Source organism: Azospirillum agricola (assembly GCF_017876095.1).
Lineage (GTDB): Bacteria > Pseudomonadota > Alphaproteobacteria > Azospirillales > Azospirillaceae > Azospirillum > Azospirillum agricola.
In genome coordinates, this window is the sequence record NZ_JAGINM010000016.1 from 1 (window position 1) to 115,343 (window position 115,343).

98 protein-coding genes (1 of these 98 running past the window's edge) are annotated in these 115,343 nt (G+C 69.6%); 29 read left to right on the forward strand and 69 right to left on the reverse strand.

Translation table 11 applies throughout. The features are described 5' to 3' along the window. Positions 1-3,516: beta strand repeat-containing protein (locus tag J2847_RS22075; RefSeq protein ID WP_411800643.1), on the reverse strand; the 3,516-nt coding region annotated here is incomplete at its 3' end. A 351-nt stretch (positions 3,517-3,867) separates the two neighbouring features. Here J2847_RS22075 and J2847_RS22080 point away from each other — a divergent pair. Continuing rightward, positions 3,868-7,953, forward strand: coding sequence for a peptidase domain-containing ABC transporter (locus J2847_RS22080; RefSeq protein WP_233474705.1), 4,086 nt, complete (start codon positions 3,868-3,870; stop codon positions 7,951-7,953). A 54-nt stretch (positions 7,954-8,007) separates the two neighbouring features. Next, a complete protein-coding gene (locus J2847_RS22085) occupies positions 8,008-9,318 on the forward strand; it encodes an HlyD family type I secretion periplasmic adaptor subunit (RefSeq protein WP_209780996.1) in 1,311 nt (436 codons plus the stop codon). 154 nt (positions 9,319-9,472) lie between these two features. Here J2847_RS22085 and J2847_RS22090 read toward each other — a convergent pair whose 3' ends face one another. After that, positions 9,473-9,676: a hypothetical protein gene (locus J2847_RS22090; RefSeq protein ID WP_209780997.1), complete on the reverse strand. Its 204-nt coding sequence runs from the start codon at positions 9,674-9,676 to the stop codon at positions 9,473-9,475. Between the two features lie 378 nt (positions 9,677-10,054). Between J2847_RS22090 and J2847_RS22095 the strand changes: the two genes are divergently transcribed. Continuing rightward, on the forward strand, positions 10,055-11,560 hold the full coding sequence (locus J2847_RS22095; protein WP_233474706.1) for a hypothetical protein: 1,506 nt from the start codon (positions 10,055-10,057) through the stop codon (positions 11,558-11,560). Positions 11,561-11,581: 21 nt separating this feature from the next. On the opposite strand, the gene J2847_RS22100 is transcribed toward J2847_RS22095, so the two are convergent. The 7 genes from J2847_RS22100 to flgF all read right to left on the reverse strand — a co-directional run bounded on the left by J2847_RS22100 (position 11,582) and on the right by flgF (position 17,049). Next, on the reverse strand, positions 11,582-12,868 hold the full coding sequence (locus J2847_RS22100; RefSeq protein WP_209780999.1) for a TRAP transporter large permease: 1,287 nt from the start codon (positions 12,866-12,868) through the stop codon (positions 11,582-11,584). After that, on the reverse strand, positions 12,865-13,371 hold the full coding sequence (locus J2847_RS22105; protein WP_209781000.1) for a TRAP transporter small permease: 507 nt from the start codon (positions 13,369-13,371) through the stop codon (positions 12,865-12,867). Before J2847_RS22105 ends, J2847_RS22100 begins: the two co-directional genes overlap by 4 nt. Positions 13,372-13,496: 125 nt before the next feature. After that, positions 13,497-13,976: a hypothetical protein gene (locus J2847_RS22110; RefSeq protein ID WP_209781001.1), complete on the reverse strand. Its 480-nt coding sequence runs from the start codon at positions 13,974-13,976 to the stop codon at positions 13,497-13,499. 21 nt (positions 13,977-13,997) lie between these two features. Further along, positions 13,998-14,732, reverse strand: a complete 735-nt coding sequence (gene flgH, locus J2847_RS22115) for a flagellar basal body L-ring protein FlgH (protein WP_143269056.1) — start codon at positions 14,730-14,732, stop codon at positions 13,998-14,000. Positions 14,733-14,752: 20 nt separating this feature from the next. Further along, positions 14,753-15,514 carry a flagellar basal body P-ring formation chaperone FlgA gene (gene flgA / locus J2847_RS22120; protein WP_209781002.1) on the reverse strand — a complete coding sequence of 254 codons (762 nt, stop codon included), beginning with the start codon at positions 15,512-15,514 and terminating at the stop codon, positions 14,753-14,755. Between the two features lie 5 nt (positions 15,515-15,519). After that, entirely contained in the window at positions 15,520-16,305 is a 786-nt protein-coding gene (gene flgG / locus J2847_RS22125) for a flagellar basal-body rod protein FlgG (protein WP_085558400.1), read from the reverse strand. Between the two features lie 12 nt (positions 16,306-16,317). Next, positions 16,318-17,049 carry a flagellar basal-body rod protein FlgF gene (gene flgF, locus J2847_RS22130; protein ID WP_209781003.1) on the reverse strand — a complete coding sequence of 244 codons (732 nt, stop codon included), beginning with the start codon at positions 17,047-17,049 and terminating at the stop codon, positions 16,318-16,320. A 169-nt stretch (positions 17,050-17,218) separates the two neighbouring features. On the opposite strand from flgF, the gene J2847_RS22135 reads away from it, so the two are divergent. From J2847_RS22135 to J2847_RS22175, 9 genes are all read left to right on the forward strand, one after another. Then, entirely contained in the window at positions 17,219-19,696 is a 2,478-nt protein-coding gene (locus J2847_RS22135; RefSeq protein ID WP_233474707.1) for a hypothetical protein, read from the forward strand. Positions 19,697-19,844: 148 nt separating this feature from the next. Then, positions 19,845-20,732 carry a flagellar motor stator protein MotA gene (motA, locus tag J2847_RS22140; RefSeq protein ID WP_085558403.1) on the forward strand — a complete coding sequence of 296 codons (888 nt, stop codon included), beginning with the start codon at positions 19,845-19,847 and terminating at the stop codon, positions 20,730-20,732. A 6-nt stretch (positions 20,733-20,738) separates the two neighbouring features. Next, a complete protein-coding gene (locus tag J2847_RS22145; protein ID WP_209781005.1) occupies positions 20,739-21,776 on the forward strand; it encodes a flagellar motor protein MotB in 1,038 nt (345 codons plus the stop codon). 212 nt (positions 21,777-21,988) lie between these two features. After that, entirely contained in the window at positions 21,989-23,209 is a 1,221-nt protein-coding gene (locus tag J2847_RS22150; protein ID WP_267912556.1) for a flagellar hook protein FlgE, read from the forward strand. Positions 23,210-23,234: 25 nt separating this feature from the next. Next, a complete protein-coding gene (gene flgK / locus J2847_RS22155) occupies positions 23,235-24,683 on the forward strand; it encodes a flagellar hook-associated protein FlgK (protein ID WP_209781007.1) in 1,449 nt (482 codons plus the stop codon). 4 nt (positions 24,684-24,687) lie between these two features. Continuing rightward, positions 24,688-25,791 carry a flagellin gene (locus J2847_RS22160; RefSeq protein ID WP_209781008.1) on the forward strand — a complete coding sequence of 368 codons (1,104 nt, stop codon included), beginning with the start codon at positions 24,688-24,690 and terminating at the stop codon, positions 25,789-25,791. A gap of 9 nt (positions 25,792-25,800) precedes the next feature. Further along, entirely contained in the window at positions 25,801-26,937 is a 1,137-nt protein-coding gene (locus J2847_RS22165; RefSeq protein WP_085558408.1) for a flagellar basal body P-ring protein FlgI, read from the forward strand. 30 nt (positions 26,938-26,967) lie between these two features. Next, positions 26,968-27,303, forward strand: a complete 336-nt coding sequence (locus J2847_RS22170; RefSeq protein ID WP_209781009.1) for a rod-binding protein — start codon at positions 26,968-26,970, stop codon at positions 27,301-27,303. Further along, positions 27,300-27,818: a flagellar protein FlgN gene (locus tag J2847_RS22175; RefSeq protein WP_209781010.1), complete on the forward strand. Its 519-nt coding sequence runs from the start codon at positions 27,300-27,302 to the stop codon at positions 27,816-27,818. The genes J2847_RS22170 and J2847_RS22175 overlap by 4 nt, the downstream gene beginning before the upstream one ends. 24 nt (positions 27,819-27,842) lie before the next feature. On the opposite strand, the gene J2847_RS22180 is transcribed toward J2847_RS22175, so the two are convergent. The 9 genes from J2847_RS22180 to urtA (J2847_RS22225) form a co-directional block, all read right to left on the reverse strand. Continuing rightward, positions 27,843-28,388: a hypothetical protein gene (locus tag J2847_RS22180; protein WP_085558411.1), complete on the reverse strand. Its 546-nt coding sequence runs from the start codon at positions 28,386-28,388 to the stop codon at positions 27,843-27,845. 170 nt (positions 28,389-28,558) lie between these two features. Beyond that, complete coding sequence (locus J2847_RS22185; RefSeq protein WP_209781011.1) at positions 28,559-28,900, reverse strand: FmdB family zinc ribbon protein; 342 nt, start codon at positions 28,898-28,900, stop codon at positions 28,559-28,561. A gap of 27 nt (positions 28,901-28,927) precedes the next feature. Continuing rightward, positions 28,928-30,157 carry a formamidase gene (gene fmdA / locus J2847_RS22190; protein ID WP_209781012.1) on the reverse strand — a complete coding sequence of 410 codons (1,230 nt, stop codon included), beginning with the start codon at positions 30,155-30,157 and terminating at the stop codon, positions 28,928-28,930. Between the two features lie 163 nt (positions 30,158-30,320). Next, complete coding sequence (gene urtA, locus J2847_RS34970) at positions 30,321-32,738, reverse strand: urea ABC transporter substrate-binding protein (protein ID WP_411800644.1); 2,418 nt, start codon at positions 32,736-32,738, stop codon at positions 30,321-30,323. 49 nt (positions 32,739-32,787) lie between these two features. After that, entirely contained in the window at positions 32,788-33,477 is a 690-nt protein-coding gene (gene urtE, locus J2847_RS22205; protein ID WP_209781013.1) for an urea ABC transporter ATP-binding subunit UrtE, read from the reverse strand. Between the two features lie 30 nt (positions 33,478-33,507). Next, positions 33,508-34,254, reverse strand: coding sequence for an urea ABC transporter ATP-binding protein UrtD (gene urtD / locus J2847_RS22210; protein WP_209781014.1), 747 nt, complete (start codon positions 34,252-34,254; stop codon positions 33,508-33,510). Between the two features lie 13 nt (positions 34,255-34,267). Then, complete coding sequence (urtC, locus tag J2847_RS22215) at positions 34,268-35,377, reverse strand: urea ABC transporter permease subunit UrtC (RefSeq protein WP_233474709.1); 1,110 nt, start codon at positions 35,375-35,377, stop codon at positions 34,268-34,270. Between the two features lie 61 nt (positions 35,378-35,438). Then, entirely contained in the window at positions 35,439-36,365 is a 927-nt protein-coding gene (gene urtB, locus J2847_RS22220; RefSeq protein WP_209781016.1) for an urea ABC transporter permease subunit UrtB, read from the reverse strand. Between the two features lie 219 nt (positions 36,366-36,584). Beyond that, on the reverse strand, positions 36,585-37,844 hold the full coding sequence (gene urtA, locus J2847_RS22225; RefSeq protein ID WP_209781017.1) for an urea ABC transporter substrate-binding protein: 1,260 nt from the start codon (positions 37,842-37,844) through the stop codon (positions 36,585-36,587). A gap of 361 nt (positions 37,845-38,205) precedes the next feature. Between urtA (J2847_RS22225) and J2847_RS22230 the strand changes: the two genes are divergently transcribed. Both J2847_RS22230 and J2847_RS22235 read left to right on the forward strand, forming a co-directional pair. Continuing rightward, the gene (locus J2847_RS22230; protein WP_209781018.1) at positions 38,206-41,646 is read left to right on the forward strand and encodes a hybrid sensor histidine kinase/response regulator; all 3,441 of its coding nucleotides are present in this window, start codon (positions 38,206-38,208) and stop codon (positions 41,644-41,646) included. Then, entirely contained in the window at positions 41,633-42,553 is a 921-nt protein-coding gene (locus tag J2847_RS22235; protein WP_209781019.1) for a response regulator transcription factor, read from the forward strand. The genes J2847_RS22230 and J2847_RS22235 overlap by 14 nt, the downstream gene beginning before the upstream one ends. Before the next feature lie 4 nt (positions 42,554-42,557). Here the strand turns inward: J2847_RS22235 and J2847_RS22240 are convergent, their stop codons facing one another. From J2847_RS22240 to J2847_RS22300, 13 genes are all read right to left on the reverse strand, one after another. Then, positions 42,558-43,730, reverse strand: a complete 1,173-nt coding sequence (locus J2847_RS22240) for an MFS transporter (RefSeq protein WP_325169460.1) — start codon at positions 43,728-43,730, stop codon at positions 42,558-42,560. Then, on the reverse strand, positions 43,727-45,091 hold the full coding sequence (locus J2847_RS22245; protein WP_211114815.1) for a protease: 1,365 nt from the start codon (positions 45,089-45,091) through the stop codon (positions 43,727-43,729). Before J2847_RS22245 ends, J2847_RS22240 begins: the two co-directional genes overlap by 4 nt. A 103-nt stretch (positions 45,092-45,194) precedes the next feature. Beyond that, positions 45,195-46,664 (reverse strand): mechanosensitive ion channel domain-containing protein, encoded by a 1,470-nt coding sequence (locus tag J2847_RS22250; protein WP_209781020.1) that lies wholly within the window; start codon positions 46,662-46,664, stop codon positions 45,195-45,197. Between the two features lie 15 nt (positions 46,665-46,679). Next, positions 46,680-48,617 carry a HAMP domain-containing methyl-accepting chemotaxis protein gene (locus J2847_RS22255; protein ID WP_209781021.1) on the reverse strand — a complete coding sequence of 646 codons (1,938 nt, stop codon included), beginning with the start codon at positions 48,615-48,617 and terminating at the stop codon, positions 46,680-46,682. A 63-nt stretch (positions 48,618-48,680) separates the two neighbouring features. Continuing rightward, positions 48,681-49,943: a chemotaxis protein CheW gene (locus J2847_RS22260; RefSeq protein ID WP_209781022.1), complete on the reverse strand. Its 1,263-nt coding sequence runs from the start codon at positions 49,941-49,943 to the stop codon at positions 48,681-48,683. Between the two features lie 144 nt (positions 49,944-50,087). Then, positions 50,088-50,954, reverse strand: coding sequence for a sugar phosphate isomerase/epimerase family protein (locus J2847_RS22265; RefSeq protein ID WP_209781023.1), 867 nt, complete (start codon positions 50,952-50,954; stop codon positions 50,088-50,090). A gap of 2 nt (positions 50,955-50,956) precedes the next feature. Beyond that, entirely contained in the window at positions 50,957-52,135 is a 1,179-nt protein-coding gene (locus J2847_RS22270) for a dihydrodipicolinate synthase family protein (RefSeq protein ID WP_209781024.1), read from the reverse strand. Between the two features lie 73 nt (positions 52,136-52,208). Continuing rightward, entirely contained in the window at positions 52,209-53,360 is a 1,152-nt protein-coding gene (locus tag J2847_RS22275) for a Gfo/Idh/MocA family protein (RefSeq protein WP_209781025.1), read from the reverse strand. A gap of 25 nt (positions 53,361-53,385) precedes the next feature. After that, positions 53,386-54,735 (reverse strand): enolase-like domain-containing protein, encoded by a 1,350-nt coding sequence (locus J2847_RS22280; RefSeq protein ID WP_209781026.1) that lies wholly within the window; start codon positions 54,733-54,735, stop codon positions 53,386-53,388. 156 nt (positions 54,736-54,891) lie between these two features. Further along, positions 54,892-55,794 carry an ABC transporter ATP-binding protein gene (locus J2847_RS22285; protein ID WP_233474710.1) on the reverse strand — a complete coding sequence of 301 codons (903 nt, stop codon included), beginning with the start codon at positions 55,792-55,794 and terminating at the stop codon, positions 54,892-54,894. Positions 55,795-55,798: 4 nt separating this feature from the next. Continuing rightward, positions 55,799-56,800 (reverse strand): ABC transporter substrate-binding protein, encoded by a 1,002-nt coding sequence (locus J2847_RS22290; RefSeq protein ID WP_209781027.1) that lies wholly within the window; start codon positions 56,798-56,800, stop codon positions 55,799-55,801. A gap of 100 nt (positions 56,801-56,900) precedes the next feature. After that, the gene (locus J2847_RS22295; protein WP_209781028.1) at positions 56,901-57,704 is read right to left on the reverse strand and encodes an ABC transporter permease; all 804 of its coding nucleotides are present in this window, start codon (positions 57,702-57,704) and stop codon (positions 56,901-56,903) included. A 141-nt stretch (positions 57,705-57,845) separates the two neighbouring features. Then, the gene (locus tag J2847_RS22300; protein ID WP_209781029.1) at positions 57,846-58,553 is read right to left on the reverse strand and encodes a TetR family transcriptional regulator; all 708 of its coding nucleotides are present in this window, start codon (positions 58,551-58,553) and stop codon (positions 57,846-57,848) included. Positions 58,554-58,681: 128 nt separating this feature from the next. Here J2847_RS22300 and gcvA point away from each other — a divergent pair, with 128 nt between their 5' ends. Beyond that, a complete protein-coding gene (gene gcvA / locus J2847_RS22305; RefSeq protein ID WP_209781030.1) occupies positions 58,682-59,593 on the forward strand; it encodes a transcriptional regulator GcvA in 912 nt (303 codons plus the stop codon). Positions 59,594-59,693: 100 nt separating this feature from the next. Then, entirely contained in the window at positions 59,694-60,485 is a 792-nt protein-coding gene (locus tag J2847_RS22310; protein ID WP_209781031.1) for a crotonase/enoyl-CoA hydratase family protein, read from the forward strand. Positions 60,486-60,510: 25 nt separating this feature from the next. On the opposite strand, the gene J2847_RS22315 is transcribed toward J2847_RS22310, so the two are convergent. Beyond that, entirely contained in the window at positions 60,511-61,200 is a 690-nt protein-coding gene (locus J2847_RS22315) for an alpha/beta fold hydrolase (protein ID WP_209781032.1), read from the reverse strand. Positions 61,201-61,322: 122 nt separating this feature from the next. Further along, complete coding sequence (gene bdcA, locus J2847_RS22320; RefSeq protein WP_209781033.1) at positions 61,323-62,051, reverse strand: SDR family oxidoreductase; 729 nt, start codon at positions 62,049-62,051, stop codon at positions 61,323-61,325. Between the two features lie 99 nt (positions 62,052-62,150). Here bdcA and J2847_RS22325 point away from each other — a divergent pair, with 99 nt between their 5' ends. After that, positions 62,151-62,750, forward strand: coding sequence for a TetR/AcrR family transcriptional regulator (locus tag J2847_RS22325; RefSeq protein ID WP_209781034.1), 600 nt, complete (start codon positions 62,151-62,153; stop codon positions 62,748-62,750). Between the two features lie 54 nt (positions 62,751-62,804). After that, positions 62,805-63,590 (forward strand): SDR family oxidoreductase, encoded by a 786-nt coding sequence (locus J2847_RS22330; RefSeq protein ID WP_209781035.1) that lies wholly within the window; start codon positions 62,805-62,807, stop codon positions 63,588-63,590. Between the two features lie 18 nt (positions 63,591-63,608). On the opposite strand, the gene J2847_RS22335 is transcribed toward J2847_RS22330, so the two are convergent. The 6 genes from J2847_RS22335 to J2847_RS22360 all read right to left on the reverse strand — a co-directional run bounded on the left by J2847_RS22335 (position 63,609) and on the right by J2847_RS22360 (position 68,156). Further along, complete coding sequence (locus J2847_RS22335) at positions 63,609-63,788, reverse strand: hypothetical protein (protein WP_209781036.1); 180 nt, start codon at positions 63,786-63,788, stop codon at positions 63,609-63,611. A gap of 63 nt (positions 63,789-63,851) precedes the next feature. Then, entirely contained in the window at positions 63,852-65,006 is a 1,155-nt protein-coding gene (locus tag J2847_RS22340; protein WP_209781037.1) for an iron-containing alcohol dehydrogenase, read from the reverse strand. A gap of 27 nt (positions 65,007-65,033) precedes the next feature. Next, positions 65,034-65,480: an acyl-CoA thioesterase gene (locus tag J2847_RS22345; protein ID WP_085558053.1), complete on the reverse strand. Its 447-nt coding sequence runs from the start codon at positions 65,478-65,480 to the stop codon at positions 65,034-65,036. Between the two features lie 37 nt (positions 65,481-65,517). Then, positions 65,518-66,720, reverse strand: a complete 1,203-nt coding sequence (locus tag J2847_RS22350) for an acetyl-CoA C-acyltransferase (protein ID WP_209781038.1) — start codon at positions 66,718-66,720, stop codon at positions 65,518-65,520. 21 nt (positions 66,721-66,741) lie between these two features. After that, positions 66,742-67,677, reverse strand: a complete 936-nt coding sequence (locus J2847_RS22355; protein ID WP_209781039.1) for an SDR family NAD(P)-dependent oxidoreductase — start codon at positions 67,675-67,677, stop codon at positions 66,742-66,744. Then, on the reverse strand, positions 67,674-68,156 hold the full coding sequence (locus J2847_RS22360) for a MaoC family dehydratase (RefSeq protein WP_209781040.1): 483 nt from the start codon (positions 68,154-68,156) through the stop codon (positions 67,674-67,676). Before J2847_RS22360 ends, J2847_RS22355 begins: the two co-directional genes overlap by 4 nt. Positions 68,157-68,388: 232 nt before the next feature. Between J2847_RS22360 and J2847_RS22365 the strand changes: the two genes are divergently transcribed. After that, complete coding sequence (locus J2847_RS22365) at positions 68,389-69,030, forward strand: TetR/AcrR family transcriptional regulator (protein ID WP_209781041.1); 642 nt, start codon at positions 68,389-68,391, stop codon at positions 69,028-69,030. 51 nt (positions 69,031-69,081) lie between these two features. Here J2847_RS22365 and J2847_RS22370 read toward each other — a convergent pair whose 3' ends face one another. Further along, positions 69,082-70,716: an AMP-binding protein gene (locus J2847_RS22370; protein ID WP_209781042.1), complete on the reverse strand. Its 1,635-nt coding sequence runs from the start codon at positions 70,714-70,716 to the stop codon at positions 69,082-69,084. 173 nt (positions 70,717-70,889) lie between these two features. Between J2847_RS22370 and J2847_RS22375 the strand changes: the two genes are divergently transcribed. After that, positions 70,890-71,627, forward strand: a complete 738-nt coding sequence (locus J2847_RS22375) for an enoyl-CoA hydratase/isomerase family protein (RefSeq protein ID WP_209781043.1) — start codon at positions 70,890-70,892, stop codon at positions 71,625-71,627. A gap of 44 nt (positions 71,628-71,671) precedes the next feature. Beyond that, the gene (locus J2847_RS22380) at positions 71,672-72,886 is read left to right on the forward strand and encodes an ABC transporter substrate-binding protein (protein WP_209781044.1); all 1,215 of its coding nucleotides are present in this window, start codon (positions 71,672-71,674) and stop codon (positions 72,884-72,886) included. A gap of 18 nt (positions 72,887-72,904) precedes the next feature. Here the strand turns inward: J2847_RS22380 and J2847_RS22385 are convergent, their stop codons facing one another. The 14 genes from J2847_RS22385 to J2847_RS22450 all read right to left on the reverse strand — a co-directional run bounded on the left by J2847_RS22385 (position 72,905) and on the right by J2847_RS22450 (position 87,232). After that, positions 72,905-73,783, reverse strand: a complete 879-nt coding sequence (locus tag J2847_RS22385) for a DMT family transporter (protein ID WP_209781045.1) — start codon at positions 73,781-73,783, stop codon at positions 72,905-72,907. After that, positions 73,780-74,223: a PaaI family thioesterase gene (locus tag J2847_RS22390; RefSeq protein WP_209781046.1), complete on the reverse strand. Its 444-nt coding sequence runs from the start codon at positions 74,221-74,223 to the stop codon at positions 73,780-73,782. Before J2847_RS22390 ends, J2847_RS22385 begins: the two co-directional genes overlap by 4 nt. A 284-nt stretch (positions 74,224-74,507) precedes the next feature. After that, entirely contained in the window at positions 74,508-75,362 is an 855-nt protein-coding gene (locus J2847_RS22395; RefSeq protein ID WP_209781047.1) for an alpha/beta hydrolase, read from the reverse strand. 32 nt (positions 75,363-75,394) lie between these two features. Next, positions 75,395-75,892 carry a MarR family winged helix-turn-helix transcriptional regulator gene (locus J2847_RS22400; RefSeq protein ID WP_325169461.1) on the reverse strand — a complete coding sequence of 166 codons (498 nt, stop codon included), beginning with the start codon at positions 75,890-75,892 and terminating at the stop codon, positions 75,395-75,397. Positions 75,893-75,977: 85 nt separating this feature from the next. Then, on the reverse strand, positions 75,978-76,829 hold the full coding sequence (kynA, locus tag J2847_RS22405; RefSeq protein WP_209781048.1) for a tryptophan 2,3-dioxygenase: 852 nt from the start codon (positions 76,827-76,829) through the stop codon (positions 75,978-75,980). Next, the gene (kynU, locus tag J2847_RS22410; protein WP_209781049.1) at positions 76,826-78,034 is read right to left on the reverse strand and encodes a kynureninase; all 1,209 of its coding nucleotides are present in this window, start codon (positions 78,032-78,034) and stop codon (positions 76,826-76,828) included. The genes kynA and kynU overlap by 4 nt, the downstream gene beginning before the upstream one ends. Beyond that, on the reverse strand, positions 78,031-79,656 hold the full coding sequence (locus J2847_RS22415; protein ID WP_209781050.1) for a benzoate-CoA ligase family protein: 1,626 nt from the start codon (positions 79,654-79,656) through the stop codon (positions 78,031-78,033). Before J2847_RS22415 ends, kynU begins: the two co-directional genes overlap by 4 nt. Before the next feature lie 144 nt (positions 79,657-79,800). After that, the gene (locus tag J2847_RS22420) at positions 79,801-80,196 is read right to left on the reverse strand and encodes a RidA family protein (RefSeq protein ID WP_209781051.1); all 396 of its coding nucleotides are present in this window, start codon (positions 80,194-80,196) and stop codon (positions 79,801-79,803) included. Then, entirely contained in the window at positions 80,187-80,639 is a 453-nt protein-coding gene (locus J2847_RS22425; protein ID WP_209781052.1) for an acyl-CoA thioesterase, read from the reverse strand. Before J2847_RS22425 ends, J2847_RS22420 begins: the two co-directional genes overlap by 10 nt. A 2-nt stretch (positions 80,640-80,641) precedes the next feature. After that, the gene (locus J2847_RS22430; RefSeq protein WP_209781053.1) at positions 80,642-81,847 is read right to left on the reverse strand and encodes an acyl-CoA dehydrogenase family protein; all 1,206 of its coding nucleotides are present in this window, start codon (positions 81,845-81,847) and stop codon (positions 80,642-80,644) included. A gap of 4 nt (positions 81,848-81,851) precedes the next feature. Then, positions 81,852-82,676, reverse strand: coding sequence for an enoyl-CoA hydratase family protein (locus J2847_RS22435; protein WP_233474711.1), 825 nt, complete (start codon positions 82,674-82,676; stop codon positions 81,852-81,854). Positions 82,677-82,681: 5 nt separating this feature from the next. Then, positions 82,682-83,485, reverse strand: a complete 804-nt coding sequence (locus tag J2847_RS22440) for an SDR family NAD(P)-dependent oxidoreductase (RefSeq protein ID WP_233474712.1) — start codon at positions 83,483-83,485, stop codon at positions 82,682-82,684. After that, the gene (locus tag J2847_RS22445; RefSeq protein WP_209781055.1) at positions 83,482-85,836 is read right to left on the reverse strand and encodes a bifunctional salicylyl-CoA 5-hydroxylase/oxidoreductase; all 2,355 of its coding nucleotides are present in this window, start codon (positions 85,834-85,836) and stop codon (positions 83,482-83,484) included. Before J2847_RS22445 ends, J2847_RS22440 begins: the two co-directional genes overlap by 4 nt. A gap of 187 nt (positions 85,837-86,023) precedes the next feature. Next, positions 86,024-87,232, reverse strand: a complete 1,209-nt coding sequence (locus J2847_RS22450) for a nitrate/nitrite transporter (RefSeq protein WP_209781056.1) — start codon at positions 87,230-87,232, stop codon at positions 86,024-86,026. A gap of 427 nt (positions 87,233-87,659) precedes the next feature. Between J2847_RS22450 and J2847_RS22455 the strand changes: the two genes are divergently transcribed. The 3 genes from J2847_RS22455 to J2847_RS22465 all read left to right on the forward strand — a co-directional run bounded on the left by J2847_RS22455 (position 87,660) and on the right by J2847_RS22465 (position 93,111). Then, complete coding sequence (locus J2847_RS22455; protein ID WP_233474713.1) at positions 87,660-89,357, forward strand: bifunctional protein-serine/threonine kinase/phosphatase; 1,698 nt, start codon at positions 87,660-87,662, stop codon at positions 89,355-89,357. A 240-nt stretch (positions 89,358-89,597) separates the two neighbouring features. Further along, positions 89,598-90,959, forward strand: a complete 1,362-nt coding sequence (locus J2847_RS22460) for a sigma-54-dependent transcriptional regulator (RefSeq protein ID WP_209781057.1) — start codon at positions 89,598-89,600, stop codon at positions 90,957-90,959. A 16-nt stretch (positions 90,960-90,975) separates the two neighbouring features. Next, on the forward strand, positions 90,976-93,111 hold the full coding sequence (locus J2847_RS22465; RefSeq protein ID WP_325169462.1) for a cache domain-containing protein: 2,136 nt from the start codon (positions 90,976-90,978) through the stop codon (positions 93,109-93,111). Positions 93,112-93,149: 38 nt separating this feature from the next. Here J2847_RS22465 and J2847_RS22470 read toward each other — a convergent pair whose 3' ends face one another. Continuing rightward, a complete protein-coding gene (locus tag J2847_RS22470; RefSeq protein WP_209781058.1) occupies positions 93,150-94,490 on the reverse strand; it encodes a caspase family protein in 1,341 nt (446 codons plus the stop codon). A 212-nt stretch (positions 94,491-94,702) separates the two neighbouring features. Then, positions 94,703-95,617 (reverse strand): formate dehydrogenase accessory protein FdhE, encoded by a 915-nt coding sequence (locus tag J2847_RS22475; protein WP_209781059.1) that lies wholly within the window; start codon positions 95,615-95,617, stop codon positions 94,703-94,705. A gap of 348 nt (positions 95,618-95,965) precedes the next feature. Here J2847_RS22475 and fdnG point away from each other — a divergent pair, with 348 nt between their 5' ends. From fdnG to fdhD, 4 genes are read left to right on the forward strand one after another with little or no spacing between them, the layout of a single operon-like run. Further along, positions 95,966-99,073, forward strand: coding sequence for a formate dehydrogenase-N subunit alpha (gene fdnG / locus J2847_RS22480; protein WP_209781060.1), 3,108 nt, complete (start codon positions 95,966-95,968; stop codon positions 99,071-99,073). 2 nt (positions 99,074-99,075) lie between these two features. Continuing rightward, entirely contained in the window at positions 99,076-100,044 is a 969-nt protein-coding gene (fdxH, locus tag J2847_RS22485; protein WP_233474714.1) for a formate dehydrogenase subunit beta, read from the forward strand. Then, entirely contained in the window at positions 100,041-100,667 is a 627-nt protein-coding gene (locus J2847_RS22490; protein WP_209781061.1) for a formate dehydrogenase subunit gamma, read from the forward strand. Before fdxH ends, J2847_RS22490 begins: the two co-directional genes overlap by 4 nt. 56 nt (positions 100,668-100,723) lie before the next feature. Further along, complete coding sequence (fdhD, locus tag J2847_RS22495; RefSeq protein WP_233474715.1) at positions 100,724-101,566, forward strand: formate dehydrogenase accessory sulfurtransferase FdhD; 843 nt, start codon at positions 100,724-100,726, stop codon at positions 101,564-101,566. A gap of 21 nt (positions 101,567-101,587) precedes the next feature. Here fdhD and J2847_RS22500 read toward each other — a convergent pair whose 3' ends face one another. From J2847_RS22500 to J2847_RS22555, 12 genes are all read right to left on the reverse strand, one after another. After that, positions 101,588-102,088: an L-2-amino-thiazoline-4-carboxylic acid hydrolase gene (locus J2847_RS22500; protein ID WP_209781062.1), complete on the reverse strand. Its 501-nt coding sequence runs from the start codon at positions 102,086-102,088 to the stop codon at positions 101,588-101,590. Between the two features lie 40 nt (positions 102,089-102,128). After that, entirely contained in the window at positions 102,129-102,839 is a 711-nt protein-coding gene (locus tag J2847_RS22505; RefSeq protein WP_209781063.1) for an ABC transporter ATP-binding protein, read from the reverse strand. Next, positions 102,836-103,606 (reverse strand): ABC transporter ATP-binding protein, encoded by a 771-nt coding sequence (locus tag J2847_RS22510; protein WP_209781064.1) that lies wholly within the window; start codon positions 103,604-103,606, stop codon positions 102,836-102,838. The genes J2847_RS22505 and J2847_RS22510 overlap by 4 nt, the downstream gene beginning before the upstream one ends. Next, positions 103,603-104,637 (reverse strand): branched-chain amino acid ABC transporter permease, encoded by a 1,035-nt coding sequence (locus J2847_RS22515; protein WP_209781065.1) that lies wholly within the window; start codon positions 104,635-104,637, stop codon positions 103,603-103,605. Before J2847_RS22515 ends, J2847_RS22510 begins: the two co-directional genes overlap by 4 nt. After that, a complete protein-coding gene (locus tag J2847_RS22520; protein WP_085558085.1) occupies positions 104,624-105,538 on the reverse strand; it encodes a branched-chain amino acid ABC transporter permease in 915 nt (304 codons plus the stop codon). Before J2847_RS22520 ends, J2847_RS22515 begins: the two co-directional genes overlap by 14 nt. 92 nt (positions 105,539-105,630) lie before the next feature. Beyond that, complete coding sequence (locus J2847_RS22525) at positions 105,631-106,752, reverse strand: ABC transporter substrate-binding protein (RefSeq protein WP_209781066.1); 1,122 nt, start codon at positions 106,750-106,752, stop codon at positions 105,631-105,633. 55 nt (positions 106,753-106,807) lie between these two features. Then, on the reverse strand, positions 106,808-107,320 hold the full coding sequence (locus tag J2847_RS22530; RefSeq protein ID WP_209781067.1) for an L-2-amino-thiazoline-4-carboxylic acid hydrolase: 513 nt from the start codon (positions 107,318-107,320) through the stop codon (positions 106,808-106,810). Next, the gene (locus J2847_RS22535) at positions 107,317-108,663 is read right to left on the reverse strand and encodes an NAD(P)/FAD-dependent oxidoreductase (RefSeq protein WP_209781068.1); all 1,347 of its coding nucleotides are present in this window, start codon (positions 108,661-108,663) and stop codon (positions 107,317-107,319) included. Before J2847_RS22535 ends, J2847_RS22530 begins: the two co-directional genes overlap by 4 nt. A gap of 169 nt (positions 108,664-108,832) precedes the next feature. After that, positions 108,833-110,032, reverse strand: coding sequence for a M20 aminoacylase family protein (locus J2847_RS22540; RefSeq protein WP_411800645.1), 1,200 nt, complete (start codon positions 110,030-110,032; stop codon positions 108,833-108,835). Positions 110,033-110,138: 106 nt separating this feature from the next. Further along, complete coding sequence (locus tag J2847_RS22545; RefSeq protein ID WP_325169463.1) at positions 110,139-111,545, reverse strand: sensor histidine kinase; 1,407 nt, start codon at positions 111,543-111,545, stop codon at positions 110,139-110,141. A gap of 2 nt (positions 111,546-111,547) precedes the next feature. Then, entirely contained in the window at positions 111,548-112,012 is a 465-nt protein-coding gene (locus J2847_RS22550) for a response regulator (RefSeq protein ID WP_209781070.1), read from the reverse strand. 4 nt (positions 112,013-112,016) lie between these two features. Next, positions 112,017-114,380, reverse strand: coding sequence for an ATP-binding protein (locus tag J2847_RS22555; protein WP_209781071.1), 2,364 nt, complete (start codon positions 114,378-114,380; stop codon positions 112,017-112,019). A 317-nt stretch (positions 114,381-114,697) separates the two neighbouring features. On the opposite strand from J2847_RS22555, the gene J2847_RS22560 reads away from it, so the two are divergent. Further along, on the forward strand, positions 114,698-115,147 hold the full coding sequence (locus tag J2847_RS22560) for a hypothetical protein (RefSeq protein WP_209781129.1): 450 nt from the start codon (positions 114,698-114,700) through the stop codon (positions 115,145-115,147). Positions 115,148-115,178: 31 nt separating this feature from the next. Here the strand turns inward: J2847_RS22560 and J2847_RS22565 are convergent, their stop codons facing one another. Then, positions 115,179-115,343, reverse strand: the 3' portion of a protein-coding gene (locus tag J2847_RS22565) for an SDR family oxidoreductase (protein ID WP_325169464.1). The gene runs 726 nt beyond the window's last position; only the last 165 of its 891 coding nucleotides appear in the window; its start codon lies beyond the right edge, outside the window — the gene reads right to left on this strand; it ends in the stop codon at positions 115,179-115,181.

The following is a 115,343-nucleotide window of genomic DNA, read 5'->3' on the forward strand; positions in this document are numbered from 1 at the left end:
CGCGTTCGTCAGCGTCGCCCCGCTCGGGATGCCGCTGATCCGCACGCTCAGCGTCTCCGACCCGTCGGTGTCGGTCAGCGCCGGATTGATCGTCAGCGCAATCGCCGTGTCCTCGTCGCCGCTCGCCCCCTGCACGCTCAGCGTCGGCGTGTCCGACACCGGGTTGACCACCACCAGCAGGCTCCGGTCCACCGATACCGCGTCGGCCACACCGTCCTTGGCCGTTGCCGTCACCGTCAGCGTGAAGTCGACGTCGCTGTTCTCCGGCGGTGTGATCTTCAGGCCGGCCAGCTGATCGGGCGTCAAGGTGATCGTGCCGTTGCCGATCGTCAGCGTATCACCCGCCGTGTTGCTCAGTCTGGCGCCGGAGGGGATCCCACTGATGGTGATCGTCAGCGTCTCCGAGCCGTCGGTGTCGGTCAGGGCGGAGGCGATGTTCAGCGCGATCGCCGTGTCCTCGTCGCCACTTGCCGGCTGCACGGTCAGCGTCGGCGTGTCGGTCACCGGATTGACCACGACCAGCAGCGGTTCGCTCACTGACACCGCGTCGGCCACACCGTCCTTGGCCGTTGCCGTCACCGTCAGCGTGAAGTCGACGTCGCTGTTCTCCGGCGGCGTGATCTTCAGGCCGGCCAACTGGCCGGGCGTCAGCGTGATCGCGCCGTTGCTGATCGTCAGCGTGTCGCCCGCCGTGTTGCTCAGGCTGGCGCCGGAGGGGATCCCACTGATGGTGATCGTCAGCGTCTCCGACCCGTCGGTGTCGGTCAGCGCCGGATTGATCGCCAGGGCAATCGCCGTGTCCTCATCGCCCGTCGCCGACGAGACGCTCAGCGTCGGCGTGTCGGTGACGGGAGTGACGGTGACCAGCAGCGGGGCGACGGTGGTCGCCACCTCGGCCACGCCGTCCTTCGACGTCGCGGTGACGGTCAGGGTGAAGTCGTCGTCGCTGTTCCAGGGCGGGGTGATCGTCAGCCCGGCGAGCTGCTCCGGCGTCAGCGTGATCGTGCCGTTGCTGATCGTCAGCGTATCGCCGGCACCGTTGTGCAGGCTGGCGCCGGCCGGAATGCCGCTGATGGTGATCGTCAGCGTCTCCGACCCGTCGGTGTCGGTCAGCGCCGGGTCGATCGTCAGCGGGATGACGGCGTTCTGGGCGCCGGTCGCGTCCTGCACGCTCAGGGTCGGCGCGTCGGACACCGGGTTGACGGTGACGAGCAGAGGCGTGCTGGTGCTGGCGGGAGCGGCGTCGCCGTCCTTCGATGTCGCGGTGACCGTCAAGGTGAAGTCGGCGTCGCTGTCGCGCGGGGGCGTGATCGCCAGACCGGCGAGCTGGCCCGGCGTCAGCGTGATGGCGCCGTTGACGATGGTCAGCGTGTCGCCGGCCCCGTTGGTCAGGACGGCGCCGGCCGGAATGCCGCTGATCGTGAAGGACAGCGCCTCGGACCCGTCGGCGTCCGGTTGCACGGCTCTGATGGCGAGCGGAATCGGGGTGTCCTCGTCACCGACGGCGGCGGGCGCGGTCAGGACCGGCGTGTCGGACACCGGGTTGACGGTGACGAGCAGCGGGGCGCTGGTGCTGACCGCCTCGGCCACGCCGTCCTTCGCCGTCGCCGTGACGGTCAGGGTGAAGTCGACGTCGCTGTTGGCCGGCGGCGTGATCGCCAACCCGGCGAGCTGGCCCGGCGTCAGCGTGATCGTGCCGTTGCTGATCGTCAGCGTCTCGCCGGCGCTGTTGCGCAGGCTGGCGCCGGCCGGAATGCCGCTGATCGTGATCGTCAGCGTCTCCGACCCGTCGGTGTCGGTCAGCGCCGGGTTGATCGTCAGCGCGATCGCCGTGTCCTCGTCGCCACCGGCGGCCTGCACCGCCAGCGTCGGCATGTCGGACACCGGATTAACGGTGACCGGCAGGGTGGAGGTCACGCTGGCCGGAGCGGCGGTGCCGTCGGTGCTGGTCGCCGTCACGGTCAGGGTGAAGTCGGCGTCGCTGTTCAGCGGCGGCGTGATCGCCAGCCCGGCGAGCTGCTCCGGCGTCAGCGTGATCGTGCCGTTGACCACCGTCAGCACACCCCCGGCGTTGCTGAGGACGGCCCCCTCCGGAATGCCCGACAGGGTGATGGTCAACGCCTCCGACCCGTCGGTGTCGGTCAGCGCCGGGTCGATGGACAGCGGAATGGCGCTGTCCTCGTTGCCGCCGGCGGCCTGCACCGCCAGGGTGGGCGTGTCCGACACCGGGTTGACGCTGACGACGAGCGGCGCGCTGGTGCTGGCGGGAGCGGCCGAGCCGTCGCGGCTGGTCGCCGTCACGGTCAAGGTGAAGTCGGCGTCGCTGTTCAACGGCGGCGTGATCGCCAACCCGGCGAGCTGTTCCGGCGTCAGCGTGATCGAACCGTTGCTGATCGTCAGCGTGTCGCCGGCCGCGTTGGTCAGGACGGCGCCGGTCGGGATCCCGCTGATCGTGATCGTCAGCGTTTCCGACCCGTCGGTGTCGGTCAGCGCCGGACTGATCGTGAGCGCGATGGCGGTGTCCTCGTTGCCGCCAGCGGCCTGCACCGCCAGGGTGGGCGTGTCCGACACCGGATTGACGGTGATCGGCAGTGTGGCGGTCACGCTGGCCGGGGCGGCGGTGCCATCGGTGCTGGTCGCCGTCACGGTCAGGGTGAAGTTCTCGCCGCTGTTGGGCGGCGGCGTGACGGTCAGACCGGCGAGCTGCGCGGCGGTCAGGACGATCGCCCCGTCGACCACCGCCAGGGGGGTGCCGGAGCCGTCGCGCAGCACCGCGCCGGCCGGAATGCCGGACAGGGTGACGGTCAGGACCTCGCCGGCGTCGGTCAGGGCGGCGAGGATGTTCAGCGCGATGGCGGTGTCCTCGTCACCGGCGACACCCCCCACCGTCAGGGTCGGCGCGTCCGAAACGGCCGGCGGTGGTGCGGCAGCGGGCTCGGTGTCGATTGCGGCGACAGCGACGGGAGCCGCCTCGCCCGGCACGGCGGCAGGGGTCGGGGTGTCCGCGAGGGAAGCCGTCCCCGCGGTCTGGGAGGCCGTCGCCTGCGCCTCGGAATCGCCGGAGAGGGCGTCCAGCTCCGTGTAGACCGTCGTCGTGCGCGCCGACCACAGGACATCGACCGGATCCGTGCCGGCTGCGGCCGCCTCGCGGCTTTCCTCCCCGAACAGGCCGGAGCCGTCGGGGCCGCCCGTGCCGGAACCGCGCGTTCCGTCCGAGCGGAACAGGTCACCGTCGAGCAACTGCGCGGTCGTCGCCTGATCGGCCGCCACGGCGGTCGAGCCACCGGCGACGCTGCCGGTCTGCGCGCCGCCGCCGATCATCAGATCCTCGGCTCCCCGGTACTCGGTCTGCACATAGCCGAGCGTGTCGTCGGGCCGTTCCAGTTCGACGGTGCTGGTTTCGTGGATCACGCCGCCGAGGCGGGAGCCGTCGACCTGCTGCAGAAGAGTCAGATCGTCCAGGATCTGGCGATCATCGACCGCCGCGTTGTTTCCCTGAACCGCTTGCTCAGCCATCGGACCGCTCCACGACAACAGAGGCGCACCGCGCCTGGGGATTCTGCACGAGCCTCCTTTCTAGCTCTTTGAGTTGCTTGTGATAAGAATCTTCCTGTGATGAAATTCAACAGGCACAAACTCACACGTATAGATACTAATTTATTTTCAACGGCTGCGATCGCCGATTGTGCGCTTAACAAAACCGCTGAAAAGCAAGCCGCCGGGACTGGCGGCGCCACCCGCCGCCACCCGCACGCATGGGCGAGCAAAATGGCCCGTTGCCATTTGTTGCTATTCGCGGATTTACCTATCACTAGCAATTATGCTGTTGATTAGCTGTCTCGATACCCTGCGCACAGGTTTGGTCTCTTGCAGCCCGCTTCCCTGCCTTCCGCCCGCAACGCCCCGTCCGCCAAGGCCGGAGCCGACCGTGACCAAGCCGCCGAGAAGGCGGCCCGCCGGCTGCTGTCCGGCATGCTGGGTCCGCGGCGCGACCGGGTCATGCTGGTGCTGGCCTCCTTCGCGCTCAACCTTTCCGGTTTGGCGCTGCCGGTCACACTGTTGCACGTCTACGACCGCATCCTGCCCAACGAGTCGTACGGCACCATGCTGCTTCTCGGCATCGGTTGCGGCGTCGCGGCGGTGATGGAGGCGATCCTGCGGGTCGCGCGCTCGGCGCTGACCACCTGGATGGGCGCGCGGATCGAGCACCAGTCGAGCGCCTCGCTGATCGACCGGCTGATGCGCATGCCGCTGAACGCCTTCTCCCACCAGGGCATCGGCACCCATTTCGAGGTCTATCGCGCCATCAAGATGGTGCGCGAGTTCTATTCGGGCCAAGCGCTGCAATCGGCCATCGATATTCCCTTCGCCATTCTCTATCTGGGGCTGATCGCGCTTCTGGCCGGCTGGCTTGTGGCGATTCCGCTGGTGGTGCTGGGACTGTTCCTGATCCTCGGCGCCGTCCTCGGCAAGCGGATGCGCCGGGCGCTGGAAAGCCGCCACACGCTGGAGGAACGGCGCCTGAACTTCATCAGCGAGGTTCTGGGCGGCGTCCACACCGTCAAGGGGCTGGGCGCCGAAGCCGGCCTGCTGCGCCGGCACGAGCGCCTGCAACAGGGGTGCAGCGAGGAGGATTTCAATGTCGCCCGGCTGAGCGGAACCGCCTCGGTCATCGCCACGACCCTGGCGCAGGCGACCATGATGCTGGTGGTCATCGTCGGCAGCGTGTCGGTGATCGACGGGGCGATGACGACCGGCGTGCTGACCGCCTGCTCGATGCTGGCTGGGCGCTGCGTGCAGCCGGTGCAGGCGCTGTTCGACCGCTGGGTGCGCTACCAGTCGGTGTCGCTGGCGCTGCGCCGGATCGGTCATGTGCTGCTGGAGGTCGGATCCGACGGCGGCGCCCTGGACGACGAACCGGCGAAGGCCGCCGGAAAGGCCGACTCCGATGCGGTCGGCCAGCCGCTGGCCGCCGGCTCCATCGAAATGGACAAGGTCCGCTTCGCCTACGAGCGCGGGCCGGAGATCCTCGGCGACCTGTCGCTCAGCGTCGGCCCCGGCGAGTTCCTCGGCGTGGTGGCGACCAACGCGTCGGGCAAGACGACGCTGCTGCGGCTGATCCTGGGCGCGCTGCGCCCGACCGACGGCAGCGTGCGGGTCGGGGTGCGCGGCGCCGGATCGGACACCGCAAGCGACGCGATGACCGGCATCGGCGGGGTCGTCTATGTCGGCGAGAACCCCGAGCTGTTCAAAGGCACCATCCTGCAGAACCTGACCCTGTTCGACCCGGGCCGGGCCGATCTGGCAATGGAGGTCTGCCGCCGCTTCGGGCTGGACCGCCGCATCGCCAGCCTGCCGCAGGGCTACGAGACCATCGTCGGCGACGCCTCGCAGGAATCGCTGCCGCGCGGCGCCCGCCAGATGATCTGTCTGGCCCGCGCCCTGGTCCGCGAGCCGGCTGTGCTTCTGCTCGACGAGCCGAACTCCTCGCTCGACGTCGAATCCGACACGGTGTTCCGCCGCGCCCTGGACGAACTGCGCGGCAGCGTCACCATCCTGCTGGTCACCAGCCGCCCCTCCCTGCTGTCGCTGGCCGACCGGGTGGTGCAGATCGTCGGCGGCCGCGTGATCAGCCGGCCCGAGCCGGGGTCCGACGGCGCCGCCTCGCAGCCGGTGCTGGTGTCCAGCACCCCCGCCGCCGACAGCGCCGCCACGGCCAAGGCCGACCCGATCAAGGCGGCGCACAACGACGAGGACGTCCTGCGGCGGCGCCTGTCGGAAGCCTCGGCGGTCGGCGCCTGCATGATCCCGCTGCTCGACGGGCTGGGCTGGCGCGGCGCGCCGCAGGCGCTGGCCGAGGCGCTGCCTCACTTCTCCGAGGTGCAGACCGTCGAGGAGCTGTGCGACGTCCTGCAACGCCTGCATTTCGAGGGACGGAGCCTCCGCGTCGATCTCTCGCGGCTCGACCCCGCCCTGCTGCCCTGCCTGTTCCAGGGGCGCGACGGCGCGGTCCACACGCTGCTGTCGCTCGACGACGGCGGCGACGGCGTCAAGGCCTTCAGCGGCAAGACGCGCGACACCGTCACGCTGACCGCCGGCCGGGGCACAGCCTACGTCTTCACCCCTCTGGAAACCACGGCGGCCGGCGCCGGGGCGCAGAACTGGGTCAGCACGGTGGCGCAGGGCTTCCTGCCGCTGCTGTGGGCGGTGCTGGGCCTCAGCGCCGTCATCAACCTGCTGTCCATCGCCGCCCCGCTCTTCACCATGGCGATCTACGACAAGGTGGTGACCACCGGATCGATCGACACGCTGGTCACCATCGCGGTTGGCGCCGTCCTGGTGATCGGCGGCGATTTCGCGCTCCGCCAGATCCGTGGCCGCGCGCTGGCCCACGCCGGATCGCGCATCGCCCGCTCGATCAGCAACGCCACCATCGAGCGCATCCTGATGCTGCCGGTCGGCATGAGCGAGCGCGCCAACATCGGCACCCAGATCGCCCGCGTGAAGGATCTGGAATCGATCCGGGACTTCATCAGCCAGGGGCAGGTCGCCGCCCTGTTCGACGTGCCCTTCGCCCTGTTTTACCTGATCGTCATGGCCGTGCTGGGCGGGCCGCTGGCGCTGGTGCCGCTGGCCGCCGTGCTGATCACCGCCGGTATCGGCGCCGCCGTCCACCCGCTGGTGCGCGCCCGCACCAGCTCCACCGCGCGGGCCGACACCGAGCGGCAGGAATTCTTCGTCGAGATGATCGCCAAGATGCCGGCGCTGCGCGCCATCGGCGGGCTGGCCCACTGGCGCGACCGCTACGACCGGCTGTCGGCGAAGACCGCGCGGTCGGGCCACAGCGCCGCCAACCTGTCGGCGACCCATGTGTCGCTGGCCGGGCTGGTGGTGCCGGTCGCCGGTCTGTCCACCGTCGGCGTCGGGGCGATTCAGGTGTTCAACGGCGCAATGACGCCGGGCGCCCTGATGGCCTCGATGATGCTGCTGTGGCGGGTGATGGTGCCGCTGCAAACCGCCGTCACCCTGCTGCCGCGCATCGAGCAGCTGCGCGGCAATGCCCGCCAGATCAACGGCCTGATGAGCATCCGGCCGGAGCGCGAGCCGCGCTGCGCCACCCTGCCGCCGCGCCGGTTGAAGGGCGAGGTGTCCTTCTCCCGCGTGTCGCTGCGCTACCGCAACGACGCCGACCCGGCGCTGGTCGGCGTGTCCTTCTCGGTCAAGCCGGGGCAGATCGTCGCCATCGTCGGGCCGGACGGCGCCGGCAAATCCTCCCTGCTGAAGGTCATGCTCGGACTGTATCCGCCGCAGGCGGGCAACGTGCGGATGGACGGCGTCGACATCCGGCAGATGGACCCGATCGACCTGCGCAAGTCGGTCGGCTACGTGCCGCAGGCCACCACCCTCTTCTACGGCACGGTGGCGCAGAATCTGCGCTTCGCCGACCAGACCGCCGACGACGCCGAGTTGCGCTGGGCGCTGTCGCTGGCCGGCGCGCTGGACGAGGTCGAGGCGCTGTCGAACGGGCTCGAGACCCGCATCGGCGACAACCAGTCGATCCGCCTGTCGCCCAGCCTGTCGCAGAAGATCTGCCTGGCCCGCGCCTACATCCGCCGGCCGAAGATCCTGCTGCTCGACGAGCCGGCCAGCCGGCTGGATTTCGAGGGTGACAAGGCGCTCCACGCCGCGCTGAGCGCTTTGCGCGGGCACAGCACCATCTTCCTGGTCACCCACCGGCCAAGCCACCTGACCCTGGCCGACACGGTGCTGACCATGGACGCCGGCATGATCGCCCCGGCCAGCCCGGCCGGCGGCCTGCCCGGCCCGCGTCCCGGCGGCCCCGGCGGAAACGCCACCGCCAACGGCATCGTCGGAGCGCTGCTCGGCGGGGCCGCGCTGAACCGCCCGGTCGGGCTGGCTTCGACGTCGACACCGCAGACCCGTCCCCACTGATCCGCCCGTCTCCGCCTTTCCGCTTTCGCCCTCCTGCTTTCCGTGTGATCGTCCATGGCCGCTTCCGACCTCGCCCGCCCCACCGGCAAATCGCTCAGCGCCGACGACGCGACCCTGTCGCTGGTCCGCGCCACCATCCTCGTGCTGGTCCTGCTGATGGTCGCCCTGCTGGTCTGGGCCACGCTGATGCCGGTCAAGGAGGCCGTCGTCACTCCCGGTCAGGTGGTGCCGTCGGGCAACGCCCAGGTGGTCCAGCATCTGGAGGGCGGCATCGTCGCCTCCATCCTGGTCAAGGACAGCGATCTGGTCGAGGCCGGGCAGCCGCTCGCCGTCTTCGATCCCAAGCAGGTCCAGGCCGAGCTGGAGCAGATGAACGTCCGCCTGCTGGCGCTCGACCTGCGGGCCGAGCGGCTGCGCGCCTTCGCCGCCGGGCGCGAGCCGGACTTCGCCCAGTTCACCAAGGCCGACCCCACCCAGGTCGCCGACCAGCGCCTGATCTTCGACACCCAGCGGCAGGCGCGCGACACCGCGACCGCCGTGCTGCAATCCCAGGTCGCCCAGCGCGAGGCCGAGCTGGCGCTCTACGAGGGCCAGCTCGCCAGCATCAAGGACCAGATCGCGCTGATCACCGGCTCGGTCGACATCCGCAACAAGCTGGAATCGATGGGCCTGTCATCCAAGCTGCAATCGCTGGAGACCCAGCGCGAGCAGTCGCGCCTGATGGGCGAGCAGCGGCGGATCGAGAGCCAGCTGATCACCACGCAGCAGGCGATCACCGAGGCCGGCAACCGCATCCTCGACCAGTCGGCCAAGCTGTCGCAGGACGCGGTGACCGAGATGGGCACCGTCACCGCCGAGATCGCGCAGCTCCGCGAGGCGCGCGCCAAGCTGGACGACCGCTCCAAGCGCCTGACGGTGCTGTCGCCGGTGCGCGGGCTGGTTCAGGACCTGCGCATCAACACCGTCGGCGCCGTGGTCCCGGAGGGCGGCGTCCTGATGCAGATCGTCCCGGTCGACCATGAGATGACGGTCGAGGCGCACGTCGCCCCGCGCGACGTCGGCCAGCTCCATGTCGGGCTGGGGGCGACGGTGAAGGTGCTGACCTACGACTTCGCGCGCTACGGTTCGATCCCCGGCACGCTGCGCCGGATCTCCGCCTCGACCTTCCTGGACGAGCAGCACCGCCCCTACTACAAGGCGGTCATCGGCCTGAGCCGCAACTATGTCGGCCATGACGAGGCGCAGCATCCGGTCCTGCCCGGCATGACGGCGCAGGTCGAGATGACCACCGGCGAGCGGTCGCTGCTGGAGTATCTGCTGAAGCCGATCTACTTCGCCCTGTCCGACAGCTTCAACGAGCGTTGATCTGAAGGTTGATTCCTTGCCCCCCGCCCGCTGGGCAGGGGGGATTGGGCAAGGGTCCTGCCAAAACGACGCCGGCCGCCCGTCCGACGAGGGACGGGCGGCCGGCAAATGGACCATGATGTCAGTCAGGGATGGAGCCGAGGCCGCGTCGGGCTCAATAGGCGCCGAGCGACCGGGCGAGGCCCGAGAACTCCTCGGCCAGCCAGCCCTCCCGCTCGATCAGATGGCCCATCAGATGCTTGAGCGCCGCCTCGTAGGCCACCGCGCGATCACCGTCGGACAGGCCGGCGCCCGACGACAGGCGGGCGACGAAGGCATCGACGGCGGCGTCGGCCTTGCGCGGATCGATGTCGGTCATGGCCGGAAGCAACCTGGGGGCAGGAAGGGGAGCGGGCCGGGGAATCATGGAGCGCCTCGCTGATTGACGCGTTGCCTGTGTGGATAATGCGGCCACCCGCCCGAACTGTGAAGATACGATTTGGCGATTAAATGAAATAAATTTATTAAGCATTTGATGAAATTCGTTGCAATGCGTTTCACGACAGGCTCGCCGGATTCTGTCATACGTGGGTGTGCGGTTGCTGCAATGCCGGGATTGCGCGGTGCCGTCCTGTCTCATACCGACAGAATGTGTCACCATATATCAGTAGCAGTATCACTTGCTTCTAATTAAAATGCCGGGCATCTACCAGCGCCAGTGGAAGCCATGGCGGGCCGCCCCAACAGCAGCGTTCTCATGCAAAATCCCGCTCCGGACGCCGCGCTGGACAGTCTGGACAAGGTGAAGGCGATTCTGGCGCCGCTCGACCGGTCGCAGAAGTCCAAGCTCTTCGAACTGGTGCGCGCCGGTCATCTGGAAAACGACCAGATGACGATCGAGGTCGGACGCCTCATCGTCGCCATGTTGAACGGCCCCCGCACGGAACACGCCCGGCGCATCTGGACCGGCTGGTTCGATCCCGTGATGCTGCGCACCGACGCGCTGATGCTGGCGGAGATGCGGCCGCCCGGCTGCCTGCACGTCGCCGACGCCGGTGCCTGGTGGTTCGCGCTGCTGCCGCATCTGCGCGAGCTGGCCGGACAGGTGCAGACCGACATCGCCCAGCGGGCCAGCGAACATCCGCTCGACGTCGTCCTCGCCTCCCCCGCCGCCGCTCATTGGGCCGAGGAACTGCGCGGCCGCTCGCTGGCCGTGCTGCGCCAGCGCGGCGGGGCGGCGATGCTGCTGACCTCCGCCAACACGGAGCGCGCGACGCTGCTGCGCAAGCGTGGGCTTTCCGGCGTGCCGCCGTTGTCGATGGCCGATCTGGCGATGCTGGATTCCATGCTGGAGCACGCCCCCCTGTGGAAGGGCGTGGCCCGGCCACGCGACACCGTCGGCGCCCTGCACGCCGCCTCCGGCATGACCGAACGGGCAGGAACCCCCGACGGCGGCCTGCTCTACGCGCTGACCCTGGTGAACAACACGCGCGACCCCGACCAGGCGCTTGCCCTCTACGGCCTGTTCCCCAACTCGCCCCTGGTCGAGGCGGCGGTCGGCCATCTGCAATTCTCCTGGCAGGCCCTGCGGCAGAAGCTGGAGGATCTCCATCTCGGGCGCGCCGCACCGCCGCAGCTCACCGCGGGGGAATCGGCGGAGCGGCTGCTGGAGCGCGCCTTCCGCTGGTACGACGCGCTCCAGGGATTCGGCATCGAGCGCGGCGGCCGGAGCTGGCCGGCGGTCTCGACGGCGCTCGGGCGCGTCACCGCGCTGGTCGAGGGCGAGGTGGTGCCTGTGCTCAGCCACCGCCTGCTGACGCTCAACGCGTCGGCCTCGCCGGCACCGCTGATCGAGCGGGTCCGCTTCATCAACCAGTTCAACCAGCGTCTGGCACGGCGCGGTATCGCCGCCTCCTCCAACCCCTGGCTGCCGGCGATCGGCGAGCATCTGGCCGGCCTGTTCCGCCAGGCCGGCGCCTACGGGCGCGACGATGCCTTGCCGACGATGGCCCGGCTCTGCGAGCTGGCGGAGGAGACCGGCTATCCCATCGAGGTCACGGCCATCGACAAGACCCTGCTGGCCATCGTCGAGCACGCGTTGCGCGACGGCCGCGAACTGGACCCCGGCGAGAGCCGGCTGATCGAACGCGTCGTCGCCGTCTCGACCGAGGAACGCCGCAAATGCCGCTGGTGGGTGTCGAGCGAGCTGGTCAGCCTGCTCGACGCCGCCCAGCAGCGGGGCGTCGGCTCCGCGCCCCACTGAGGACTCCCCGCCAGCCCGCCTTCAATACCCGAGGGTCTTCGGCAGCCAGAGCGCCAAGCCCGGAAAGGCGACCACCGCCGCCAGGGCCAGGAACATCGAGACGATCAGCCAGCCGACCCAGCGGACCGTCGCCTCCATCGTGGTGCCGGCGATCTTGCAGGTCACCATCAGATTGACCGCCATCGGCGGCGAGAACTGGCCGATGGCCAGCTTCATCGTCAGGATCACCCCGAACCAGACCAAGTCCCATTGGAAATGATTGGCGATCGGCACCAGGATCGGCAGCAGGATCAGGAAGGTCGAGACGCCGTCCAGGAACATGCCGATCACCACCAGCGCGGCGATCAACAGCGCCATTACCCCATACTGGCCGATGCCCAGCTCGACGATGCCCTTGGCGATCGGGTCGATGACGCCGAGCGTCCCGGTGGCCCAGGCGAACACGCCGGCCAGCGAGACGACGATCAGGATGATCGCCGACAGCTCCGCCGATTCCACCAGCACCTTGTAGAGATCGCGCAGGGTCAGCGTCCGGTAGATGACGAAACCGACGAACAGGCCGTAGACGGCGGCGACCACCGCCGCCTCGGTCGGGGTGAACAGCCCGGCGCGCATGCCGCCCAGGATCAGGACCGGGGCCATCAGCCCCCAGATCGCGTCCTTGAAGGCCTGCCAGATCGACGGGCGTGCCTCGCCCTCCTTCGCCACCTCGCCGAATCCGTGGTGGCGCGACATCCAGACGGCGGGAACCAGCAGAGCCAGGCCGGCGAGGATGCCGGGGATCATCCCGGCGGCGAACAGCGCCGGCACCGAGGCCTGCGGCACCATCACGCTGTAGATGATGAAGGCGATGGAGGGCGGGATCAGGATGTCGGTCGCCGCCGCGGCGCCGATGACGCTGGCGGTGAAGGCTCGCGGGTAGCCTTCCCGCAGCATCGCCGCGGTCATCACCGCGCCGACGGCGGCCGAGGTCGCCGGGCCGGAGCCGGAGATGCCGCCCATGAACATGGCGACGATGATGGCGACCGCCGGCAGCGCGCCGCGCCGCTTGCCGATCACCGCCAGCGCGAAGGTCACCAGCCGCTCCGCCACGCCGGAGCGCTCGAAGATCAGGCCGGTCAACACGAACATCGGGATGGCCAGCAGCGGATACTTCGCCATGCCGGTGTAGACCGTGGTCGGCAGCGACATGATGCCGAGTCCGGCGACGCCGATCACCACGGCCCCGGCCAGCCCGAGCGCCATCCCGATGGGGATTCCGGCAACCAACAGTGCGAAGAACCCTCCAAACAGCAGCGCCGTGATCATGATTCCCGCCCCCGCATCACACGCAGGAAGCGGCCCGCCGCGCGCGCCACGATGACGGCGGAGAGCACCGGCAGCCAGATCGTGTAGATCCATTGCGGCACGCCGAGCCCCGGCGAGGTTTCCTCGAACCGGTATTCGTCCCACACCAGGAGCGAGCCGAAGCCGGCCAGCCCGAGGAAGACCAGCATGGTCACCACGAGCGCGAACAGCTCCGCCTTGCGGCGCATGGCGGGTGACAGCCGGTCCATGAAATAGGTGATGCGGATGTGGTGGTTGCGGACCACGGCGACCGAGGTGCCCAGCAGGGTCATCACCACCATCAGGACGATGGCGTATTCCTCGGTGAAGGCCAGCGAGATGTTGGTCAGGTAGCGGGTCAGCACGTTCGCGAAGGTGATCAGGCCCATCGCCGCGATGGCCGCCGCCGCGAGCGCCTCCTCGATCCGGATCGGAACACGGGGGCTCGGCTCCTCGCCCGGCGTCGGCTGAGTGTCTTCGGTCATCAACGAATCTCTGCTTGCGAAGTAATCCTTTCGTCACTCTAGCCGGTTTCGGGGGATCCTGTCCCACCGCATGGTGCGTAGGCAGGATTGTTTCAGGCGTGGGCAGTCCGGCGGAAGGAGCGCCTTCAGGACCGGCTGTTGTCCTGACGCAGCAGCCGGTCGATCAGCACCGCCTTCACCGGCGGGCTGGAGTACGACCCGTTGGCGCTGCGCAGCAGGGCGGCGGACACCGCCAGCGGATCGACGGCCGGTCCGTCGAAGCTTCCCGATCCGGCCAGCCCGAACAGGGTTTCCAGCATGGCGCTGCGCGCGTGCGGCAGGCGGCGCTTCAGCATGTTGGCCTGGTCGCTGCTGCCGGCCTCCAGCGTGATCTGCGTCAGGATGAAGGCGACGGTCCGCCCCTTGGCAAGCATCGGCACGATCAACTGGCCGGCCTCGACGTAATAGGGGCCGGTGCCGATGGTTTCCCCGGCCACCGGTCCGGGCGGCGCGTCGGGCGACGGCGCCGGCGGCGCCGGGCGGGGCATCGCCTCGTAGCGGCCGTAGCCGTAGCCTCCGGCGAAGGCGAGGCCGGCGGCCACGGCGAACAGGAGGACGGCTTTCATGATGCGGGGCTCCGCCGGCCGTCAGAAGGGCAGGATGACATCCAGAACCTGCTGGCCGTAGCGCGGCTGCTGCACATCGGTGATCTGGCCGCGCCCGCCATAGGTGATCCGGGCCTCGGCGATCTTGTCGTAGTCGATGGTGTTGACGTTGGAGATGTCCTCGGGCCGCAGCACGCCGGCGATCCGCATCTCGCGCAGCTCGTAGTTCACCCGCACCTCCTGGCGGCCGGCGATGACGAAATTGCCGTTGGGCAGCACCTGGGTCACCACGGCGGCGACGCGCATGGCGATGCGCTCGGTGCGCTGGATGGTGCCGTTGCCGCTCGACGTGCTGGTGCTGTCCAGGTCGACGAGGCTCGACGGGTCGACCGCGTCGGGCAGCACCGCCGGCAGGCGGCTCTCCAACCCGAAGAAGTTCGGCAGCCCGGCCTTCTCGCTGTTGGCGCGGCCGCGCTGGGTGCTGTTGCGCATCTGCGCCTGATCGGAAATGTCGATGATGACGGTCAGAAGGTCGCCGACCGACTTGGCGCGCGGGTCGCCGAAGAAGTTGCGCGAGCCGGTGCGCCACAGGGAACTCGGGATCTGCTCGGTCGGCACCGGCTGCGGCATCGGCATGGAGATGACACGGGCCTCCGGCTGGAGCGCCGGGTTGGAGATCTCCGACAGGGACGGGGCGCTGCCGATGTCGGCGAGGCGCGCGCAGCCCCCCGCGGCGACGGACACCAGCAGCAACGGAACGAGGGCGGCGCGGCGCATGGCGGGTCTCCGGGGGTTCATCACGGCTGGCTTTTCAGGGCTTGGACGCTGCCGGCGCCGTGGGCGGGGACGCGCGGGCCGCTGACCGACACCGTCTCGGCGCCGGTGACGGTGCCGGTGACGACGGTGCTGCTGGCGATGTTCATGACGCGGACGACGTCGCCGACGCCGCCCTCCTGCAAGGCCCGCCCGCGCGCGGCGAGCAGCAGCGGGCCATCCTCGTAGACCAGCGTCACCGGGCGGTTGCGCTGGACGACGATCGGCGCGCCCACCGAACCGACATGGATCAGCCGCCCGGCCGGCATCTGGCGCCGTGGCGACAGGCCGATCAGCGAGTCCGCCGACGCGACGTAACCGGCTCCGGCGCGCTCCAGCGGCATGCGGACGGTGGTGAGGTCGACCGCCTCGATGACCTCGCCCGGCCGGATGCGGCGGGTGGGAACCGGCATCTCGACCTCAATCTCGGCGCGGCCGCTCAGCTCGATAATCCGACCGTTGCTGGCGACCTGGGCGCGGAAGGTGCCGGTGCGCGCGTCGTAGACGATGTCGCGCACCGTCTCGACCGGCCCGTCGAACGGCGTGGCCAGGCTCAGCGACACCCGCGCATCGGCCGGGACCGAGGGGCCGAGCGTGCCCAGCAGCTCCTCGGCCAGCATGGTTTCGACGATGCCGGCCAGCGACGGGGCCGGAAGGAAGAGCAGCGCGGACAGCGCCAGCAGCGCCGCCGCCAGCCGGCGGCCCCGGGGAGGGGTGCGGGGCCGGCAGGAAACGGAACGGCGCATGACGATCACCGCATGTTGGTCATGGTGGAGGCCATCTGGTCGCCAGCCTCGACGACCTTGGCGTTCATCTCGTAGGCGCGCTGGGCCGAGATCAGCTCGGTGATCTCCTGCACCACGTTGACGTTCGAGGATTCCAGGTACTTCTGGCGGATGGTGCCGAAGCCGGCCTGCCCGGCCAGGCCGTCCTGCGCCTCGCCCGACGCCGGGGTGGCGCGGAACAGGTTGTCGCCCAGCGCCTCCAGCCCGGATTCGTTGACGAAGACGGTCATGGCGAGCTGGCCCTGGTTGACCGGCTGGGTCTGGCCGTCGACATAGGCCAGCACCTCGCCCGAGCGGTTGATCACCACCTCGCGCGTGCCCTGCGGCACGGTGATGCCGGGGGCGACGGTGAAGCCGTCGGAGGTGACGATGGTGCCTTCCGGCGACAGCTTGAAGCTGCCGGCGCGGGTGTAGACGGTGTCGCCGCCCGGCTGGGTCACGTTGAAATAGCCACGCCCCTCGATCGCCAGATCCAGCTCGTTGCCGGTCGAGGTCAGGCTGCCGGTGGTGTTGATGCGGTTGACCGAGGTCGGCCGCACGCCGAGCCCGATCTCGATGCCGGTCGGCACGATGGTGCCGCTGTCGGTCGACTGACTGCCCTGGCGCCGTTCGGACTGGTACATCAGGTCCTGGAACTCGGCGCGCGAGCGCTTGTAGGCCGTGGTGTTGATGTTGGCGATGTTGTTGGAGATGACCTCGACGTTCAACTGCTGGGCCATCATGCCGGTGGAGGCGATGCTGAGCACGCGCATGCTCGAAACTCCTTATTGGGATTTGCCGAGGCGGTTGATGGCGGTGCGCAGCAGATCCTGCCCGTCGTCCATCATCTTCGACACCGCCTGATAGTCGCGGGTGAGGTCCATCATCCGCCCGATCTCGGCGATGCCCTGGACGTTGGATTTCTCGACCTTGCCCTGGATCAGCCGGGTGTCCGGCGCCGGGCGCGGCTCCATGCCGTCGCCGGCCTCGAACAGCAGGTCGCCGGTCTGCGCCAGCATCTGCGGGTTGTCGAAGCGCGTCACCGCAAGCCGGGCGACCACGTTGCCGTCGGCCGACAGCAACCCGTCGGGGGCGATGGTGACGGTGCTGTAGTCGGAATTGATGGTGACCGGCCGCCGCCCGTCGTCGAGCACCGGGTGGCCGTTGGCGGTGACGAGCTGCCCGTCGGCGTCGCGCCGCATGCGGCCGTCGCGGGTGTAGCGCACGCCGTCCGGCGCCTGCACCGTCAGGAAACCGTCGCCGTCCAGTGCCACATCGTACGGGTTGTCGGTCTGCGTGAAGGCGCCCGGCCGCAGGTCGGTGTAGGTGGAGCGGTCGATGGTGAAGGCGATGCGGTCGGTCGGCTTGCGGCCGCCGGCCTCCAGCGCCGTTTCGAACAGGGTGCGCTCGCCGCGGAAGCCGGCGGTGTTCATGTTGGCGATGTTGTTCGCCACCACATCCAACTGCCGCCGCAAGGCCACCTGGCGCGACAGTCCGATGTAAAGCTGGTTCTCCATCGCGGAACACCCCTGGGTTTGAACGTGGCCTTAATCTGGACGAGGCAGTTTAAAGCCGGGTTTCAACCTGGTACCGGCATGGTCGCGTTCCATCGGCACTGAATCCGGTTTGGCGATCATTTGGATAAAATTCGGGATGACTGCGATGAAACGGCGCACAGACACAGGAATGACGGTCGCCTCGACGCTGCTTCTCGTCGCGCTGGCAACGCCCGCCACGGCCGGAGCCGCCACGGTGAAGGCGCAGCTCGGCGACCATCTCGGCGATTTCTCGCGTCTGGTGCTGAGCCTGCCCGACGGCGCCGAACCCGACGCCATCGCCGACGCCTGCGCCCTGCGGGTCATCCTGCCGAAGCGGGCGCGCTGGCCGTTGGACGTCCTGAACGGCATCTGGTCGGTCCGCCTCTCCGGCTTCGAGGCGGTGGAGGATGGCCGCACCCTGACCGCCGCGATCCCCTGCGGCGCCCGCGTCACCGCGCTGCGCGAGCGCAGGCTGCTGATCGTCGACGTTGCCGGCCCGCCGACACCCGGCCGCAAGCCGCCGGTCCCCGTGGACGTCTTCGCGCCGGAGACGCCGGACGGCCCGCCGGTGGCCGGGGCGGAGCCGGCGCCCCTCCCCGCCCCCCCGGCGGACACCGCACCAGCGACCTCCCCGCCCCCCTCCGCCTTCAGCGAGATCGCCGGGGCGCTGAACCCGGTCGGCGTCGCGAACGCCCAGCCGGCGCCGGTCAGGCTCGCCCCCCTGCCGGCTCCCCCCGCCGCGATTCCCGCCCCCGCCGTCGCCCCTGTTCCGGCCCAGCCCCCGGCGGCACCCGTCCTGGTCAAGGCGGCGCCGCCGAGCTTGGAGGAGGATGTGCGGGCCAGCATCGAACAGACGCTGCGGCAGCTCGAACGGCGTCCGGGTGGCAGGCCGCCGGCGTCCACCGCGCCGCAGCCCGGCGCTCCGGCCGCCGCCGCGCCGGCTCCGGTGCCGCAGGGTCCGCCGCCCATCGGCCCGATGGATCTCCCCGCCTGGGCCGGCGACGATTTCGTGCAGACGCGCGAGCGCCTGCAACAGGCGTTGAGCGACGCGCGCGGCCGCGGCCGCGTCGACGGCTTCATCGCCCTCGCCCGCTTCGCGCTGGCCCGCGCCTTGGAGGAGGAGGGACGCGCCGCCCTCGAAGCAGCCGCCGCCCAATCCCCCGCGCCCGACCAGCGCTACAGCCTGCAAATCCTCGGCGACGCCTTCCGCGCGCTCGACCGCGCCGACAAGCCGGACGACAGCCTGTTCGTGCAGATCCCGCCGGGCGCCGCCCCCGACCATCACGTCTGGCGCAGCGCCACCCTCGCCCCCACCCGTTGGGCGGCGGCGCGCGAGGGGCTGCCGATCGCGCTGAAGCGTCTGCTCGACTACCCGCCCGAGTTGCGCAGCCGGTTGCTGACCATCCTCGCCGAGGCGGCCAACGCCGCGCGCGACGCCAACGCGCTGAACCTGATCGTGCTGGAGATGATCACGGTCGACGCCAAGGGCATGGCCGACGGACGGCTCGACTGGTTCCGCGGCCAGTTCGCCGAGCTGCGCAACACGCCGGACACGGCGCTCGACCATTACCGCAAGGCGTCGGACCTCCGCAGCGGTCCCTACGCGCGGCGCGCCGAAGTGCGCGGGATCGAGCTGCGCCGGACCATGGGCAAGCTGGACGAGGACGGCGCCATCGCCGAGCTGGAAGCGCTGCGCTACGCCTGGCGCGGCGACGACATCGAGACCGACGCGCTGGCGGCGCTCGGCGGCGCCTACGCACGGCAGGGGCGGACCGAGGCGGCGCTCGACATGTTCGGGCTGCTCGGCCGGCGCTTCGGCGCGACAGCGCGCGGACGCGAGGCGCTCGTCGCCGGCCGCGCGCTGCTGGCCGCCGTGCTCGACCAGCTGGAGCGCGCCAGACCGGGCGGGCTCTACCCGTTGGCGCTCCAGGCGCGTCACGGCCGGCTGGTGGCGCTGGCCGACGACGGCGACGCGACGCTGCGACGCCGCCTCGCCACCCTGCTGGTCCGCGACGGCTACAGCGTCGAGGCGACCCGCATCCTCCACGCGCTGGTCGAGGACTCCACCGGCGTCCGCCGCGCCGAGCTGGGCGCCGTGCTGGCCCGCGCGCTGATCGATTCCGGCCGCGAGGGCGAGGCGCTGGAGGTGCTGAACCGCACCGGCGACAGCAACCTGGAGGCCGCTCTGGCCGAGCGCCGCGCCCTGCTGCGGGCCGACGCGCTGCTCGGCGACGGCGACACCATGCGGGCACTCGACACGCTGCGCGGGCTGGCCGGCGGGGCGGCGGACCGGCTGCGGGCGCGCGGCCTGTTCGAGGCCGGAGAGTGGCCGGCGGCGCGCACCGCCTTCGCCGAGCTGGTCGCGACCGCCGGCGGGGAGCCGGCCGCCGAGGACGTCGCGCTCTATGGGCTGTCCGCCTATCTGGCCGGCGACACCGACACCGTGCGCGGGCTGGCCGAGAGCCAGCGCGGCCGGCTGGCCGGAACGCGCTGGGCCGGGCTGCTCGACACGCTGACGCCGCCGCCGGCCAGCGACCGGCCGCTCGACACCGACGAGGTGACCCGCCAGCTCGCCGCCGCCGACGCGCTCGACCGGCTGGCGCGCGGCTGGCGGAACCGGCCGTGACGCGTCCGCCCATGGACCGTCCGGCCGTGAATCGTAAAGCCACTTTAAACGCGGCGGGTTAACCAAGGGTGACGGATCCGGCACGCGTGCCCCGTCCCCCTGTACCGATCCCCCGCACCGGCGCCCTCGCCGTCCCGGAGAATGAAACATGCGCTTGATGTTCGGGTTGATCGCGGTGTTCGCCAGCGTGCTCGGCGGTTTCGCCGCCATGGGCGGGCGGATGGCCGTGCTCTGGCAGCCGGTGGAGATCGTCATCATCATCGGGGCCGGGCTCGGCGGCTTCGTCATCGCCAACTCGCCGACCGTGCTGCGCGAATCGCTGCGCACCGTCGGCGCCGTGGCGCGCGGCCGCCGCACCTCCAAGAACGACTACCTCGACATGATCGCGATGGTCTACGGCCTGCTGCGCATCGCCAAGTCCAAGGGCATGTCGCAGATCGAGGGCGACATCGACCGCCCGGCCGACAGCCCGCTGTTCACCCAGTACCCCAACGTGCTGCGGCACGAGCGCTGCATCGTCTTCCTGTGCGACTACCTGCGCCTGATGGCGCTGGGGCAGGACAACCCGCACGACATGGAAGCCCTGATGCAGGAGGAGCTGGACACGCTGGGCCGCGAGCTGGGGCAGGTTCCCAAGGCGTTGCAGAACTTCGCCGACGCGCTGCCGGCGCTGGGCATCGTCGCCGCCGTGCTGGGCGTCATCAACGCGATGGGCGCCATCAGCGAGGCGCCGGAGGTGCTGGGCCACATGATCGGCGGGGCGCTGACCGGCACCTTCCTCGGCGTGCTGCTGTCCTACGGCATGGTCGGACCGATCGCCAGCGCCGCCCGCCAGCGTCGCGAATCCGAGCTGAACATGTTCTTCTGCATCAAGGCGGCGCTGTGCGCCTATCTGCGCGGCAGCCCGCCGCAGGTCTGCGCCGAGTACGCCCGCAAGGTGCTCTACACCGACATCCAGCCCAGCCTCGCCGAAGTCGAGGTCGCCACCACCCTGTCCTCGCAGGCCAAGGGCCGCGAGGGCCGGCAGGCCGCGTGACCGCCGATGCCGCGCAAGACCGCCCTTCCCCCGATCATCGTCAAGCGCCACCTCGCCGCCCATGACGAGGAGGAGCACAACGGCACCTGGAAGCTGGCCTACGCCGACTTCGTGACGGCGATGATGACCTTCTTCCTGGTGATGTGGCTGATGAACATCACCACCACCGAACAGCGCAAGGGCATCGCCGACTATTTCAACCCGGTCGCCGTGTCGCAGAGCCAGTCCGGCGCCGACGGCATGCTGGCCGGCCGCTCGGTGGACAAGAGCGGTTCGCTGACCACCCCCAACGCCGAGGGCCACGAGGCGAGCCCGGTGGCCTCGCCGCCGGTCGTCGCCTCGGTCGGCGACAGCGACCGCCAGCCGGCCGGCCGCAAGGATCCGATGCCCCACCCGCTGGGCGGCCGGACTCCGGGCGAACCGGTCGACCTGCTGCGCGCGCCGCCGGCGCCGTCCGCCCCGCCCGCCGACACCGCCCCGGCACCCGCCGGCAGCACGGCCAGCCTGGGTGCCACCCGCGCCGAGCTGGAGGCTCTGCTCGACCAGCAGTCGGCCGAGCTGACCGAGAAGGCCGCCCTGGAGACGCTGGAGCGCGACCTGCGCGGCCGCATCGCCGCGTCGCCGGAGCTCAGCGCCCTGTCCGACAGCGTGGTGATCCAGCAGGTTCCCGAGGGTCTGCGCGTGCAGTTGACCGATCAGGCCCGCTTCTCGATGTTCAAGGTCGGCTCGGCCCAGATGAACGAGCCGGGCCGCCGTCTGATGCGGATGGTGGCGGCGGCTCTGGCACCGGTGCCCAACGGCATCGCCATCGCCGGCCACACCGACGGGCTCGGCTACGCCGCCGAATCGAAGTACGGAAACTGGGAGCTGTCGAGCGACCGCGCCAACGCCGCCCGCCGCGAGCTGGTCGGCTCCGGCATCTCGGCGAAGCGGATCGTCCGCGTCGAGGGGCGCGCCGACCTCGACCATTTCGCCGCCAACGCTCCGCTCGACCCCAGCAACCGCCGCATCAGCATCACCCTGCTGCGCAAGCCGGCGGGATGAACGGGCATCCGTTCCCCGAACGGAAAAGACCAAGGATTGAACCGAGAAAGCGGCCGGCATTTTAACAAAAGCGGGCCATTTTTCCTTTAAAGCGCCTTTAAAACCACCGCGCTATCGTCGCTCCATCAGTCCTCCGTGGAGAATCCCGGGACGCCCCTCCCCCTTCGTTCGACGGTTGACCAGAGGATTCCACGATGAGCCTGTACAGCGCCATGCGATCCGGAGTCAGCGGCATGTCCGCCCAGAGCTCTCGCCTCGCCGCCATCTCGGACAACATCAGCAACTCGCAGACGGTGGGCTACAAGCGGGCCACGGTGGACTTCTCGACCCTGTTGACCTCCCCCGGCAGCAGCGTCTACACGGCCGGCGGCGTGCAGTCGAGCAGCCGCTACCAGATCGAACAGGACGGCACGCCGATCGGCACCAATTCGGCGACCGACATGGCGATCAGCGGCAGCGGCTTCTTCGTGGTCGGCAACAACAGCTCGGGATCGCCGCAATATTCGCTGACCCGCGCCGGCAGCTTCAAGCCCGACGACAGCGGCTATCTGCGCAACACCGCCGGCCAGTATCTGGAGGCGTGGAAACTGGCGCCCGACGGCGGCCTGCCCAACGTCAGCACCACCCGCTTCGACGACCTGGAGCCGGTCAACATCGGCAACCTGCTCTACGGCGGCAGCCGCACGACGGGGATGCAGTTCTCCGGCAACCTGCCGGGCCAGGCGGTGAACGGCGACACCTTCACGACGACGCCAAGCTTCTACGACGGGCTCGGCAACGCCCAGGATCTCAAGCTGACCTGGACCAAGACCGCCAACCCCAACGAATGGACGCTGGGGGCCACCGCTCCCACCGGCTACACCGTGACCGGCGCCCCGGTGACCGTCACCTTCGCGGCGACCGGCCCCTACGCCGGCATGCCGGTGGACGGGTCGGGCAACCCGGTCACCCCGGCCTCCTTCACCATCACCTCGCCGGCCACGCCGACCGCCGACACCATCACCTTCAGCATGGGCAACGTCACCCAGCTCAACGGCGACTACATCCCGCAGGTCATCGGCGACGGCGCGAAGGTCGGGCGGGTCAGCACGGTGAACATCGACGACACCGGAAAGCTCTGGGTGGTCTACGACAACGGCGCCCGGCAGGCGCTCTACCAGGTTCCGGTCGCCAACGTGGTGAATCCGGACGGTCTGGTCGCCCAGAACGGCAACACCTTCACGCTGGGCATGGACGCCGGCCCCCTGAGCCTGAGCAAGGGCAACAGCGCCGGCGCCGGCAGCGTGATCGGCGGGGCGCTGGAGCAGTCCAACGTCGATATCGCCACCGAACTGGTCTCGCTGATCGAGACCCAGCGCGCCTACTCGTCGAACGCCACCATCGTGCGCACCGCCGACGAGATGGTCGACGAGACCAATCGCCTGAAGCGTTGAGCGCGAGAAGCGACGGAGCCCAGCCATGAGCGTTCAATTGGCCCTGTCCGCCGCCCTGTCCGGGCTGCGCACGACCCAGCAGCAGGCAGCCCTGCTCTCGCACAACATCGCCAACGCGACCACCCCCGGCTATGTCCGCCGCGACCTCGCCCTGTCGGCATCCGTCACCGGCGGACAGGGGGCCGGCGTCAAGGTCGACGCCATCGCCCGCAAGGTCGACGAGCTGCTGATCCGCGACGCCCGCTACGAGACCAGCCGCTACACCGGGCAGGAGGCGCGCGCCTCGGCGCTGGCCGACTACGCGCTGGTGCTGGGGCAGCCGCAGGACGAGCGTTCGGTCTCGACCCTGCTGTCGAAGCTCCAGCAATCCTTCGCGCGCCTGCACGACATGCCGAACGACGACGCCGCGCAGAACGCGGTGGTCGCCCAGGCGGTGGCCCTGACCCAAGGCCTGAACAACGCCGCCGAGGCGGCCCGGACGGTGGAGACCGACGCGCGCAACCGGCTCCAGAACTCGGTGGACACGGTCAACGCGTCGCTCCAGCGCATCGGCGAGCTGAACGGCGCCATCGCCAGCCTCGACGCCAAGGGCGGCGACACCGGCGATCTGCGCGACGAGCGCGACCGGCTGCTCGACACCGTGTCGGAGGAGATCGGCATCCGCACCTACAGCCGCGACGACGGGCAGGTCGTGGTGATGACCCGCAACGGCCAGACCCTGCTCGACGGCCAGCTCGACCCCGGCGAAAAGCCGCTGACCATCGTCGGCAACGACCTGATGGCGAACGGCTCCCGGCTGGTGTGGCTGGGTTCGGGCACTCCGCCGACCGGCACCAACCCCAGCCCCGACACGGAGATCCAGACCGGCCGCATCATGGGCTATGTCCAGACCGTCAAGCAGGACATGCCGCGCGCGCTGGCCCAGCTCGACGAGTTGGCCGCCGGAATCGTCCAGCGCTTCCGGAGCGCCGAGACCGACCCCGATATGACCAAGCCGGGCCTGTTCACCGACAATGGCGCTGCCTACACGACCACCGCCGGACTTGCCTCGCGCATTGCCGTAAATAATTTGGTCAGGACGGAAAGCTGGCGGGTGCAGAGCGGCGTCCTGGCCCTGGCGGCGCTGCCGGCCGGCGACCAGACGCAGATCGAGCGATTCTCCGCCGCCTTTACCGCGACCACCGGCGCCTTCGCGCCGGGCCTGGACCTGCCGACGGCGGCGACGACGCTGGGCGACTACGCGACCGCGATGGTGTCGGTCCAGCAGGGCTACCGCACCACCGCCGAATCCGAGATGAACTCGCGCAAGATCAGCGCCGACACCCTGCAATCGGCGCGCCTCAACCGCGACGGCGTCAACATCGACGACGAGATGCAGAAACTCCTGCTGATCGAGCAAAGCTACGGCGCCAGCGCCCAGGTGGTGCAGGTCGCCGGCCGCATGATCGACATCCTGCTCCAGATCAAGGGCTGAGCCGATGCTGTACAACACGCTCTCCACGCTGGGCATGTCCCGCCGCCTGCAAACCACGCTGACGCAGTTGCAGATGGACATGGTGCGGGCGAACGAGGAAATCGCCACCGGCGTCCACGCCGACGTCTCCGCGACCATCGGCGCCCGCACCGGCCGCGACATCGCGCTGCGCAACATGTTCGACCGCACCGAGGAGTATCTGAAGACCACCGCGCTGCTCGACGGCCGCATGGGCACGATGGACAGCGCGATGACCAGCATCCTGACCGCCGGAACGGATCTTCTGGCCACCGCCTCCACCGGCCTCGGCCAGCAGGCACCGACCGGCGTGTCGTTGCAGAACAAGGCGAAGGCGACGCTCGACCAGATCGTCGGCATGCTGAACGCGGCGTCGGGCAACGCCTATCTCTTCGCCGGCACGGCGGTCGAGGCACCGCCGATGCGCGCCGTCGACGGCGACAAGTCCGGCCTGCCCTCGCCGATGCAGATCGTCCGCGACGCCATCACGGCGGCGACCGGCGGTTCGGCGATGCCGACAACGGCGGCGCAGACGGCGGCGGTGATCGCCACGCTGGACGACCTGTTCGCGGTGCGCGACCCGGCCACCGCGGCGCCGGCGCCGCTGACCGACACGTACGAGGGCGGATTCTACACCGGCACGACGGCGATGCAGGCGGGCGGCGGGGCCTCCCCGCGCATCACCGGCCGGCCGGCCGACGCCACCAGCGTCCCCTACGGCGTGCAGGCCAACGACCCGATGTTCCGCGACCTGCTGCAAGGCGCCTACATGCTGGCGGCGGTCGACACATCGACAATGGAGCCGGCAGCCTACAAGGACTACATCGAGGAGGCGGTCTCCAAGATGTCGAAGGGCCTCGGCGACCTGCGGCAGGCGACGGCGCTGCTCGGCATCCAGCGCAACCAGATCGCCTCGGTGGCCGAACAGCACCAGACGCAGAAGACCATCCTCAACCTCCAGATCGACAATCTGGAAGGCGTCGATTACGGGGAGGCGAGCACGCGGATCAGCAATCTGGAGGCGCAGATCGACGCGACCGCCAGCGCCACCGCCCGCATCGCCAAGATGCATCTGACCAACTACCTCTAGGCGATCGCGATGACCCGCTTTCCTGCCGCCACCCGGATGGCTGCCGCCGCTCTGCTGGCGCTGGTCGCGCTCAGCGTTCCGCCGGCCATGGGGACGGCGGCGGCGCAGACGCGGGTCAAGGATCTCGTCACCTTCGACGGCGTCCGCCGCAACCAGCTCGTCGGCTACGGCCTGGTGGTCGGGCTGAACGGCACCGGCGACCGGCTGATCAACGCGCCCTTCACCGAACAGAGCCTGAAGGGCATGATGGAGCGGCTCGGCATCAACACCCGCGGCGAGACGCTGCGCACCCGCAACGCGGCGGCGGTGATGGTGACGGCCAGCCTCCAGCCCTTCTCGCGCCAGGGCACCACGGTGGACGTCACGGTGTCGGCGCTGGGCGACGCGACCAGCCTGCTCGGCGGCACGCTGGTGGTGACGCCGCTGCTCGGCGCCGACGGGCAGGCCTACGCGGTGGCGCAGGGGCCGCTGTCGGTCAGCGGCTTCTCGGCCGGCGGCACGGCGGCCACGGTGACCAAGGGCGTGCCGACCGCCGCCCGCATCGCCAACGGCGCCATCGTCGAGCGCGAGCTGAAATACGCGCTGAACGACATCGGCGGCGTGCGGATGGCGCTGCGCAACCCCGACTTCACCACGGCGAACCGCATCGCCGACGCGGTGAACGGCCGGCTCGGCGCCGGCAGCGCGCGGGTGCTCGACCTGACCACGGTGGACGTGCGGATCGCCGGTCCCTACGTCGGCAACGTCTCGCGCCTGATCGGCGAGATCGAGCAGCTCCACGTCCGGCCCGACGCCATCGCCCGCGTCGTGGTCGACGAGCGCAGCGGCACCATCGTCATCGGCGACGACGTGCGGGTCAGCCGGGTCGCCATCACCCAGGGCAACCTGACCGTCCGCGTCGTGGAGACCCCGCAGGTGTCACAACCGCAGCCCTTCAGCAACGGCCAGACCGTCGTCGTGCCACGCACCGACGTGCAGGTGCAGGAGGGCAATGGACGCCAGTTCGTCACGGTCGGCGGCAACGTCAGCCTGCAACAGCTCGTCAACGGACTGAACGCGCTGGGCGTCGGCCCACGCGACATGGTGGCGATCCTTCAGGCGATCAAGGCGGCCGGTGCCCTGCACGCCGACCTGGAAATCATCTGATTGCGGAACGGCGGAAAGGAGAAGGCTTCCATGGATGTCAGCGCGGCGAACCACCACCGGCCCACGGCGGCGGCCCCGGCAACCGTCCCGGCCGCGGCGGACAAGGTCGCCCAGGAATTCGAGGCGATGATCGTCGGCCAGATGATGGAGAGCATGTTTGCCGGGCTGGAGAGCAGCGCCACCTTCGGCGGCGGCGGTCCTTCGGAAAAGCCGTGGCGCAGCTTCATGCTCCAGGAATACGGCAAGGCCATCGCCGAGGCCGGCACGCTCGGCATCGGCGCTATGGTCCGCGAGGAGGTCGCCCGCCTCTACGCCGCCCAACAGGCTCCCCAATCGGCCCAGCAACCGGCGGAGACCGCGTCATGAGCGTGAGTGTCAAGGATCTCATCCACGAGTTCGCCGCCGAGAAGAAACCCGACGACGCGCCCGTCGTCGAAGCCGCCGCCGAGCGTCCCGCTTATGACGGCGCCACCGCGCTGACCGTCAGCGAGTTCCTCGACACGGTCGAGGCGCTCTGCGCCGTGCTGGAGGAGGAATCCGCCTGCATCGCCGCCGGCATGCTCGACCGGCTGGAGGTCTACGCCAACCGCAAGACCGCGATGGCCGAAAAGCTGGACAGCATCGCCTTGCAGGCACGCGCCGACGGAATCCGCCTGCCCGACGCTCTGCGCACCATGACGCTGGAGCGCGTCGAACGGCTGGACAGGGCGGTCAGCGCAAACGCCAGCGGACTTGTCGCCCTGCGCAAGGCGGTGCTGACCATCAACCGCAACCTGCTGGCGGCGCTGGAAAAGGCGGCGAGCGACGGCACCTACGCCCGCAGCGGGCAGGCCATGCGCCCGGTCGAGCTTTCGGCCTCGGGCCTGAACACCACATTGTGAGGGGACTGTGACGGCCGTGCGGCGTCAGGACGGCCGGCTCTTGACGCTCGACAGCTCACCCGCCTCCTCCAGCTTGACGATGCAGGCGACCAGCGCGCGCTGGAAGCCGCGGGAGTCCGACGGCAACGCCACCCCCTGCCCGGTCGGCCAGAACTCGACGAAGGCCTGGTTGGCGTCGGCGCTGCCGTCCGGCCATTCGAAGGCGACGCCCAGCCCGATCTCCACCGTCTTGCGGCGGTGGTCGGTGACGAGGATCTGCGCCTCCCAATGCATCCCGCCGGATCCCTTCTCGGCCCGCTGGTGGCTCCAGGTCCGCAGATAATCGCGGAAGGTTTCCGAATTGCGGTCAAGCCGCATGTAGGTCGAGCAATCGACCACCGCCGGGGCGAAACGGGCCGTGTAGCGCGCCTGCGCCAGTGCACGCGACACCTCGGCGCACAGGCCGTCCATCAGCGTCAGGCTGCGACGCACGGTTTCGGCGATGGCGGTGGCAAGGGCCGCACCCTTCAACGCCGGCTTCGACGCGCGGTCGTTGCGGTACATATCGAAAAGATCGTCCGAATCGCCCATCGCCGTCCCGGTGCCAACGCCCTGCCCCAGGGCCTGTTACCGTCCAATCCAGCAAAAACAAATTAATACCTCGTGAACCGGGCGGAAAAAGGTCGCACCCGAAGCAAATGGGGGACCGGAGCGGAAGCCCCGGCCCCCCATTTCAATTCCCGCAGCGATTCAGTCCGCCATCAGTGGCTGATCATCCAGGGGCGCGCCGTCGGGAACGCCTTGGAGCCGTCGGCGCCCCGCGCCACCGTCCGGCCGGTCTTCGAACCGCCGCCGCAGCCACAGTTGGGACCGTGCTTGTGGCCGATCTCCGACAGCATCTTCGGCCGGTCGGCGCTGCGCTCGTTGGTGCCGTGGGCCGTGCGCGTCGCCGCCGAGACGGTCGAGAAGGCCGGGGCCGTGCGCATCACCCGCGGCGACGCGGCGGCGCAGACCGGGCAGGGCTGCGGCTCCCGGCATTCCGCCATCGGCCGCAGGTCGGTGAAATCGCCGCAGCTCGGGCATTCGTAATCGTACATCGGCATGGCGACGCTCTCCTTCCCCGCTCGGCGTTACTTGTCCTGGGCGATCGGCAGATCGACGTCTCCGGTGACGAACTTCGTCGGCCCGTTGGCGTTCGGCTTGATGTCGAAATCGAAGATCTCGGTCGGCAGGAACAGGGTGGCGCAGGCGTTCGGCACGTCGACCACGCCGCTGATGTGGCCCTGCACCGGCGCCGTGCCGAGAATCGAGTAGGCCTGGGCGCCCGAATAGCCGAACTTCTTCAGGTATTCGATGGCGTTCAGGCAGGCCTGCCGGTAGGCGACATGGACGTCGAGGTAATGCTGCTCGCCAGCCTCGTCGACCGAGATGCCCTCGAAGATCAGGTAGTCGTTGTAGGTCGGGACGATCGGGCTGGGGCGGAAGATCGGGTTCTTGATCCCGTACTTCGCCATGCCGTCCTTGATCAGGTCGACCTTCAGATGCGCCCAGCCGGCCATCTCGATGGCGCCGCAGAAGGTGATCTCGCCGTCGCCCTGGCTGAAGTGAAGGTCGCCCATCGACAGGCCGGCGCCCTTCACATAGACGGGGAAGTAGATCTTGGAGCCGCGCGACAGATCCTTGATGTCGCAGTTGCCGCCATGCTCGCGCGGCGGCACGGTGCGCGCACCCTCGGCGGCGGCCTTGTCGCGGGCGTCGCCCTTCAGCCGGCCCATGTGGGCGGTCGGCGCGTAGGGCGGGTTGGCGAGGCCGGGGACGCGGGTCGGGTTGGTGTCGATCAGCGCCTGCTCGCGGCGGTTCCACTTGGCCAGCAGATCGTGCGACGGCAGGCAGCCGATCAGGCCGGGATGGATCAGGCCGGCGAAGCGCACGCCCGGAATGTGGCGCGACTTGGTGAACATGCCCTCGAAGTCCCAGATCGACTTCTGGGCCAGCGGGAAATGCTCGGTCAGGAAGCCGCCGCCGTTCTGCTTGGAGAAGAAGCCGTTGAAGCCCCACTGCTGCTGCGGGAAGGCGCCGATGTCGAGCAGATCGACCACCAGCAGGTCGCCCGGCTCGGCCCCCTCGACGCCGACCGGCCCGCTGAGGAAATGCACCTGGCTGAGGTCGACGTCGCGGACGTCGGCCGCGCTGTCGTCGTTCATGATCTGGCCGCCGGTCCAGTCGTAGCATTCCAGGATGAAATCGTCGCCCGGCTTCACCGTGACCGCCATCGGGATGTCCGGGTGCCAGCGGTTGTGGATCATGTCGTTTTCATAGGGGGACTTCGACAGATCGACCTTGACGAGGGTATCAGCCATGTTTGGTCTTCCTTGGTTTTGTGGATTGTTGGGCGGTGCTCGGGCAAACCCCACCCTGACCCTCCCTCGGCACGAGCGGGGGAGGGAGGCAGGAGCTTCGTGGAAGCGCGGCGGAGGGCTAGGGCTGGGACTGGGGCGAGGACACGGGGCGCAACGGCTTTCCCTAGGCCGCGATCTCGCGGAAGCCGTCGGGGAAGGGGTTGGGCTCGATCAGGTCCCGGGTCTCGTGGACGACGTCGAACTGGCCGTCGCGGCGCGCCCGGCCGACCCGCGTCCGGGTCCACAGGTGATGGTTCTCGTGGATGCGGGTGCGGCCGGCCGGCGCGTCCGCGAACTCGATGCCGGGGGAGGCGGCGACGACGCGGGCGACGTCGAAGCTTCCGGCCTTCTCCACCGCCAGCTTCCACAGCCAGGGGCCGACATAGGCGTTGGCGGTGACGTCGCCGATGACGCTCTCCGCCCCCCACATCGCCTTGAAAGCGGCAACGAAGGCCCGGTTGGCCGGCAGGTCGAGCCCCTGGAAATACTTGGCGCAGGTGTAGGCCCCGGCGATGTAGTCGCCGCCGATGCCGAGCATCTCGTCCTCGGTGACGCTGTTGGTCAGCAGGGTCTGGGTGCCCAGGTCGATCCCGGCCGCCTTGAGCTGCTTGTAGAAGGCGACGTTGGAGCCGCCGACGACGATCGGGTAGATGACATCGGGCCTGGTCGCCTTGATCTTGTTGACGATCGTCTCGAAGCGGGTGTGGCCGAGCTCGACATACTCCTCGCCGACGACGCGGCAGCCCTTGCGCTCGATGTGGCGCCGCGCGATGGCGTTCGACGCGCGCGGCCAGATGTAGTCGGAACCGACCAGGAAGAAGCTCTTCGCCCCCTTCTCGCGCATCACCCAGTCGAGCCCGGCGAGGATCTGCTGGGTTGCCTCCTGGCCGGTGTAGATGACGTGCTTGGACTGCTCCAGCCCCTCGTAGAAGGTCGGGTAGTAGAGCAGGCCGTTGTGCCGCTCCAGCATCGGCAGCACCGCCTTGCGCGAGGCCGACGTCCAGCAGCCGAAGATCGCCGCCACCTTGTCCTCGGTCAGCAGTTTGCGGGTCTTCTCGGCGAAGGTTGGCCAGTCGCTGGCGCCGTCCTCCTGATTGATGCGGATCTCGCGACCGAGCACGCCGCCCATCTCGTTGATCTGCTGGATCGCCAACATCTCCGCCTGGATCGAGCCGCCCTCGCTGAGCGCCATGGTGCCGGTCGCCGAATGCAGGATGCCGATGGTCACGCTGTCGTCGGTGACGGCGAGGCCGGTCGTGTTGACCGCCGCCGTCGCCGGCCCGCTGACGCTGCGCTTCCGGCCGGCAGAGGCACCCGTCCGCCCGGCGGCGGCCGAGCGGCGGCGCAAGGCCGCTTGCAGGCTGACCTCGGCCAGGAAATTGTTGACCTCCTGGCTGAGCTGGTCGGCGCGCTGCGACACCTGACCGGCGGCGTCGAGCACCTGCCCGGCGGCCGTGCCGGTGTCGGACGCCGCCTCGGTCACGCCGGTGATGCTGCGGGCGACCTCCTCGGTGCCGCGCGCGGCCTGCTGGACGTTGCGGGCGATCTCGGCGGTGGCGGCGCCCTGCTGCTCGACCGCGGCGGCAATGGTCGCGGCGATCTCGTTGATGTCGGCGATGGTGCCGGCGATGCCGCGGATGGCGCTCACCGCCTCGGCCGTCGCCGACTGGATGGCGCCGACCTGGGTGGAGATGTCCTCGGTCGCCTTGGCCGTCTGGTTGGCCAGGGTCTTGACCTCGCTGGCCACGACCGCGAAGCCTTTCCCCGCCTCCCCGGCGCGCGCCGCCTCGATGGTGGCGTTGAGCGCCAGCAGATTGGTCTGGCCGGCGATGCCGTGGATCATCGTCACCACCTGCCCGATGCGGTTGGCGCTCTCGGCCAGCCCCTGGACGACGGCGTCGGTGCGCCTCGTGTCGTCCACCGCCTTGCCGGCGATGCCGGCCGAGGCGGCGACCTGCCGGCCGATCTCCTGGATCGAGACCGACAGCTCCTCGGTCGCCGTCGCCACCGTCTGCACGTTGACCGACGCCTGCCCCGAGGCCGCCGCCATCGCCGCCGACAGCCGGTTGCTGCGGTCGGCGGTGCCGGTCATCATCGTCGCCGTCTCGGTCATCTCGCCGGCCGCCGTGGAGACGGTCTGCACCAGATGCCCGACCTTGTTCTCGAAGGCGCGGGTCAAGGTCTCCAGCCGGACCGCGCGCTCCTCCGTCGCCTTGCGCTCGGCCTCGCGCTCCGCGTCGCCGGCGGCGCGGGCCGTCGCGTCGGCGGCGAGCTGGTCGAGCGCGGCGCGCAGATCGCCGAGATCGTCGCCCGTCCTTGGCCGGCCGGCCAGCGACGCCGCGTCGGCAGCCAGCCGGTCGAGCGGCTCGCCGACCCGGCGCGCCAGCGCGCCGTAGAGCGTGGCGACCGACAGCAGCGCGGTGGCGACGATGCCGGCGAGCGCGGCGACGGTCGAGCCGGTCGTCAGGACGAGGGCGGCCGACAGCGCGGCGAGAGCGGCGACGGCGGCGCCGGAGACGGTGGCGATCTTGGCAGGGTTCATCAGGGTTCCCCGGACTGTGATGACGTTCGGCGGCGCGGCGGCGTGGTTCTCACACCGACAGCAGGCGGGCGACCTTGGCCTCGTCCACCTGGTCGCGCGTGTCCTCGTGAACGATCTCGCCGTTCTCGATGACCAGCACCCGGTCGGCGATGTCGAGCGCGAAGCTCAGAACCTGCTCCGACACGACGATGCTGAGGCCCTTCTCGTCGCGGATGCGGCGGAGCGTGCGGCCCATCTCGCGGATGATCGAGGGCTGGATGCCCTCGGTCGGCTCGTCGAGCAGCAGGACCTTCGGCTTGCTCGCCAGGGCGCGCGCGATGGCGAGCTGCTGCTGCTGGCCGCCCGACAGGTTGCCGCCGCGCCGGCCCTTCATCTCCAGCAGCACCGGAAAGAGTTCATACAAGTCGCCCGGCACGCTGCGCCCGCCATGGACGGTCAGGCCGGTCTCGATGTTCTCCTGCACGGTCATCGCCGGGAAGATCATGCGGCCCTGGGGGACGTAGGCGACGCCTTGCGCCACCCGCTCGTAGCTCTTGAGGGTGGTGATCTCGGTGTCGCCGACGCGGACGGCGCCGGAGCGCGTCGGCACGATCCCCATCAGCGACTTCATGAGCGTGGTCTTGCCCATGCCGTTGCGCCCCATGATGGCGACGATCTCGTTGGGCGCCACGGTGAAGTCCAGCCCGTGCAGGACCTCGCTCTGGCCGTAGGACACGCGCAGTTGGTTGACGGACAGCATCTTCAATCCCCCCGCTCTCGTCGGCGTTGCTCAATGGCCCAGATAGACTTCGACGACCTTCGGGTCGTTCTTCACCCGCTCCATCGAGCCTTCCGACAGGATCTTCCCCTGGTGGAGCACGGTGACGCGGTGGGCGATGTCCTCGACGAACTTCATGTCGTGCTCGATCACCAGCACCGAGCGGTTCTGGATGATCCTGTTGAGAAGCTCGGCGGTCTTCTTGCGCTCGTTGACGCTCATGCCGGCGACCGGCTCGTCGAGCATCAGCAGCTCGGGGTCCTGGATCAGCAGCATGCCGATCTCCAGCCACTGCTTCTGGCCGTGGCTGAGATACTCGGCGCGCTGGTCGAGATGGTCGGACAGGAAGATCATCTCGGCGATCTCGGCAACGCGGTCGCGCACCTCCGCGTCGCGCTTGAAGGCGAGCGCCCCGAACACCGTGCGGCCGCGCGGAAAGGAGATCTCCAGATTCTCGAACACCGTCAGGTCGTCGTAGATCGACGGGTTCTGGAACTTGCGCCCGACCCCGGCCTTGACGATCTGGTGCTCCTTCATCGCGGTCAGTTCCTTGTTGCGGAACTTGATCGAGCCGCCGGACGCCCTGGTCCGCCCGCAGATGAGGTCGAGCACCGTCGTCTTGCCGGCGCCGTTGGGGCCGATGATGACGTGGATCTCGTTGGCGTCGACGTAGAAGGACAGGTCGTTGACCGCCTTGAACCCGTCGAAGGACACCGTGAGCCCTTCGACCGCCAGCAGGTAATCCGTCGGATTGGCCATGGAGTTTCGCTCCTCAGTCGGCGGCGGTGTGGGGCGGGATGATGGTGGCCGCCGGGGCTGCGACGCCGGGCCGGCCGCGCGACAGCGCGCGCTTCAGGTGCGGGGCGAGGTGTTGCTGGTAGAGCCCGGCCAGCCCGTTCGGGAACACCATCACCACGCCGATGAAGAGCGCGCCCATGGCGAACAGCCACAGCTCCGGGAAGCTTTCCGACAGCAGCGTCTTGGCCCAGTTGACCAGCAGCGTGCCGTAGACCGCGCCGAGCAGCGACAGCCGGCCGCCGACCGCGCAATAGATGACCATCTCGATCGACGGCACGATGCCGACGAAGGACGGCGACATGAAGCCGACCTGGAGGGTGAACATGGCGCCACCCACCGCCGACAGCGCGGCGGCGAAGCAGAAGACGAAGATCTTGAAGTTCGCCACGTCGTAGCCGGAGAAGCGGACCCGGTCCTCCTTGTCGCGCAGCGCCACCAGGATGCGGCCCAGCTTGGAGTGGCGGACGTACAGGCAGAGCAGGATGCAGCCGATCAGCAGCGCCGCGTTGACGAAGTAGAGCACCAGCTTCGCCTCGTCGGTGCGGATGTCCCAGCCCTTCAGCGTGCGCAGGTCGGTGATGCCGTTGATGCCGCCGGTGTAGCCCTGCTGGCCGACGATCAGGATGGTGAGGATGGCGGCGAAGGCCTGGGTGATGATGGCGAAATAGACGCCGCCGACCCGCCGCTTGAACATCGCCAGCCCGACGACGAAGGCGAGCAGCGCCGGCACCGCCACCACCGCGACGACCGAGAAGGTCAGGCTGTGGAACGGCTCCCAGAACCAGGGCAGCGCCGTCAGCTGGTTCCAGTCCATGAAGTCGGGGATGCCGGGGGTCGACTGGATCTTGGTCGCCTCCGGGCTCGACGCCTCCAGCTTCAGGAACATTGCCATGCAGTAGCCGCCGAGCCCGAAGAAGATTCCCTGGCCCAGGCTGAGGATGCCGGCGCTGCCCCAGCACAGCACCAGCCCGAGCGCCACGAAGGCGTAGGTCAGGTACTTGCCGACCATGTTCAGCCGGAAGGTGTCGAGGCCGAGCGGCAGCACGACGACGATGAACAGGGCGAGCAGCAGGACCCCGGTCATTTCCCCGGTTACGCGGAACGGGGATCCGCTCTGGATGGCTGTCTTCTTCATGGTTTGCCCCTCACCGGCGGACTTTGAGGACGAACAGGCCCTGCGGGCGCAGCATCAGGATGGCGACGACGGTCAGCAGGGTCAGGACCTTGGCGGTCGAGCCGCTGAGGAAGAACTCCATCGTCGACTGCGCCTGCGAGATGGTGAAGGCCGAGGCGATGGTTCCGATCAGGCTCTGGGCACCGCCGAACACGACGACCAGGAAGGTGTCGACGATGTAGAGCTGGCCGGACGTCGGGCCGGTCGAGCCGACCATGGTGAAGGCGCTGCCCGCCACCCCGGCGATGCCGCAGCCGAGCCCGAAGGTGTAGCGGTCGACCTTCTCGGTGTTGATGCCGACGGCGCCGGCCATCGTGCGGTTCTGCATCACCGCGCGCACGCCCTGGCCCCAGCGCGAGCGGAACATGACGACGTAGATCACCACCGTGATGGCGATGGTCAGCGCCATGACGAACAGGCCGTTGATCGGCACCTCGATGCTGTCGGTGACGGCGACCGAACCCATCAGCCAGTCGGGCAGGACGACGCCGACCTCGCGCGCGCCGAAGACCGAGCGGAAGATCTGCTGGAGGATCAGACTGAGCCCCCAGGTCGCCAGCAGCGTGTCGAGCGGCCGCTTGTAGAGGAAGCGGATCATGCCCCACTCCACCAGCATGCCGAGCAGCCCGCTGGCGACGAAGGCGAGGGCCATCGCGACGAAGAAGTAGAAGGGGAACAGGGCCGGCGCATGCTGCGACACAAGCGTCGAGCACAGGTAGGTCACGTAGGCGCCGAGGATCATGAATTCCCCGTGCGCCATGTTGATGACGCCCATCTGCCCGAAGATGATGGCGAGGCCCAGCGCCATCAGCACGAAGACGGAGAACAGAATGAGCCCGGCGAATCCCTGCATCGCAAAGATGGAGCCGAGTTCGGCCAGGCTGTAGCCCTCGAACATGATGGGAACTCCTGTGCAGTGTTCCTGCGGCGTGCGTGGCGCACGCACCTCCGGACGCCCTGTGGCTCCACGCGGAAGCGGCCGCCTCCAGGCTCCCCCGTCATGACCGGGCTCGTCCCGGTCATCCACGGGCGTACTTGAGGTTTGCGCGTGGATGCCCGTGCCAAGCACGGGCATGACGTGTCGGAGATCGTAAGGCCGCCGTTTCCGCAGGCGCCCTTACTGGTAGCCCTTGGGGAAGGGATCCGGCTCGATCAGGTCGGCGGTCTCGTAGACCATGTCGAACTGGCCGTCCATGCGGGCGCGGCCGACACGGGTCTTGCTCCACAGATGATGGTTGGCGTGGATGCGGACGTAGCCCTCCGGCGCGCCGGTGAACTCGATGCCGTCCGAGGCCGCGGCGATCTTGTCGACGTCGAAGCTCTGCGCCTTCTCCGCCGTCAGCTTCCACAGCCACGGCCCCAGGTAGCCCGCCTGGGTCACGTCGCCGATGACGCTCTCGCCGCCCCACATCTTCTTGAAGGCGGCGACGAACTTCTCGTTGTTGGGATTCTTCAGCGACTGGAAATACTTCATGCAGGCGTAGGCGCCGGCGATGTTCTCGCCGCCGATGCCGAGCATCTCGTCCTCGGTGACCGAGATGGTCATCAGGGTCTGCTTCTCCAGGTTGATGCCCGCCGCCTTGAGCTGCTTGTAGAAGGCGACGTTCGAGCCGCCCACCACCGAGGCGTAGATGACGTCCGGCTTGGTCAGCTTGATCTTGTTGATGACCGAATTGAACTGGGTGTGGCCGAGCGGAAAATACTCCTCGCCGACGACCTTCTGGCCGTTCTTCTCGATGTGCTTGCGGGCGATCTTGTTCGAGGTGCGCGGCCAGATGTAGTCGGAGCCGATGAGGAAGAAGCTCTTGGCGCCCTTCTCCTTCGACACCCAGTCGAGCCCGGCGAGGATCTGCTGGGTCGCCTCCTGGCCTGTGTAGATGACGTTCTTCGACTGCTCCAGACCCTCGTAGAAGGTCGGGTAGTAGAGCATGCCGTTGTACTGCTCGAACACCGGCAGCACCGCCTTGCGCGAGGCGGACGTCCAGCAGCCGAACACGGCGGCGACCTTGTCCTCGACCAGCAGCTTGCGGGCCTTCTCGGCGAAGGTCGGCCAGTCGCTGGCGCCGTCCTCCTGGATGACCTCGATCTTGCGGCCGAGCACGCCGCCCATCTCGTTGATCTGCGCGATCGCCAGCTTCTCCGCCTGCACCGAGCCGGTCTCGGAGATCGCCATGGTGCCGGTGGTGGAGTGCAGGATGCCGACCTTCACCGTGCTGTCGGTGACCGCCAGCTTGGTGGTGTTGACCGCGTCGGTCGCCAGCGCCTGGGCGGCGGCGTTGCGCGTCAGAAGGCCGACGGCGGGCAGCGCCGCCATGCCGAGGAGGAGTTTGCGCCGGAACGGCGAACGCAGGCCGCCATTGGTCTTATCCGAGGACATGGAACCTCCTGATGTGGGCGATTTGTCTTTTTGAAAGGCGGGGGATCGGCGGAAGCGGCGCCGTATCAACGGGGCCGATGGTCGGGCCAGTGGTGCATCGCAGCAATACGTGGATTTGCGTATAGGGGTACGTACCCGCAAATCGTTATAGGATGGTCCAAATCACCGCTGCCACCAATCCGTGAACCACCAAGAGGCGAGCGGAGACGGCCGGTCATCGCGTGATGAGCATCGGCCTTTTTACTCGATCTTTTTTTGTGGATTTTCGCCCGTCACCGCCGCTGTACAGAAAGACGTCCGCCTGACATCCTCAAGAGAGACCCGCTTACAGTTTGTTGATCGAACAAACCGAAGAGATGCCATGGCGAACCAGCAACGGGTGGTCGCGGTCCGCAGAACCTACAACCGCTGGGTCGCCAACCAGACGCTCGAAGACTATGCCCTGCGCTTCACCGCGCGGAAGGCGCGGCGCTGGTCGCCGTTGCGGGTCGCCAACACGGCGCTGGGCTCGATCTCCTTCCTGGCGCTGGAGGCCATCGGCGGGGCGATCACGCTGAATTACGGCTTCACCAACGCCACCCTGGCCATCCTCGCCACCGCCCTCCTGATCTTCACCACCGCCCTGCCGATCAGCGTCTACGCCAGCCGCTACGGGGTGGACATGGATTTGCTGACGCGCGGCGCCGGCTTCGGCTACATCGGCTCGACCATCACCTCGCTGATCTACGCCTCCTTCACCTTCATCTTCTTCGCCATCGAGGCGGCGATCATGGCGACCGCGCTGGAGATGGTGTTCGGCCTGCCGCTCGCCGCCGGCTACGTCGTCAGCTCGCTGGTCGTCATCCCGCTGGTCGCCTTCGGCTTCACGGTCATCAGCCGCATCCAGCTGTGGACCCAGCCGGTCTGGCTGGCGCTGCACGCCCTGCCCTTCCTGTTCATCGCCGTCCAGGACCGCGCATCCCTCACCCAATGGGCCGATTTCACCGGCATCCAGAGCGGCGGTGCCGGCGGCGCCTTCGACGTGGCGCTGTTCGGCGCCGCCGCCTCGGTGGTCTTCTCGCTGACCGCGCAGATCGGCGAGCAGGTCGATTTCATCCGCTTCCTGCCGCAGACGCCGAAGGAGGGCGGCTGGCGCGGCCGGTTCGGCTGGTGGGCGGCGCTGCTGGCCGCCGGGCCAGGCTGGATCGTCATCGGCGCGTTGAAGATGCTGCTGGGATCCTTCCTGGCGGTGCTGGCGCTGAACCACGCGGTCCCGCTGGAGCAGGCGGCCGAGCCGACCCGCATGTATCTTGCCGCCTTCCAGTACGTGACGCCGTCGCCGCAGCTCGCCCTCGGGCTGACCGGGCTGTTCGTCGTACTGTCGCAGATCAAGATCAACGTCACCAACACCTACGCCGGCTCGATCGCCTGGTCGAACTTCTTCTCCCGGCTGACCCACAGCCATCCGGGCCGGGTGGTCTGGGTGGTGTTCAACGTGGTCATCGGGCTGATGCTGATGGAACTCGGCGTCTACAAGACGCTGGAGCCGGTGCTCGGCCTCTATTCCAGCTTCGCGGCGGCCTGGATCGGCGCGCTGGTCGCCGACCTCGTGGTCAACAAGCCGCTCAAGCTCAGCCCGCCGCAGGTCGAGTTCAAGCGCGCCCATCTCTACGACATCAACCCGGTCGGGGTCGGCGCCATGGGGCTGGCGGCCGTCGCCTCGGTGCCGGCCTTCCTCGGGCTGTTCGGGCCGACCCTGAAGGGCTACGCACCCTTCCTCGCCTTCGCCACGGCCTTCGCCGCCGCCCCGCTGATCGCCTGGGCCACGCGCGGCGAGTACTACATCGCGCGCCGCCCGTTCGAGGGCTGGAACCGCGAGGAGGCGATCCGCTGCCGCATCTGCGAGCACGCCTTCGAACCGGAGGACATGGCCTTCTGCCCGGTCTATGCCGGGGCGATCTGCTCGCTCTGCTGCTCGCTCGACGCCCGCTGCGGCGACGGCTGCAAGAGCGAGGCGCGGCTCGGCGTGCAGCTCCGCCGCTTCCTCGACGCGCTGCTGCCGGTCCGCGCGGCGAGCGCCCTGAAGGCACGGTTCGGCCATTATCTCGGCGTTCTGCTGCTGCTCGCCATCGCCATCGGCGCGGTGCTGGCGCTGGTCTATTTCGAGGTCGCGGCGGTCAACGAGGACTCCCGCGCCGTCATCCGCAGCACGCTGTGGAAGGTCTTCTTCATCCTGATGATCGTCGCCGGGGTCGCCACTTGGCTGTTCGTGCTGGCGCGCGAGAGCCGCCGCGTGGCGCAGGAGGAATCCCACAAGCAGACCGCCCTGCTGATGCAGGAGATCGCCGCCCACGAGCAGACCGATGCCCAGCTCCAGAAGGCCAAGGAGGCGGCGGAGACCGCCAACCTCGCCAAGAGCCGCTACCTGGTCGGCATCGGCCACGAGTTCCGCACGCCGCTGAGCGCCATCTTCGGCTACGCCCAGATGCTGGAGCGCGACCCCGCCATCCCGCCGCACCGGGCCGACGCGGTGAAGGTGATCCGCCGCAGCGCCGAGCATCTGTCGGGCCTGCTCGACGGGCTGATCGACGTGTCGAAGATCGAGGGCGGGCGCCTCCAGCTCAACCGAGGCGAGGTGCGCTTCGTCGAGCTGCTCGATCAGTTCGTCAGCATGTTCCGCCTCCAGGCCGAGGCCAAGGGCATCGAATTCCGCTTCGAACCGGTCGAGGAGCTGCCGCCGGTCGTCGTCACCGACGAGGGGCGCATCCGCCAGATCGTCATCAACCTGCTGTCGAACGCCATCAAGTTCACCGAATCCGGCGTGGTGACGCTGCGCGTGCGCCACCGCAGCCAGATCGCCGAGTTCGAGGTCGAGGACACCGGCCCCGGCATCGCGCCGGAGGATCTGGAGCGCATCTTCGAACCCTTCGAGCGCGGGGCGGCGGCGAACCAGATGGTGCCCGGCATGGGGCTCGGCCTGACCATCACCAAGCTGCTGACCGAAGTGATGGGCGGCGAGATCACCGTGACCAGCGAGGTCGGCCGGGGCAGCCGCTTCAAGGTGCGGCTGATGATGTCGGCGGCGATGCTGTCGGCGGCCCCCGCCCAGCCGGAGCATCTGATCCGCGGCTACAGCGGGCGGCGGCTGACCGTGCTGGTCACCGACGACGACATGGCCCACCGCAACCTGATCGGCGAGATCCTCGGCGAGCTGGACTTCACCGTCGTCAAGGCGGCGGACGGACCGAGCTGCCTGACGCTGGCCGAGCAGCACCGGCCGGACATCATCCTGCTCGACATCTCCATGCCCGGCCTGAACGGCTGGGAGGTCGCTCGGCTGCTGCGGCGGACCGGCCACGAAGCCGCCACCATCGTCATGGTCTCCGCCGACACCCGCGAGGACCGCGCCGCCCTGTCTCCCGCCGCCTTGCCGCCGGAAGCGCCGCACGACGGCTTCGTGGCCAAGCCGGTGTCGATCCCGAAGCTGCTGGCCTGCCTGGGCAAGCTGCGCCCGATCGCCTGGGAGTACGAGCAGCCGGCACCGCCCGGCGATGCCACGGCCGCCCGGCCCGGCTTCGCTGAGTCCGACCTGCCGCCGCAGCACCACATCGCCGAGCTTCTGCATCTCGGCCGCATCGGCTACGTGCGCGGCATGCAGGCGAAGCTGGCGGAGATCGCGGCGGCGCACCCCGACCTCGGCGCCTTCGTCGGGCGGATGCGGACGCTGGTCGCCAACTACGACCTGAACCAATACATGGCCACGCTGGAGGCGGTGCACCGTGATGACAGCCCTGACGAAGCCCCCGGACATGAAACCACGTGACGTCGTCCTCGTCGTCGACGATTCGCCCGAGGCGCTGAGCTTCCTGACCGACTCGCTGGAAGAGGCCGGGGTGACGGTGCTGGTGGCGCTCGACGGCCGCCGGGCGCTGACGCTGCTGGAACAGGTGACCCCCGACGTCATCCTGATGGACGCGATCATGCCCGGCCTGGACGGCTTCGAGACCTGCCGGCGGCTGAAACGCAACAGCGCGGTCGCCCATGTCCCGGTCATCTTCATGACCGGCCTGACCGAGACCGAGCACATCCTGAAGGGCTTCTCGGCCGGCGGCGTCGATTACGTCACCAAGCCGATCGTCGCCGAGGCGCTGATCGCCCGCATGTACGCCCATCTCGCCAACGCCCGCGTCGCCCAGAGCACGCGCGCCGCGCTCGACGTCACCGGCCGCTATCTGCTGGCCGCCAACCACCGGGGGGAGGTGCTGTGGTGCACGCCGCAGACCAGCCGTATGCTGGAAGCCGCCTTCGGTCACGATTCCCAGCCGGGCTTCACCCTGCCGGAAGAGGCGCGGGTCTGGCTGGAGGAACGGCGGCGCAACGGACCGGGCCGCAAGCCCGACACGGTGGTGATCACCGCCGAGGCGACCGGCCTGCGGCTGCGCATCAGCCCGGTCGGCCAGACCGGCCCCGACGAGCTGCTGCTGCAACTGACCGACGAGACCGGCGCCGGCGAGGACGCGCGGCTGAAGCAGAAGCTGGCCCTGACCGCCCGCGAGGCCGAGGTGCTGATGTGGGTCGCCAACGGCAAGCCCAACCGCGACATCGCCGAGATCCTCGGCCTCAGCCCGCGCACGGTCGACAAGCATCTGGAGCAGATCTACGCCAAGCTCGGCGTCGAGAACCGCGCCGCGGCGGCGGCGATGGCGGTGCGGACCCTGAACGCGCGGTGAGGCTTCACGCCGTCCGCCGCCCCGCCATCACCGAGGCGACGAAGACGAAGCACACCGCCGCGGCGAAGAAAGCCAGCCCATGCGGAACCAGATCCATGGCGAGCCCCGCCAGGACCGGCCCGAGCAGCGCGCCCACCCCCCACATCAGCCCCATGACGGCGTAGATGCCGACCAGCTCAGACCCCTGGAAACGGCTGCCGACCACAGCCAGCATGATGGTGTAGATGCCGACGAAGGCGCCGCCCCAGACGAACAGCAGGGCGTAGGTGGCGGCCTCGCTGGCCAGGGCGAAAGGCCAGAGCAGGGCCCCGAGGGTGGCGCCGGCCGCCAGCAGGACGACCAGCTTCATGCGGTCCATCTTGTCGCCCAGCCAGCCGATCGGCAGTTGCAGCAGGATGGCGCCGACCATCATGCACGTCATCAGCCGGGTGGCGCCGCTCTCCGGCCAGCCGAGCTGCGTGGCGTAGATCGCCAGGAAGGACAGGCCGGCGGTCTCGATCGCCGCGTTCAGCATGATCGCCCCCATCGCCACCGGCGCCAGCCGGATGAAGTGGAGCGGGCTTTCCCGGGACGGCCGGTCGAAGGCAGGCGCCCGCACCTTCGGCGAGGCGACGAGCAGGGCCGCCAGCAGGGCGACGCCGGCGCCGGCGAGATAGGCCGCCGCCCCGCCCGCGCCGATGACCGACAGCATCAGCGGCCCCAGCGCGAAGCCGACCGACAGGGCGGCGGTGTAGACCGCCATGGCGCGGGCGCGCGTCGCCTCCGTGCTCAGGCTGTTGGTCCAGGTCTCCGACAGCACGAACAGCGCCTCCGATGCCGCCCCCAGCAGGATGCGCAGCGGGAACCACAGCCAGATCGGGGTGGCCGGGAAGGCGGCCAGCACCAGCGCCGCCAGGACCAGCGCGCCGACGACCAGGCGGCGGATGCCCAGCGCCGCGACGATTCGCGGCAGCAGCACCGCCATGGCCAGCACGCCCAGCGCGTGCATCGCGGCGTTGGCGCCGATGAAGGTCTCGCTCAGGTTCCGGGCCGCGAGATCGAGGGCGATCAATCCGGCGCTCAGGCTGTAGGTCAGGCCGAACATCATCGCGATGGCGATGACGGCGGCGCGCGACAGCAGGGCGGCCCCGCCTCCTCCGGCGCCGGGGTTTTCGGAAAGGGTGTCGGTTCCGGTCACGATGCCACAGCTCCCACGCTGGTGTCGGCGGCGCGCAGCCGCGCCAGGAAGTCTCGGAAGCGTCCAGCCCAGGAGAGGTCGCGCCGCTCCACGATGCGGGCCAGGGTCCGCGCGTAATCGAGCACGAGGCCGGGCGTCCAGGTCATCGACGACGCCCGGCTGCGGATCAGCGCCGCCACCCACAGATCCGGGTCCGCCAGCAGGCGGGCCAGACGCAGCCAGGGGGCGCGGTCGGCGAGCACCCCCTCCAGCGCGGCGTCGAGCGCGGCGGCCACGACCACCGAACAGTTGCGGTTGGTCAGGTTGTAGCGGTTGTCCTGGCGGTAGCCGGCCCAGAACACGCGCAGGCGGCGAGGACTGAATCGACGGAACTCGACGCTGGCGTCGGCCTCGCACCAGGAGGCGACCTCCTCGGCGTAGGAAGCGAGGAAGCGGCCCTCGACGTCGTTCTCCGGCTTGGAGCTCAGCGTCTTGAGCAGGCTCTGGCCAGTGTGGTCGATCTCGACGGCCGGGTAATGGCTGATGTAGAGGTCGGGCGCCATCTCCAGCGCGCTGTGCCCGGTGGAGATGATCCCGTTCCGGTCGACCGCCGCGATGTAGCGGTCGATCAGCGGACGACGCGCCCGCTCGCCGATCGACCCGGCCGGGGTCCAGACGCGGACCACCAGCGGGGGCTCCTCGTCCAGACGGGGCGGGTCGGCGCCGATCAGGATCGGCGCGTTGTCGTACCAGCCCCGGCCGGAAAAGACCGGCAGCATGAGGATGGCGGCCTCGTCCTCCAGGTCCCGCAGCATCACGCCCAGCCGCAGCAGGAGCCAGCCGGACAACCCGATGAACAGCCCGACACACAGCGGGATGTTGCGGTCCTGGGGAAGCGGCCAACCCATGAGGATCATCAGCGCCAGGACCAGCTCGACCACGCCGCAGGCGACGATCGGGCGCCAGCCGGGATAGCGGTAGAGCAGCGTCGAGACCACGCGCGCCGCCCCGTCCAGGGCCAGCGCCACGGCGAACAGCAGGGCGAGCGCCCAGCCGCTCTGGAACGGGGTGAGGAGGATCAGGCCGCCGGCGATGGTGGAGGCGGCGGCCTTCGCCGCGCCGAGACGGCGCTCGACACGCTCCGTCGCGAAGACGCCGGCGAGCAGCGCGAGAAGGCCGTTGGCGACGAACACCAGGCCCAGCGCCGCGTAGGTCATCCATTCGACCCAATCCCACGCGCTGCCCGCCCAGGCGCTGGCGGCGAGGAGCAGGGCCAACCCCATCAGCGCGGCACCGGCAAGGGCGAGGACGGACCATTGCGACCGGAAGGCTCCGGGGCCGATCAGCAGAAAGGCCAATTTCAGCACGCCACCACCCTGCATTGCCGGCCAGGGCTCCATTTTAGCCACCGCCGGCCCATGGGTGAAGACGCAATCCTCCCGAACGAATCCCGGCCCGACCACCCGGCCGGTCCATTCCGCCGGGCTAACGGGCGGCCACCAGCCGGCCCAGCCCGGTGGCCCGCCGCAGGTTGGACAGGATGTCGGCGGCCAGATCGGCCTCCCCGGCACGGCCCCCGGCGCCCTCGCCGGTCAGAAGCGCCGCGGCGGCCCGGCTCAGCGCCTCCGCCGCCTCCGGTCGCCGTTCCAGCACGAGGCGCAGCGTGTCCATCGTGATCTCTCCAACCAGCGTCTCGGTCCGGCAGCGCACCGTCTCGCCATGGGCGCCGCCAAGCAGCAAGGCTCCCGCCCCCACCAGCCGCCCCGGACCGAGCGGCACCGGCGCGGCACCGGCGCCGCGCCCGCGCGCCGGTTCGGCGGCCAGCAACCCTTCGAGGACGAGATGGACGGCGACGGCGGTCTCCCCCGCCTGGACCAGCGTCAGTCCGGCCGGCAGCCGGCGCAGGCGGATCGCTCCGGCGAGAACCACGCGATCGTCGGTGTCCAGCGCGTTCAGCGGCGCGGTGGCGGCGAGCAGCCGGGTGAGGCCGTCCGCCTCGACCGACCGCCAAGCGGCGGTTTCCGGATCGCCGGACGCCCGTTCGCCCTTCGGCCAGGCCGGACGCAGGCCGGCGCGGTCGAGGTGGCGCAGCACATGCTCCAGCACGATCGAGCGCGCGCGGAAGCGCTTCTCCACCGGCGGGTTGAAATAGACGCCGTACTCGACCCCGTTCAGGGTGATGGCGCGGACCCGGATGTAGGGCGGCGGGGCGGTGGGCGTGGCGAAGGCCAGTGACGCCTCGATCACCGCCGCCTCCAGGATGCGCAGGGCGCGCTCGGCCGGCACCCCGGCGTCGAGCACCAGCGGCACCATGAACTCCAGCCAGGGCTCCGGCATCGAATGGTTGGTGATGGTCGAGGCGGCAATGCGGCTGTTGGGCACGATCACGAGGTTGCCCATGTCGTCCTTCAGCCGGGTGCTGCGCCAGCTGATCTCGACGATGCGGCCCTGCAACGTCTCGTCCCCGGCCTTGTGCAGCCGCACATGGTCGCCGATCCTCACCGGCCGGTCGAGGTTCAGCGCCAGCCCGGTGAAGATGTCGAGCAGCAGCTCGCGCAGCGCCATGCCGAGCACGACGCCGGCGACGCCCGACGCCGCCCACAGCACCGTCAGATCCTGCTTGAAGACGAAGCCGGCGATCGCCCCGAAGGCGAGCAGGAAGATCAGCAACCCCGACAGCTGGCTGAGCAGGCGCGGCACCGGCCCGCCCATGGCGCTGGCCACCAGCCCGTCGAGCACCACGTACTGCACCAGCCGTTGCACGAGCGTCGCCAGCGACAGGATCAGCCCGATGCTGAGCGCATAGCCGAGCACCCGCCAGCCGCTCTCCAGCGCCTCGGCCCCGGCGGTCTGGTAGGCGCTGCCCTCCAGATACAGGGCACCGCCCAGCAGAAGGCAGCCGGCGAGCGGCAGCAGCAGCTTGTTCAGGCGGGTGACGATCCCGGGCTTGGCCATGTTCCCTCCGACCCGTCAGGCCAACCGGAAGCGGCCGACCTGGTCGCGCGCCCGGTGGACCATGCGGGCCAGCTCCTCCATCGTCGCGCTGATCTCCTCGGCGGCGGCGGCGTTGCCCTCGCTGCCGGCGCGCAGCTCGCCCAGCTGGCGGACCAACTCCTGCACGGCGACGCTCTGCTGCGCCATGGCGGCGGAGATCGCCTGCACGGCGCCGCCGCTGTCGCGTGCCGCCTCGGCGATGCGCTCGATCGAGCCGCGCGCCTCCCCGGCGGTCGCCACCCCCTCGCGCACCGTCTGCGCCGATTCGGCGACGATCGATTCGATGTCGCGCACCGCCAGCGCCGCGTCCTCCGCCAGTCGGCCGATCTGCTGGGCGACGATGCCGAAGCCCAGCCCCTGCTCGCCCGCGCGGGCGGCCTCGATGCCGGCGTTCAGCGACAGGATGTGCGTCTTGTCGGCGATGCGGGTGATGGTGCCGGCGATGCGCTCGATCTTGTCATGGGCGGCGGCGATCCGCTCCACGGCGCCGGACAGGTGGGCCAGCTTGACCCGCCCCTCCTCCGCCAGTCCGGCGGTCGCGGTGGCGAGGTCGCGGCCCCGGCCGGCGTTGGCGGCGATCTCCTCGACCGACTGGGCGGTCTGGCCGACGGCGCCGGCCACGGCGGTCAGGCTCATCAGCTGGCGGTCGGACAGCTCGGCGACCTGCCGGGCGGCGGCCGAGGTCTCGGTCGCGGCGGCGGCGATCTGCACGGTGTCGTCGGCGATGTGGCCGATCAGGCCGCGCATCTGCTCCAGCGCGCGGTTGACGTTGCCCTTCAGCACGGCGAAGTCGCCCTGGTAGGAGCCGGCGACGGCGCCGGTCAGATCGCCGCCAGCCATCCGCCCGGCGAGGTCCGCCAGTTCGCCCAGCAGGTTGACCAGCCCGTCCAGGCTGCGGTTCATGTTGGCCTTCAGCGCCCGCAGGTCGCCCTCGTAGCTGCCGGTCATGCGGCCCTGGAGGTCGCCGGCCGACAGGAGCTGCATGACCGACACCACCTCGAACAGCGGCCTGGTCAGGGTTTCGATCAGTTCGTTGAGGCCGCCGACCAGCACGGCGTATTCGCCCTGGTGCTGCCCGCGCTCGGCGCGCACCGACAGGGCGCCGGACTGGGCGGCGTCGACCAGCGTGCCGACGTCGCCGGCCAGCCCCTTGACCGCGACGATGGTCGCCTCGGTGGCGCGGGCCATCTGGCCGATGTCGTCGGCGCGGTCGGTCTGCCCGACCTCGACCGACAGGTCGCCGCTGCCGACCTGCCGCAGGGTTCCGGTCAGCCCGGCAACCGGCCGCGCGATCATCGTCTCGACCAGCCACATGCAGAACAGCGCGAAGCCGATGCCGATGGTCAGCCCGACGATGATGACGGTCCGCCCGCGCGACACCACCCGGGCGGCGTCCTGGCTGGTCCGCTCGCTGTCGGCCTGGGCCAGGCGCACCAGCTCGACCAGATCGTCGCTGAAGGCGCCGAAAAGGCGGTTGGCCTCCTTGACCATGCCGAGCGCCTCGCCACCCGCGCCCTTTGCCGAGGCCTCCAGCAGGCGGGCGCTGCCGGCGAGGTAGGTGGCGTAGTCGCGCGAGAAGTTGGCGTAGCGCGCCTTTTCCTCCGGCGTATCGACCAGCGGCTCGTAGCGCGACCGCCACAGCGCGATGTCGTCCTTGAGCTTGGCGAGCTGGGTTTCGTACTCCCTCCGCTCGGCCGGGTCGATGCTGAGGATGTGCAGCAGCTCGTAGTCGCGATAGTCGCTGGTCGCGGTGTTGATGGCGTTGCTCGCCACCACGCTGGGCAGGACGTCTCCGGCGATGTGCTCGATGTCGTGGCCGACCAGCGACAGCGCCTTCAGGGCCACCGCCCCGAACAGCCCGAACAGCACGATCATCAGCAGGAAGGCAAGGCGCAGCTTGGTCTTGACGGTCATGATCAGGCGGTCACCGGCAGGTTCGATTCGATCGACGGGAGAGAGGACGCACCGGACCGGAACCTAGGAGCCGCCGCCCCAGACCCGCCGGGCCGCCGCCAGCGCCCGTTTCGCCGGCCATGCTACACGGTTTCCCGGAATTCGCGTCAAACTGTCGGCGTTCACCCGGAACCGCCAGCGCATGGCCGCCGCGTCCCAGCGCGCGGCGTCGAACAGCGGGGCAACGGACGGTGGCAGCGCGGTCAGGCTCCGCCAACCGACGGTACCGTCCGTTGCCAGCGGCCGCAGGCGATCGACCGGCAGCGCCCGCCGCATCCCGGCCAGCCGCAGACGGGCGGGGCCGCCGGCAAAGGACGCCTCATCGACCCCGGCGACCAGCGCCAAGGGGAAAGCCACGGCATGCCCGGCGATCTCCACCTCCAGAACATCCGGACGGGCGGGGCGGGGCGGTGTCCAACGCGCCGCCTCGCCGACGCGGCCTTCGCCGCCCGCCGTGGCGGCCCAGCCGAACAGCGGGCCGGGGTCGATGACGCGCAGGGGCTCCCCGTCCTCCCGGCGCCACCACAGCGACTCGACGCCGTCCGAATGCCGCAGGGCGGTCAGGCGGTCGAGCGGGCAGCGCTCGACGCCCAGCGCCCGCTCGACCAGCAATGCCGCCTGCTCGCCGGGCGCGTCGCCGCGCAGGACCAGAGCGCAAGGAGCATCGCCGGCCCCCTCCCCCGTCAGGGGCCGGGCCGTCAGCAGCGCATCGCCAAAACGGAGAAGCACATCCCGCGATCCGGGCACCGGAGTCAGCGAATCGGGGCGCTCGACCCGGTCCAAACGGTCGATCCGCAGCGCGACCCTCTCGCCGGCGTGGTGGACCGGCAGCAGGGGAAGCATCGCGTCGGCCCCGCGGCACGGCCGGGGGGCCGACGCGGCGACTGGAACGGTGTCGCCGGTCCAGGGCAGCGAAGTGCCAAGATCCAGCACCGGCGCTGTGGCAGCCCCGGCCCAGCGCGCGTCCTCGACCCGCAGGGCAAGGGCTCCCGCTTCGGTGGCGGCGACGACGAGAATCCGGCCGGTGCCGGACGGAGCATCCGGGCCACCGGCCAGTGCCCGGGCCAGGTCGATCTGGAGAACCGGGCGCCCCTCGACGGCGGCCACCCCCTCAATCGGCGGTTCGGCCAGGGGCAGCGGCGTCGGCGAGGCGCTCCCCTCGCCGGCTTCGGCGATGGCGTGGACCGCCTCCATCGGCAGCGACCACGCCGTGCCGGCCACCGTCAGCCGCAGCGCGGCGGAGGTTGCGCGCACCGCTGGACGGACGGGAGGGTCGAGAAGCGCCATGTCGGGATGCACCGTTTCCCCCCTGGTTCGACGGCCCCCGATTCGACGGCCGTCACCTGGGGCGGACTATGGCACCGCTCGCGTTAGCCAACCGTAAAGACCGCGCCTCCCGGCGGTCAGGCCCGGCGATCAAGGCATGGGCGGTCAGACGACGCTGCGGTGGCGCTCGATGCAGGTGGACAGCACCTCGTCCATCGGGCGTTCCCACCAGGTGTTCGCCGAGAAGATCTCGACCTCCGAATAGCCGGCGAAGCCGCAAGCCTCGACCCAGCCGCGCATCTGCGGCAGATCGATGACGCCGTCGCCCATCATGCCGCGGTCGAGCAGCAGGTCGGTGGTCGGCACCAGCCAGTCGCAGACATGGAAGGCCAGCAGCCGCTCCTTGCCGGCGCGGCGGATCTGCGCCTGGAGGTCGGGGTCCCACCAGACATGGTAGGCGTCCACCGCCACCCCCAGCGCCCCGCTGCGCGCCGGGTCGAGCCGGTCGCAGATGTCCAGCGCCTGCCCCATCGTGTTCACGCAGGCACGGTCGGCGGCGTACATCGGGTGCAGCGGTTCGATGGCGAGCGGCATGCCGGCCTTGCGCGCGTAGTCGAGCAGCTCGGCGATGCCGTCCTCCACCTGGGCGCGGGCGCCGGCGAGGTCCTTGCTGGGCGCCGAGCCGGGGCGGGAGTATTGCGGCAGGCCGCCGACCACCAGCACGAGGCAGACGGCGCCCAGCGCCGCCGCCTCGTCCACCGCGCGGCGGTTGTCGTCGCGCATCTCCGCCCGGTGGGCCTCGTCGGCCGGGAACATGCCGCCCCGGCAATAGCCGGAGAGCTGGAGGTCGGCGCCGCGCACCGCGCGGACGGCGGCGTCGAGCCCGACCGTGGCCACCTGGTCGCGCCAGGGCGAGATGGCGCGGATGCCGTGGCGGTGGCAGGCCTCGATGATCTGGAGGAGATCGCCCTGTTTGCGCACGGTGGCGGTGTTGATCGACAGCCAGCGGTGATCGGCCGAGAAATCGCGCATCGTCACAGCCCCCGCACGGCGAGGACGGCGGCCATGCGGCTGGCGGCGCGTTCCGGGTCGGTCAGTAGCCCGGCCTTGTCGGCGAGCCGGAACAGTTCGGCGAGGTGCTGGGTGGAGCGCGTGCTCTCCTGCCCGCCGACCATGGTGAAATGGTCCTGGTGGCCGTTCAGGTAGGCCATGAAGACCACGCCGGTCTTGTAGAAGCGGGTCGGCGCCTTGAAGATATGGCGCGACAGCGGCACGGTCGGCGCGAGAATGTCGTGGAAACCGGCCTCGTTGCCGTCGGCCAGCTCGGCCAGCGCCGCCGCCGCCGCCGGGGCGATGGCGTCGAAGATGCCGAGCAGCGCGTCGGAATGCAGCTCGCCGTCGCCGGCGATCAGCTCGGCGTAGTTGAAGTCGTCGCCGGTGTACATACGGACGCCGGCCGGGAGGCGGCGGCGCATGACGATCTCCTTCTCCTTGTCGAGCAGCGAGATCTTGATGCCGTCGACCTTCGGCGCGAAGTCGCCGATGATGCCGAGCGCCGTGTCCATCGCGGCGTCGAGGTCGGCGGTGCCCCAATAGCCGGCCAGCGCCGGGTCGAACATGTCGCCCAGCCAGTGCAGGATCACCGGCTGCTTCACCTGGGACAGGATGCGGCCGTAGACGCGGGCGTAATCGTCGGGACCCTTGGCGACGCGGGCCAGCGCGCGCGACGCCATCAGGATGATGCGGCCGTCCAGCGCCTCGATCGCCTCGATCTGCTCCTCGTAGGCGCGGATCACGTCGTCGATGGTCCGGGCGTTCTCCGGCGGCAGATGGTCGGTGCCGGCGCCGCAGGCGACGACGGCCCCCTTTCCATTTTGCGTGCCACGCGCCTTGGCGGCGCTGAGCGAGCGGCGGATCAGCTCCAGCGAGGTCGGCCAGTCGAGCCCCATGCCGCGCTGGGCGGTGTCCATCGCCTCGGCGACGCCGAGGCCGAGATCCCACAGATGCTCGCGGAAGGCGATGGTGCGGTCCCAGTCGATGGCCGGGGTCAGCCAGGGATCGCCCTCGGCCAACGGGTCGGCGACCATGTGGGCGGCGGCGTAGGCGACGCGGGCCAAAGGCCGGTCGGTGCGGGCCGGAAATCCGCGCGCGGGGGCCAGTTCGTAGGTTTCGAGCGTGCGGTCGGCACGCGGCAGGCGGATGGTCAGGGCCATGGCGGTGGACTCCGGGGGGAAGCCATCCCCTCCCCCGTCAAGCCGGGGGAGGGGCAAGGTGGAAGGCGGCGTGTCAGGCGGTCAGCGACGGAACGTCGACCCAGCGGCGCTCCTTCCAGCTCTGCAACGCGCATTCGACGAGCTGCACGCCCTTGGCGCCCTCGATCAGACCGTGCTTGTAGGGCGCGTCCTCGACGACGTGGCGGATGAAGGACTCCCATTGGATCTTGAAGCCGTTGTCGTTGGGCTGGTTGTCCGGCACCGGCTGCCAGGTGTCGTAGAAGTCCATGGTCTGCTTCTGGTCGGGGTTCCACACCGGGCGCGGCGTGCCCTGGCGCGGCTGGATCACGCAGTCGGTCAGGCCGGCGACCGCCGAACCGTTGGTGCCGTCGACCTGGAAGGTCACCAGATCGTCGCGGTAGACGCGCGTGCACCAGGAGGAGTTGATGGTGGCGATCACCCCGCCCTCCAGCTCGAACATCGCGTAGGCGGCGTCGTCGGCGGTGGCGTCATAGCGCTTCCCGTTCTCGTCCCAGCGGTCCGGGATGTGGGTGGCGCCCAGGCAGGAGATGCTCTTGACCGGCCCGAACAGGTTGTCGAGCACGTAGCGCCAGTGGCAGATCATGTCGAGGATGATGCCGCCGCCGTCCTCCTCGCGGTAGTTCCAGGAGGGGCGCTGCGCCGGCTGCCAGTCGCCCTCGAACACCCAATAGCCGAACTCGCCGCGCACCGACAGCATGCGGCCGAAGAAGCCGCTGTCGCGCAGCATGCGCAGCTTCTGGAGGCCGGGCAGGAACAGCTTGTCCTGCACGGTGCCGTTCTTCACCCCGGCCTGCTCGGCGAGGCGGACGATGCCGAGCGCCGCTTCCAGGTTGGTGGCGATGGGCTTCTCGCAATAGACGTGCTTGCCGGCGCGGATCGCCTTCTCCAGCAGGGTCGGGCGCATCTGGGTGGTGCCGGCGTCGAAGAAGATGGTGTCCTCGCGGTTCTCCAGCGCGGCGTCGACGTTGTCGCTCCAGCGCTCGATGCCGTGGCACTGGGCCAGCTCGCGCATCTTCTCGGCGTTGCGGCCGACGATGATCGGGTCGGGCATGACGCGCGAGCCGTCGGACAGGGTGACGCCGCCCTGCGCCCGGATGGCGAGGATCGAGCGGATGAGGTGCTGGTTCATCCCCATCCGGCCGGTCACGCCGTGCATGATGATCCCGAGGCGTTGCGTGCTCATGGGTAGGACTCCCTAGGAAGGCTCTTTAAGCGGGTTGGACGGGGGTGGAGTGGATGGGAAGGAGGCTGTCCCACGCGGGCTCGGCCGCGCGGGCGAAACCGGGGGCGGAGAGCGGCGCCGTGGACAGGCGCCCATTCTCCGTGGCGAGCCGGACCGAACCGTCCGGGTCGCGGATGTAGAAACCGGGGTGGGCGGCGAGGAAGGCGTCCCCCTCGGCGGCGGTGCCGAAGCCCCCGCCATACTGGTGGCCGTTGCGCTCGGCGTGGCTCAGGCCGAGCAGCGCCACCAGCGCCGTGTCCTGCTGCACCGACAGGCCGGCCTGACAGGTCAAATCCTCGGCGGACAGGGTGTGCGGCGCCCCCCAGACCGTGCAGCGGGCGCGGTTGAGGATGGCCTTGTACAGGCCCTTGCAGGCCTTCGACGACACCCCGCGATAGCCCATGGCGCGGGCGCGCGGGAAGGCGTCGTAGTCGTCGTCGGACTCGTCGATGATGAAGGGGACGCGCTCGGCGAGCGCCCCCAGCGGCCGGGCCAGCGCCGCGTCGCGGGTGATCGGCTGTTCGATGTGGACCAGCGCGCGGCGCAGCCCGGCCAGCGCCGGTCCGTGCTCCAGCCGTTCCAGCAGTTCGGCGACATGGTCGGCGTCGGCGTACTGCTCGTTGCCGTCGAGCGTGGCGCGGTAGCCGGGGACGGCCGCGTCGAGCACGGCGGCGATCCCGGTCAGCCGGTCGATGTCGGCGGCGACGTCGCCGCCCAGCTTGATCTTGAACCAGCGCAGCGACGAGCGGGCCAGCAGCGCCCGCAGACTCTCCGGGCTGTCGAGCAAGCCGACCGTGTGGCGCAGCTCCACCACGGGCAAAGGCTCCAGCCCAGCCAGGAAGGCGTCGAGGTCCACCCCGGCAAGGTCCGGCGTCAGCCGCGCATCGAGCCCGACAAGGTTGGCGCGCAGCCCGTCGAAGACGTTGGCGCCCAGCACCCGCAGCAGCCCGTCGAGCACCGCCTTGTCGATCTGCGCCGGGCCGTAGGCGGCGGCGAGCTTCGGCACCTCCGTCGGGGTGAAGGCGGCGGCGTGGCCGAAGGCGGTGTCGAGGCGGTCGTCGGCGAGATAGCCGTCGCGGGCCGAGCGCAGCGAGCGGCGCAGCCCCTCGACCGTGTCGGCGGGGCTTTGGTCCGGCCGCTTGTCGAACCATTTCGGCATCATCATCTCGGCGGTGGCGCCCCAGGCCTCGCCCCTGCCCTCGACCGACACCTGGGCGCGGACGAAGGATTGCGGGGCCGCCTCGACGGTCACGGCGCCGAAGCGGAAGGGCTTCACGAAACGGACGGGCCGCTCGTACAGCTCGATGGCGCGGATGCGGAGACGGGGGGCGGGCATGGAATGTGTCCCTGTGATGAAGCCTTGCCCCACCTTTCCCGTGCCGGCGCACGGGTTCCCTCCCTCCCCCGCTGGGCGGGAGTGGGCCGGAAAAACCCCCTCCCCCGCCGGGCGAGGGAGGGTCAGTGTGGGGGAACGCGTTGGCCGGCGGTCGCCTCAGTCCAGATGACCCTGCGCCGCGAAATGCGCGCGGATCTTCTGGGTCAGTTGGACGAACACCGGGTCGCCCATGACGTCCAGCGTCCGCGGGCGCGGCAGCGGGACGTCGTAGGTGGCGGCGATGGTGCCAGGCCGTTCCGACATCACCATCACCCGGTCGGCGAGGAACACCGCCTCGGGGATGGAGTGGGTGATGAGGATCACCGTCTTGCCGGTCTCGTGCTGGATGCGCTGAAGCTCGACGTTCATGCGTTCCCGCGTCATGGCGTCGAGCGCGCCGAACGGCTCGTCCATCAGCAGGATCTTCGGGTCGTGCACCAGCGCCCGGCACAGGGCGGCGCGCTGCTGCATGCCGCCCGAGAGCTGCCACGGATACTTGTTCTCGAACCCCTTCAGCCCGGTCATCTCGACCAGCTTCAGGGCGCGCTCCAGATACTTCTCGCGCGGCAGGCGGCGGACCTCGACCGGCAGCATGATGTTGCGCAGGACAGACCGCCAGGCCAGCAGGGTCGGGCTCTGGAACACGATGCCGGTGTCGTCGTGCGGCTCCGTCACCGTGTCGCCCTCGATGCGGATGGTGCCGGCGGTGACCGGCAGCAGCCCGGCCAGCATCTTCAACAGCGTGGACTTGCCGCAGCCCGACGGGCCGACGATCACCAGGAACTCGCCCGGCCGCACGTCGAAGCTGATCGGGCGGAGCGAGGGAACCTCGCCGTCGCGGGTGCGGTAGGTCTTGCTCACGCCGTCGATCCGGATCAACGGCTCGCCGGACAGACGCTGCGTCTCCGCCTCGCCCACCAGCTTCAACTGCGGCTGTGCCATGCCGTGCGTCTCCTCGTCGGTCCTCGGCTCTTCGGTCGCCGGATTTTCGGCCGTCGGCTCGTTGATCGGCGGCGTCATCCGGTCATTGCGTCTTGGCGGCCGCCGGGTCGGCCGGCAGGAAGTCGCGGGTGTAGAACTTCTTCGGGTCCTGCTTGGCCGAGGCGTCCAGGCCGCCGTATTCCACCAGCAGGTCGATGCTGTCCTTCATGTTGGCGTCGGTCACCTGGAAGGGCCGCATCGCCTTGGTCTCCGCCGTGCGGTAGAGTGGGATGGTCAGCTCGAAGCCCTCCAGCAGGGTGTCCGGCTTGCCGCCCTTGGGGTTGGCCTTCAGGATGGCGTCGACCGCCTCCTTCGGCGCCTTTTCCGCCCCCTCGATGGCCTTGGTCGTCGCGGCCATGAAGCGCTTCACGAGGTCGGGGTTGTCCTTCAGCGTCGCGGTGTTGGCGATGATGCCCGACGAGACCATGTTGACGCCGTAGTCGGCGAAACGGATCGGCGTCACCGACTTGCCGGTGGCGTCCTTGATCTTCATGCTCTGGTCCATGACATAGCCGAGCAGCAGGTCGGCCTGGCCGTTGATGACGGCGTTCAGCTTGGTCTGCGCGTCGCCCGACACGACCTCGAAGTCGCGCTCCTTCAGGCCGGTCTTCTTGAGGAACAGCGGCCATATTTGCGACATGCTGTCGCCCGGCGTCATGGCGACGATCTTGCCCTTGATGTCCTCGGGCTTGCGGATGTTCTTGTCGGTGAAGCCCATCGCCGACATCGGGCTGGTCTGCAACAGCACGCCCGGCGAGGTCACCGGCGCGCCCTTGGCCGCCGCCTTGATCATCGTCGGCACGTCGACGTAGCCGAAGGTGACGCCCTTGCTGGCGACGAGCTGCGTCGTCACCGCCGAGCCGCGGCCCTCCTGGATCTCCAGGTCGATGCCCTCGGCCTCGTAGAGCCCCTTGTCCTTGCCGTAATAGAAGGGCGCGTGCTCGCCGTAGACGTACCAGTTCAGCATCAGCGTCACCTTGTCGGCGGCCTGGGCCGACAGGGTCGAGGCGGCGAAGGCGCAGAGCGCGACGGCGGCCGTTTTCATCAAGGCGGTCTTTTTCATCACGACGGTTTTCCTCCCACGAGTGATCGATGGAGCGCCCGTTGACCGGGGTCTTGTCGGTGATTCAAATGATTGAAAAGGATCAGTGCCCGGCGTTCTGCCGTTGGCTGGCGTGCCAGGGAATGGCGACCCGCTCCAGCACGTCGATGACCCAGAACAGGACCACGCCCATCAGCGCCAGCACGGTCAGCGCCGCGAACATCAGGGGCAGCTCGAAGTTGCCGATCGAGCGTTGCAGGACGAAACCGATCCCGGAATTCGAGCCGACGAACTCGCCGACCACCGCGCCGACCACGGCCAGCGTGATCGAGACCTTCAGCCCGGCGAAGATCGCCGGCAGCGCGTGCGGCAGCCGCACCATCTGGAAGGTCTGCAAACGCGACGCCTTCATCGAGCGCGCCAGATCCATCATCTCGCCATCCACCGACTTGAAGCCCTGCACCGCCGAGACGACGACGGGGAAGAAGCCCAGCAGGAAGGCGGCGATGACCTTCGGCATCAGCCCGAAGCCGAACCACACCACGAACAGTGGCGCGATGGCGACCTTGGGGATCGACTGCGAGAAGACCAGCAAGGGATAGATGTAGGCCTCCACCGTGCGCGACCCGGCGATCAGCATGGCGATCGGGATGCCGAACAGCACCGACAGCGCGAAACCGCCGAGCGTCGCGGTCATGGTGGGGACGGATTCGGCCAGCAGCCGGTCCCAATCCTGGATCATCGCCAGAACGACGTCGCCGGGCTTGGGCACCAGATAGGCCGGCACCCCGAAGATGCGGACCGCCAAATCCCACAGGATCAGCATCAGGACGATCAGCAGAATGGGGCGCAACCAGTCGGAATTGAGCAGGCGCAGAGCTGCGCCGGAGCTTGAGCGACGATCCATGCGTCTCCTCCCGCCGGTGGCTGGGGCGGTTCCTTTCGGAGGCGGCCGCCATGTTTTAACCGGCTGGTTAAAAGTACGGCCGACACACGGATGTCGTCAACAAAGAAAATGGTGGTAGCGGATGGTTTGCTGTCTGAACGGCTAGGCGCGCAGCGACTGGAGGACCAGCTCGACCATGTGGGCCAGCCGGGCGGCCTTCTCCGGCTCCGCCATCAGGTCGCGGCGGAAGATCACCGACAGGGTGTGGACGTTCGACAGGTAGAAATAGGACAGGCCGGCGATGGAGATGTAGAGCTGCACCGGATCGACGCCGGGGCGGAACATCCCCTGTTCGACGCCGCGTTCCAGCACGTCGGCGATGAGCTGCACGAAGGGCGAATGCATCGACGGCACCTTGTCGGAATCCTTCAGCAGCTCCGCCCGGTGCAGGTTCTCGATGTTCAACAGCGCCATGAATTCGGGATGGTCGATGAAATACTGCCAGGTGAAGCCGATCAGCCGGGCGATGGCGTCCGGCGGGGTCAGCGTCTCCAGGCTGAGCTGGCGCTCGGTGGCGCGGATGTGCTCGTAGGCGCCCTCCAGCACCGCCAGATAGAGGCTCTCCTTGTTGCCGACATGGTAGTAGAGCATGCGCTTGTTGGTGCCGGCCGCCTCAGCGATGCGGTCGACGCGGGCGCCGCCCAGCCCATGCCGGGCGAACTCCTCGGTCGCGGCGGCGAGGATGCGGGCGCGCGTCCCCTCCGGATCGCGCGTCACCTTCACCGGAGAGGGCGCCGGGGGCGGAGTCGCGGCCTGGGCCGTGTCGGGCTGCGTGGGGGCGGGGTGCGCGGGGTCGGTCAGGCTGTCCATCAGGAACCGGCTCCTTGATCATCCTTGAGTCCGGCATCGTAGTGCCGGGGGCAGCGCTTTAGGAAGCGTTCCGAAAGGCAGGGGGCGCTTGCGCGTCGGCACCGTTTGATGATCGACTCGCCCCCGCCATGACCTACCGCCTTCCCCCACTCTCCACCCTGCGGGTCTTCGAGGCCGCCGCGCGGCATCTCAGCTTCAAGAGCGCCGCCGACGAGTTGGGCCTCACCCCCAGCGCGGTCAGCCGCAGCGTCCAGGCGCTGGAGGACTGGATCGGCAACCCGCTCTTCGCGCGCGGCAACCGGACCATCGCCCTGACCGACGTCGGGACGGCCTACGCCGCGCAGGTCCGCGCCGCGCTCGACCTGCTGGCGCAGGCGACGCGGGCGCTGCCCGAACGCGGCGCGCGCGGAACGCTGTCGATGAGCGCCGCGCCGACCTTCGGGCTGCGCTGGCTGATGCCGCGCCTCGGGCGCTTCAAGGCCCGCCACCCGGACATCGCCCTCACGCTCGACACCACCCACCGGCCCGTGGAGTTTCCGCGCGACGGAATCGACCTCGCCATCCGCATGGGCAGCGGCCCCTGGCCCGACCTCGACGCCCTGCATCTGGTGACGGAATCGCTGGTGCCGGTCTGCGCGCCGGAGCTGGCCGGCCGCGTCCGGACCATCGCGGATTTGGGCAAGCTGCCGCTTCTGCACGTCACCAGCGTGCGCGACGACTGGGCCTGCTGGGCGGAGGCGCGCGGCTGCGGCGAACTGGACCTGCGCGGCGGGCTGCGCTTCGACACCATCCAGTACGCGCTCAACGCCGCGGCGCAGGGGTTGGGAATCGCGCTGGGCCGCCGCCCGCTCGTCGATCCCGATCTGGAAGCCGGAACCCTGGTCGAGGTCCTGGGGCCGCCGGTGCCGACGGCGACCGCCTATTGGCTGGTCTGCGCCCCGGCGTCGCTCGCCCGGCCGGAGGTGCGCATCTTCCGCGACTGGATCCGTGGGGAGCTGGCGGGCGAGCTGGCGGCGGACTCCCTCCTGCCGCCGGTGTGATGCGCCCGGCTCACCCGACGATGAGGGGAAGTCGTTTGCCGGGCCGCCGGCCACGGGCCAGTCTTGCCGCACCGCAAGGCCCAACGCACGGATCCCGATCATGGACGACAAGGTTCTCCTCACCATCAACGGAGCGGTTGCGACGCTGACGCTCAACCGCCCCGACACGCTCAACGCCATCGACTTCGCGACCATCGACCGGCTTCACGACCTGCTCGACTTCATCGAGGCCGACGATGCCCTGCGCGCGGTCATCCTGACCGGGGCCGGCGAGCGCGCCTTCTCGGCCGGCGCCGACATCCACGACTTTTCCGGCGCCGTCTTCGCCGGGCCGGAGACCGCGCTGCGGGAGTTCGTCCGCCGGGGCCAGCGTCTGACCAGCCGGCTGGAGGCCTTCCCCAAGCCGATCATCGCCGCCGTCAACGGGCTGGCCTTCGGCGGCGGCTGCGAGGTGACGGAGGCGGTCCCGCTCGCCATCGCCAGCGACCGCGCGACCTTCGCCAAGTCGGAGATCAGGCTCGGCTTCGCGCCGCCCTACGGCGGAACCCAGCGGCTGCCCCGCCTGATCGGCCGCAAGCGCGCGCTCGCCATGCTGCTGACCGGCGATCCGATCGACGCCCGGACCGCGCGTGACATCGGCCTCGTCAACGAGGTCGTTCCTCATGAGCGGCTGATGGACGCCGCCCGCGCCCTCGCCGCCAAACTGACCGCCCGGTCGCCGCTCGCCGTCGCCGCCTGCCTCGCCAGCGTCACGCGCGGCCTGAACCTGTCGATCGACGAAGGGTTGGCGGTCGAGGCCAGCCAGTTCGCCCGCATGGCGGCAACCGAGGACATCCGCGAGGGCATCACCGCCTTCATCGAGAAACGGCCGGCGGTCTTCACTGGGCGCTGAACTCCTGCGGATCACCCGGCACCATTCAACCAGCGTGGGCCGCCTCGACGATCACGGCGACGACCGCCTCCGGCCGTGACAGATGCGGCAGATGGCCGGCCTCGACCTCCACCGTCCGGGCGCCGATCCGCGCGGCGGTGTCGCGCAGGAAGGCCGGGGGCAGCATCCGGTCCTCGCTGGCGACGACATACCAGGACGGCTTGGCCTGCCAGGCGGCGGCGGTCACCTTGCCGCGGAAGCAGACGGCGGCGACCGGCCCCTGGACCGCCGCCAGAAGCGCCGCCTCGGACGCCGGCAGATCCTGGGCGAAAGTCTTCGCCAGACTGTCCGGCGTCAGGAACAGGAAGCCCGCCCTGTCGGCCGACACGCTCGACAGGCCGGGCGACGGGGGGTAGGGCTTCAGCGTATCGTTCGGCGACTGCCCGGCGGCGGGCGCGAAGGCCGCCACATAGACCAGCGCCGCCACCTTGTCCTGATCGCCGAGTTGGGTGATGACCGCCCCGCCCCAGGAATGCCCGACCAGCACCACCCGCCCCTTGGCGCGGTCGATGGCGCGCTGGACATGGGCGACATCCTCCTCCAGCGAGGTCAGCGGATTCTGCACGGCGACCGCGTCGAGCCCCTGGGCCTGGAGCAGCGGGATCACCCGGTTCCAGGAGGACCCGTCCGCGAAGGCGCCGTGGACGAGGATGACGGAGGTGACGGCCGATGCCATGGGCTGCTCCCGCGCGGGACGTGACGGACGCCCCGAGACAGCACGGCCCGGTTCCGGCCGTCCAGGCGCGGCCGCCGGTTTTTCCTCTGGATGGAAAGCGGCGGCCCCCCCGGACGGCGACGTCAGGCGCCGAAACCGCCGTCGATGGTCTGGAGCGAGCCGGTGATCATCGCGCCGTGCGGCCCGGCGACGAAGGCGGTGAACTCCGCGATCTCGCTCGCGTGGGCGTGGCGCTTGATCGCCATGAAGCCGTGCATGGCTTCCGCCATCGGGCCGTCGGCCGGATTCATGTCGCTGTCGGTCGGACCGGGCTGGATGGCGTTGACGGTGATGCCGCGCGCGCCGAAATCACGCGCCAGCCCGCGCACCATGCCCTGGACCGCCGATTTGGTCAGCGCGTAGGCGGCCCCGCCGGCGAAGGGCATGCGGTCGCCGTTGACCGAGCCGATGACGACGATACGGCCGCCGTCGTTCATCCGCCGCGCCGCCTCGACCGCCGCGTGGTAGGGAGCGCGAACGTTGACGTCGATCATCCGGTCCACCGCGTCGGGATCCAGGGTCAGCGGATCGCCCATCACCAGCGTGCCGGCGTTGATCACCAGCACGTCGAGCGCGCCGCGCCCGGCCACCGTCGCGATCAGCGCGTCACGGTCGGAACTGTCGGTGCGAAGCGCCTCGGCACCGGTGGCGGCGGCGACCGTCGCGGCCGCGTCCTTCGAGCCGGCGTAGGTGAAGGCGACGCTGCCGCCGCCCGCCGCGAAGCGCCGGACGATCGCCTCGCCGATTCCCCGGCTGCCGCCCAGGACCAGGATGTTCTTGCCGGAAAACTCGGCCTTGGAAAACTCGGCCATGTCGGCCTCCTCGTGTTTGGGGTGTGTTTGTGGGTTGGTGTTTTTGTAGTGATCGCTATATAAACAGGGACGACAGTTCCCCGCAAGGAGATTTTTATAGTGACCGCTACAAAAGATCCGGAGCCACGCGGACGGCGGCGGTCCTTCGACGTCGACCAAGCGGTCGAGACCGCGATGCGGCTGTTCCACGCGCGTGGCTACGACGCCGTCGGCGTCGCCGAACTCGGTGCCGAGCTGGGTATCAAGCCGCCCAGCTTCTACGCCGCCTTCGGCAGCAAGGCCGGGCTGTTCGAGCGCGCGCTGCAACGCTACATCCAGGGCGAGGCCAACATCTTCGCGCGCGCTCTGGCGGATGGCGGCGACGTCGCCACGGTGATCGACCGCACGCTGGCGCTGGCGGCCCGCCTCTATCCCCGGCGCGACGGGGTGGCCGGCTGCCTCGTGCTCGACGCCACGCGCAACAGCGCCGATCCCGACGCCTGCGCCCTGACCGCCGCGGCCAAGCGGGCCAGCCGGGAGGCCCTTCGCGCTTTCATCGCGACCGAAAGGCCGGCCAAGGCCGGCGCCCTCGCCGATTTCCTGACGATCGCGATGGCCGGCATGTCGGCGGCGGCGCGCGACGGGGCGGACGAGGCGGCGCTCACCGCCTTCGCCGAAACCGCCGGCCGCGCCTTCCGGCGGGAGATGGAAGCGGATTGACGCCCGGCCGCCCCGGCGGTCATCGTGGCGGCTCTCCGCCCAACGAGGTCCGTCATGACGACAGCAACGCTCCCCACACTCTCGATGTTCTCGCTGGCGGGCAAGGTGGCGCTGGTCACCGGAGCCAGCCGCGGCCTGGGGCTGGAGATCGCCCGCGCGATGGCCGGGGCCGGGGCGACCGTGCTGCTGAACGGCCGAGACCCGGCGCGGCTGGAGGCGGCGGCGGCCCGGATCGGCGGGACGGCCGGCCCGGTCATCCCGCTGCCCTTCGACGTCGCCGACGGGGCGGCGCTGCGCGACGCCTTCGCCCGGATCGGGCGGGAGCATGGGCGGCTCGACGTGCTGGTCCACAATGTCGGGCAGCGCAACCGCAAGCCGCTGGCCGACTTCGCGGACGACGAGATCCGCAGCCTGCTCGACGTCGACCTGACGGCCGGCCTCGTGCTGGCGCGGGAGGCGGCACGGCTGATGCTGCCGCGCCGCGAGGGGCGCCTGATCGCCGTGACCTCGATCGCCGGGCAGGTCGCCAAGGCCAACGACGCGGTCTACACCGCCGCCAAGGCCGGGCTGACCGGCATGGTGCGCGCGCTCGCCGCCGAATACGGCCCGCACAACATCACCAGCAACGCCATCGCCCCCGGCTTCTTCGCGACGGAGACCAACGCCGGCATCACCGGCGATCCGGCGGCCTCGGCCTATTTCGAGGGGCGGACCCCGATGCGGCGTTGGGGCCAGCCGCCCGAGATCGCCGGGGCGGCGGTCTTCCTCGCCTCCCCGGCGGCCTCCTTCGTCAACGGCCATGTGCTGGTCGTCGACGGCGGCGCAACGATTTTGATGTGATTCACCCGTCGGAAGCCGTCAGGCGTCCTTGTCCCTCCCGCCCTCCGGGCTGTCGGGACGCTTGGCCGATTCCGTGTCGGGGGTGATCGGCTTGCCGGTGTCGGAGACGGCCTTGGCCGCCTCCAGCGGATCGGCGATGGCGCGGTCGGGCTCGTTGGTCAGTGTGTTGCCGTTCGACGGCTTCGTGGTCTCGGCCATGGGAGGAGCCTCCTTGTCTGGGGTTCTCCTCCCTCAACCGGCGGCGGGCGCATCCGTCCCCGGTCAGAACGCTTGACCGTAGATGGCCAGGGCGTCCTCATAGGTGACGTCGCGCGGGTTGTTGACCAGCAGGCGCTGCACCTTCATGGCGTCGGCGGCGAGCATCGGCAGGTCCTCACGCCGGACACCGACCTGTTCCAACCGCTGCTCCATCGGCATGGCGGCGACCAGATCGCGCATGGCGCCGATGAAGGCGCCCGCCGCCTCGGCCGAGCTGGCGAAGCTGCGGCCGGGCAGGATCGCCGGGGCGAGTTCGGCGTAGAGCCCCTCGGCGGCCGGCCGGTTGAACTCCAGCACCGGCCCCAGCACCAGCGCGTTGCTCAAGCCGTGCGGCACGTGGAAATGGCCGCCCAGCGGGTAGGCCAGGGCGTGCACCGCGCCGACCGGCGCGTTGGCGAAGGCGATGCCGGCGAGCAGCGAGCCCTGGAGCATCGCCGCGCGGGCGGCGACGTTCCGCCCGTCCTTGATGACGGCGCGGATGTTGCCGCCCAGCAGGCTCAGCGCCCGCAGCGCGAGGCTGTCGGACAGCGGGTTCTTCTTGTGGCGGGTGGTGTAGGCCTCGATGGCGTGGACCATCGCGTCGATGCCGGTCATCGCGGTGACGCGCGGCGGCAGCCCGAGCGTCAGATGGGCGTCGAGCACCGCCAGATCGGGGTAGAGCAGGCTGGAGACCACCCCCTTCTTCTCGCTGGTCGGCGTGGTGACGATGGCGATGGGCGTCACCTCCGATCCCGTACCGGCGGTGGTCGGCACCTGGATCAGCGGCAGGCGCGGCCCCTTGGCGAGACCGATGCCGTAGATGTCCGGCAGTTCCTGTGGCGTGCCGGCCAGCAGGGCGACCAGCTTGGCGGTGTCGAGCGAGCTGCCGCCGCCGAAGCCGATCACCCCGTCGGCCCCGGCCTCGCGCGCCGCCTGGACCGCCAGCGCGACCGACTCCTCGGGCGGGTCGGCCAGCACGTCGGCGAACAGGGCGCAATGCGTGCCGGCGGCGGTGAAGCCGGCCGCGACCGGCTCCAGCAGCCCGGCCGCGACCAGACCGGCGTCGGTGACGATCAGCGCGCGGCGGATGCCGAGCCCCTTCGCCATCTCGCCCAGCCGGGCCGCCGCCCCCGCCTCGCACACCAGCTTCGGGGTGGTCTCGAACACGAAGTCCGTCATGTCTCGGTCCTCACCGGAAAGGGGGCGTCAGACGGCTTCGGCCGGCACGACCAGCCGTTCGAGCACGGCGCGGAGCGTGTCCGGCAACGCCGCCGGGCGGCGCGTCTCGCGGTCGACATAGACATGCACGAAATGGCCGCAGGCCGCCGGGGTCAGGTCGTCGTTGCGGAACAGCCCGACCTCGTAGCGGACGCTGCTGGTGCCCAGACGCGCCACGCGCAGCCCGGCCTCGACCCGGTCGGGGAAGCTGACCGGCGCGTAATAGCTGCAACCGGTGTCCACCACCAGCCCGATCACCGGGCTGTTCTCGATGTCCAGCGCGCCGTTCTCGATCAGGTACTGGTTCACCACCGTGTCGAAGTAGCTGTAATAGACCACGTTGTTGACGTGGCCGTAGGCGTCGTTGTCCATCCAGCGGGTGGGCACGATCTGGAAATGCGGGTAGGCGGCGCGGGTGTCGTGCTTGCGGTCCATGCGGGGTCCTCCTTGTCTCAGGCTTAATCTTGGGGGCTCAGGCGATTTCGAACAGGCCGGCGGCGCCCATGCCGCCACCGACGCACATGGTGACGACGACGTGGCGCGCCCCCCGCCGCTTGCCCTCGATCAGGGCGTGGCCGACCAGACGGGCGCCCGACATGCCGTAGGGATGGCCGACGGCGATGGCCCCGCCATTGACGTTCAGCCGCTCGTCGGGAATGCCGAGCCGGTCGCGGCAATGGATCACCTGCGCGGCGAAGGCCTCGTTCAGTTCCCACAGCCCGATGTCGTCGACGCTCAGGCCGTGCTGTTTCAGCAGCTTCGGCACCGCGAAGACCGGGCCGATCCCCATCTCGTCCGGATCGCAGCCGGCAACCGCGATGCCCCGGTAGATGCCGAGCGGGCTGAGCCCCCGCCGTTCGGCCTCCGCCGCCTCCATCAGCACGCTGGCCGACGCCCCGTCCGACAGCTGCGAGGCGTTGCCGGCGGTGACGAAGCGCCCCTCGGCGATCCGCTGGCCGTCGCGGAACACCGGCTTCAGTGCCGACAGACCGGCGAGCGTGGTGTCCGGCCGGTTGCTCTCGTCGCGCTCCAGCGTGACCGCGTGGCGGGTGGTCTCGCCGGTCGCCTTGTCGAAGCGGGTCATCGTGGTGGCGACCGGCACGATCTCCGCGTCGAAGCGGCCGGCGGCCTGCGCCTCGGCGGTGCGCGCCTGGGAGCGGGCGGCGTAGGCGTCCTGCGCCTCGCGCGGCACGCCGTAGCGCGCCGACACGATCTCCGCCGTCTCGATCATCGCCATGTAGACGTCGGGGCGGTGCTCGACCAGCCAGGGGTCGCGCCAGCGCTCGACGTTCATGCGGTCGGTCTGCACCAGCGACAGCGATTCCAGCCCGCCGCCGACCGCGACGGTCATGCCGTCCACGATGATCTGCTTGGCGGCGATGGCGATGGCCATCAGGCCCGAGGCGCATTGCCGGTCCACCGACTGCGCCGCCACCGAGGTCGGCAGCCCGGCGCGCAACGCGCATTGCCGGGCCATGTTCATGTGGGTGGCGCCCTGCTGCAAGGCCGCCCCCATCACCACGTCGTCGATCTCGGCGGGGTCGATCCCGGCGCGGGCGACGGCGTGGGCGATGGCGTGCCCGCCCAGCGCCTGCGCCTGGGTGTCGTTGAAGGCGCCGCGGTAGGCCTTGCCGATGGGCGTGCGGGCGGTCGATACGATGACGGCTTCTCTCACCGGTCTTCTCCCCACTTCAGGTCAGCCGGCGGCGTCCGCCGCGCGCTTCAGGATGCGGTCGACGTGGGTCAGGCCGGCGTCGATCTCGTGCTGGCGGTCGAGCGAGGCGATCTCGGCGAAGCGGGCGGCGACGGCCTCCGGCGTCCGCTCCCCCTCGGGCAGGAAGACGCCGTCCGATTCGACGATGGCGAGCCGGGCGTAGGTGCCGGCGCCGGCGAGCATCACCGTGCGGCTCGGCGCCTGTTCGGACACCAGGAACAGCGCCGCCGGGGTGACGAAGTCCGGGTTCAGCCGGGCCAGCGCCGTCTCGTCGAGGATGTCGGAGGTCATGCGGGTCGCCGCCGTCGGGGCGACCGCGTTGACATGGATGCCGTTGCGGATGCCCTCCAGATGCAGGACGTTCATCAGCCCGACCAGCCCGGCCTTCGCCGCCCCGTAGTTCGACTGGCCGAAATTGCCGTAGACGCCCGAGGTCGAGGTCGTCATCAGGACGCGGCCGTAATTCTGCGCGCGCATGATCGGCCAGACCGCGTGGGTGACGTTGGCCGCCCCCAGCAGATGCACGTCGACGACCGAACGGAAATCCTCCAGCTCCATCTTGGCGAAGCTCTTGTCGCGCAGGATGCCGGCGTTGTTGATCAGCACGTCGATGCAGCCCCACAGCCCGTGGGCGCGTTCGACCATCGCCGCGACCTGCGCCGGGTCGGTGACGTTCGCACCGTCGGCGACGGCCTCGCCGCCCCGGCCGCGAATCTCCGCGACCACGGTCTCGGCCGCGTCCGAAGCGCCGCGGCCGTCACGGCCGCCGCCCAGATCGTTGACCACCACCTTGGCGCCGCGCGCCGCCAGTTCCAGCGCGTAGCCACGCCCCAGGCCGTTCCCCGCCCCGGTGACGATGGCGACGCGCCCGTCGAAACGGATGCCATCCGGCCCGATGCCGCCCGATTGAATGCTCATGCTGCGTCCACCTGTTCTTTCAAAAGGGTCAGGATGATCCAGTCGGCCGCCAGCGCCGGCTTGCCGCCGCCCTCGACCTCCACCGTCACGGCGTAGCGCGCGACCAGTTCGCGCTCCGACCGGCGGGTCGCCTCGCTCAGCACGAAGCGGGCGCGGACCCGCGCGCCGGAGCGGACCGGGGCGAGGAAGCGGACACGGTCGAAGCCGTAATTGATGACCATCGCCTCCCCGGCGATCGCCGGAAGCACGCCTTCCCCCATCGCGGTCAACAGCGACAGCGACAGGAAGCCGTGGGCGATGGTTCCACCGAAGGGGGTGTCGCGCTGCGCGCGCTCGGGATCGACATGGATGAACTGGTGGTCGTCGATGACGTCGGCGAAGGCGTCGATGCGCGTCTGGCCGATCGCGAACCAGCGCGACACGCCGATCTCGGTGCCGGCGCGCCGCTCCAGATCCCCGGCGGGAATGGGTTCGGTCATTGGGCGTCTTCCCATGGTCGTTTGGGTGCGTGCCCACGAAGTTTGCTTGCGTCACGCACAAAAAACATACCAAGTAGTATGTGAGCGCGCCCGCACTGTCCAGGCAGAAATGTTGCCTGCCGGATGGATTGGTCCTAGCTTCGCGGAATCGGTCCACGCCGGTCTGTCGCGGCGGGATCATGCGGGCGGAACAGGTTGGTCGCCGACGAACTTATCGAGTTGGAACTGGACGATGAGCAGTGAAAAGAGCCCGCTGTCACCCCGCATCGACAAGACCGGGAACATCGAGATCCTGATCGCCGCCGCCGAATGCTTCATGGAGCAGGGCTATCATGCGGCGAGCATCGACGACGTGGCGCGGCGTCTGGGATCCACGAAGGGACGCATCTACCATTACTACCGCTCGAAGACGGAGTTGTTCTTCGACGTCCACCGCGAGGGCATGCGCCGCAACTTCGAGGCCGTCACCCCGGCGATGAAGGGGCCGGAGCCGGCGGCGCGGCGCCTCAGCGCCATGTTCCGCCAGCACGCCCTGTCGATGATGGAGAATCTCGCCCTTGAGGCGGTGGTCGTCCAGGGGGTGGAGATGCACCGCTTCGGCGCCACGACGCCCGAGCAGCGCCGCACGCTGGCCGAGCTGATGACCGTGCGCAACGACTTCGAGAGTCTCTTCAAGCGGGTCGCCTACGAGGGTGTCGAGGACGGCTCGATCCGCACCAGCGACGTGTCGGTGGCGGTCAAGGTGGCGCTCGGCGCCATCAACTGGCTGTCGATCTGGTACCGCCCCCGCCCGGCGGAGACGCGCGACGACCGCGAGATCCTCGCCGACAAGATCGTCGAATCGATCATGCAGGGTTTGAACACGCCGCGATAACAGGGAAGCCCCTCTCCCTCAGGGAGAGGGGCCCTTGCTTCGCTCCACCGGTCAGCCCAGCTTTTCCCGCTTGAGACGGATGCCCGCCGCCTCGCGGTCCCAGCACCCCTCGATCACCCCCTCGGCACGCAGCGTGTGCTTCTGGAGCTTGCCGCTGGCCGTCTTGGGAAGCTCCTCCACGACACGGACGTAGCGCGGCACCATGTAATGCGCCACCCGCGCCGCCAGGAAACCGACCAGTTCGGCGGGATCGACCACGGCGCCGGGAACCGGGGCGACGACGGCCAGGACCTCGTCCTCGCCGACCTCGCTGGGAACGGCAACGGTCACCGCCTCGCGCACGGCGGGATGCGCGCAAATCTCCGCCTCCAGTTCGAAGGAAGAGATGTTCTCGCCCCGACGGCGGATGACGTCCTTCAGGCGGTCGACGAAGAAGAAGCGCCCGTCCGGCTCCATGCGGAAGGCGTCGCCGGTGTGGAACCAGCCGTTGCGCATGGCCGCCACCGTCGCCTCCGGATTGCGGTAATAGCCGGAGCCGAGCGCCCAGGGCCGGTGCGAGCGGATGATCAGCTCGCCGACCGACCCGGGTGGCAGCTCCGCGTCGTTGGCGTCGACCACGCGCAGTTCGAAGCAGGGCCGCGCGCGGCCGCACAGGCCCGGCACCATCCCGTCCGGCCCGGCGGTCCGCGGCCCCGCCGTCAGCGGGCTGGCGATCTCGGTCATGTTGTAGACGGTGTGGAGCTCGACGCCGAAACGCTCTCCGAACCGGGGCGCATCCTCTCCGAAGGGGACGATGAAAACCTTCTTTAGGGTATGGTCGCGGTCGCGCGGGTCCGGCGGGGCTTTCAGCAGGAAGCTCGCCATGACGCCGAGCAGCAGGACCACCGTGCTTCCGGTGTCGCAGATCGAGTCCCAGAAGTCACCGGTGCGGAACTCCGGCACCATCGCCATCGAGCCGCCCTTGCCCAACATGCAATAGACGTAAAGCGTGCTGCCGCAATGGAAAATCGGCCCGCAGATCATGCAGCGGTCGTCCGCCGTGATGCTGGTGAAGGCGTCCGGCCCCATCGCGTGGATCTGCACGTAGGAGGTGACCACCCCCTTCGCCGCCCCCGTGGTGCCCGACGAATACATGATCGCGTGCGGATCCCAGGGCTGGATCGGCCGGTCGAGGTCCAGGCTCAGGCCGGAATCGGCCGGCGCGTCGACCAGCGGCGCGACGGTGACACCGGGCAGGTCGGGCGGCGGCGAGTCCGCCGCCCCGACGGTCAGAATTTTGGCCAGCGGCCCGCGGTCGATCTCCGCCAGACGGCCGAGCAGGGCCGCGTGCGCGATCATCACCGTGGCGCCGGCGTTGTCCAGCATATGCTCCAGCGGGCGGCCCCGGCTCGCCGTGTTGAGCGGCACATAGACCGCGCCGAGATAGTTGATGGCGAACCAGGCGGTCAGCAGGTCCGGCCCGTTCCCCATCCAGCACAGCACATGGTCGCCTTGGCGCACGCCCTGCGCCCGCAGGGCGGCGGCGCGGCGGCGGACACGCTCCAAGGTCTCCCGGTAGCTCCAGGTCTCGCCCCGCCAGAAGGCGACGAACACCACGTCGGGCTGTCGCTCCGCCTGCCCTTCCAGAAGATTGCGCAGCACGCATTCGTCCGCCGAGGGAATCCTCGCCCATTCATCGCCGTGCATCGCCGATCACCCTCCCTCTTCGTCCAACCGTCACACCGTCGAGCCCCCGGCGGGGACCGTTGACCGTATGTTTGCACTACGAACCAAAGCATTGCAACATACTCAGTAGAATGTTAGGTGGATGGAGCTGGCCGACCCCAGCGCCGGAACCGATAGGGAAAGGAACAGACGGAATGAGGCTTGTGTCGATCGAGCGGCTGGATGGCGTGGCGCTGGTCCGCTACGACCGTGGCGGACGCGCCAACGCCCTGAACGCGGCGGCGATGGAGGAGCTGACGGACGCCGCCCACCGGCTGCGCACCGACGGTTCCCTGCGGGCCGTGGTGCTGACCGGCGCCGCGACGGTGTTCTCCGGCGGCCTCGACCTGTCCGACCCACGGCTCTGGCCGGCCGGCGCGGACGCGCTGGAACAGCACGCCGCCGTCGAGCGTGGCCGCGCGCTGTGCGAGGCCTGGGCGGCGCTGCCCCAGTTCACCATCGCCGCCGTCGAGGGGGCGGCGGTCGGCGGCGGCGGCGTGCTGGCGATGGCGCTCGACCTGCGCATCTTCGGGCGCGGCGCGCATCTGCGCCTGCCCGAGGCGCGGCTCGGCTTCAACCTCGCCTGGGGCGGGCTGCCGCGTCTGGTGTCGCTGGTCGGCCCGGCGCGGGCCAAGCGCCTGCTGTTCACCGACCTTCGGGTCGATTCGTCGCTGGCCCTCGATTGGGGCCTCGCCGATCTCGTCGCCGAGGACGGGGCCGTGGTGACGGAAAGCCTGCGGCTGGCGCAGGACGCCGCGATGGTTCCGCCGCTGGCCCTGCGCATGACCAAGCGCGCCATCGACGCCCAGTCCGATCAGACGCGGCTGGCCCATGGCGACAGCGACCAGTTCCTGCTCGGCCGCCTGCTGCGCGACGCCGCTGCCGGCGCCTGAACCCCATCCACGCAAAGCATCACCAGAACCGGGAGGATCAACGCATGAAGACGCTCAAGACGGCCCTGCTCGCGGGCATGGCCGCCATCACCCTGACCGGCGCGGCACAGGCGCAGGTTTCCGACAACATCGTGAAGATCGCCGTGCTCGACGACATGACCGGCATCTACGCCGACCTCGCCGGGCGCGGCTCGGTGGTCGCCGCGCAGATGGCGGTCGAGGATTTCGGCGGCACGGTGAAGGGCACACCGGTCCAGGTCGTCTTCGCCGACCACCAGAACAAGGCCGACATCGCCGCCAGCATCTCCCGCCAATGGATCGACCGCGAGCAGGTCGACGTGATCGTCGACGTCGGCAACTCCGCCGCGGCGCTGGCGGTCCAGGAGGTGACGCGCGAGACCGGCCGGGTCCACCTGAACTCGACCGCAGGCAGCACCGAGCTGACCAACGAGAAATGCTCGCCCACCGGCGTGCATTGGACCTACGACACCTACGCGCTCGCCAACGGAGCCGGCCGCGCCCTGACCCAACAGGGCAACAAGAAGTGGTTCTTCATCACCGCCGACTACACCTTCGGCCGCAGCCTGGAGACCAACACGTCGAACGCGGTCAAGAAGGCCGGCGGCGAGGTTCTGGGCACGGTGCGGGCGCCGGTCGCGACACCGGACTTCTCCTCCTTCCTGCTCCAGGCGCAGGCGTCGGGGGCCCAGGTGGTGGCGCTGGCCAACGCCGGCGGCGACTTCGTGAACGCGGTGAAGCAGGCCAACGAGTTCGGCCTGTCCCAGAGCGGCCAGAAGATGGTCGGCATGCTGGTCTTCCTGACCGACATCGACAGCCTCGGCCTCGACGTGACCAAGGGGATGGTGATCACCACCGGCTGGTACTGGGACACCGACGACCGCACGCGGGAATTCGCCAAGCGCTTCGGCCAGCGGCACGAGGGCAAGATGCCGACCATGGTGCAGGCCGGCGTCTATTCGGCGGTTCTGAACTACCTGAAGGCCATCGACGCCACCGGCACCGACAAGGGCCTGACCGTGGTCAACCAGCTCAAGTCCATGCCGATCGAGGACATGTTCGCCCGCAACGGCAAGGTCCGCGCCGACGGCCGCATGGTCCACGACATGCATCTCGTCGAGGTCAAGAGCCCGGCCGAATCCAAGGGGCGCTGGGATTACTACAAGATCCTCAGCACCATTCCGGGCGACGAGGCCTTCCTGCCGCTGGCCGAAAGCAAGTGCCCGCTGGTGAAGGGCTGAGACCCGCTCTTCCGCCGGTCACGTCAGGTTCGTCACCTTGTCGTTGATCACGCGTGGCCGGCGCAGGACGATCAGGCTGAGGCCGGCCACCGTGACCAGACCGCCCACCACCAGGCGCCAGGACAGCGGCTCTCCCAGCAGTAGCACGCCCGACGCCACCCCGACCGCCGGCAGCAGCAGCAGATAGGGCACCGTCTGGTTGACGTCGTAGAGCCGCAGCAGGCGGTACCACAGACCGTAGGCGACGATCGTCGCCATCACCGCGATGAAGGCCAGGGCTCCCCAGCCCACCAGCGTGGCGTTGCGGATGGCGGCGATCTGGTCCCGCTCGACCAGCAGCGACAGCGTCAGGAGCTGCGGCGCCGCGAACAGCGCCATCCAGGCGTTGAGCGTGAAGCCCTCCACCGATTCCAGCCGCTTGATCTGCACGCTGCCCAGCGCGAAGGCGAGGCTGGCGGTGACGACCAGCAGCAGCGGCACCGGATTCTCGATCCGCTCCGGCTCGCCGGCCAGCAGCGCCACCCCGGCGAAGGCGATCACCATGCCGAGCGTGCGCCGCCAGCCCAGCCGGTCCTTGAAGAAGATCGCCGCCATCAGCGAGGAGAACGGCACCTGGAGCTGTGCCGCCACGGAAGCGGTGGCGGCGTCCAGCCCCTTGATGCCCATGAACATCAACGGAAAATGCACGGAGCCGAGCACCATCGACAGCAGCAGGATCCCGCGCAGCCGGCCCCACGGCACCCGCACGAAGGGCAGCAGCAGGGCCGCGACCAGCGTGAAGCGCAGCCCCATCAACAGGAGCGGCGAGAATTCGGCGAGCGCCAGCTTGGCGGCGACGAAGTTCACCCCCCACAGCAGCACGACGACCAGCGCCAGCCCGATGTCCTGGACGCTCATGCCCCGAAACCATCCGGCGTTCCGGACAGGGCGGCCGGTTGCACCGCCGCCGTGGCGCGGCGCTTGAAACTGCCCTGCGCCGTCGCGATGACCGCCCCATCCTCGTCGATGATCCGGCTCTCCGCGAAATAGACGCTGCGGCCGCCGCCGGTCACCCGCCCGACGGCGCGAATCCGGCCCTGGGCGACGCGGGCGACGTAGTTGATGGACAGCGACAGGGTGGCCGCGTGGCGCTCCTCGCCCGGCTCCGCGCTGAAGAGGCCGGAGTAGCCGCAGGCCGCATCCAGCATCGTCGCCATCACCCCCCCTTGCAGGCTGCCCTGCCGGTTGAGGTGGCGGGGCTCGATCAGCAGCTCGAACTCGGCCAGATCGGGCTGCCACCGGCACAGCGTCAGGCCGATCATCGTCAAAAAGGGGTTGTGGTCGAGGTTGAGGTCCATGGCCGTGCCCGTCGGGTGGGGATGCGGGTGAGCGTCGCCGGCAAACGCAGCCCCGAGGATGCGCCCGCCGGACGGGTCGTCGCGCCGGCCATCTCCTTGGAATTCCCCGCCTGGAAATTCCGTTGGCCGGAATGTTTTCCCATGATGCGACGCGACGGTAGAGGTTGCCAAAAGCCCCTGTCAAGCGGCCGCTGGCCCGGCAGGGCTGCGCTGCGGCAAAGGCAGGGCTGGACGGACGCTTCCGGTTCGAACGGTCCGGCCCCCCTGGCCGCTCGGATAATTCCCTACCGAGCGCTCCCGCCGCCTCCGAGAAGCTCGCCGACGAGGGGGGAGTGCGGATCGGCCAGATCCTCGATGACGTTGTAATGATGGCGAGCGGCGGTCTGCCGCTCCGTCATGCGCGCATCCAGGCCGCTCCAGATGTTGGCGAGAAGGGCATTCTGGCGGATGAATTCCGGCCGCTCGTCCGCCCCCACCCAGCAGGTCACCGACACGCCGGGATGCGGCATCGCCAGGGCCGGGCTTTCACGCACGACCTCCTCCCCGTCGAGCCCGAGGGTCTGGTTCATCGCCGTCTTCAGCAGCGGGCGCAGATCGTGCAGCCCGCTGATGGAGACCGTGTGCACGACCCGCTCCCGCACCGCCCAGGACAGGCCGGCATCGGCGCAGAGCAGGCGGGTCACCAGATGGCCGCCGGCCGAATGGCCGGTCAGGCGCAGGGGGCCGGCGGTCCGCCCGGCGACCGCCTCCACCGCCCGTTCGATCTGGCGGGTGATGCCGCCGATCCGCGCCTCCGGGCACAGCGTGTAGCTGGGCATGGCGACGCGCCAGCCATGGGCGAGCGCGCCGGCCGCCAGATGCGACCAGCTCGACTTGTCGAACGCCTTCCAGAAACCGCCATGCACGAAGACGACGGTTCCCGCCGCCTCCCCCTCCGGGTGGAAGAGGTCGAAGACCTCGCGCGGCAGCGGCCCGTAGGGGCGATCAAGCTCGGCCCGCCCCGTCGCCACCATCGCCGCACGGAAACCGGCCGCCGCCGCCGCCCATTTCGCCGGATAGGCGCTGCCGCCCTCGATGTGGGCGCCGTTGGCGTAGGCGTCGTCCCAATCGATGGGTCCCGGACCGGCCGTCGTGACCATCGGGTCGTCTCCTCCCTTGGGGTTGGGCGCGTTCAGCCGCCCGTCCTTTCCAGATGCTGCTTCAACGCGCCAAGCCCGTCCAGCAGCCCGCGCTTGACCGGCTCGTCGAGCCCGTCCAGCAGCCCGACCACCCACTGCTCATGCTCGCCGGCCATCCCCAGGAAGCGCGCGCGTCCCTCGTCGGTCAGGCGGATGATGTTGGTCCGGCGGTCCCGGGGGTGCGGCTCGCGGCGGACGAGGCCGTCCTCGACCAGCCGGTCGACGAGGCTGGTGATGGCGCCGTTGGACACCATCATGCGGTGCGACACCTCGGTCATGGTCAGCCCGTCCTCGACCCGCTCCAATTGCGACAGCAGGTCGAAGCGGGCCAGCGAAATGCCGAAATCGCTGGTGATGCGGCTTTGCAGGACGGATTCGATCCGGCTGGCGCAGAACAGCAGGCGCAACCACAGCCGGATGTCGGCGTGGTTGCCGGCGTCCGGGTCCATCCGCTGGTCCCGCTTGCGCGGGCTGGTCACTTTCGCTGCCATGGCCTGTCCTTGAATGTCCGGCGATTGCCGGCCGGCACTCTCCCGTGTCCGCCGCCGGATGTCGAGGGGGGAGGAAGCCCCTGCCCTACAGCACGGTGCGGACCCGCCAGAGCTCCGGGAACAGCTCGACCGCCAGCATGTTGCGCAGATAGGGGACGCCGCCGGTGCCGCCGGTCCCCCGCTTGAAGCCGATGATCCGCTCCACCGTGGTGACGTGGTTGAAGCGCCACCGGCGGAAGTAATCCTCGAAGTCGACCAGCTTCTCGGCCAGCTCGTAGAGCGGCCAATGGCGGTCCGGATCCTGGTAGACGATCCGCCAGCTCTCCGTCACGCCGTCTTGCGGCCGGTGGGTTTGCGACACGTCGCGCTCCAGCACCTCCGCCGGCACGGGAATGCCGTTGCGGGCGAGCAGGCGCAGCGCCTCGTCGTACAGGCTCGGCCGCGTCAGCTCCTCCTCCAGCCGCGCCCGGATCTCCGGCCGGTGCTCGTGGGGCCGCAGCATCGCCCTGTTGCGGTTGCCGAGCAGATACTCGATCTCGCGGTACTGGTGCGACTGGAAACCCGAGGACTGGCCGAGATCGCCGCGGAACTTGGTGTATTCGCTGGGCGTCATCGTGCGCAGCACGTCCCAGGCGGAGTTGAGTTGCTCGAAGACGCGCGAGACGCGGCTCAGCATCTTGAAGGCGGGCGACAGCCGGTCGTCGCGGATGGCGTCGCGCGCGGCGCGGATCTCGTAGACCGCCAGCCGCATCCACAGCTCCGAGGTCTGGTGCTGGATGATGAACAGCATTTCGTCATGGGCCGTCGAGCGCGGGCGTTGGGCGTCGAGAATGCGGTCGAGCTGGAGATAGTCGCCGTAGGACATGCGTCCGTCGAACGCCATCTGCGCGCCCTCGGCCGCAGGATCATAGGGACAGGACTGCTCGGAGTCGCTCATGTCACGGTCGCCTTGCGGTGATAGTCGGGGCGGTCCCACAGCCGGCCGGCCAGGACCGTCTCCAGCACGGCTACGGCGGCGCGCAGTTCGTCGGCGCCGATGTAGAGCGGCGTGATGCCGAAGCGCAGGATGTCGGGCGCGCGGAAGTCGCCGATCACGCCACGGTCGATCAGCGCCCGCATGATCGCGTAGCCCTGCGGGTGGCGGAAGGACACCTGGCTGCCGCGCCGGGCGCCGTCGCGCGGCGAGGCCAGGGCCAGCTCGGGGCAGCGCGCCTCCACCTCCGTGATGAAGAGGTCGCACAGCGCGATGGACTGCCGGCGGATGTCGGCCATGTCGACCCCGTCCCAGACGTCGAGCGCCGCGTCCAGCGCCGCCAGCGCGATCACCGGCGGCGTGCCGACCCGCATCCGCTCCACCCCGGCGCCGGGCCGGTAGGAGGGCTCGAAGGCGAAGGGCGCCGCGTGCCCCATCCAGCCGGACAGCGCGGGACGGGCCGCCTTGGCGTGGCGCGGGGCGACATAGAGGAAGGCGGGCGCTCCCGGCCCGCCGTTCAGATACTTGTAGGTGCAGCCCGCCGCGAAGTCGGCGCCGGCGGCGGTGAGATCGACCGGCAGGGCGCCGGCCGAATGGGCGAGATCCCAGACGGTCAGCGCGCCGGCAGCATGGGCGCGGGCAGTCAGCGCCGCCATGTCGTGCTTCCGGCCGGTGCGGTAGTCCACCTCGGTCAGCATCAGCACGGCAACGCGCCCGTCGATCGCCCCCTCCACCGCCTCGGGCTCCACCATTTCCAGCCGGTGGCCCTGGCCGAGCGTGGCGATCAACCCCTCGGCCATGTAGAGGTCGGTCGGGAAATTGCCGGTGTCCGACAGGATCACCCGGCGGTCCGGATTCAGCGCCAGCGCCGCCGCCAGCGCCTGATAGACCTTGATCGACAGCGTGTCGCCCATCACCACGCTGCCCGGCGGCGCGCCGATCAGCCGGCCGACGCGGTCGCCGACGCGGCCCGGCTGCGTCATCCAGCCGGCATCGTTCCAGCCACGGATCAGCCGCGTGCCCCATTCCTCGGCCAGCGTGCGGGCGACCCGCTGCTCGACACCGGCCGGCAGCGGCCCCAGCGAGTTGCCGTCGAGGTAGATCACCCCCTCGGGAATCCGGAAGAGCGCGCGCGTTCCCTTGAAATCGTTTTGGGTGAAGTCGGTCATGCCTGTTCCTGTTCGCGCAGGCGGAAGCGCTGGAGCTTGCCGGTGGCGGTGCGCGGAAGCGATTCCACGAACCTCACCGAGCGCGGGTATTTGTAGGGGGCGATGGTCTGCTTGACGTGCTCCTGCAAACGCAGGACGGTGGCGCCGTCCGGGGCGACGCCGGCCGCCAGCACGACATACGCCTCGACGATCTGGCCGCGCGCCTCGTCCGGCACGCCGATCACCCCGCATTCCAGCACGTCGGCGTGCGCCAGCAGCGCCGCCTCGACCTCCGGCCCGGCGATGTTGTAGCCAGACGAGATGATCATGTCGTCCGACCGCGCGGCGAAGTGGAAGACTCCATCCTCGTCCTGCACGAAGCTGTCTCCGGTCAGGTTCCAGCCGTCGCACACGTAGTCGGCCTGCCGCGCGTCGGCGAGGTAGCGGCAGCCGGTCGGGCCGCGCACCGCCAGCCGGCCGATGGTGCCGCGCGGAACCTCCGCCATGTCGGCATCGACGATCCTCGCCTCGTAGCCGCCGACCGGCCGGCCGGTCGCCCCCGCCGTCGCGTCGCCAAAGCGGTTGGTCAGGAAGATGTGCAGCATCTCGGTGGAGCCGATGCCGTCGAGGATCGGCTTGCCGGTCTTCTCCATCCAGCGGTGGAACACCGGGGCCGGCAGCGTCTCGCCCGCCGAGACGGCGACGCGCAGGCTCGACAGGTCGGCCCCGCCCTCCATCGCCGCCAGCATGGCGAGGTAGGCGGTGGGGGCGGTGAAGCAGACGGTCGCCTTGTAGGTCTGGATGATGGCGATCATGTTGGCGGGAGACGCCGTCTCCAGCAGCGTCGCGGTGGCGCCGAAGCGCAGCGGGAAGATCGCCAGCCCGCCGAGCCCGAAGGTGAAGGCCAGCGGCGGGGAGCCGACGAAGACGTCGTCCGGCGTCACCCCCAGCACCTCGCGCGCGTAGCCGTCGGCGACGATCAGCAGATCGCGGTGGAAATGCATCGTCGCCTTGGGCTGCCCGGTGGTGCCGGAGGTGAAGGCGAGCAGCGCCACGTCGTCGCGCCCGGTCTCCACCGCCTGGAAGCGCACCGGTTTGTCGAGCGCCGCGCGGTCGAGGTCCGCGTCGTGGTTGGCTGTCCCGTCGAAGCCGACCACCCGCTTCAGGAACCGGCTGCCCGCCGCGCAGTCGAGCAGGTCGTCCATCAGCCGGGTGTCGCACAGCGCCAGCCCGATCTCCGCCTTGTCGACGATCTTGGCCAACTCACCGCTGCGCAGCATCGGCATGGTGTTGACCACCACCGCCCCGGCCTTGGTCGCCGCCAGCCAGCAGGCGACCAGCGCCGGGTTGTTGGCGGAACGGATCAGCACCCGGTTGCCCGGCCGCACCCCGTAATCCTCGACCAGCGCGTGGGCGAGGCGGTTGGTCCAGTCGGCGAGTTCCTTGTAGGTGCGGCGCCGGCCGTTGCCGATCAGCGCGACATGGTCGCCGAAGCCCTTCTCGACCATGCGATCGGTCAGCTCGACCGCCGCGTTCAGGCGCTCCGGATAGGCGAAGCCGCCGAGGAGGAAATCCGGCAGCAGCGACGGCGGCGGCAGATTGTCCCGTGTGAAGCTGTCGGTGTGCGCGGTCGGTCCAAGCATGGCGTCACTCCTCTCGCACGGAGTCGCGGGCAGTCGTGGGCAGGGCCGTAGAACGATGATGATCCCGCCGAAAACTGGTTTCAACTGTAGAATTTTTAAGATTGAAATTTCCGTCTCGCGGCCGGACCGGGGCGGAAGCGCCGGTCAGTCCGGCACCACCGCCTGGGCCTGGATCTCGATCCTGGCGCGGTCCTCGACCAGCGCCGCGACCTGGACGGCGGCGATGGCCGGGTAGTGGTTGCCCATCACCGCGCGGTAGACGGCGCCGATCGCCTTGCGGTTGGCGAGATAGTCGGTCCTGTCGGTGAAATACCAGGTCATGCTGGTGACATGCTCCGGCCCGGCGTCGGCCTCGGCCAGCACGGCGACGACGTTCTCCAGGGTCTGGCGAACCTGCGCGACGAAGTCGTCGGTCTCGAATTCGCAGGCCGCGTTCCAGCCGATCTGGCCGCCGACGAAGACCAGCCGGCCGCGCGCGGCGATTCCGTTGGCGTAGCCGACCGGCTTGGCCCAGCCCTCGGGCTGAAGGATCATGTGCATGAGGCGTCTCCCGCCGAGGGGTCGAGGTAAGCGGTCATCGCCGCGCGCAGATCGTCCGGCCAGGGCTGCGCCGCGTGGGTCTCCAGCGAGGTGCAGACCACCGACTGCGCGGCGCGGAAGCGCGGGCAATCGCCGACGCCGACCGTGTGGCGCAGTTCCGCCGAGGAGCGGCCGACGCGCGCCACCGACAGCCGGCAGGTCAGCCGCTCCCCGAGGAAGGAGGGGGCGACGAAGGTCGCCGTCAGCGCCACCGTCGGCAGGCCGACGCGGCGCTCCGTGATGGTCACCCGCCAAGGGAAATCCATCGCCGCCCACCAATCCTCGACCACCCCGTTCAGCAGATCGAAGCAGCGTGGAAAATAGACGATGCCGGCCGGGTCGCAGTCGGCGAAGCGGACGATGCGTTCGGTGACGAAGTCACGCCCGGTGACGAGAGCCGCCATGGTCACGCCTCCTTCAGCAATTCGCGGGCGACGATCAGCGTCTGCACTTCGGTGGCGCCCTCGTAGATGCGCAGCGCCCGGATCTCGCGGTAGAGCCGCTCAACGGCCTCACCCGAGCGCACGCCGCGCCCGCCGAACATCTGCACGGCGCGGTCGATCACCGCCTGCGCCGTCTCGGTCGCCGTCATCTTGGCCATCGCGGCTTCGCGCGTCGTCGGCAGCTTCTGAACGTCGCGCCGCCACGCCGCGCGGTAGGTCAGCAGCGCGGCGGCGTCGATGCCGGCCGCCATCGTGCCGAGCGCCGCCTGGGTCAGTTGCAGGTCGGCCAGCGTCCCGCCGAACATCCGGCGGCCCCTGGCGTGAACCAGCGCCTCGTCGAGCGCGCGGCGGGCGAAGCCGAGCGCCGCCGCCGCCACCGAAGCGCGGAAAACGTCGAGCGTCCGCATGGCGATCTTGAACCCCTCGCCGGGGGCGCCGAGACGGCGTTCCGCCGGGATGCGGCAGTTCTCAAAACGGATCGTCGCCAGCGGGTGCGGCGCCATCACGTCGATGCGCTCGACCACCGAGAATCCGGGATCGTCGGCGAGAACGACGAAGGCCGAGATGCCGCGCGTGCCGGGCGCCTCGCCACTGCGGGCGAAGACGGTGTAGACCCCGGCGATGCCGCCGTTGGAGATCCAGGTTTTTTCGCCGTCCAGCACATAGCCGTCGCCGTCGGCGCGGGCGGCGCAGGCCATGGCGGCGACGTCCGACCCGGCGTCGGCTTCCGACAGCGCGAAGGCGGCGAGCCATTCGCCGCTGCGCACCCTGGGCAGCACGGCGGCCTTGAGGGCCGGCGAGCCGGCCAGCCCGATGGCCCCGGTGCCGAGCCCCTGCATGGCGAAGGCGAAATCGGCGAGCCCGTCGTGCCAGGCCAGCGTCTCGCGCGCCAGACAGACGCGGCGGGAGTCGATCGGCGGAGCGTCCGGCGCGTCAGAGGCGACGCAGGCGTCGAGCAACCCGGCCTCGCCGAGCCGCCGCGCCAGCGCCCGGCAGGCGGCGTCGGTGTCGGCGTGGTCAATGCCCGCCAGCCCGCCCGAGCGCACGAAGCCGTCAAGTTGTTCAGCGAAGGCACGGTGTCCGGGATCGAAGAAGGGCCAGTCGAGGTGGTCGCGGGACGGCCCGCGCGCGACGGCGGAAGGGGTGGAGGAAGGGGGATCGGCGGTCACGGCCTCAATCCCCCTTGAAGACCGGCGTGGTCTTCGCGGCGAAGGCCTCGAAGGCGCGGCGGAAATCGTTGGTCGCCATGCAGATGGCCTGGGCCTGCGCCTCGGATTCGATCAGCGCGTCGATGCTCATCGCCCATTCCTGGTTCAGCATCGTCTTGGTCATGCCGTGGGCGAAGCAGGGGCCGTCGGCCAGAGAGCGGGCCAGCGCCAGCGCCTCCTCCTCCAGGGAGTCCGGCGGGACCAGCCGGTTGTGGAAGCCCCAGGCCGCCCCCTCCTCGGCGCTCATGGCGCGGCCGGTGAACAGCAGCTCGGCGGCGCGGCCCTGGCCGATGATGCGGGGCAGGATGCCGCAGGCGCCCATGTCCGCCCCGGCCAGACCGACACGGGTGAACAGGAAGGCGGTCTTGGCGCGCGGCGTCGCCAGCCGCAGGTCGGACGCCATCGCCAGGATCGCCCCCGCCCCGGCGCACACCCCGTCGATGGCGGCGACGATGGGCTGCGGGCAGGCGCGCATCGCCTTGACGACGTCGCCGGTCATGCGGGTGAAGGCCAGCAGCTCCGGCATCGCCATGCGGGTCAGCGGCTCGATGATCTCGAAGACGTCGCCGCCGGAGGAAAAGTTGCCGCCCGCCCCGGTCAGCACCACCGAGCGCACGTCCGAGGCATAAACGAGATCGCGGAACAGGTCGCGCAGTTCTGCGTAGCTGTCGAAGGTCAGCGGGTTCTTGCGGTCCGGCCGGTTGAGCCGGACGGTGGCGACCCGGCCGTCGTCGCTGGTCTCGAACAGGACATGCTCGGCCGTGCGGTCCTTGAAGGGGCGCTTCTGCATGCGGATCATCCTCCTGCCATTTCGCCGCCGTCGACGGCGACCGCCTGCCCGTTGATCGAGGCCGCCCCCGGCGAAACCAGCCACAGCACGGTCGCGGCGACCTCCTCCGGGCGGATCAGGCGGCCTTGCGGATTCGCGCGGGTCAAGCTGGCGGCGGCCTGCTCCGCCGTGCGGCCGGTCTTGGCGGTGATGGTGCGGATCGCCCCGTCCAGCAGCGGCGTGTCGGTGAAGCCGGGGCAGACCGCGTTGAAGGTGACGCCGCTGCGGGCGAACTCCACCGCCAGCGCGCGCGTCAGCCCGACAACCCCATGCTTGGCCGCGCAATAGGCGGAGACGTAGGGGTAGCCGGCCAGCCCGGCGGTCGAGGCGATGGTGACGACGCGCGCCCCGGCGCCGCGCGCCTTCAGGTCGGGAAGGACCGCCTGCGTCACCTGGAACACCCCCGTCAGATCGACGGCCAGCACATGGGCCCAGAGGGCGGCGTCGGTGGCCTCGAAGGGCGCGCTCGGCGCCTCCCCGGCGTTGTTGACCAGGATGTCGAGCGGGCCGAAGGCGGCGCGCGCGTCGGCCAGCCCGCCGTCGATGGCCGCGCGGTCGGTGACGTCGAAGCCGGGCAGCGCCAGGGCGCGCGCCCCGCCCGTTTGACCCGCACCGATCTGTTCGGCGACCTCCCGCAGCGGCTCCGGCCGCCGGCCGGCGAGGCTGACGCGCGCCCCGGCCGCCGCCAGCGCGAAGGCTACGGCGCGGCCGATGCCGGTGCCGGCGCCGGTCACCAAGGCGTGGCGCCCGTCGAGCATCCCGGCCATCATGACGAACGCCCCCCCGCCGCCGTGGTAACCGCCGCGCGGGCGAGGTTGGTCTCGAACTGGGTCTTGCCCGAGCGGTATTGCTTCGGCCAGGGCAGGTCGGTCACGCCGATCCTTGCCGCCTCGTGCAGGGTCCAGGCCGGGTCGGCCAGATGCGGCCGGGCGATGGCGCAGAGGTCGGCCCGCCCGGCGGCGATGATCGAGTTGACGTGGTCGGCCTCGGAGATGGCGCCGACCGCGACGGTCGGGATGCCGACCTCGTTGCGGATGCGGTCGGAGAAGGGGGTCTGGTACATCCGGCCATAGACCGGCGCATCGTCCGCCGCCACCTGCCCCGACGAACAGTCGATCAGGTCGGCCCCAGCCTCCTTGAACAGCCGGGCGAAGGCGACGGCGTCGTCGGGGGTGTTGCCGCCCTCCGCCCAGTCGTGGCAGGACAGGCGCACCGACAGCGGCCGGTCCTCCGGCCAGGCGGCGCGGACGGCGTGGAACACCGCCAGCGGGAAGCGCGCCCGGTTCGCGTGCGAGCCGCCGAAGTCGTCCGTGCGGTGGTTGGTCAGCGGCGACAGGAAGCTCGACAGCAGATAGCCGTGGGCGCAATGCAGCTCCAGCAGATCGGCACCGGTCCGCGCCGCCAGCGCCGCCGCGTTCTGGAAATCGCCGAGCACCCGCTCCATGTCGGCGCGGTCCATCGCGCGCGGCAGCGCCGACTGCGGGAGATAGCGCAGCGCCGAGGCCGAGACCAGCGGCCACGCCTCGTCGTCGTCGAGCGGCTGGTCCATGCCCTCCCAAGCCCGCCGCGTCGCCCCCTTGCGCCCGGCATGGCCGAGCTGGATGGCGAATTTGGCATCGGACTGGCCATGGATGAAGGCGGCGATCCGCGCCCAGGCCGCCGCCTGCGCCTCGTTCCACAGGCCGGCGCAGCCAGGGGTGATGCGGGCGTCGGGCGACACGCAGGTCATCTCGCCGAACACCAGCCCGGCGCCGCCCAGGGCACGCGACCCGAGATGCACCAGATGGAAGTCGCCGGGCACGCCCTCCTCGGCCGAATACATCGCCATCGGCGAGACGACGACGCGGTTGGGCAACGTCACCCCGCGCAGCCGCAGCGGCGTGAGCATCGGCGGCGGCGCCCGCTCTTCGGTGCCGGCACCGTTCGTCCCGGCACCGTCCGAAGCGGCGCGGCCGGCGAACCAGCGCTCGTACCCCTCCAACCACGCCTTGTCGCGCAGCCGCAGATTCTCGTGGCTGATCCGCTGCGAGCGGGTCAGCATCGAGTACATGAACTGCTCGGGCTCCAGCCGGTCGGCGTAGCGGCTGCCGGCGACCTCGAACCACTCCATCGCGTTGCGCGCCGCGTTCTGGATGCGCGCCACATCGACCCGCCGCACGTCCTCGTAGGCGGCGAGCACCGCCGGGATGCGGTCGGCGTCATGGCCGAGCGTCTCGAACTGGCGGGCCAATTCGATGGCGTCGTCCACCGCCAGCTTGGTGCCCGACCCGATGGCGAAATGCGCGGTGTGCGCCGCGTCGCCCATCAGCACGACGTGGCTGTTTCCGTTGAAATGGCTCCAGGCGCCGCAGACCAGCCGGTTGAAGTTGAGCCAGGAGGAGCCGCGCGCGTGCCGCGCGTTGGACAGCAGCGGCGCGCCCTCCAGCGTCTCGGCGAAGATGTCCTCGCAGAAGGCGATCGAGGCGGCCTGGCCGGCCCTGTCCAGGCCATGCGCCCGGAAGGTTTCCTCGGTCGTCTCGACGATGAAGGTCGAGCTGCGGTCGTCGAACTTGTAGATGTGCGCCTGGAACCAGCCGTGACCGGTCCTGCGGAAATCGAAGGTGAAGGCGTCGAAGAGCTTGTCTGTGCCCAGCCAGACGTAGCGGTTGGGCCGCACCACCATGTCGGGCCGGAAGACGTCCGGATAGCGGTTGCGGATGCGCGAGTTCACGCCATCGCAGGCGACGATCAGGTCGGCGTCGGGAAACTCCAGGTCGGACCCGACCTCGCGCTCGAACAGCAGCTCGACGCCGAGATCCTCGCAGCGCCGTTGCAGGATGTTCAGCAGCGTCTTGCGGCCGATGCCGACGAAGCCGTGGCCGGTGGTGCGCATGCGGCGGCCCTTGATGCGGACCTCGATGTCGTCCCAATGGTTGAAGGACCGCTCGATCGCCGCCGCCGTCTCGGCGTCCCACAGCGTCATCCCCTGCATGGTCGCGTCGGAGAAAACCACGCCCCAGCCGAAGGTGTCGTAGGGCCGGTTGCGCTCCACCACCGTCACGGCGTGGGCCGGGTACAGCTTTTTCATCAGCAGCCCGAAATAGAGTCCGGCCGGACCGCCGCCTATGCAGACGATGCGCACGCCTCCCTCCCTCCTGCCGCCCGCCTTGTTTGTCGGCCATACTGATGTTTTAGCATTAAAATATATAGCCGTCAAATTCCTCCAGGGAGATCAGACCGTATGAATGGCGATGCCCCCGCCCCCGCTTGGCCTTGCGGGATCGGGGGCACCGGCTTGCTTGGAGAAACGGGCGGGAACGCTCAGACGGTCAGATGCGGGCGCCCAGAACCGCCGCGCCCCAGGTCGTGCGCCAACGGCCCTTGATGCCGGTCAGGCCGACCAGCGCCAACAGCGCCAGCAGGGCGAAGACCAGGAAGCCCGCCTGGTAGCTGCCGAACATCTGCTTGGCGTAGCCGAGGCTGGAGGCGAGGTAGAAGCCGCCGATCCCGCCGGTCATGCCGACCAGCCCGGTCATCACGCCGATCTCGCGGCGGAAGCGCTGCGGCACCAACTGGAACACCGCGCCGTTGCCCATGCCGAGCGCCAGCATGGCGACCACGAACACGGCCAGAGCCGCCCAGGCGGTCGGCAGGCCGAAGCTGATGACGATCAGCGCGGCGGCCGCCACCATGTACATCATCGTCAGCGTGCGGATGCCGCCGACCCGGTCGGCCATGGCGCCGCCCAGCGGACGGACCAGCGACCCAGCGAAGACGCAGGCCGCGGTGAAATAGCCCGCCGTGACGGCGTTCAGCCCGTACTGGTCGTTGAAATAGATGGTCAGCGACGAGGCCAGCCCGACGAAGCCGCCGAAGGTGACGCTGTAGAAGAACATGAACCACCAGGCGTCGCCCATCCTCAGCACCTGGAGATAGCTGAGCAGCGGCTTCGGCGCCGGGCAGTCCGGGCTGTTCTTGGCAAGGATCAGGTAGACGACCAGCGTCGCCGCCAGCGGAATGGCGGCGAGGCCGAGCACGTTGTTCCAGCCGAAGATCAGCGCCAGCGACGGCGCGAACAGCGCGGCCAGCGCGGTGCCCGAATTGCCGGCCCCGGCGATGCCGAGCGCGGTTCCCTGATGCTCCGGCGGGTACCAGCGCGAGGCGAGCGGCAGCGCCACGGCGAAGGACGCCCCGGCGACGCCGAGCACGATGCCCAGCAGGATGACCTGGGTGAAGCTGTGGATGCCGAAGTGCCACGCGGCCAGCAGCCCGGCGATCACCACGAGCTGGCACAGGGTTCCGGTCAGCTTCGGCTTCAGATGATCGACCAGCACGCCGTTGACCATGCGCAGCAGCGCGCCGGCCAGCACCGGCGTCGCCACCATCAGGCCCTTCTGGGCGGGGGACAGCCCGAGATCCTGGGCGACCTGCACGCCCAGCGGCCCCAGGATCACCCACACCATGAAGCTGAGGTCGAAATAAAGGAACGCAGCGAACAGCGTCGGCAGGTGCCCCGCCTTCAAAAAGCCCGTTTTCATGCGAACTCCCAAATGTTGACGGCTTCCGGCATCGGGCCGCGCACGGCGGCGCGCCATCCGGAAACGATGATCCGACCGACCGACGGACCATCGTTGGTCGCGTGGCGTGGGTCCCGTGGCGGGCCGTCGTCTCCGCCTTTGGAGGGGCCCACGTCATCCGCTCATCCCTTCGCAAGAGTCAGGCCATTCTTTCGCATCTGCAAAAGCCCTTGGAAGTAGAGACTTTGGACTGGCTCCAGCCGACTCATTCCGTCCTTAAGTGCTTATTTCTTTGGCGCACCCTGCCTCATTGCCCACCGAATGGGCGCGAGCCGCCGCCGGGCTGGCGGCCGGGGGCCGCCAACCCTTGGAAACGCCGTGGCACTCCGCGTGCACAAGGGCTCTTCCCACCCGTCCCCTCATCCCAAGGAATGGAGCCGCTCGTCCGATGAACGGTTCGTTGCAGGTTCAGTTCGGCATCGCCTCCGACACCGGGCGGCGTCCGCGCAACGAGGACTACGCCGGGGTCTGCCTCGCCTCGCCGGGCCGGCGGGTCCGCCAGGGCATCGTCGCGGCGCTGGCCGACGGGGTCGGCGGCGCCAAGGGCGGCCGCATCGCGGCCGAGCTGGCGGTGCGCACCTTCATCGACGGCTATTACGCCCAACCGGAACCGCTGGGCGTCCAGCGCGCCGCCGCGCGGGTGATCGAGGCGGTCAACCGCTGGATCGTCGCGCAAGGGCGGGCCGATCCGGCGCTGGAGAACATGGCCTCGACCTTCGCGGGCCTGATCCTGCGGCACCGCAACGCGCATGTCCTGCATGTCGGCGACAGCCGGGTCTACCGGCTGAGCGACGGCCAGCTCGCCCGCCTGACCGAGGACCACACGCTGAACCGGCCCGACTACGCCCATGTCCTCTACCGCGGACTCGGCATCGAGGAGGCGGTGCGGCTGGACTACGGCGTTCACCCGTTGCGCCTGCACGACCGTTTCCTGCTGTGCAGCGACGGCGTGCACGGGACTCTCACCGACGTTGCCCTCCGCAGCCTGCTGATGCGGCGGGACACGCCGGAGGCGGCGGCCCGGCTGATCGTCGACACCGCCCTCGACGCCGGCAGCAGCGACAACGCCAGCGCCGTCGTCGTCGACGTCGTCGGGCTGCCCGCCATCGAACACACCGAGCTGGAAAGCGCCGCCGCCAACCTGCCGATCCTCGCCCCTCCGGCGGCCGGCGAGGAGCTGGACGGCTTCCGGCTGGACGCTCCGCTGTCGGACGGGCGCTACAGCCGGCTTTTCCGGGCGACGAACCTGGAGGACGGGCGCTCGGTCGTCATCAAGTTCCCGCAGCCCGAGGTCGCCGCCGACAAGACCTTCCGGCTCGCCTTCGTCCGCGAGGCCTGGGTCGCGGCACGGGTGCGCAGCCCCTGGGTCGGCGAGGTGATCGAGCTGCCTCCGGGCCGGCAGACCCGGCTCTACACCGTCATGCCCTATTACGAGGGCGAGACGCTGGAGCAGCGGCTGCGCCGCAAGCCGTCCCTGGCCCTGGCGGAGGGGGTGGAGATCGCCGTCACGCTGGCGCGCGCCCTGTCGGCACTGCACCGGGCCGGCATCATCCACCGCGACATCAAGCCGGACAACGTCATCCTGGGGCGGGGCGGCCGCCTGACGCTGATCGACCTCGGCGTCGCCCGGCTGCCGCAGCTCGAGGAGTTCCCGACCGCCGACGTGCCGGGCACCCCCAGCTACATGGCGCCGGAGCTGTTCGCCGGATCGGCGGGCGACGAACGCTCCGACCAGTTCGCATTGGCCGTCACCATCCACCGCGCGCTCAGCGGCGGCGGCTATCCCTACGGCGAGGTCGAGCCCTTCTCCCGCCCGCGCTTCGGCAAGCCCGTTCCGCTGGCGCGCGGGCGCGGCGACGTCCCGGCCTGGTTCGACCAGATTCTGGCGCGGGCGCTGTCCCCCGCCCCGGCCGACCGCTTCGGCGACGTCATCGAGTTCGCGCAGGAGTTGGAGAACGCGCTGGCGCACGGCCGGCCGGAGATCGTCCGCAGACGACCGCTCTACGAGCGCAACCCGGTCCTGGTCTGGCAATGCGTGTCGGCGGCGCTGCTGTGCGCGATGCTGGCGCTGCTGGCGCGTGGCTGAGCGGGCAGCTGAGCGGGCGGCGCGTCATACGGTCGCATGGAGCAACCCGCCCGCCGCGGCGGCGCCTTCTCGCTGGTGCGGGATGACCGATCCGCGATAGTCTTCCGGCATCGTCCGGAGGCTTGCCCCGCTCCGGCCGGGTCGTTTTCTCCGGGCACCCGTCACCGTCCCGCGACGCGCATCACCGTGCCCCCTGACCTCTTCCCCTCCGACAACGCCGATCCCGTGGAATCTCCCGCCATGCCGTCCGTGCTGGTGGTGGACGACGAGGAGGGCATGCGCAGCTTCCTGTCGCGCGCGCTCGCCCGGCGCGGCTGGCGGGTCGAGACCGCCGGCAGCGCCGAGGACGGCGCCCGCGTGCTGGAGCGCGCGCATGTCGATCTGGTGATCCTCGACATCGCGCTGCCGGGCCGGTCGGGCCTCGACTGGCTGAAGGAGCTGGTCGGCACCGGCTTCGCCGGCGAGGTGATCCTGATCACCGCCTTCGCCGACATGAACACCGCCATCGACGCCCTGCGCTCCGGCGCCGCCGATTTCGTGCTGAAGCCCTTCCGCATCGAGCAGATCCTCAACTCCATCGACCGCTGCATCGAGCGCGCGCGGCTGACCCGCGAGAATTTCGTACTGCGCCGCCAGCTCTCCTCGCGCGAGAGCGGGCGCGAGGAGATCGTCGGCCAGTCGGACTCGATGACCCGGCTGCGGACGCTGGTGCGGCGCGTGGCGCCGACCCCCTCCACCGTGCTGATCCAAGGCGAGTCCGGCGTCGGCAAGGAGCTGGTCGCCCGCGCCCTTCACGAATACTCCAACCGCGCCGCCCACCCCTTCGTCGCGGTGAACTGCGCCGCCATCTCCGCCGACCTGATCGAGGCCGAGCTGTTCGGCCACGCCAAGGGCGCCTTCACCGGGGCGAAGGAGTCGCGCAAGGGGCTGTTCTACTACGCCCATGGCGGCACCCTGTTCCTCGACGAGATCGGCGAGCTGTCGCTGACCCTGCAATCCAAATTGCTGCGGGTGCTGGAGGAACGGCGCATCCGCCCGGTCGGCAGCGAGCAGGAGGTGCCGGTCGACGTCCGGCTGGTGACGGCCACCAACCGCGACCTGAAGGCCGAGGCTGGGCAGGGCCGCTTCCGCCCCGACCTGTTCTACCGGCTGGAGGTGATGACCCTCACCATCCCGCCGCTGCGCCAGCGGGCGATGGACGTGCCGGAACTGACGGCGCTGTTCATGCGCCACCTGTCGGCCCGCCTCGCCGTTCCGCCGCTGCCGGTGACGCCGGAGGTGACGCGGGCGCTGATGGCCCATTCCTGGCCGGGCAACGTGCGCGAACTGCGCAACTTCGTCGAGCGCTCGCTGCTGTTTGGCGAGTTCCCGCTGAACGATCTGGACAACGCGGCCGGCGGCGGCAACGCGGCGGGCGCGCCCTTCTCGCCGGCCCCCTCGCCGGCCCCCTCGCCGGCCAATGTGCTGCCGCTCGCCGAGGTGGAGAAGCGCCACATCCTGGTGGTGCTCGGCCAGTGCGGCGGCAACAAGACGCGCGCCGCCGAACTGCTCGGCGTGTCGCGCAAGACGCTCGACCGGAAATGCGCCGAATGGGGGGTGTAAACTGGGGGAGCCGGGCGTGCCCGTGAAGCTCCCCCTCGCCACCAGCTTCAACGCTTGGCTGAAGGGGCTGGCGAAGACCTTCTCCGGCTCCGTCCGGCTCAAGCTGATGACGCTGGTGCTCGCCCCGCTGCTGCTCGGCGTGCCGATCCTGCTGGCCATCGTCTGGGTGTGGGGCACGCAGGGCTACGACCAGCTTCTCGTCAACAAGGTCAGCTCCGACCTCGGCACCGCGCGCCAGTATTTCGACCGGGTTCAGGGCGCCCTCGGCACCCGGCTGGAGGGCTTCGCCTCCTCGCATCGGCTGGCGCTGGCGCTGGAACGGGGAACGCCCGACGAGGTGCGGCGGCTGCTCGACGAGGCGGCCGAGGAGCAGGGGCTCGATTATCTGCTGCTGCTCGACGCGCAGGGCCAAGTGCGGGTCGGCGGGAAGTTCCAGGGAGCAGCCGGCCGCTCCGGCTGGGCGGTGGTGCGCGAGGCGCTGCAAGGCTACCCCCGGCACGGGCTGGAGGTCTTCGCGCCGGAGGAGCTGGAGGCGCTCGCCCCCACCCTGCGCCGCGCCGCCCACATCCCGCTGGTGCCGACCCGCAACGCCCGGCCCGACGGCCGCAGCGTCGAGGAGCGCGGCCTGATGATCCAGGCCGCCGTCCCCATCGCCGGGCCCGACGGGCTGGTCAGCGGCGCGCTGGAGGGCGGCGTCCTGCTCAACGGCAACCAGGGCATCGTCGACCGCCTGAACACCATCGTCTACCAGGAGGCATCGCTGCCGCTGGGCAGCCAGGGCACCGCCACCCTCTTCCTCGGCGACACCCGCATCGCCACAAACGTACGGCTGTTCGAGGGCCAGCGGGCGCTGGGAACCCGCGTTTCCAAGGCGGTCGCCGACCGCGTTCTGGGCGAGGGGCGGGTCTGGCTGGGCTCCGCCTTCGTGGTCGACGACACCTACGTGTCTGGCTACCAGCCGCTGACCGACACCGCCGGGCAGAGGGTCGGCATGCTCTATGTCGGCTTCCTCGAAGCACCCTTGCGCGACGCGCTGTACCGGGCGCTGGCCGGGCTGTTCCTGCTGTTCCTGCTGGTGTCGGGGCTGGGCACGCTGGCCGACCTGCGCTGGGCGCGCGCCATCTTCCGCCCGCTGGAGCGGATGAACCGGGTGATCGCCCGCATCGAGGCCGGCGAGGAATCCGCCCGCGTCGGCCCAACCCACAGCCGCGACGAGCTGGGCCGGCTGTCGCGCGCCTTCGACCATCTGCTTGATTCCATCGCCGCCCGCCGCTGGGAGCTGCAACGCTCGGCCGAGGAGCTGGACCGCAAGGTCGCCAAGCGCACCGCCGCCCTGGAGGAGGCCAACGCCACCCTGCGCCGCGCCCAGCAGCAGCTCGTCATGAACGAGAAGCTGACGGCCATCGGCGAGCTGACGGCCGGGGTCGCCCACGAGATCAACAACCCGGTCGCCGTCATCCAGGGCAACCTCGACCTGATGCGCGAGGTGCTGGGCGACGCCATCGAGCCTGTGGCGGAGGAGGTCCGCCTGATCGACGAGCAGACCCGCCGCATCCACGCCATCGTCACCAAGCTGCTGCAATTCGCCCGCCCCGGCGACTTCGCCGGCTACGCCGAGGCCGCCGACGTCAACGCGGTGCTGGCCGACTGCCTCGTGCTGACCCGGCACAACCTGAACCGCGGCAAGGTCAAGGTGGAAACCCGGCTGGCCGCGACCTGCAGCGTCGAGATGAACCGGGGCGAGTTGCAGCAGGTCCTGATCAACCTGATCGTCAACGCCATGCAGGCGATGCCCGACGGCGGCACGCTGACGCTGGAAAGCCGCGACATCGGCCCCGGCGACTGGCCCGCCGGAAGCGAGCCCTTCGAGGGCGCGCTCTTGCACGTCCAGGACACCGGCCACGGCATTGCCGCGGTCGATCTGGGGCGCATCTTCGACCCCTTCTTCACCACCAAGAAGCAGACCGGCACCGGGCTCGGCCTGTCGATCAGCTACGCCATCGTCCAGCGCTACGGCGGACGCATCACGGTGGACAGCACCCCCGGCCAATGCACCCGCTTCACCCTGTGGCTGCGCCGGCAGGCCCGCTATTCGGCCCAGCCCACCGCGCCGCTGTTCGCCGCCCGGCTGATCACGCCGGATGGGGGCTGACGACCCGCTCCTCTGCCCGGCGGCGTCGGGATGCCGCCCTACGGCAGGTCCGGATAGGTCCGCGTGCTGTCGACGATCTCGAGTTTGGTATAATCGTCGCTGTGGGTTACGACGACATGCCCGGAGACGCTGCTCTTTCCAAAAATCTTTGACCGCAGATTTTCCACCACGGATCTGTAATCACTACAGCCATCCTTCCGGTATAGACGGAAAGAAATTCGAAAAAGACTATCATCCAAGAATAAGAATGTTAAATAGCTCTGCGGTGACAAACAAGGGCCTTTTGGTATTTTCAGAATCATACTCGCAACAACGGTATCTTCTGAAAAATATTTCCAAAAATACCGCACTTCATTATTTTTATATTCCCCTGCTATTGGAAGTGAAGCCGACTGAACCGTGACAAACGGCGTACCAAGCTTCCGATTGACCTGCGCTGCCGACATGCCCAAATGGAAGGGCCCGATGCCGTATCTCATATCCCTACCCGGCTGTTCCGTGAGAACGGCGGGAGGTGTCATCACGGCCGCGACCTGATGGCCTTGGTCGGGGGTGCCCGCGAAATAGAAATCACCGGTCAACGACGACGCCTCCCACGGAATCTGCGCATCGCCCGACGACGAGGACACCGCCGCCCGAACCTTCTTGAACACCTGTTCGATCGGAAGGCCCGGTTGCTGAATCGCCTTCAGCAACTCCTTAGTGTAGAGGCCGTTTCCACCCGAACCGTCGTTCGCCGTTTTCCCTGGAGCCGTCGCATACGCGATCATCGTTCCCTTAGGCGCGCTCATCTGCGCCAGACCGCCGTTCAACGCCCGGAACGGGCGCTCGAACGGATTGTTCCGGCAGGCGTCGAGGATGAGGATGTTCACCCTCGAACGGGCCTCCATCATCTGCGCCAACACGTTGTCGGCATCGACCGCCATCAGCGGCACCATGCGCTCGCTCGAAATCTCCGCATCCACTGGAATGAGATAATTCCTGCCTGACACCTGAAGACCGTGCCCCGAATAATAGACGAGCCCGACCGAGTCCTCGCTCAGCCTCCCGCCAAAGTCGATCACCGCCTTTTCCATGTCCGCCTTACCGGCGTTGATACGCTCGATCACCTCGAAGCCGAGCACGCGCAACACCGCAGCCATCGCACGTGCGTCGTTCGTCGGATTCCTCAATGGCGCCGTCGGGTAAGCATCGTTGCCGATCACCAAGGCCACCCGCCGTTCGCCCGACCCAACGCCGGTCCGCTTCAGAGCCCGATCCGCCACAGCGCCCTGCAACGCCTCCGGCACTCGGACCTCGCTTGCCCGGCATTGGCCATCCGCCGCCAAGCCCAGCACCAGGATCACCATCGCCAGCAGCCAACGCCGCATCATCGCCATGACCCACCCCAATCCGAAACCGCCGAGTGCATCACGCTAACTTAGACAGACAACCGATCCAAGGGTATTGCAAAAATACAACCGAAAGACGTCAGGGGAGGCAGCCGACATAAGGACGGATTCCGCCGGGAAACCACAGGAACGGTCCAGCCGGCCTCCCTTGGCTTGGTGCGCACCGGCGACCGCAGGTGCGCGTTCGCGCTCTGCCCGCTTCAGTCGGCCAGGACCAGGAAGGGGTTGCCGCCGATGCGCTGGTAGCCCTCCTCCCCGACCAGGATGTCGAGCGCCAGCGAGGCGAGGTCGTCGGCCACCGGGTCGAGATCGGGCGCCTTGTCGAGGAACAGAAGCTTCAGGTAGCTGTGGCAGGCGCCGCAGGTCTCGGCGCGGACGGGGCCATCCTTCCCCTGCCCCCCCTCGGCCCGACCCTCACCCGTCCCTTCCAGAAAGCGCTGGTCGACGTGCTTGCCATCGCCGCAGGACACGCAGGACGCGCGAACGTGATGCCACGCGGTGTGGCAGATCCCGCAATGCAGGTAACGCAGCCCCCCCGCTTCCATGCCGACATGCAGCACGCCGGCCACCGGCGCACCACCGCAGACCGGACAGACCTGGGCGGTGGCATGGACCGAGATCGTGCTGACGTCCAGCCCAGCGGCGTGGCGGGTCCAGGCGACCTGGAGGGCGGCGGTGACGAAGGGGGCGGCCGGCAGGTCGGTCGTCTCCAGCTGGTCGTTGATCAGACGGTCGGCGAAGGCCGCCAGCCGGCCGGACTCCTCCGGCCCGAGAAGGCCCAGCGCGACGCGGGCCGGAGGCGGCACGGCCTCGCCGAGCCGCGCCAGCAGGGCTTGCAGGTCGAGCGGCCATTGCGCGGCCGGCGGGGCCGAGGCAGCCGCGGCAGCCAGCGCGTGCTGGGCATCGGCCAGCGTGGCGACGAAGGAGAGCCAGCCGCCCAGGCTGTGCCCACCGGCAAGGCGGCGCAGGCGGGCGGCGCGGCGCTGGAAAAGACTGGCCGCGTCGGGCAGCCGCAGCGGCGACGGCGACTGGCCGGGCACCAGCCCGGCGGCGGCCATGGCGGCGGCGGTCGCCTCGGAAACGTCTGCGGCGGGGGCGTGGGGCGCGGCGGTCATGGGGCTGCTTTCGTGTCGGTCGTGATGAGGACGGCGATGGCGAGGCGAACACCCATGCAAGATCGGGGCAATGCCCGCACCGGCCCGCTCCCCCTGTTTGCCACCACCGTCATGGCCCCGTCAAACTGTCTACCCCACAGCCAATAGGGACATTTTGTCTAAACCTTTTGGACAAAATGTCCCTATTGGCTGTGGGACCAATCAAAAAACCATGACGTCCGTGCGGCTTTCGCGGTTGGCACGGAATCTGCCTTTGGGCGCGGCGCCGTGAGTGGTCGGTCCTGCCGACGGCTCCGTTCCGGGTCCCAACGCCCCGGACACGGCACAACCGTTTCCGAGGGAGGTTCCATGCCGATCACGCCCACGCAGCCCGCGCCGACGCAGGCTACGGCCACGCAGGTCTCACGGCGGCAATTCTTCAAGCTCACGGCGGGTTCGCTTGCCGCGTCCAGCATCGGCGCGCTGGGCTTCCTCCCGGCCGAGGCGCTGGCCGAGGTGCGCCAGTACAAGCTGAGCCGCGCCAAGGAGATCCGCAACACCTGCCCCTACTGCTCGGTCGGCTGCGGCCTGCTGATGTACAGCCTGGGCGACGGCGCCAAGAACGCCAAGGCCGAGATCATCCACATCGAGGGCGACCCCGACCACCCGGTCAGCCGCGGCTCGCTCTGCCCCAAGGGCGCCGGCCTGCTCGACTTCATCCACAGCCCGAACCGGCTGAAGCACCCCGAGGTGCGCGAGGCCGGCTCCAACACGTGGAAGCGTATTTCCTGGCACGAGGCGGTGGAGCGCATCGCCCGCCACATCAAGGACGACCGCGACGCCAACTTCATCGCCAAGAACGCCGAGGGCGTGACGGTGAACCGCTGGGTGTCGACCGCCATGCTGACGGCGTCCGCCTCGTCGAACGAGACCGGCATCCTGACGCAGAAGGTCATGCGCTCGCTCGGCATCGTCGGCACCGACGCGCAGGCCCGCGTCTGCCACGGCCCGACCGTGTCGGCGCTCGCCTCGACCTTCGGGCGCGGGGCGATGACCAACAGCTGGGTCGACATCAAGAACGCCGACTTCATCCTGATCATGGGCGGCAATCCGGCCGAGGCCCATCCGGTCGGCTTCAAATGGGCGATCGAGGCGAAGAAGAAGGGCGCGCGAATCGTCGTCGTCGACCCGCGCTTCAACCGCTCGGCCGCCGTCGCCGACGAATACATGCCGATCCGCGCCGGGTCGGACATCGTCTTCCTGGGCGGCGTCATCAACTGGCTGATCGCCAACGACAAGATCCAGTGGGATTACGTCAAGGCCTTCACCAACGCCAGCTTCATCGTGCGTGACGGCTTCAGCTTCGACGAGGGGCTGTTCAGCGGCTACGACGCGGCCAAGGGCCAGTACGACCGCAGCAGCTGGAACTACGAGTTCGACGAGAACGGCAAGGCGAAGACCGACCCGACGCTCCAGGACCCGCGCTGCGTGTGGAACCTGATGAAGGCCCACTACGCGCGCTACACGCCGGACGTCGTCACCGACCTGACCGGCACGCCGAAGGACGGCTTCCTGCGGGTCTGCCAGCATCTCGGCTCGACGGCGGTGCGTGACCGCGTCGGCACCATCCTCTACGCTCTCGGCTGGACCCAGCACACGGTCGGCGCCCAGAACATCCGCACCATGGCGATGATCCAGCTGCTGCTGGGCAACATCGGCATGCCGGGCGGCGGCGTCAACGCGCTGCGCGGCCACTCCAACATCCAGGGCCTGTCGGATCTGGGGCTGCTGTCGACCAGCCTGCCCGGCTACCTGAACCTGCCGGCCGAGAAGGCCAACCCGACCTTCGCCGACTACATCGCCAGGAACACCCCCAAGCCGCAGGCCGACGGCCAGCTCAACTTCTGGGGCAACACGCCGAAGTTCTTCGTCAGCCTGCTGAAATGGTTCTGGGGCGACAAGGCGACGAAGGAGAACGACTGGGGCTACGACTGGCTGCCCAAGTGGGACAAGATGTACGACGTGCTCCAGGTCATGGACCTGATGCACAACGGCAAGGTCAACGGCTTCATCGTCCAGGGCTTCAACCCGCTGACCTCCTTCCCGGACGTCCGCAAGACGGCGGCCTCCTTCGCCAAGCTGAAATACATGGTGGTGATCGACCCGATCACGACCGAAACCTCGTCCTTCTGGCAGAACCACGGCGAGATCAACGACGTCGACACCGCCAGCATCAAGACCGAGGTGTTCCGCCTGCCCTCCACCTGCTTCGCGGAGGAGGACGGCGCCATCGTCAATTCGGCGCGCTGGCTGCAATGGCATTACAAGGGCGCCGACGCGCCGGGCGAGGCCAAGAGCGACCAGGAGATCCTGGCCGAGATCTTCGTCGCCGTCCGCGACCTCTACCGCAAGGAGGGCGGCACGGTTCCCGAGCCGATCCTCAACCTGTCCTGGCCCTACAAGAACCCGCTGGAACCGACGCCGGAGGAGCTGGCGAAGGAGCTGAACGGGCGCGCGCTGGCCGACATCCCCGATCCGAAGGACCCGACCAAGTTCCTGGCCCGCAAGGGCGAGCAGCTGCCGAACTTCGCGATCATGCAAGCCGACGGCTCGACCATGAGCGCCTGCTGGATCTTCGCCGGCTGCTGGACGCAGGCCGGCAACCAGATGGCGCGGCGCGACAACACCGACGCCGGGCTGGGCAACACGCCGGGCTGGGCCTGGGCGTGGCCGGCCAACCGCCGCATCATCTACAACCGCGCCTCCTGCGACCCGTCGGGCAAGCCCTGGGATCCCAAGCGCAACCTGATCTCGTGGAACGGCGCCGCCTGGGCCGGCGCCGACGTGCCGGACTTCAAGGCGGATTCGGCGCCGAGCGAAGGGATGAACCCCTTCATCATGAACCCGGAGGGCGTCGGCCGGCTGTTCTGCACCGACAAGCTGGCGGACGGTCCTTTCCCCGAGCATTACGAGCCGATGGAAAGCCCGCTCGGCACCAACCCGCTGCACCCGAAGGTGGTCAGCAGCCCGGCGGTGCGCATCTTCAAGGCGGACAAGGAGCGGCTGGGCACCCATGACCAGTTCCCCTATGTCGGCACCACCTACCGCCTGACCGAGCATTTCCAGTTCTGGACCAAGGGCGTGCGCCTGAACGCCATCGCCCAGCCCGAGCAGTTCGTCGAGATCGGCGAGGCGCTGGCGGCCGAGAAGGGCATCAAGGCCGGCGACTGGGTGCAGGTCAGCTCCAAGCGCGGCCACATCAAGGCCAAGGCGGTGGTGACCAAGCGGATCAAGGCGCTGACGGTGACCAACCGCACCGTCCACCAGATCGGCATCCCGCTGCACTGGGGCTGGGAGACGGTGGCCAAGAAGGGCTTCCTGTCCAACACCCTGCCGCCCGCGGTCGGCGACTGCAACACCCAGACCCCGGAATACAAGGCGTTCCTGGTGAACGTCGAGAAGATCGGAGTGGCGTAATCATGGCCCTGCAATCCCTGGACATCCTGCGCCGCTCCGCCTCGCCGACGCCGACCCCGCAGGCCCGCAACCCGCAGGAAGTCGCCAAGCTGATCGACACCTCGGTCTGCATCGGCTGCAAGGCCTGCCAGGTCGCCTGCTCGGAATGGAACGAGCTGCGCGCCGACGTCGGCACCTGCACCGGCGTCTACGACAACCCGATCGACCTCGGCCCGCAGGCATGGACGGTCATGCGCTTCAACGAGGTCGAGGAGAAAGGCAAGCTGGAGTGGCTGATCCGCAAGGACGGCTGCATGCACTGCGCCGACCCCGGCTGCCTGAAGGCCTGCCCGTCGCCGGGCGCCATCATCCAGTACAAGAACGGCATCGTCGACTTCCACCAGGAGAACTGCATCGGCTGCGGCTACTGCGTCTCCGGCTGCCCGTTCAACGTGCCGCGCATCAGCACGGTCGACAGCAAGGCCTACAAGTGCAACCTCTGCTCCGACCGGGTTGCGGTCGGACAGGAACCGGCCTGCGTCAAGACCTGCCCGACCGGCGCGATCCAGTTCGGTTCCAAGGAGGACATGATCGAGGTCGCCGAGACCCGCATCACCGACCTGAAGTCGCGCGGCTACGACCAGGCCGGGCTCTACGACCCGGCCGGCGTCGGCGGCACCCACGTCATGTACGTGCTGCACCACGCGGACAAGCCGCAGCTCTACTCCGGCCTGCCGGAGAACCCGGCGATCAGCGCCGTGGTCGGCCTGTGGAAGGGCATGCTGAAGCCGCTCGCCACGCTGGGCGTGGCCGCCGCCGGCCTGTTCGGGTTCTTCCACTTCATCACCGTCGGTCCGAACCGCGCCGACGAGGACGAAGAGGAGCATGGTGGGCATGACAACCCCACCGGTGGGCATGACAGCCCCACCGGCGGCCAGGACCGCCCCAGACACGTCGCAAAGAACAAGCAACCGGAGGACGCGCTGTCATGAAGGAAAAGCTGATCCAACGCTACGGCGCCGCCGAGCGCATCAACCACTGGATCGTGGCGGTCTGCTTCGTCCTGCTGGCGATCTCGGGGCTGGCCTTCTTCTACCCGGCCTTCTTCTGGCTGACCGGCGTGTTCGGCACGCCGCAGCTCGCCCGCATCGTCCACCCCTTCGTCGGCGTGGTGATGTTCATCGCCTTCGCCCGGCAATTCTTCCGCTACGCCCACCACAACCTCATCAACAAGGAGGATGTGAAGTGGATGATGTCGGTGCGCGAGGTGATGAAGGGCAACGAGGTCGGCGACATCGGCCGCTACAACGGCGGCCAGAAGGGCATGTTCTGGATGATGGTCCTGTGCATGCTGGCGCTGATGGCGTCGGGCTTCATCGCCTGGCGGCCGTATTTCGCCGAGCTGTTCCCGATCCCGGTGATCCGCGTCGCCCTGCTGGTCCATTCGGCCAGCGCGCTGGCGCTGATCGCTGGCATCATCGTGCACGTCTACGCGGCGCTGTGGGTCCAGGGCACCATCCGCGCGATGGTCGAGGGCGTGGTCACCCACGCCTGGGCGAAGAAGCATCACCCGCGCTGGTACCGTCAGGTCACCGGCAAGGAAACCGGGCACTGAAGAAAAGCCCTCTCCTCCCCGGGGGAGAGGGCTTCAACCGACAGGAATGCATCGCCATGACCGCCATGCTCACCGCCCCGCCGCCCGACGAACGCCGCGCCCCTCTGCACCGCACCACGGTGCTGCGGCTGGGACCCGAGGGGGCCGAGCTGTGCGACGACCATGTCGTGGAGGAGGTGCCGGTGGCGCTCACCTACAACGGCATCGTCCACGCGGTGATGCTGGCCACACCCGAGCATCTCGACGAGTTCGCCCTCGGCTTCAGCCTGTCGGAGGGCATCGTCGCCTCGGCGGACGAGCTGTACGACGTCACCGTGGCGGACGGCTGCGACGGGATGGAGGTCCGCATGGACATCCCGCTCGACCGCTTCATGACGTTGAAGAAGGGAAGCCGGCGCAGCCTGACCGGACGTTCGGGCTGCGGGCTCTGCGGGCTGGACAGCCTCCAGGCGGTGACCCGCGTCACCGGCAGCGTCGCCGAGGGCACCACCCTGCCGGTCAGCGCGGTGGCGAAGGCGCTGGGCCATTTCGGCAACCTCCAGCGCCTGCACCGCATCACCGGCGCCGTGCATGCGGTGGCCTGGGTGGACGCGACCGGCGACATCCTGGCGCTGCGTGAGGATGTCGGCCGCCACAACGCGCTCGACAAGCTGATCGGCTGGCTGGTGGCGAGCGGCACCGACCGCGGCACCGGCTTCGTCCTCACATCCAGCCGCGCCAGCTACGAACTGGTGCAGAAATCGGCCGCCGTCGGCATCGGCGCGCTGGTGGCGATCTCCGCCCCCACCGGCATGGCGGTCCGCATGGCCGAAAGCACCGGCCTGACGCTGGCCGGCTTCGCGCGCGGCAACCGGCTGGTGGTCTACAGCCACGAAAAGCGCTGGCGTCAGAACATCTGACGCCGCCGCCTCGGTTACCCGTCAGCTTCCCTGCCCGTCCTTCGGCTCGAAGCGGTAGCGGAAGTCGCAATGGTCGGCGCCCTGCATGATGGTCTGCGTGCGCTCCATCGTGATGCGCGGGTCGTAGCCGACGCAGAAGGCGGCGTCGCGGTTGCAGGACAGCAGGTGGCCGATGGAGCCCAGCCCCATCTCCCGGTACATCTCGGCGTAGCGGCAGCGCGTGACGTTGTAGTCGAAATGCGTCGCGTCCTGCCGCTTCACGTCCAGGCGCAGCGCGTCGTCCTTGGTCCACAGCGGCTGGAGGTCGGCGAAGCTTTGCAGGCTGGTGCCGTTCGGCTCCGACGCCGCGAAGGACGAGGCGGCGGCCAGCGCCGCCTTGGTGATGGCGGCGCCGAGGATCTCCTGGGCGACCGTCTCGCCCAGACGGGTGGCCATTTCCTCGTAGACCGGCTTCAGGATCTCCGCCTCGATGCGGCGGCGCTCCAGGATTCCCATGGCTGGCTTGTCGGCTGGCTGGGTCATCGCACTCTCTTTCCCGTCGGAAACCGTCACTGGTGAACCGTCAATGGACATGCCCGCCGAGATAGGCCTCGGCGATGCGCGGGTCGTCGCGGAGCTGCGCGGCCGGCCCGGACAGCAGGATGCGGCCGTCCTCCATCACCGCCGCGTGGTCGGCGATGCGGAGTGCTGCGCGGGCGTTCTGCTCGACCAGCAGGATCGACACCCCCTCCGCCCGGATGCGCTCGACCAGATCGAAGATCTGGGCGACGATCTTGGGCGCGAGCCCCAGCGACGGCTCGTCGAGCAGCAGCAAGGTCGGCCGGCGCATCAGGGCGCGGGCGATGCACAGCATCTGCTGCTCGCCGCCCGACAGCGAGCCGGCGTTCTGGCGCAGCCGCTCGCCCAGCACCGGGAACATCCCCAGCACCCGGTCCAGCTCGCCCAGGCCGACGTCGCCGCCGCCGAGCACCAGATTCTCCCGCACGCTCATGTTGGAGAAGATCTGCCGCCCCTCCGGCGCCTGCAACAGGCCGAGATTCACGATTCGATGAGCCGGCAGGTTGGTGATCGGCTGGCCGTCGAAGCTGATGCTGCCGCGCCGCGCCCGGTAGATGCCGGACACCGCGCGCATCAACGTGGTCTTGCCGACGCCGTTGGAACCGAGCACGGCGACGATGGATCCCTGCGGCACGGCAAGCTGGACCCCGTGCAGGATCTCCTGCGGGCCCATGGCGACGTGCAGATCCTCGATGGCGAGCAGCGGCGCGCTCATGATTCCACCCCGAGATAGGCTTCGAGCACCGCCGGGTCGCGGCGGATGAGGTCGGGCGGGCCGTCGGCGATCTTGCGTCCCGAGGCCAGCACCAGGATGCGCTGGCAGATGCCCATGACCAAGCCCATGTCATGCTCGACCAGCATGATGGTCAGGCCCTGCCCGTGCAGCCGCTTGATGAAGGCGGCGAGCGCCCGCGTCTCGGTGTCGTTGAGGCCGGCGGCCGGCTCGTCGAGGATCAGGAAGCGCGGGCGCATGGCGAGCGCGCGGGCGATCTCCAGATACTTGCGCTGCCCATAGGGCAGGTTGGCGGCGAGCTCGCCGGCGAGGTGCGTCAGCCCGACCGCCTCCAGCGCCTCCCAGGTGCGGCGGCTGATGGCGTCGGCGCGCTCGGTCCCCGCCTTGGTGAAGCCGCCGAACAGGGCGCCCGCCGGCCCCTGCGGCAGCGTCCCCACGGCCCCCACCGACACGTTGTCGAACACCGACATGTTGGGGAAGACGCGCAGGTTCTGGAAGGTCCGGCCGACGCCGAGCCGCGCCACCTGGTTGGGCTTCATCCCGTTGATGGTCCGCCCGGCGAAGGCGACCGTCCCGGAGGACAGCGGCGTGAAGCCGGACATCAGATTGAACAGGGTCGTCTTGCCGGCCCCGTTAGGGCCGATCAGCCCGACCAGCTCGCCCTCGTCCACATGGGCGGTCACGTCGTTGACGGCCTGCACGCCGCCGAAGCGGCGGCTGGCGTTGCGCACGTCGAGAAGATGGGTCATCGCCAGCCGATCCCTTCACCCTTGCCGGTGCTCCGCCACGCGCCGCCCAGCTGCCGACGCACCAGCCGCAGGGCGGAGACCTCGCCCAGCAGCCCCTTGGGCAGCAGCAGGATCGACAGGAACATGACCAGACCGACCATCACGTTGCGGAAGTCGCCGAGCGCCCGCAGCCCTTCCGGCAGCAGGATCAGCAGCAGGGCGCCGATGATGGCGCCGGGCAGGCTGCCCAGGCCGCCGACCACGACCATCGCCAGGATCAGGATGGATTCGGAGAATTTGAAGTCGCCCGGCGAGATGTAGCCGGTCATGTGCGCCCACAGGGCACCCGCCACCCCGGCGAAGAAGGCCGACAGGGTGAAGACCTCCATCTTCAGCCGCACGGTGCGCACCCCCATGGCGTCGGCGCACTGGTCGTCCTCGCGGATCGAGCGCAGCGCGTTGCCGTAGTAGGAGTGGCTGAGCCGGCCGATCGCCACGACGCACAGGACCACCACCACCGCCACCGTGTAGTAGCTGGCGAGCCGGCCGGACAGCGCGACGCCGAACAGCTCGAACCCCTTGGTGACGATGATGCCGTTGGGGCCCTTGGTGAAGTCCACCCAGTTGAGCATGACCAGATACAGCATCTGCCCGATCGCCAGCGTCGCCACGGCGAAATAGATGCTGACCAGCCGCATCGTCGGCAGCGCCACCAGGAAGGCCAGCAGCGCCGCGACCACGCCGGACAGCGGCAGCGTGACGGTGAAGCCCAGCCCCAGCTTGGAAGTCAACAGCGCCGCCGTGTAGGCGCCGACGCCGTAGAAGGCGGCGTGTCCCAGATGCAGCAGCCCGGCGACGCCGGTGACGAGATGCATCGAGGCCGACAGCAGGACGAAGATCAGCGCCAGATTGGCGATCTGGTAGAAGTAGCCACGGTCGAAGCCGGCCAGCAGCGCCGGCAGCGCTCCGAAGACCAGCAGGGCGAGCAGCGCCGGGACCAGCCAGCGCCGGCCGCCGCTTTCCTTGGAAAGGGTCCCCTCAAACGCGTTCACGGCGCGCTCCGAACAGGCCGTTGGGGAAGAAGATCAGGGTCAGGATCAGGAAGGCGTAGGCCACCATGTCCGACCAGCCCGACGAGACGAAGGTCGTCGCCATGCTCTCGGCGACGCCGAGAATGAGGGCGCAGACGACGGCGCCGGGGATCGAGGACAGCCCGCCCATCACCATGGCGACGAACGCCTTGATGCCCGGCACGAAACCCATCGCCGGGAAGATCGCCCCGTAATAGAGCCCCATCAGGATGCCGGCCGCCGCCCCCATCATCGAGCCGACGACGAAGGTGGTGATGATGGTGCGGTCGGTGTCGATCCCGACATACTTGGCGCCCAGCGGGTTGTTGGACACCGCGCGGATCGCCAGCCCGATGCGGGTGCGCGTCAGCAGATACTGCAAGCCGATCAGCATGGCGGCGGCAACGCCGAAGATGATGAAGTCGCCGGTCACCAGGATCACCGGACCGATGCGCACCGGCGTGTTGATCAGATAGTCGAAGGGAAGCGAGCGCATCTCCGACCCGAACAGGATCTCCAGCGCCTCGCGCACGACGATCGACACCGCCAGCGAGGACAGCAGGGTGGATTCCCGCATCGCCCGCGATTTCAGCGACGCCTCGTCGGTGAAGCGGCGGAACGGCTTGAAGGCCAGCCGCTCCAGCGAGAATCCGGCCAGCGCGCCGACCGCCAGCGCCCCGAAGATCACCGCGACGATCGGCGGCGCCACCGCCGAGATCAGCACGAGCCCGGCGAAGGCGCCCAGCGTGTAGATCTCGCCATGGGCGAAGTTGACGACGTTCAGCACCCCGAAGATCAGCGTGAAGCCGATCGCCATCAGGGCGTAGGTCATGCCCAGCGACAGGCCGATGGCGAGTTGCTGGAGGTAATAAGGGTCGATCATGCGGGCCCTGTCGCTGCGATGTGAACACGCCTTCTCCCGCCACCCGCGCGAACGACCTTCGCGCGGGTGGCGGGAGAAGGAAAACAGATACCTCAGTCGGCGACCGGGACGAAGGCGCCGCCCTTGACCTCGACCTTCACCAGCTCCTTCTCGGCCTCGCGATCGGCGTTGAAGGTGGTCTTGCCGGTGACGCCGGGGAAGTCCTTGGTCTGGGCCAGCGCGTCGCGGACCTTCTCGCGGGTCGGGTTGGGCGACGCCTTCTCGACGGCCGCCAGCATGATGCGCACCGCGTCGTAGGCCTGGGCCGGGAACTGGCCGGGGACGGCGCCGCCCGAGCGGGCCTTCCACTCGTCGACGAAATGCTGGATGTGCGGTGCCGGGTCGGTCGGCAGGAAGTTGGAGGTCAGATGCACCCCCTCCGCCGCGTCGCCGGCCAGCTCGATCAGCTTGGGGCTGTAGGCCGCCGAGGTCGAGTAGACCGGCGTCTTGACGCCGAGCTGCTGGAGCTGACGCAGGAACTGGGCGCCGTCCTCGTAGAAGAAGCCGGTGTAGATGGCGTCGGGCTTCGCGCGCTCGATCTTGCTGATCAGCGAGCGGTAGTCCTTCAGGCCGCGGTTGAAGAATTCCGAGAAGGCGACGGCGCCGCCGTTGGCCTTCACCGCGTCGGAGAAGCCGCCGACCACCGATTGGCCCCAGTCGGTCTGCTCGGCGATCACCGCGATGTTCTTGAAGCCCTTGGCCGCCATCCACTTGGCGTTGTAGGGGCCTTCCTGCGCCTGGGTGGCGATGTTGCGGAACTGGTACTTGGAGATCTTGGCGTAGTCGGGGTGCGAGGCGGTCTGCGAGAGCTGCGGCAGGCCGGCCTCCTTGTAGACCTGGGCCGCCGCCATCGAGACGCCCGAGGTGAAGTCGCCGAGCACGCCGACGATCGCCTTGTCGTCGACGAACTTGCGGGCAATGTTGGTGCCTTCCTTGGCGTCGGAACGGCTGTCCTCGAAGACGATCTCGACCTTGAACGGCTTGCCGGCGGCGTTGAACTCGGCCAGCGCGATCTCGGCCGCCTTGCGGAAGTCCTGGCCGTACTGCGCGGTGTCGCCGGTCAGCGGAAGCTGGTAGCCGAGCTTGACCGTGTCGGCGGCCAGGGCGGAGCCGGCGATGGCGGTGGTCGCCAGGACGGCGGCCAGGGTGGAGAGCGTGCGGAGACGGACGGTCATGGTGGCGGCACCCTTTGTCATGGTTCGCAAAATCTCGTGATCGGCCTCAAGGGTCTCATCCGGCGGCGCCGGGCCGCACCTTCAGGCGGCAGCAGCCCTCGTCGCCCGGCTTCCAGGTCTCGCCCTTGAAGACGAAGCCGGCCGCCTCGAACAGGCCGCCGTCGATGGCGCCGGCCATGCGGCAGAGCAGCTCCAGATCGGTGTCCGAGCGGCCCTGGGCCTGCCAGGCCTCCTTCAGCGGGCAGCGGTGGAAATGGATGTCCAGCGCCTCGCCGTCGCAGCGCGTGATCTCCGGCGCGAACATATCGTCGCGGTTGGGGATGCCGTCGAGGAAGGCGTGGCACAGGCCGGTCAGGTCGCCCGGGCCGTGGCCGGCGAACTTCACGCCCATCGCCGCACCAAGGCGCCGCGTGGATTCCTGCCCGATCTCCAGCGCGACGTCGGTGCCGAAGCGCTCACGCAGCACGTCGAACATGTGGGCGTAGGACGCCGCGCGCATCGCGTAGGCGTTGCGCAGGAGGGTGGGATAATCGGGAAGCGCGCTTCCCTTTGCCTGTTCCTCGGTCATGCGATCTCTCGGGAATCGTTCCAGCGGTATTGCAGAAGCTTCAGCGGGCCGACGCGCTGGAGCAGCTCGTTGAAGGGCAGCGGCGTCGGCGGGGTGAAGGGCAGCGCCAGCTCCGCCGGGTCGCGGCCGAGCGCCGCGCGCGCCATCTCGCGCCCGAGCGCCACCGACAGGGCGACGCCGCGTCCGTTGCAGCCGGCCCAGGCGAATCCGTTCGGCCCCAGCCGGTGGACGCGCGGAAAATAGTCGGTGGTCATGGCGATGCGCCCGTTCCACACATGGTCGAAAGCGACGCCGCGCAGCGCCGGGAACATCCCGGCCAGACGCTCGCCGACGATGTGCCGCAGCCGGTCCGGCCCGTTCACGGGAATCAGCAGGGCGCCGCCGCTGACCAACCGGCCGTCGGCGGTGTGGCGCATGAAGCGCAGGTCGCCGTGGGTGTCCGACATCGCTTGCCGGCCCGGCAGGATCGCCCGGCGCACCGACTCGTCGAGCGGAGCGGTCGCCATCTGCCAGGACAGCACCGGCACGACCTCCGTCCGGATCTCCGGGAAGACGGCGGCGGCGTAGCCGTTGGTGCCGAGGATCAGCCGGTCGGCGGTCACCGCCCCCTGGGGTGTGCGGGCGACCCAGCAGTCGTTCTGGCGCTCGACCGACAGGGCCGGCGAGTTGACATGGATCGCGGCGCCGGCCGCGACGGCGCGGGCGGCGAGCCCGCGCACCAGAGCCAGCGGGTTGATGTGCCCGCCGCTGCGGTTGATCCAGCCACCGAAATAGGCGTCGGTGCCGAGCAGCGTCGAGACGGCGGCACGGTCGAGCAGCTCCACCGGCGCGCCGCGCCGGCCCCATTGCTCGACGCGGCGCTCGGCGATCCTGATGCGGCCGGGCGAATGGACCGGTTGGACCCAGCCGGTCTGCTCCGCCGCGCAGTCGATGCCGAGGCGGCGGATCAGGTCGAACAGGTCGGCGGCGCTGTCGCGGACCAGCGCCACGAAGCGTTCACCCGCCTCCCCGCCGAAACGGGCGACCATGTCGTCGGGGTCGGGGCGGGTCAGGGTCGGGATCACCTGCCCGTTGTTGCGCCCCGAGGCGCCGCGGCCGAGTTCGGACGCCTCCAGCACCACCACCCGGCGGCCGGCCTCCGCCGCGTGCAGGGCGGCCGACAGGCCGGTGAAGCCGCCGCCGATCACCAGCAGATCGGCCTGCGCGTGGTCCCGCAGAACCGGCAGCGCGGGGGCCGGCGGGGCGGTGGCCTCCCACAGGGAATCGGGCTTCCGCCAGATCCCGCCCTGCCCCGGCCGCTGGCCGCCTTCCCGGTCCGCAACATCCTGCGTCGTCTGTGACACGTCCGCCCCGCCTTCACCCGGTCCTGTGGTTTGGTTTCCGGTTGGACTATGTGACAGATTTCACACGCGTGCAATTACCAAGATTTTCTAGCGAAAATTTCCCCGTTATACGTCAGGCAAGTTGGGAATGCCGAAGGTTCACCCAGGGAACGGATCCGCCGAAAACCGGTCACGCGGCCTTCGGCATCAGGGTCTCGGCCAGCCGCACCCAATAGCTGACGCCGATCGGCAGCAGCGCGTCGTTGAAATCGTAATGCGGGCTGTGCAGGTTGCGCCCGTGGTCCGACGGCCCGGCGCCGACCCAGATGTAGCAGCCGGGGCGCTTCTGCAGCATGAAGGAGAAATCCTCCGCCCCCATGCTGGGCATCGGGTCGAGATCGACGGCGCCCTCGCCGACCACGCGGACCGCGGCACGGCGCGCCAGTTCGGTTTCCCCGGCGCTGTTGACGGTGGAGGGGTAGCGCCGCTCGTAGCGGAAATCGGCCTCCACCCCGTTGGCGCCGGCGATGGCCGACGCCAGCTCTCCCATGCGGCGCTCCACCATGTCCTGCACCTCCGGCCGGAAGGTGCGGACGGTGCCGCGCAAGACGCTGGTGGCCGGCAGCACATTCCACGTATCACCCGCGTGGAATTGCGTGACGCTGACCACCGCCGCGTCGACCGGATGGACGCTGCGGGACGGAATGGTCTGGAAGGCGGAGACGATCTGGCTGCCCGCCAGGATGGTGTCGGTGCCCAGGTGCGGCATGGCGGCGTGGGTGCCGCGCCCGGTGAGGGTCAGCTCGAAAATGTCGTAGGCCGCCATGATCGGGCCGGGCCGCAGGGCGATTCGCCCGACCTCCAGCCCCGGCCAATTGTGCATGCCGAAGACCCGCTCGACTGGGAACCGCTCGAACAGCCCCTCCTCCACCATTACCCGGCCGCCGCCCTCGTTCTCCTCGGCGGGCTGGAAGACGAAGGCGATGGAGCCCTGGAAGACCGGATTCTCCGTCAGGTAGCGCGCCGCGCCCAGCAGCATCGCCGTGTGCCCGTCATGGCCGCAGGCGTGCATCCGCCCCGGGTTGCGCGAGCTGTGGGGAAGGTTGGTTTCCTCGTGGATGTGCAGCGCGTCCATGTCGGCACGGAAGGCGACGGACGGCCCCTCGCCGTTGCGCAGCACGGCGACGACGCCGGTCTTCGCCAATCCGCGATGCACCTCCAGCCCGAAGGATTGCAGCTTCTCCGCCACGAAGTCGCTGGTCCGCTCCTCCTCGAAGGCGGTTTCCGGATGGGCGTGCAGATCCCGCCGCCATGCCGTCATCTCGGCCGTCAACCCATCCAGCCCCGGCACCGTCTCGACCATCATCCTCGTCCTCGTCCTGTCGCGCATGCGAGGGGATGATCATGCCCAAAAGCCGTGGGGACGCAAACGTCCTTCGCCGTGCCCATCCGGATGGGCCGGCCCGCGCCGCACGCATACGCGCGGCCGAACGCGCCTATTGCAGCCTGACGCGATCCGACAGGGGAATCACCAAGGCACAGCGCACGCCGGCCAAGTCGAAATCGAGGCTCACCTTGCCGTCCAGCTCGTAAGGCAAGCCCCGCTCGATCAGCCGGGAGCCGAAGCCGCGACGTGAAGGCGGCACGACGGGCGGGCCGCCGCGCTCCCGCCACACCAGTTCCAGCGCCATCCCGGCCCTCTCGACCACCGACCAGAACACCTCGACCGTTCCCCCCTGGACCGACAGCGCGCCGTACTTCGCCGCGTTGGTCGCCAGTTCGTGGAAGGCGAGATGAAGCGAGACGGCCACGCCCGTCGACAGCATCACCGGCGGGCCCTCGATCAGCACGCGGTCGGCCCCCCGATAGGGACCGAGGGTAAGGGTCAGGAGTTCGTCGAGCAGGGCACCCTGCCATTGCTGCCTGGTCAGCAGATCATGCGCCTGCGCCAGGGCGTGCAGACGCGCCTGGAAGGATTCGGTGAAGGCGGCCGGCGTCGTCACCAACCGCAACGTCTGCGAGGCGATCGATTGGACGATGGCCAGCGTGTTCTTGACCCGGTGGTTCAACTCCTCCAGCAGAAGCAGCTGGCGCTCCTCCGCCTTCTTGCGCCCGGTGACGTCGAGGGAGACGCCGGTCATGCGGACGGGCCTGCCATCCTGGTCGTAGACCGCCCGCCCGCGCACCTGGATCCAGTGCAGGCCGCCGTCGGGCCACCGGCAGCGGTATTCGACGTCGAGAGCTCCGCCGGTGTCGAGCGCACGCTGCACAGCCGCCTGCTGGTGCGGCAGATCCTCCGGCAGGATGCGGGCCGTCAGCGCGTCATAGCTGGTCAGGCAGCCACCATCCGGCAGACCGAAATTGGCGGCGCAGATATCGGAAGCCTGGAGACGGCCGGTCTCGAGGTCGAGATCCCACGCCCCCAGCCGCCCCGCCTCCAGGGCGAATCTCAGCCGCGCCTCGCTCTCGCCCAGCGCCCGGCTGGCGCTGTGCAGCCGGCTGCGGTCGCGCACCTCGATCAGCGCCCGCCGCACGACCAGCCGCAGCCGCTCCATGCGCAGCTTGACCACGTAATCCGTGGCGCCCTGCTTCAGCGCCTCGATCGCCCGCTCCTCCCCCAAGACGCCGGAGACGAAGATGAACGGCACCTCCGGCCGCTGGGCGCAGGCCATGGCCAGGGCCTGCATGCCGTCGAAATCGGGCAGGGCGAAGTCGGACAGGATCAGGTCGAACGGCCCGCCCCCGTCCAGGGCGTCGACATAGGCCTGCCGGCCGGTGACATGCTCGACGTCGAAGGCGAAACCGTCGATGTGGGCGAGATGCTCGTGAATCAGGTCGGCATCGATGGCGCTGTCTTCGAGCAGAAGCACCCGGCAGCGCGCGATACCCGAAGTGTCCGTCACGTTCATTCCCTGGAACCGCCTCGGCGATGGCTGCCCGGAGGGGGCTCGTTGAGGATCGCCCAGAAACTGCCGAGATCGTGGATGGCGTCGAAGAAATCCCGGAAACCGACCGGCTTGACCACGAAGGCGTTCACGCCGAGATGATAGCTGCGCACCAGATCCTGCTCCTCCTTCGAGGAGGTCAGCATGACGACCGGAATCGCGCGGGTCGTCTCGTCGGACTTGATCCGCCGCAACACCTCGATGCCGTCGACCTTCGGCAACTTGATGTCGAGGATGATGACCGCCGGGCGCTTCGCGCTGGGCGGCGGCGGCGTGCCGTTGAGGAACAGGTAGTCCAGCGCCTCGGCACCGTCGCGGGCCACCACGATGTCGTTGGCGAGCTGGGCCTCGGCAAAGGCTTCCAGCGTCAGCTCGAGGTCCTTCGGGTTGTCCTCGACCAGCAGGATGGGCTTCAGATCGGCCATGGGGTCACCTCGGGGGCACGCTGGTCGGGATCGGAGACGGAGGTTGTATGGCCGGCCGGCCGGGCGAGCGCGGAAACGAAATGTGGAAGGTGGCGCCCCGGCCGGGTTCACCCTCCGCCCAGGCGCGGCCGCCATGACGCTCGACGATCCGCCGGACATTGGCGAGGCCGATGCCGATGCCCTCGAAATCCTCCTCGCGGTGAAGGCGCTGGAAGACGCCGAACAGCTTGTGCACATAGGCCATGTCGAAGCCGCTGCCATTGTCCCGCACAAAGAACTCGAAGGCGTCCGGGGTCGTCCGGCATCCCACCGCGATGGCGGCGTCCGCGCGGTTCCGGGTGTATTTGATCGCGTTGGACAGCAGATTCTGGAACGCCAGCCGGATCGTCGTCGGGTCGCCCTGGATCTCGGGAAGCGCCTCCACCGACCAGCGGATGTCGCGCCCGCCCGCTTCGGTCGTCAGCAGGCGCCGGACCTCGGCGACCAGCTCGTTCATGTCGATGGCGACGTGGGTCAGCGACGCACGGCCGAGATGGGAGAATTGCAGCAGGCCGTCGACGAGCTGGCCGGCGGAGGCCGCCGCCTCGATGATGGTGTCGAGATAATGCAGCTCCCGCCCGTCGAGCTTTTCCGACGCGCGGGCGCGCAGCAGTTCGGCGTAGCTGGTCACATGGCGGAACGGCGCGCGCAGATCGTGCGACACCGAGTAGGAGAAGGCCGTCAGCTCGCTGTTGCTGCGCTGGAGTTCGACGATCAGGGCCGCCATCTCCTCCGCCTTGCGCAGCACGATGCCGACGATGGCGTTGCGGAAATCGCGGACCGTCTCGATCTCGCTGGGGCGCCAGGGAACGGCTTGCCAACGCACGGTTTCCTTCCAGGTCTCGAAGGACGTCCGCGGCGACAGCGGGGTGCCGGGGACCGCCGACGGCTTGTTGGGATCACCGCCCCACCGGACCGTGCGGACCAGCTCGGGCCGGAACCAGAGCACGTAGCTCGGGTGCAGTTGGGAGATGGAGATCGCCAGCACGCCGCTGGCCGTGTCGATGCAGTCCCCCGCGTCGGGCATGAGGGTGGAGAGCGCGTGGGTGGCGAAGACCTCCTCATGGCCGTGCTCGCCGAGATGGCCCGCGATGCGGCGCACGGTGTCCTCGGACGGCGTGCGGCCGACCCGATGGCAGCGCCCCTCGAACAGGATGGCGGCGCCCTGCGCGTCGGCCAGCCTCAGGAAATCGTCGGGCGCCCCGATCAGGCCGGCGACGAAATTCTCCGACGCGGCCATATGGGCGAGCAGCCGCGTCTCGACGCGTTTCAGCGCGACCCGATGCTCCGCCTCGCCGCTGCGGTCGAGCGCCGTCATCTGGATCGACAGCACCTGGCCGATCAGGTCGCAGGCCGTCCGCACGGAAAAGGGGGTCGGACGGGGAACCGCATGGTGGCAGGAGATCAGCCCCCACAGCCGGTCGCCGGACAGAACCGAGATCGACATGGAGGTGGCCGTGCCCATGTTCCGCATGTAGGCGAGATGGACGGGCGACACGCTGCGCAGCACCGAAAAGCTGAGATCCAGCGCCTCGCCCCCGTCTCCACCCGCCCGACCACCGCCGCCGCCGCCGCCGCCGGGCGACAGGATCGGCACCGGCTGGTAGGAAGCGTCCACGATCAGCCGCAGCCGGTTCAGCGTGTAGAGCCGGCGCGCCTGCTCGGGAATGTCGGAGGCCGGGAAGCGCAGGTCGAGGTAGGCGGGCAGAGTCTCGTTGCGATCCTCGGCGATGACGGTCCCGTTCCACTGCTCGTCGAAACGGTAGACGAGCACCCGGTCGAAACCGGTCAGCGCCCGCACCTCCACGGCCGTCCGCGTCATCAGTTCGTCCAGGGTCGCGGCGGCCTGCAACCCCTGGATGCTCGCGCGCAGGTGGGGGTAGAGGCTTTCCAGGCTGCGCACGCCTTCGGTCGGCACGGCCTCCAGTTCGAGGATGATGACATCGCCCGACCGGTGCGCGATCGTCTGGAACTGCCCCACCCGGCATTGCAGGACGCCGAGCTGAACCGGCTCGCGCAGCGGCACCTGCGCCAGCCCCCGGCACAGCTCGGCACCGGCCTCCCCGGGAAAGAGCCGGTCTGCCGGTTGGCCGAAAGCCTTCTCCAGCGCGCTGCCAAGGAGATCGCCGACATGGGCGCTGGCCTGGAGCAGGCGCAGGTCCGCTCCCCCGAACACCAGGAGATGCCCGTGCGGCTGAATGCTGCCGGGCCTGTGGATCGGCTCCCGCGCGCAGGAATCGGTGTCGCCGATGTCCTCAAGGATCCGCTGGGCGGGCGTCGCCGCCGAAATGGCGGTCTTCGTTGAAGGCTGAACGCCGTTGCCAACCATGAAAGCCGTGAACCGTTGAATCAATGCCGGACGGAAGCCGTTCCGAGACTAATGGAAGAGATTGGTGGTTACAAAATCAATTCAAGCTCCCTGGAGACGGCTTAACATATGTTAAGCGCATCACGAAATCTATAACTTTGGTCGTATGGGCGGGATGTCCTTGGAAAATTTCCATGTTTCGGAAATTTTCAACCACGAACGGCGCAGGTATTGCGCGATGTCTTGTGAAGGCTTTACAAGGTCCGGCGCCACGCCCTGGCTCCGCTTCGACACAAGCCGTAGCCAAAGGCGGGCGGACGCGGCATGATCCCGACGCCATGGAGTCATCACCGCCGCCCCCGCACCTGAAACTTGCCGTCGACAACGGCGCGGCCACCGCCCCGCCGGGTGGAGCGGCTGCCCGGAACGGCTTCGCGCGCCCGATTCCCGAGGATTACGGACTGACCGCGGCGGATCTGCGCATCTGGTACGCGCCCGGCCGCGTCGGACTGATCCTGGCCCTGCTGGTGGCGGGCGGCACCGCCCTCATGCAGATGCTCGCCAATCTGCGCTACACGCCGCCATCGATCCTGGACTGGATCCTGACGGCGCTGTCGGGCCTGCTCCACGGAGCGTTCATCGGCGGCCTTGCCGGCCTCGGGGCGATGGTCCTGGTGCATTGGGTGGACCCGCTCATCGCCCGAAGCTGGCCGGTCTACGGACGGCTGCGCCGCTACCGCGAAGCGCTGGCGCAGGCGCGGCGGGCCGGCGGGGATCAGGCCGCCTGACCGCCGCTCCGCAAACGGGAAGAGCCGCGCGTCACACCAGACCGCGCAAATGGTCGCTCAAGGGACTCGGCCGGAAACCGAGCACCCGCTCCGCCTCCGTGCTGTCGATGGCGCAGCCATGACGGGCGCACGCCAGCATGAGGGCCGCGAAGGACCGCAGAAGCGAATCCTCGCCGGACAGCATGGCGTGCAAATT

Coding starts and splice junctions, on each gene's coding strand:
- J2847_RS22085 (WP_209780996.1), top strand. CDS start 8,008: ATGGCCGCTTCCGACCTCGCCCGCCCCACCGGCAAATCGCTCAGCGCC.
- J2847_RS22090 (WP_209780997.1), bottom strand. CDS start 9,676: ATGACCGACATCGATCCGCGCAAGGCCGACGCCGCCGTCGATGCCTTC.
- J2847_RS22095 (WP_233474706.1), top strand. CDS start 10,055: ATGCAAAATCCCGCTCCGGACGCCGCGCTGGACAGTCTGGACAAGGTG.
- J2847_RS22100 (WP_209780999.1), bottom strand. CDS start 12,868: ATGATCACGGCGCTGCTGTTTGGAGGGTTCTTCGCACTGTTGGTTGCC.
- J2847_RS22105 (WP_209781000.1), bottom strand. CDS start 13,371: ATGACCGAAGACACTCAGCCGACGCCGGGCGAGGAGCCGAGCCCCCGT.
- J2847_RS22110 (WP_209781001.1), bottom strand. CDS start 13,976: ATGAAAGCCGTCCTCCTGTTCGCCGTGGCCGCCGGCCTCGCCTTCGCC.
- flgH (WP_143269056.1), bottom strand. CDS start 14,732: ATGCGCCGCGCCGCCCTCGTTCCGTTGCTGCTGGTGTCCGTCGCCGCG.
- flgA (WP_209781002.1), bottom strand. CDS start 15,514: ATGCGCCGTTCCGTTTCCTGCCGGCCCCGCACCCCTCCCCGGGGCCGC.
- flgG (WP_085558400.1), bottom strand. CDS start 16,305: ATGCGCGTGCTCAGCATCGCCTCCACCGGCATGATGGCCCAGCAGTTG.
- flgF (WP_209781003.1), bottom strand. CDS start 17,049: ATGGAGAACCAGCTTTACATCGGACTGTCGCGCCAGGTGGCCTTGCGG.
- J2847_RS22135 (WP_233474707.1), top strand. CDS start 17,219: ATGACGGTCGCCTCGACGCTGCTTCTCGTCGCGCTGGCAACGCCCGCC.
- motA (WP_085558403.1), top strand. CDS start 19,845: ATGCGCTTGATGTTCGGGTTGATCGCGGTGTTCGCCAGCGTGCTCGGC.
- J2847_RS22145 (WP_209781005.1), top strand. CDS start 20,739: ATGCCGCGCAAGACCGCCCTTCCCCCGATCATCGTCAAGCGCCACCTC.
- J2847_RS22150 (WP_267912556.1), top strand. CDS start 21,989: ATGCGATCCGGAGTCAGCGGCATGTCCGCCCAGAGCTCTCGCCTCGCC.
- flgK (WP_209781007.1), top strand. CDS start 23,235: ATGAGCGTTCAATTGGCCCTGTCCGCCGCCCTGTCCGGGCTGCGCACG.
- J2847_RS22160 (WP_209781008.1), top strand. CDS start 24,688: ATGCTGTACAACACGCTCTCCACGCTGGGCATGTCCCGCCGCCTGCAA.
- J2847_RS22165 (WP_085558408.1), top strand. CDS start 25,801: ATGACCCGCTTTCCTGCCGCCACCCGGATGGCTGCCGCCGCTCTGCTG.
- J2847_RS22170 (WP_209781009.1), top strand. CDS start 26,968: ATGGATGTCAGCGCGGCGAACCACCACCGGCCCACGGCGGCGGCCCCG.
- J2847_RS22175 (WP_209781010.1), top strand. CDS start 27,300: ATGAGCGTGAGTGTCAAGGATCTCATCCACGAGTTCGCCGCCGAGAAG.
- J2847_RS22180 (WP_085558411.1), bottom strand. CDS start 28,388: ATGGGCGATTCGGACGATCTTTTCGATATGTACCGCAACGACCGCGCG.
- J2847_RS22185 (WP_209781011.1), bottom strand. CDS start 28,900: ATGCCGATGTACGATTACGAATGCCCGAGCTGCGGCGATTTCACCGAC.
- fmdA (WP_209781012.1), bottom strand. CDS start 30,157: ATGGCTGATACCCTCGTCAAGGTCGATCTGTCGAAGTCCCCCTATGAA.
- urtA (WP_411800644.1), bottom strand. CDS start 32,738: ATGAACCCTGCCAAGATCGCCACCGTCTCCGGCGCCGCCGTCGCCGCT.
- urtE (WP_209781013.1), bottom strand. CDS start 33,477: ATGCTGTCCGTCAACCAACTGCGCGTGTCCTACGGCCAGAGCGAGGTC.
- urtD (WP_209781014.1), bottom strand. CDS start 34,254: ATGGCCAATCCGACGGATTACCTGCTGGCGGTCGAAGGGCTCACGGTG.
- urtC (WP_233474709.1), bottom strand. CDS start 35,377: ATGACCGGGGTCCTGCTGCTCGCCCTGTTCATCGTCGTCGTGCTGCCG.
- urtB (WP_209781016.1), bottom strand. CDS start 36,365: ATGTTCGAGGGCTACAGCCTGGCCGAACTCGGCTCCATCTTTGCGATG.
- urtA (WP_209781017.1), bottom strand. CDS start 37,844: ATGTCCTCGGATAAGACCAATGGCGGCCTGCGTTCGCCGTTCCGGCGC.
- J2847_RS22230 (WP_209781018.1), top strand. CDS start 38,206: ATGGCGAACCAGCAACGGGTGGTCGCGGTCCGCAGAACCTACAACCGC.
- J2847_RS22235 (WP_209781019.1), top strand. CDS start 41,633: ATGAAACCACGTGACGTCGTCCTCGTCGTCGACGATTCGCCCGAGGCG.
- J2847_RS22245 (WP_211114815.1), bottom strand. CDS start 45,091: ATGCAGGGTGGTGGCGTGCTGAAATTGGCCTTTCTGCTGATCGGCCCC.
- J2847_RS22250 (WP_209781020.1), bottom strand. CDS start 46,664: ATGGCCAAGCCCGGGATCGTCACCCGCCTGAACAAGCTGCTGCTGCCG.
- J2847_RS22255 (WP_209781021.1), bottom strand. CDS start 48,617: ATGACCGTCAAGACCAAGCTGCGCCTTGCCTTCCTGCTGATGATCGTG.
- J2847_RS22260 (WP_209781022.1), bottom strand. CDS start 49,943: ATGGCGCTTCTCGACCCTCCCGTCCGTCCAGCGGTGCGCGCAACCTCC.
- J2847_RS22265 (WP_209781023.1), bottom strand. CDS start 50,954: ATGCGCGATTTCTCGGCCGATCACCGCTGGCTGTCGATCAACACCGCC.
- J2847_RS22270 (WP_209781024.1), bottom strand. CDS start 52,135: ATGGCCCTGACCATCCGCCTGCCGCGTGCCGACCGCACGCTCGAAACC.
- J2847_RS22275 (WP_209781025.1), bottom strand. CDS start 53,360: ATGAGCACGCAACGCCTCGGGATCATCATGCACGGCGTGACCGGCCGG.
- J2847_RS22280 (WP_209781026.1), bottom strand. CDS start 54,735: ATGCCCGCCCCCCGTCTCCGCATCCGCGCCATCGAGCTGTACGAGCGG.
- J2847_RS22285 (WP_233474710.1), bottom strand. CDS start 55,794: ATGACGCCGCCGATCAACGAGCCGACGGCCGAAAATCCGGCGACCGAA.
- J2847_RS22290 (WP_209781027.1), bottom strand. CDS start 56,800: ATGAAAACGGCCGCCGTCGCGCTCTGCGCCTTCGCCGCCTCGACCCTG.
- J2847_RS22295 (WP_209781028.1), bottom strand. CDS start 57,704: ATGGATCGTCGCTCAAGCTCCGGCGCAGCTCTGCGCCTGCTCAATTCC.
- J2847_RS22300 (WP_209781029.1), bottom strand. CDS start 58,553: ATGGACAGCCTGACCGACCCCGCGCACCCCGCCCCCACGCAGCCCGAC.
- gcvA (WP_209781030.1), top strand. CDS start 58,682: ATGACCTACCGCCTTCCCCCACTCTCCACCCTGCGGGTCTTCGAGGCC.
- J2847_RS22310 (WP_209781031.1), top strand. CDS start 59,694: ATGGACGACAAGGTTCTCCTCACCATCAACGGAGCGGTTGCGACGCTG.
- J2847_RS22315 (WP_209781032.1), bottom strand. CDS start 61,200: ATGGCATCGGCCGTCACCTCCGTCATCCTCGTCCACGGCGCCTTCGCG.
- bdcA (WP_209781033.1), bottom strand. CDS start 62,051: ATGGCCGAGTTTTCCAAGGCCGAGTTTTCCGGCAAGAACATCCTGGTC.
- J2847_RS22330 (WP_209781035.1), top strand. CDS start 62,805: ATGACGACAGCAACGCTCCCCACACTCTCGATGTTCTCGCTGGCGGGC.
- J2847_RS22335 (WP_209781036.1), bottom strand. CDS start 63,788: ATGGCCGAGACCACGAAGCCGTCGAACGGCAACACACTGACCAACGAG.
- J2847_RS22340 (WP_209781037.1), bottom strand. CDS start 65,006: ATGACGGACTTCGTGTTCGAGACCACCCCGAAGCTGGTGTGCGAGGCG.
- J2847_RS22345 (WP_085558053.1), bottom strand. CDS start 65,480: ATGGACCGCAAGCACGACACCCGCGCCGCCTACCCGCATTTCCAGATC.
- J2847_RS22355 (WP_209781039.1), bottom strand. CDS start 67,677: ATGAGCATTCAATCGGGCGGCATCGGGCCGGATGGCATCCGTTTCGAC.
- J2847_RS22360 (WP_209781040.1), bottom strand. CDS start 68,156: ATGACCGAACCCATTCCCGCCGGGGATCTGGAGCGGCGCGCCGGCACC.
- J2847_RS22365 (WP_209781041.1), top strand. CDS start 68,389: ATGAGCAGTGAAAAGAGCCCGCTGTCACCCCGCATCGACAAGACCGGG.
- J2847_RS22370 (WP_209781042.1), bottom strand. CDS start 70,716: ATGCACGGCGATGAATGGGCGAGGATTCCCTCGGCGGACGAATGCGTG.
- J2847_RS22375 (WP_209781043.1), top strand. CDS start 70,890: ATGAGGCTTGTGTCGATCGAGCGGCTGGATGGCGTGGCGCTGGTCCGC.
- J2847_RS22380 (WP_209781044.1), top strand. CDS start 71,672: ATGAAGACGCTCAAGACGGCCCTGCTCGCGGGCATGGCCGCCATCACC.
- J2847_RS22385 (WP_209781045.1), bottom strand. CDS start 73,783: ATGAGCGTCCAGGACATCGGGCTGGCGCTGGTCGTCGTGCTGCTGTGG.
- J2847_RS22390 (WP_209781046.1), bottom strand. CDS start 74,223: ATGGACCTCAACCTCGACCACAACCCCTTTTTGACGATGATCGGCCTG.
- J2847_RS22395 (WP_209781047.1), bottom strand. CDS start 75,362: ATGGTCACGACGGCCGGTCCGGGACCCATCGATTGGGACGACGCCTAC.
- J2847_RS22400 (WP_325169461.1), bottom strand. CDS start 75,892: ATGGCAGCGAAAGTGACCAGCCCGCGCAAGCGGGACCAGCGGATGGAC.
- kynA (WP_209781048.1), bottom strand. CDS start 76,829: ATGAGCGACTCCGAGCAGTCCTGTCCCTATGATCCTGCGGCCGAGGGC.
- kynU (WP_209781049.1), bottom strand. CDS start 78,034: ATGACCGACTTCACCCAAAACGATTTCAAGGGAACGCGCGCGCTCTTC.
- J2847_RS22415 (WP_209781050.1), bottom strand. CDS start 79,656: ATGCTTGGACCGACCGCGCACACCGACAGCTTCACACGGGACAATCTG.
- J2847_RS22420 (WP_209781051.1), bottom strand. CDS start 80,196: ATGCACATGATCCTTCAGCCCGAGGGCTGGGCCAAGCCGGTCGGCTAC.
- J2847_RS22425 (WP_209781052.1), bottom strand. CDS start 80,639: ATGGCGGCTCTCGTCACCGGGCGTGACTTCGTCACCGAACGCATCGTC.
- J2847_RS22435 (WP_233474711.1), bottom strand. CDS start 82,676: ATGCAGAAGCGCCCCTTCAAGGACCGCACGGCCGAGCATGTCCTGTTC.
- J2847_RS22440 (WP_233474712.1), bottom strand. CDS start 83,485: ATGATGGCCGGGATGCTCGACGGGCGCCACGCCTTGGTGACCGGCGCC.
- J2847_RS22450 (WP_209781056.1), bottom strand. CDS start 87,232: ATGAAAACGGGCTTTTTGAAGGCGGGGCACCTGCCGACGCTGTTCGCT.
- J2847_RS22455 (WP_233474713.1), top strand. CDS start 87,660: ATGAACGGTTCGTTGCAGGTTCAGTTCGGCATCGCCTCCGACACCGGG.
- J2847_RS22460 (WP_209781057.1), top strand. CDS start 89,598: ATGCCGTCCGTGCTGGTGGTGGACGACGAGGAGGGCATGCGCAGCTTC.
- J2847_RS22470 (WP_209781058.1), bottom strand. CDS start 94,490: ATGGCGATGATGCGGCGTTGGCTGCTGGCGATGGTGATCCTGGTGCTG.
- J2847_RS22475 (WP_209781059.1), bottom strand. CDS start 95,617: ATGACCGCCGCGCCCCACGCCCCCGCCGCAGACGTTTCCGAGGCGACC.
- fdnG (WP_209781060.1), top strand. CDS start 95,966: ATGCCGATCACGCCCACGCAGCCCGCGCCGACGCAGGCTACGGCCACG.
- fdxH (WP_233474714.1), top strand. CDS start 99,076: ATGGCCCTGCAATCCCTGGACATCCTGCGCCGCTCCGCCTCGCCGACG.
- J2847_RS22490 (WP_209781061.1), top strand. CDS start 100,041: ATGAAGGAAAAGCTGATCCAACGCTACGGCGCCGCCGAGCGCATCAAC.
- fdhD (WP_233474715.1), top strand. CDS start 100,724: ATGACCGCCATGCTCACCGCCCCGCCGCCCGACGAACGCCGCGCCCCT.
- J2847_RS22500 (WP_209781062.1), bottom strand. CDS start 102,088: ATGACCCAGCCAGCCGACAAGCCAGCCATGGGAATCCTGGAGCGCCGC.
- J2847_RS22505 (WP_209781063.1), bottom strand. CDS start 102,839: ATGAGCGCGCCGCTGCTCGCCATCGAGGATCTGCACGTCGCCATGGGC.
- J2847_RS22510 (WP_209781064.1), bottom strand. CDS start 103,606: ATGACCCATCTTCTCGACGTGCGCAACGCCAGCCGCCGCTTCGGCGGC.
- J2847_RS22520 (WP_085558085.1), bottom strand. CDS start 105,538: ATGATCGACCCTTATTACCTCCAGCAACTCGCCATCGGCCTGTCGCTG.
- J2847_RS22525 (WP_209781066.1), bottom strand. CDS start 106,752: ATGACCGTCCGTCTCCGCACGCTCTCCACCCTGGCCGCCGTCCTGGCG.
- J2847_RS22530 (WP_209781067.1), bottom strand. CDS start 107,320: ATGACCGAGGAACAGGCAAAGGGAAGCGCGCTTCCCGATTATCCCACC.
- J2847_RS22540 (WP_411800645.1), bottom strand. CDS start 110,032: ATGCGCGACAGGACGAGGACGAGGATGATGGTCGAGACGGTGCCGGGG.
- J2847_RS22550 (WP_209781070.1), bottom strand. CDS start 112,012: ATGGCCGATCTGAAGCCCATCCTGCTGGTCGAGGACAACCCGAAGGAC.
- J2847_RS22555 (WP_209781071.1), bottom strand. CDS start 114,380: ATGGTTGGCAACGGCGTTCAGCCTTCAACGAAGACCGCCATTTCGGCG.
- J2847_RS22560 (WP_209781129.1), top strand. CDS start 114,698: ATGGAGTCATCACCGCCGCCCCCGCACCTGAAACTTGCCGTCGACAAC.